The sequence below is a fragment of the Spirosoma areae genome (genome assembly GCF_054781775.1).
Genome location: NZ_BAAGTT010000040.1, coordinates 114867 through 230209, shown reverse-complemented (window position 1 = coordinate 230209; position 115343 = coordinate 114867). Strand labels below are relative to the sequence as shown.

General features: G+C 50.8%; 107 protein-coding genes and 1 pseudogene (2 of these 108 cut by a window edge). 55 read left to right on the top strand and 53 right to left on the bottom strand.

The annotated features are described in order from the left end of the window. A protein-coding gene (locus tag ACYVI1_RS24495) for a saccharopine dehydrogenase family protein (RefSeq protein ID WP_460913487.1) crosses the window boundary here: on the bottom strand, window positions 1-994 show its 5' portion. Its footprint begins 215 nt before the window's first position; only the first 994 of its 1209 coding nucleotides appear in the window; the start codon lies at window positions 992-994; the stop codon falls past the left edge of the window. A gap of 194 nt (window positions 995-1188) precedes the next feature. Here ACYVI1_RS24495 and ACYVI1_RS24490 point away from each other — a divergent pair, with 194 nt between their 5' ends. Together ACYVI1_RS24490 and ACYVI1_RS24485 are read left to right on the top strand one after the other, a co-directional pair. Next, on the top strand, window positions 1189-1620 hold the full coding sequence (locus ACYVI1_RS24490; protein ID WP_460913486.1) for a WapI family immunity protein: 432 nt from the start codon (window positions 1189-1191) through the stop codon (window positions 1618-1620). 359 nt (window positions 1621-1979) lie between these two features. Further along, complete coding sequence (locus tag ACYVI1_RS24485; RefSeq protein WP_460913794.1) at window positions 1980-2600, top strand: TetR/AcrR family transcriptional regulator; 621 nt, start codon at window positions 1980-1982, stop codon at window positions 2598-2600. 49 nt (window positions 2601-2649) lie between these two features. On the opposite strand, the gene ACYVI1_RS24480 is transcribed toward ACYVI1_RS24485, so the two are convergent. Beyond that, a complete protein-coding gene (locus ACYVI1_RS24480; protein ID WP_460913485.1) occupies window positions 2650-3945 on the bottom strand; it encodes an aminopeptidase P N-terminal domain-containing protein in 1296 nt (431 codons plus the stop codon). A gap of 131 nt (window positions 3946-4076) precedes the next feature. Here ACYVI1_RS24480 and ACYVI1_RS24475 point away from each other — a divergent pair, with 131 nt between their 5' ends. Together ACYVI1_RS24475 and ACYVI1_RS24470 are read left to right on the top strand one after the other, a co-directional pair. After that, window positions 4077-5600 carry a S8 family serine peptidase gene (locus ACYVI1_RS24475; protein ID WP_460913484.1) on the top strand — a complete coding sequence of 508 codons (1524 nt, stop codon included), beginning with the start codon at window positions 4077-4079 and terminating at the stop codon, window positions 5598-5600. 26 nt (window positions 5601-5626) lie between these two features. Further along, a pseudogene (locus ACYVI1_RS24470) lies at window positions 5627-6022 on the top strand (DMT family protein). Here ACYVI1_RS24470 and rfaD read toward each other — a convergent pair. Next, window positions 6010-6975, bottom strand: coding sequence for an ADP-glyceromanno-heptose 6-epimerase (gene rfaD, locus ACYVI1_RS24465; protein WP_460913483.1), 966 nt, complete (start codon window positions 6973-6975; stop codon window positions 6010-6012). The pseudogene ACYVI1_RS24470 and the gene rfaD sit on opposite strands and share 13 nt — an antisense overlap. Window positions 6976-7241: 266 nt before the next feature. Here rfaD and ACYVI1_RS24460 point away from each other — a divergent pair, with 266 nt between their 5' ends. Next, window positions 7242-7658: a 6-pyruvoyl trahydropterin synthase family protein gene (locus tag ACYVI1_RS24460; protein ID WP_460913482.1), complete on the top strand. Its 417-nt coding sequence runs from the start codon at window positions 7242-7244 to the stop codon at window positions 7656-7658. 52 nt (window positions 7659-7710) lie between these two features. Continuing rightward, complete coding sequence (lpxB, locus tag ACYVI1_RS24455) at window positions 7711-8829, top strand: lipid-A-disaccharide synthase (RefSeq protein ID WP_460913481.1); 1119 nt, start codon at window positions 7711-7713, stop codon at window positions 8827-8829. A gap of 32 nt (window positions 8830-8861) precedes the next feature. Here the strand turns inward: lpxB and ACYVI1_RS24450 are convergent, their stop codons facing one another. From ACYVI1_RS24450 to hisB, 3 genes are all read right to left on the bottom strand, one after another. Next, window positions 8862-9827: a nitrilase family protein gene (locus ACYVI1_RS24450; protein ID WP_460913480.1), complete on the bottom strand. Its 966-nt coding sequence runs from the start codon at window positions 9825-9827 to the stop codon at window positions 8862-8864. Between the two features lie 32 nt (window positions 9828-9859). After that, window positions 9860-10426, bottom strand: a complete 567-nt coding sequence (locus tag ACYVI1_RS24445) for a 1-acyl-sn-glycerol-3-phosphate acyltransferase (RefSeq protein WP_460913479.1) — start codon at window positions 10424-10426, stop codon at window positions 9860-9862. 288 nt (window positions 10427-10714) lie between these two features. Next, window positions 10715-11863: a bifunctional histidinol-phosphatase/imidazoleglycerol-phosphate dehydratase HisB gene (hisB, locus tag ACYVI1_RS24440; protein ID WP_460913477.1), complete on the bottom strand. Its 1149-nt coding sequence runs from the start codon at window positions 11861-11863 to the stop codon at window positions 10715-10717. 291 nt (window positions 11864-12154) lie between these two features. On the opposite strand from hisB, the gene ACYVI1_RS24435 reads away from it, so the two are divergent. The 7 genes from ACYVI1_RS24435 to ACYVI1_RS24405 all read left to right on the top strand — a co-directional run bounded on the left by ACYVI1_RS24435 (window position 12155) and on the right by ACYVI1_RS24405 (window position 21979). Then, complete coding sequence (locus tag ACYVI1_RS24435) at window positions 12155-13174, top strand: NYN domain-containing protein (RefSeq protein WP_460913476.1); 1020 nt, start codon at window positions 12155-12157, stop codon at window positions 13172-13174. Window positions 13175-13176: 2 nt separating this feature from the next. Then, a complete protein-coding gene (gene pabB / locus ACYVI1_RS24430) occupies window positions 13177-14475 on the top strand; it encodes an aminodeoxychorismate synthase component I (protein ID WP_460913474.1) in 1299 nt (432 codons plus the stop codon). 287 nt (window positions 14476-14762) lie between these two features. Further along, window positions 14763-17630 carry a TonB-dependent receptor domain-containing protein gene (locus ACYVI1_RS24425; protein ID WP_460913473.1) on the top strand — a complete coding sequence of 956 codons (2868 nt, stop codon included), beginning with the start codon at window positions 14763-14765 and terminating at the stop codon, window positions 17628-17630. A gap of 75 nt (window positions 17631-17705) precedes the next feature. Next, a complete protein-coding gene (locus ACYVI1_RS24420) occupies window positions 17706-18458 on the top strand; it encodes a GLPGLI family protein (RefSeq protein ID WP_460913472.1) in 753 nt (250 codons plus the stop codon). Between the two features lie 107 nt (window positions 18459-18565). Then, window positions 18566-19183 carry a hypothetical protein gene (locus tag ACYVI1_RS24415; RefSeq protein WP_460913471.1) on the top strand — a complete coding sequence of 206 codons (618 nt, stop codon included), beginning with the start codon at window positions 18566-18568 and terminating at the stop codon, window positions 19181-19183. A 104-nt stretch (window positions 19184-19287) separates the two neighbouring features. Beyond that, window positions 19288-20313 (top strand): DUF6807 domain-containing protein, encoded by a 1026-nt coding sequence (locus ACYVI1_RS24410; protein WP_460913470.1) that lies wholly within the window; start codon window positions 19288-19290, stop codon window positions 20311-20313. Between the two features lie 94 nt (window positions 20314-20407). Beyond that, window positions 20408-21979, top strand: coding sequence for a hypothetical protein (locus tag ACYVI1_RS24405; protein ID WP_460913469.1), 1572 nt, complete (start codon window positions 20408-20410; stop codon window positions 21977-21979). Window positions 21980-22061: 82 nt separating this feature from the next. Here ACYVI1_RS24405 and ACYVI1_RS24400 read toward each other — a convergent pair whose 3' ends face one another. Next, on the bottom strand, window positions 22062-22457 hold the full coding sequence (locus tag ACYVI1_RS24400; RefSeq protein WP_460913468.1) for a hypothetical protein: 396 nt from the start codon (window positions 22455-22457) through the stop codon (window positions 22062-22064). A 219-nt stretch (window positions 22458-22676) separates the two neighbouring features. Between ACYVI1_RS24400 and ACYVI1_RS24395 the strand changes: the two genes are divergently transcribed. Further along, entirely contained in the window at window positions 22677-23369 is a 693-nt protein-coding gene (locus ACYVI1_RS24395) for a type 1 glutamine amidotransferase domain-containing protein (RefSeq protein ID WP_460913467.1), read from the top strand. Between the two features lie 63 nt (window positions 23370-23432). Here ACYVI1_RS24395 and rfbC read toward each other — a convergent pair whose 3' ends face one another. Then, a complete protein-coding gene (gene rfbC / locus ACYVI1_RS24390; RefSeq protein ID WP_460913466.1) occupies window positions 23433-23978 on the bottom strand; it encodes a dTDP-4-dehydrorhamnose 3,5-epimerase in 546 nt (181 codons plus the stop codon). Between the two features lie 109 nt (window positions 23979-24087). Between rfbC and pyrF the strand changes: the two genes are divergently transcribed. Together pyrF and ACYVI1_RS24380 are read left to right on the top strand one after the other, a co-directional pair. Further along, a complete protein-coding gene (pyrF, locus tag ACYVI1_RS24385; RefSeq protein ID WP_460913465.1) occupies window positions 24088-24915 on the top strand; it encodes an orotidine-5'-phosphate decarboxylase in 828 nt (275 codons plus the stop codon). Window positions 24916-25016: 101 nt separating this feature from the next. Further along, window positions 25017-26306: a DUF2851 family protein gene (locus ACYVI1_RS24380; protein ID WP_460913464.1), complete on the top strand. Its 1290-nt coding sequence runs from the start codon at window positions 25017-25019 to the stop codon at window positions 26304-26306. 37 nt (window positions 26307-26343) lie between these two features. On the opposite strand, the gene ACYVI1_RS24375 is transcribed toward ACYVI1_RS24380, so the two are convergent. From ACYVI1_RS24375 to ACYVI1_RS24350, 6 genes are all read right to left on the bottom strand, one after another. Further along, window positions 26344-27669 carry a Gfo/Idh/MocA family protein gene (locus ACYVI1_RS24375; protein ID WP_460913463.1) on the bottom strand — a complete coding sequence of 442 codons (1326 nt, stop codon included), beginning with the start codon at window positions 27667-27669 and terminating at the stop codon, window positions 26344-26346. A 91-nt stretch (window positions 27670-27760) separates the two neighbouring features. After that, complete coding sequence (locus ACYVI1_RS24370) at window positions 27761-28501, bottom strand: 3-keto-disaccharide hydrolase (RefSeq protein WP_460913462.1); 741 nt, start codon at window positions 28499-28501, stop codon at window positions 27761-27763. 66 nt (window positions 28502-28567) lie between these two features. Further along, window positions 28568-29494, bottom strand: coding sequence for a sugar phosphate isomerase/epimerase family protein (locus ACYVI1_RS24365; protein ID WP_460913461.1), 927 nt, complete (start codon window positions 29492-29494; stop codon window positions 28568-28570). Window positions 29495-29658: 164 nt separating this feature from the next. Next, window positions 29659-31377 carry a RagB/SusD family nutrient uptake outer membrane protein gene (locus ACYVI1_RS24360; RefSeq protein ID WP_460913460.1) on the bottom strand — a complete coding sequence of 573 codons (1719 nt, stop codon included), beginning with the start codon at window positions 31375-31377 and terminating at the stop codon, window positions 29659-29661. A gap of 44 nt (window positions 31378-31421) precedes the next feature. Further along, on the bottom strand, window positions 31422-34532 hold the full coding sequence (locus tag ACYVI1_RS24355) for a SusC/RagA family TonB-linked outer membrane protein (RefSeq protein WP_460913459.1): 3111 nt from the start codon (window positions 34530-34532) through the stop codon (window positions 31422-31424). A 25-nt stretch (window positions 34533-34557) separates the two neighbouring features. Next, on the bottom strand, window positions 34558-35352 hold the full coding sequence (locus ACYVI1_RS24350; protein ID WP_460913458.1) for a FecR family protein: 795 nt from the start codon (window positions 35350-35352) through the stop codon (window positions 34558-34560). Window positions 35353-35926: 574 nt separating this feature from the next. Between ACYVI1_RS24350 and ACYVI1_RS24345 the strand changes: the two genes are divergently transcribed. Both ACYVI1_RS24345 and ACYVI1_RS24340 read left to right on the top strand, forming a co-directional pair. Further along, complete coding sequence (locus ACYVI1_RS24345; protein ID WP_460913457.1) at window positions 35927-36694, top strand: hypothetical protein; 768 nt, start codon at window positions 35927-35929, stop codon at window positions 36692-36694. 95 nt (window positions 36695-36789) lie between these two features. After that, window positions 36790-38154 carry an NAD(P)/FAD-dependent oxidoreductase gene (locus ACYVI1_RS24340; RefSeq protein ID WP_460913456.1) on the top strand — a complete coding sequence of 455 codons (1365 nt, stop codon included), beginning with the start codon at window positions 36790-36792 and terminating at the stop codon, window positions 38152-38154. Window positions 38155-38214: 60 nt separating this feature from the next. Here ACYVI1_RS24340 and ACYVI1_RS24335 read toward each other — a convergent pair whose 3' ends face one another. Further along, a complete protein-coding gene (locus ACYVI1_RS24335) occupies window positions 38215-38658 on the bottom strand; it encodes an OsmC family protein (protein ID WP_460913455.1) in 444 nt (147 codons plus the stop codon). Between the two features lie 187 nt (window positions 38659-38845). Here ACYVI1_RS24335 and ACYVI1_RS24330 point away from each other — a divergent pair, with 187 nt between their 5' ends. The 3 genes from ACYVI1_RS24330 to ACYVI1_RS24320 all read left to right on the top strand — a co-directional run bounded on the left by ACYVI1_RS24330 (window position 38846) and on the right by ACYVI1_RS24320 (window position 41931). Beyond that, window positions 38846-39631, top strand: a complete 786-nt coding sequence (locus tag ACYVI1_RS24330) for a hypothetical protein (RefSeq protein WP_460913454.1) — start codon at window positions 38846-38848, stop codon at window positions 39629-39631. A 132-nt stretch (window positions 39632-39763) separates the two neighbouring features. Next, window positions 39764-40642, top strand: a complete 879-nt coding sequence (gene lipA / locus ACYVI1_RS24325) for a lipoyl synthase (protein WP_460913453.1) — start codon at window positions 39764-39766, stop codon at window positions 40640-40642. Window positions 40643-40776: 134 nt separating this feature from the next. Continuing rightward, a complete protein-coding gene (locus tag ACYVI1_RS24320) occupies window positions 40777-41931 on the top strand; it encodes a lycopene cyclase family protein (RefSeq protein ID WP_460913452.1) in 1155 nt (384 codons plus the stop codon). A gap of 2 nt (window positions 41932-41933) precedes the next feature. Here the strand turns inward: ACYVI1_RS24320 and ACYVI1_RS24315 are convergent, their stop codons facing one another. Continuing rightward, on the bottom strand, window positions 41934-45278 hold the full coding sequence (locus ACYVI1_RS24315) for a two-component regulator propeller domain-containing protein (protein WP_460913451.1): 3345 nt from the start codon (window positions 45276-45278) through the stop codon (window positions 41934-41936). A 213-nt stretch (window positions 45279-45491) separates the two neighbouring features. Here ACYVI1_RS24315 and metK point away from each other — a divergent pair, with 213 nt between their 5' ends. Next, window positions 45492-46769: a methionine adenosyltransferase gene (gene metK / locus ACYVI1_RS24310; RefSeq protein ID WP_460913450.1), complete on the top strand. Its 1278-nt coding sequence runs from the start codon at window positions 45492-45494 to the stop codon at window positions 46767-46769. 125 nt (window positions 46770-46894) lie between these two features. On the opposite strand, the gene ACYVI1_RS24305 is transcribed toward metK, so the two are convergent. The 5 genes from ACYVI1_RS24305 to ACYVI1_RS24285 form a co-directional block, all read right to left on the bottom strand. Further along, window positions 46895-47269, bottom strand: coding sequence for an HPF/RaiA family ribosome-associated protein (locus ACYVI1_RS24305; RefSeq protein WP_460913449.1), 375 nt, complete (start codon window positions 47267-47269; stop codon window positions 46895-46897). 205 nt (window positions 47270-47474) lie between these two features. Further along, window positions 47475-48848, bottom strand: a complete 1374-nt coding sequence (locus tag ACYVI1_RS24300) for a cytochrome P450 (protein WP_460913448.1) — start codon at window positions 48846-48848, stop codon at window positions 47475-47477. A gap of 229 nt (window positions 48849-49077) precedes the next feature. Next, window positions 49078-49941, bottom strand: a complete 864-nt coding sequence (locus ACYVI1_RS24295; protein ID WP_460913447.1) for an SDR family oxidoreductase — start codon at window positions 49939-49941, stop codon at window positions 49078-49080. Between the two features lie 74 nt (window positions 49942-50015). After that, on the bottom strand, window positions 50016-50870 hold the full coding sequence (locus ACYVI1_RS24290) for an SDR family oxidoreductase (protein ID WP_460913446.1): 855 nt from the start codon (window positions 50868-50870) through the stop codon (window positions 50016-50018). A 140-nt stretch (window positions 50871-51010) separates the two neighbouring features. Then, the gene (locus tag ACYVI1_RS24285; RefSeq protein WP_460913445.1) at window positions 51011-51286 is read right to left on the bottom strand and encodes a hypothetical protein; all 276 of its coding nucleotides are present in this window, start codon (window positions 51284-51286) and stop codon (window positions 51011-51013) included. Window positions 51287-51594: 308 nt separating this feature from the next. Here ACYVI1_RS24285 and ACYVI1_RS24280 point away from each other — a divergent pair, with 308 nt between their 5' ends. The 5 genes from ACYVI1_RS24280 to ACYVI1_RS24260 all read left to right on the top strand — a co-directional run bounded on the left by ACYVI1_RS24280 (window position 51595) and on the right by ACYVI1_RS24260 (window position 57034). Further along, window positions 51595-53307 carry a GMC oxidoreductase gene (locus tag ACYVI1_RS24280; RefSeq protein ID WP_460913444.1) on the top strand — a complete coding sequence of 571 codons (1713 nt, stop codon included), beginning with the start codon at window positions 51595-51597 and terminating at the stop codon, window positions 53305-53307. A gap of 12 nt (window positions 53308-53319) precedes the next feature. Continuing rightward, the gene (locus ACYVI1_RS24275) at window positions 53320-53664 is read left to right on the top strand and encodes a hypothetical protein (protein WP_460913443.1); all 345 of its coding nucleotides are present in this window, start codon (window positions 53320-53322) and stop codon (window positions 53662-53664) included. A 137-nt stretch (window positions 53665-53801) separates the two neighbouring features. Beyond that, window positions 53802-54251: a 3-oxoacyl-ACP synthase gene (locus tag ACYVI1_RS24270; RefSeq protein WP_460913442.1), complete on the top strand. Its 450-nt coding sequence runs from the start codon at window positions 53802-53804 to the stop codon at window positions 54249-54251. Window positions 54252-54516: 265 nt separating this feature from the next. Then, complete coding sequence (locus tag ACYVI1_RS24265; protein WP_460913441.1) at window positions 54517-56427, top strand: sensor histidine kinase; 1911 nt, start codon at window positions 54517-54519, stop codon at window positions 56425-56427. Beyond that, window positions 56390-57034: a response regulator gene (locus ACYVI1_RS24260; RefSeq protein WP_460913440.1), complete on the top strand. Its 645-nt coding sequence runs from the start codon at window positions 56390-56392 to the stop codon at window positions 57032-57034. The genes ACYVI1_RS24265 and ACYVI1_RS24260 overlap by 38 nt, the downstream gene beginning before the upstream one ends. A gap of 75 nt (window positions 57035-57109) precedes the next feature. On the opposite strand, the gene ACYVI1_RS24255 is transcribed toward ACYVI1_RS24260, so the two are convergent. After that, window positions 57110-57322 (bottom strand): hypothetical protein, encoded by a 213-nt coding sequence (locus ACYVI1_RS24255; protein WP_460913439.1) that lies wholly within the window; start codon window positions 57320-57322, stop codon window positions 57110-57112. A gap of 500 nt (window positions 57323-57822) precedes the next feature. On the opposite strand from ACYVI1_RS24255, the gene dtd reads away from it, so the two are divergent. From dtd to ACYVI1_RS24230, 5 genes are all read left to right on the top strand, one after another. After that, window positions 57823-58275, top strand: coding sequence for a D-aminoacyl-tRNA deacylase (dtd, locus tag ACYVI1_RS24250; protein ID WP_460913438.1), 453 nt, complete (start codon window positions 57823-57825; stop codon window positions 58273-58275). An 84-nt stretch (window positions 58276-58359) separates the two neighbouring features. Further along, a complete protein-coding gene (locus ACYVI1_RS24245) occupies window positions 58360-59004 on the top strand; it encodes an O-methyltransferase (RefSeq protein ID WP_460913437.1) in 645 nt (214 codons plus the stop codon). A 24-nt stretch (window positions 59005-59028) separates the two neighbouring features. Then, entirely contained in the window at window positions 59029-61452 is a 2424-nt protein-coding gene (locus ACYVI1_RS24240) for a LysM peptidoglycan-binding domain-containing protein (protein WP_460913436.1), read from the top strand. 83 nt (window positions 61453-61535) lie between these two features. Next, the gene (locus tag ACYVI1_RS24235; RefSeq protein WP_460913435.1) at window positions 61536-62108 is read left to right on the top strand and encodes a DUF3109 family protein; all 573 of its coding nucleotides are present in this window, start codon (window positions 61536-61538) and stop codon (window positions 62106-62108) included. A 30-nt stretch (window positions 62109-62138) separates the two neighbouring features. Then, window positions 62139-62471, top strand: a complete 333-nt coding sequence (locus tag ACYVI1_RS24230) for an MGMT family protein (protein ID WP_460913434.1) — start codon at window positions 62139-62141, stop codon at window positions 62469-62471. Here ACYVI1_RS24230 and ACYVI1_RS24225 read toward each other — a convergent pair. The 6 genes from ACYVI1_RS24225 to pgi form a co-directional block, all read right to left on the bottom strand. Further along, window positions 62428-63012: an NADPH-dependent FMN reductase gene (locus ACYVI1_RS24225; RefSeq protein ID WP_460913433.1), complete on the bottom strand. Its 585-nt coding sequence runs from the start codon at window positions 63010-63012 to the stop codon at window positions 62428-62430. The two genes, ACYVI1_RS24230 and ACYVI1_RS24225, sit on opposite strands and share 44 nt — an antisense overlap. 3 nt (window positions 63013-63015) lie before the next feature. Beyond that, the gene (locus tag ACYVI1_RS24220; RefSeq protein ID WP_460913432.1) at window positions 63016-63243 is read right to left on the bottom strand and encodes a hypothetical protein; all 228 of its coding nucleotides are present in this window, start codon (window positions 63241-63243) and stop codon (window positions 63016-63018) included. A gap of 77 nt (window positions 63244-63320) precedes the next feature. Beyond that, complete coding sequence (locus ACYVI1_RS24215; protein WP_460913431.1) at window positions 63321-63887, bottom strand: precorrin-2 dehydrogenase/sirohydrochlorin ferrochelatase family protein; 567 nt, start codon at window positions 63885-63887, stop codon at window positions 63321-63323. Between the two features lie 122 nt (window positions 63888-64009). Further along, on the bottom strand, window positions 64010-64894 hold the full coding sequence (locus ACYVI1_RS24210) for a hypothetical protein (protein ID WP_460913430.1): 885 nt from the start codon (window positions 64892-64894) through the stop codon (window positions 64010-64012). A 148-nt stretch (window positions 64895-65042) separates the two neighbouring features. Further along, window positions 65043-65891, bottom strand: coding sequence for a porin family protein (locus ACYVI1_RS24205; RefSeq protein WP_460913429.1), 849 nt, complete (start codon window positions 65889-65891; stop codon window positions 65043-65045). A gap of 184 nt (window positions 65892-66075) precedes the next feature. Next, complete coding sequence (pgi, locus tag ACYVI1_RS24200) at window positions 66076-67734, bottom strand: glucose-6-phosphate isomerase (RefSeq protein WP_460913428.1); 1659 nt, start codon at window positions 67732-67734, stop codon at window positions 66076-66078. A 215-nt stretch (window positions 67735-67949) separates the two neighbouring features. On the opposite strand from pgi, the gene ACYVI1_RS24195 reads away from it, so the two are divergent. The 4 genes from ACYVI1_RS24195 to ACYVI1_RS24180 all read left to right on the top strand — a co-directional run bounded on the left by ACYVI1_RS24195 (window position 67950) and on the right by ACYVI1_RS24180 (window position 72066). Further along, the gene (locus ACYVI1_RS24195) at window positions 67950-69614 is read left to right on the top strand and encodes an ArnT family glycosyltransferase (RefSeq protein ID WP_460913427.1); all 1665 of its coding nucleotides are present in this window, start codon (window positions 67950-67952) and stop codon (window positions 69612-69614) included. A 46-nt stretch (window positions 69615-69660) separates the two neighbouring features. After that, window positions 69661-69936 (top strand): hypothetical protein, encoded by a 276-nt coding sequence (locus tag ACYVI1_RS24190; RefSeq protein ID WP_460913426.1) that lies wholly within the window; start codon window positions 69661-69663, stop codon window positions 69934-69936. A gap of 155 nt (window positions 69937-70091) precedes the next feature. Continuing rightward, the gene (locus ACYVI1_RS24185; RefSeq protein WP_460913425.1) at window positions 70092-70478 is read left to right on the top strand and encodes a hypothetical protein; all 387 of its coding nucleotides are present in this window, start codon (window positions 70092-70094) and stop codon (window positions 70476-70478) included. Window positions 70479-70599: 121 nt separating this feature from the next. Then, window positions 70600-72066 (top strand): MFS transporter, encoded by a 1467-nt coding sequence (locus tag ACYVI1_RS24180; RefSeq protein WP_460913424.1) that lies wholly within the window; start codon window positions 70600-70602, stop codon window positions 72064-72066. Between the two features lie 44 nt (window positions 72067-72110). On the opposite strand, the gene ACYVI1_RS24175 is transcribed toward ACYVI1_RS24180, so the two are convergent. The 8 genes from ACYVI1_RS24175 to ACYVI1_RS24140 form a co-directional block, all read right to left on the bottom strand. Then, window positions 72111-72512, bottom strand: coding sequence for a Dabb family protein (locus ACYVI1_RS24175; RefSeq protein ID WP_460913423.1), 402 nt, complete (start codon window positions 72510-72512; stop codon window positions 72111-72113). A 312-nt stretch (window positions 72513-72824) separates the two neighbouring features. Further along, a complete protein-coding gene (locus ACYVI1_RS24170) occupies window positions 72825-73262 on the bottom strand; it encodes a putative toxin-antitoxin system toxin component, PIN family (RefSeq protein WP_460913422.1) in 438 nt (145 codons plus the stop codon). Then, window positions 73255-73452 carry a hypothetical protein gene (locus ACYVI1_RS24165; protein ID WP_460913421.1) on the bottom strand — a complete coding sequence of 66 codons (198 nt, stop codon included), beginning with the start codon at window positions 73450-73452 and terminating at the stop codon, window positions 73255-73257. Before ACYVI1_RS24165 ends, ACYVI1_RS24170 begins: the two co-directional genes overlap by 8 nt. 355 nt (window positions 73453-73807) lie before the next feature. After that, a complete protein-coding gene (gene clpB / locus ACYVI1_RS24160) occupies window positions 73808-76447 on the bottom strand; it encodes an ATP-dependent chaperone ClpB (RefSeq protein ID WP_460913420.1) in 2640 nt (879 codons plus the stop codon). Window positions 76448-76646: 199 nt separating this feature from the next. Next, window positions 76647-77900 (bottom strand): DUF418 domain-containing protein, encoded by a 1254-nt coding sequence (locus ACYVI1_RS24155; protein ID WP_460913419.1) that lies wholly within the window; start codon window positions 77898-77900, stop codon window positions 76647-76649. 190 nt (window positions 77901-78090) lie between these two features. Then, complete coding sequence (locus ACYVI1_RS24150; protein WP_460913418.1) at window positions 78091-79302, bottom strand: hypothetical protein; 1212 nt, start codon at window positions 79300-79302, stop codon at window positions 78091-78093. A gap of 588 nt (window positions 79303-79890) precedes the next feature. Beyond that, window positions 79891-80841, bottom strand: coding sequence for a TspO/MBR family protein (locus ACYVI1_RS24145; protein WP_460913417.1), 951 nt, complete (start codon window positions 80839-80841; stop codon window positions 79891-79893). 73 nt (window positions 80842-80914) lie between these two features. Continuing rightward, on the bottom strand, window positions 80915-82000 hold the full coding sequence (locus ACYVI1_RS24140) for an SDR family NAD(P)-dependent oxidoreductase (protein WP_460913416.1): 1086 nt from the start codon (window positions 81998-82000) through the stop codon (window positions 80915-80917). A 157-nt stretch (window positions 82001-82157) separates the two neighbouring features. On the opposite strand from ACYVI1_RS24140, the gene ACYVI1_RS24135 reads away from it, so the two are divergent. Further along, window positions 82158-82712: a DUF4136 domain-containing protein gene (locus tag ACYVI1_RS24135; protein ID WP_460913415.1), complete on the top strand. Its 555-nt coding sequence runs from the start codon at window positions 82158-82160 to the stop codon at window positions 82710-82712. Between the two features lie 35 nt (window positions 82713-82747). Here the strand turns inward: ACYVI1_RS24135 and ACYVI1_RS24130 are convergent, their stop codons facing one another. The 4 genes from ACYVI1_RS24130 to pheS all read right to left on the bottom strand — a co-directional run bounded on the left by ACYVI1_RS24130 (window position 82748) and on the right by pheS (window position 86889). After that, the gene (locus ACYVI1_RS24130; RefSeq protein WP_460913414.1) at window positions 82748-84073 is read right to left on the bottom strand and encodes a DUF937 domain-containing protein; all 1326 of its coding nucleotides are present in this window, start codon (window positions 84071-84073) and stop codon (window positions 82748-82750) included. 186 nt (window positions 84074-84259) lie between these two features. Further along, window positions 84260-84448: an exodeoxyribonuclease VII small subunit gene (gene xseB / locus ACYVI1_RS24125; RefSeq protein WP_460913413.1), complete on the bottom strand. Its 189-nt coding sequence runs from the start codon at window positions 84446-84448 to the stop codon at window positions 84260-84262. A 72-nt stretch (window positions 84449-84520) separates the two neighbouring features. After that, window positions 84521-85723 carry an exodeoxyribonuclease VII large subunit gene (locus tag ACYVI1_RS24120; protein ID WP_460913412.1) on the bottom strand — a complete coding sequence of 401 codons (1203 nt, stop codon included), beginning with the start codon at window positions 85721-85723 and terminating at the stop codon, window positions 84521-84523. A 92-nt stretch (window positions 85724-85815) separates the two neighbouring features. Beyond that, window positions 85816-86889: a phenylalanine--tRNA ligase subunit alpha gene (gene pheS, locus ACYVI1_RS24115; RefSeq protein ID WP_460913411.1), complete on the bottom strand. Its 1074-nt coding sequence runs from the start codon at window positions 86887-86889 to the stop codon at window positions 85816-85818. 364 nt (window positions 86890-87253) lie between these two features. Here pheS and ACYVI1_RS24110 point away from each other — a divergent pair, with 364 nt between their 5' ends. Then, a complete protein-coding gene (locus tag ACYVI1_RS24110) occupies window positions 87254-87685 on the top strand; it encodes a LytR/AlgR family response regulator transcription factor (RefSeq protein WP_460913410.1) in 432 nt (143 codons plus the stop codon). Between the two features lie 246 nt (window positions 87686-87931). Then, window positions 87932-88351, top strand: coding sequence for a LytR/AlgR family response regulator transcription factor (locus tag ACYVI1_RS24105; RefSeq protein ID WP_460913409.1), 420 nt, complete (start codon window positions 87932-87934; stop codon window positions 88349-88351). 75 nt (window positions 88352-88426) lie between these two features. On the opposite strand, the gene ACYVI1_RS24100 is transcribed toward ACYVI1_RS24105, so the two are convergent. Further along, complete coding sequence (locus ACYVI1_RS24100; RefSeq protein WP_460913408.1) at window positions 88427-89101, bottom strand: outer membrane beta-barrel protein; 675 nt, start codon at window positions 89099-89101, stop codon at window positions 88427-88429. A 220-nt stretch (window positions 89102-89321) separates the two neighbouring features. On the opposite strand from ACYVI1_RS24100, the gene radA reads away from it, so the two are divergent. From radA to ACYVI1_RS24085, 3 genes are all read left to right on the top strand, one after another. After that, on the top strand, window positions 89322-90707 hold the full coding sequence (gene radA, locus ACYVI1_RS24095) for a DNA repair protein RadA (protein WP_460913407.1): 1386 nt from the start codon (window positions 89322-89324) through the stop codon (window positions 90705-90707). Between the two features lie 94 nt (window positions 90708-90801). Further along, complete coding sequence (locus tag ACYVI1_RS24090; protein ID WP_460913406.1) at window positions 90802-90972, top strand: hypothetical protein; 171 nt, start codon at window positions 90802-90804, stop codon at window positions 90970-90972. Between the two features lie 54 nt (window positions 90973-91026). After that, a complete protein-coding gene (locus ACYVI1_RS24085) occupies window positions 91027-91275 on the top strand; it encodes a type II toxin-antitoxin system RelE family toxin (protein ID WP_460913405.1) in 249 nt (82 codons plus the stop codon). A gap of 8 nt (window positions 91276-91283) precedes the next feature. Here ACYVI1_RS24085 and ACYVI1_RS24080 read toward each other — a convergent pair whose 3' ends face one another. Next, window positions 91284-91787, bottom strand: a complete 504-nt coding sequence (locus ACYVI1_RS24080; protein WP_460913404.1) for a DinB family protein — start codon at window positions 91785-91787, stop codon at window positions 91284-91286. Between the two features lie 116 nt (window positions 91788-91903). On the opposite strand from ACYVI1_RS24080, the gene ACYVI1_RS24075 reads away from it, so the two are divergent. Beyond that, window positions 91904-92782 (top strand): alpha/beta fold hydrolase, encoded by an 879-nt coding sequence (locus ACYVI1_RS24075; RefSeq protein WP_460913403.1) that lies wholly within the window; start codon window positions 91904-91906, stop codon window positions 92780-92782. Window positions 92783-92828: 46 nt separating this feature from the next. Here the strand turns inward: ACYVI1_RS24075 and ACYVI1_RS24070 are convergent, their stop codons facing one another. From ACYVI1_RS24070 to ACYVI1_RS24060, 3 genes are read right to left on the bottom strand one after another with little or no spacing between them, the layout of a single operon-like run. Further along, entirely contained in the window at window positions 92829-93344 is a 516-nt protein-coding gene (locus tag ACYVI1_RS24070) for a hypothetical protein (RefSeq protein WP_460913402.1), read from the bottom strand. An 18-nt stretch (window positions 93345-93362) separates the two neighbouring features. Beyond that, the gene (locus ACYVI1_RS24065; protein WP_460913401.1) at window positions 93363-93737 is read right to left on the bottom strand and encodes a hypothetical protein; all 375 of its coding nucleotides are present in this window, start codon (window positions 93735-93737) and stop codon (window positions 93363-93365) included. A 43-nt stretch (window positions 93738-93780) separates the two neighbouring features. Next, window positions 93781-94668 carry an AraC family transcriptional regulator gene (locus ACYVI1_RS24060; protein ID WP_460913400.1) on the bottom strand — a complete coding sequence of 296 codons (888 nt, stop codon included), beginning with the start codon at window positions 94666-94668 and terminating at the stop codon, window positions 93781-93783. Window positions 94669-94805: 137 nt separating this feature from the next. Between ACYVI1_RS24060 and ACYVI1_RS24055 the strand changes: the two genes are divergently transcribed. The 4 genes from ACYVI1_RS24055 (at window position 94806) to ACYVI1_RS24040 (ending at window position 101101) form a co-directional block, all read left to right on the top strand. Next, window positions 94806-95678 carry a sugar phosphate isomerase/epimerase family protein gene (locus ACYVI1_RS24055; RefSeq protein WP_460913399.1) on the top strand — a complete coding sequence of 291 codons (873 nt, stop codon included), beginning with the start codon at window positions 94806-94808 and terminating at the stop codon, window positions 95676-95678. Window positions 95679-95740: 62 nt separating this feature from the next. Then, complete coding sequence (locus ACYVI1_RS24050; RefSeq protein WP_460913398.1) at window positions 95741-96847, top strand: Gfo/Idh/MocA family protein; 1107 nt, start codon at window positions 95741-95743, stop codon at window positions 96845-96847. 3 nt (window positions 96848-96850) lie between these two features. Continuing rightward, window positions 96851-97276, top strand: a complete 426-nt coding sequence (locus ACYVI1_RS24045) for a GNAT family N-acetyltransferase (protein WP_460913397.1) — start codon at window positions 96851-96853, stop codon at window positions 97274-97276. A gap of 24 nt (window positions 97277-97300) precedes the next feature. Further along, window positions 97301-101101, top strand: a complete 3801-nt coding sequence (locus tag ACYVI1_RS24040) for a PVC-type heme-binding CxxCH protein (RefSeq protein WP_460913396.1) — start codon at window positions 97301-97303, stop codon at window positions 101099-101101. Between the two features lie 17 nt (window positions 101102-101118). Here the strand turns inward: ACYVI1_RS24040 and ACYVI1_RS24035 are convergent, their stop codons facing one another. The 3 genes from ACYVI1_RS24035 to ACYVI1_RS24025 form a co-directional block, all read right to left on the bottom strand. Further along, window positions 101119-102024: a sensor histidine kinase gene (locus ACYVI1_RS24035; RefSeq protein ID WP_460913395.1), complete on the bottom strand. Its 906-nt coding sequence runs from the start codon at window positions 102022-102024 to the stop codon at window positions 101119-101121. Window positions 102025-102192: 168 nt separating this feature from the next. Continuing rightward, a complete protein-coding gene (locus ACYVI1_RS24030) occupies window positions 102193-102645 on the bottom strand; it encodes a hypothetical protein (protein ID WP_460913394.1) in 453 nt (150 codons plus the stop codon). 66 nt (window positions 102646-102711) lie between these two features. Further along, window positions 102712-103251: an RNA methyltransferase gene (locus ACYVI1_RS24025; protein WP_460913393.1), complete on the bottom strand. Its 540-nt coding sequence runs from the start codon at window positions 103249-103251 to the stop codon at window positions 102712-102714. 60 nt (window positions 103252-103311) lie between these two features. Between ACYVI1_RS24025 and mutS the strand changes: the two genes are divergently transcribed. The 3 genes from mutS to ACYVI1_RS24010 are packed head-to-tail and all read left to right on the top strand — an operon-like array spanning window position 103312 to window position 106736. Beyond that, window positions 103312-105957 carry a DNA mismatch repair protein MutS gene (mutS, locus tag ACYVI1_RS24020; protein ID WP_460913392.1) on the top strand — a complete coding sequence of 882 codons (2646 nt, stop codon included), beginning with the start codon at window positions 103312-103314 and terminating at the stop codon, window positions 105955-105957. A gap of 28 nt (window positions 105958-105985) precedes the next feature. Next, on the top strand, window positions 105986-106192 hold the full coding sequence (locus ACYVI1_RS24015) for a hypothetical protein (RefSeq protein WP_460913391.1): 207 nt from the start codon (window positions 105986-105988) through the stop codon (window positions 106190-106192). A 40-nt stretch (window positions 106193-106232) separates the two neighbouring features. Then, complete coding sequence (locus tag ACYVI1_RS24010; protein WP_460913390.1) at window positions 106233-106736, top strand: Rad52/Rad22 family DNA repair protein; 504 nt, start codon at window positions 106233-106235, stop codon at window positions 106734-106736. Between the two features lie 340 nt (window positions 106737-107076). Here the strand turns inward: ACYVI1_RS24010 and ACYVI1_RS24005 are convergent, their stop codons facing one another. Both ACYVI1_RS24005 and ACYVI1_RS24000 read right to left on the bottom strand, forming a co-directional pair. After that, complete coding sequence (locus ACYVI1_RS24005; protein WP_460913389.1) at window positions 107077-109266, bottom strand: M28 family peptidase; 2190 nt, start codon at window positions 109264-109266, stop codon at window positions 107077-107079. A gap of 130 nt (window positions 109267-109396) precedes the next feature. Next, the gene (locus ACYVI1_RS24000; RefSeq protein WP_460913388.1) at window positions 109397-110104 is read right to left on the bottom strand and encodes a LolA-like protein; all 708 of its coding nucleotides are present in this window, start codon (window positions 110102-110104) and stop codon (window positions 109397-109399) included. A 189-nt stretch (window positions 110105-110293) separates the two neighbouring features. On the opposite strand from ACYVI1_RS24000, the gene ACYVI1_RS23995 reads away from it, so the two are divergent. The 4 genes from ACYVI1_RS23995 (at window position 110294) to ACYVI1_RS23980 (ending at window position 113507) form a co-directional block, all read left to right on the top strand. Continuing rightward, a complete protein-coding gene (locus tag ACYVI1_RS23995) occupies window positions 110294-111517 on the top strand; it encodes a nucleoside permease (RefSeq protein ID WP_460913387.1) in 1224 nt (407 codons plus the stop codon). Between the two features lie 103 nt (window positions 111518-111620). Continuing rightward, window positions 111621-112412 carry an exodeoxyribonuclease III gene (locus ACYVI1_RS23990; RefSeq protein ID WP_460913386.1) on the top strand — a complete coding sequence of 264 codons (792 nt, stop codon included), beginning with the start codon at window positions 111621-111623 and terminating at the stop codon, window positions 112410-112412. A gap of 59 nt (window positions 112413-112471) precedes the next feature. Then, the gene (locus ACYVI1_RS23985; RefSeq protein WP_460913385.1) at window positions 112472-112912 is read left to right on the top strand and encodes a DUF29 family protein; all 441 of its coding nucleotides are present in this window, start codon (window positions 112472-112474) and stop codon (window positions 112910-112912) included. 4 nt (window positions 112913-112916) lie between these two features. Beyond that, window positions 112917-113507, top strand: coding sequence for a pseudouridine synthase (locus ACYVI1_RS23980; protein WP_460913384.1), 591 nt, complete (start codon window positions 112917-112919; stop codon window positions 113505-113507). A 9-nt stretch (window positions 113508-113516) separates the two neighbouring features. Here the strand turns inward: ACYVI1_RS23980 and radC are convergent, their stop codons facing one another. The 3 genes from radC to ACYVI1_RS23965 all read right to left on the bottom strand — a co-directional run bounded on the left by radC (window position 113517) and on the right by ACYVI1_RS23965 (window position 115105). Then, window positions 113517-114212, bottom strand: a complete 696-nt coding sequence (radC, locus tag ACYVI1_RS23975) for a RadC family protein (RefSeq protein WP_460913383.1) — start codon at window positions 114210-114212, stop codon at window positions 113517-113519. 125 nt (window positions 114213-114337) lie between these two features. Next, window positions 114338-114604, bottom strand: a complete 267-nt coding sequence (gene rpsT / locus ACYVI1_RS23970; protein WP_460913382.1) for a 30S ribosomal protein S20 — start codon at window positions 114602-114604, stop codon at window positions 114338-114340. A gap of 102 nt (window positions 114605-114706) precedes the next feature. After that, window positions 114707-115105: a Dabb family protein gene (locus tag ACYVI1_RS23965; protein ID WP_460913793.1), complete on the bottom strand. Its 399-nt coding sequence runs from the start codon at window positions 115103-115105 to the stop codon at window positions 114707-114709. Between the two features lie 91 nt (window positions 115106-115196). On the opposite strand from ACYVI1_RS23965, the gene ACYVI1_RS23960 reads away from it, so the two are divergent. Continuing rightward, on the top strand, window positions 115197-115343 hold the 5' portion of the coding sequence (locus ACYVI1_RS23960) for a zinc dependent phospholipase C family protein (RefSeq protein ID WP_460913381.1). Its footprint extends 879 nt past the window's final position; the window shows 147 of its 1026 coding nt (coding positions 1-147); it begins with the start codon at window positions 115197-115199; the stop codon falls past the right edge of the window.

The window sequence follows — 115343 nt, the reverse complement described above, 5'->3', positions numbered from 1 at the left end:
CATGATCGCAGTTGTTCCAGATAAAATACGTCCGGTCTTCGCCGTCTTTTACGCCTTTAATCTGGCAGCCAATGCTGGTTTGGCCGGTATAGTTTTCGCCCAGCGAATCGGGAGCGGGCAACACGGCTTTCAGAAATTCGAGCGGTATGATGTCCATACCGTTAAACTTAACCGGGTCGATGCGCGTCATGCCCACGTTTTGAAGCACGTCTAAATGAGTTAGATACGCCTGGCCAAAGGTCATCCAGAACCGGGCGCGCTTCAGCGTTGGGAAGTGCTTAACCAACGATTCCAACTCTTCGTGGTAGAGTACATACGACTCGCGGGGGCCAATGCCGGGGTACTCGATGGGTTTGTGAAGGCTCATCGCCGGAATTTCAACCCACTCACCGTTTTCCCAGTAGCGACCCGGCTGCGTAATTTCCCGAATGTTGATTTCAGGGTTAAAATTGGTGGCAAAGGCTTTCCCGTGATTACCGGCATTGCAGTCTACAATGTCCAAATAATCCATTCGGTCGAAATAATGCTTCTGGGCGTAGGCCGTAAACACCTGCGTAGCGCCGGGGTCGAAGCCGCACCCGAGCAAGGCCATCAGGCCAGCCTGCTCAAATCGTTCTTTATAGGCCCACTGCCAGCTATATTCAAATTTGGCAACGTCTTTTGGTTCGTAATTGGCCGTATCCATGTAATGCACACCGGCTTCCAGGCAGGCGTCCATAATGGGCAGGTCCTGGTAGGGCAGGGCTACATTAATGACCAGCACGGGGTTGACCAACCGAATCAGGGCAACCATGTCGGCCACAACATCGGCATCTACCTGCGCGGTCTGAATCGTTACACCGTGCATTGCCTGAATTTCGGCCGCAATCCGGTCGCATTTTGACTGGGTACGGCTGGCCAGCATAATATTCGTAAAGATCGTGCTGTTCATCGCGCATTTATGCGCCACAACGCTACCTACGCCACCGGCTCCGATAATGAGCACATTCGCCATTTAGCTGAATTTATTGGTTTATGGTTCTTTCTGGTCGCAAAGATAGAGAAAGTCAGCAAGTCGGTCAGGATTTCGAGTGCCTGGTCTGTTTTCTTAACGATTTGATTAAATCGGTGACAGATTAGTCTGATTTTACTAAATACTTAGTATATTTGTTAAGTAGACAATCCCTAATACACCTAACGTACTGACTCATGAAATTTAGCTCTTCCTCTGGCTCATTTGAGTTAGCCATCGTCGGCTACGGTACAACCACCACTTCCTGGCGCGACCGTAACCGGTTGCAGTGCAAGCTTTCTACCTTCTGGCGGCAAAAGACCGACACGCAGTCGGCGCCCCTGCAAACCTGGGAAATCAACCGCTTGTTGAGCGGGCTTCGTTCACTTTGGGATAAAGCGACCAATCGCATCATGCTGACCTTTTCAGAGCCGGGTTTGAGTGTAGAGGCTGTGGCTTTGCCGGATAATAACTACCGGCTGCATATTCAATTAGGCGACTCGCTGACGCCATCCTGGCATGATTACCCTGATTTCCCGCTGGAAATGGATATTCTTGTCAGTCACAATCAGCTACGGGACGCCATACAGGATCTGTCGGGTGAACTGGCCAGTTACCCCGAGCGGTAAGTGAGCGTATTGTTGGCTTTCGTTGGGCTTTCAATTCTTGTAAATACACTATATGTCAGTACGTTAGTTAACGGCGAAGTATATCTGTTGCCAGCATTGGTTAATCAGTTCCCGGCTCTGTATCTGCCTAAATCACATTATAGCGCTTGCTATATGGTAGTTAGTAAATTATTACTACAATAATTTTTATTATTTTGTTGTGACTATTATTTGATTACGTGAGTCCTAATAACCATATTTGTGTTTACCGTAAATTTGTTGTCAAATTCAGGAGGCTATAAAATTTACCGTATAATAAACATCCTCTAAACAAAAAATTACGCAATCGTATGAAAGTCGTTAAGCGCAGAAATCGCCAGATGACCATGGAGCGCATATTGCGCGCTATGGGTGACGTTATGGCTGAGCGGGGTACCGAAAAAGCTGGTATTAATGCTGTTGCTGAGCAGGCCGGTGTCAATAAAGTACTTATTTACCGCTACTTCGGTGGCTGGAATGGTTTGCTGGAAGCTTATGTGCAACGCGGGTTTTTCCTGTCGATGTTCAATGAAAAATTTCTGGACTCTGTGCCAGACAGTTTGACCCCCGAAAACCGCAGCAAAGCGTGGTCAGAATATACCATTCAGTTTATGCGGGAGTTTCGTACCCGTAAACCGTCGCAGGAGTTGATTCGGTGGGAAATGACCCATGGCGAAACCGAACTGGCTCGTCGGCTGGCCGATTTCCGGGATCAGTCGTACAAAAATATGGTGAGCAAATTGGCTCCCTACGCTGATTTCGATCCCATCGCCATTACGAGCCTGATGGTGGCCGCTGTTACGAATATAGTACTAACGAGCGGCCAGCGTGATCACATCGGCGATATTGACCTCCGCTCCGACGCGGGTTGGGAACGTTTGGAAACGGCCATCCGCCGGATTTATTCCAGTCTGAACATCGCCCTTGAACGCGAAAACAACAAGAAAGCCGAAGCTGTTTAATGTAGTTGGTTGTTTGCACCCGCCTATGGCGAGTGCAAACAACAACGCGCTATCTGTTCATTAACGCTTCAATCTCGTCAGCTTCGAGCGGGATATTTGCCATCAGGTCCACATTGCCCGTTTCGGTAAGCAGCACATTGTTCTCAAGGCGAATGCCGAGTTTTTCCTCACGTATATAGATGCCCGGCTCAACGGTGAATACCATGCCCGGCTCCATTTTCCGATATTTATTGCCTACATCGTGAACATCGAGGCCCAGAAAATGCGACGTGCCGTGCATAAAATATTTTTTGTACAGCGGTGCGTCAGGGTCCTGGCTGTCAACATCATGGCGATTGAGGAGACCGAGTCCAACTAATTCCGATTCCATTACTTTACCGACTTCCCGGTGGTACTCATCCCACAGATTACCGGGGCGAAGCATCAGTCTGGCTTCGTTCAGTACCCGCAGGACTGCATCATATACCGCCCGCTGGCGTTGCGTGAAGCGCCCATTTACGGGGACAGATCGAGTCATGTCGGCGTTGTAGTTGGCATACTCAGCGCCAATATCGAGTAGAAGAACGTCGCCATCCCGGCATTGCTGGCTGTTGTCAATATAGTGCAAAACGCAGGCATTGGCACCCGATGCAATAATGGGTGAATAGGCCGTCCCCCGCGACCGGTGGCGCAGGAATTCATGCATCATTTCGGCCTCGATTTCATATTCCCAAACGCCGGGTTTAATAAACCCCAGCAACCGCCGGAACATCTTGTCCGTCGTGTCGATGGCCGTCTGAATAAGGGGTATCTCCTGCGGCTGTTTGATGGCCCGCAAGGCGTGCATGAGCGGAGCAAGTCGTTCCAACTGATGCAGCGGATAGGCTTGTTTGAAGGCTTCGACATACCGGGCATCACGCGATTGTACTGCTGAACCAGCGCGGGTATGCTCGTTGGTGTTCAGATACACGAAATCGGCTTCAAAGACCATCTGCCCAAATACCTGCTCAAACTGATGCGTCCAGTAAATCTGCTTTTGGGGTAGCCCCGTTGTCTGTTCAGCTTCGGCTTTGGTGAGTTTGTGGCCTTCCCAGATTTCAATCTGTTCATTTGTTTCCCGCAAAAACAACACTTCGCGAAATTTCGGATCGGGATGGTCGGGAAACAACACGAACAGCGTCTCTTCCTGATCAACACCCGTCAGATAGAATAAATCGTTATTTTGCCGAAATGCCATCGTGCCGTCGGCATTGGTTGGCATGATGTCGTTGGCATTCACCACCACCAGTGACTTTGGTTTCAATAGCGTAGTGAGTCGCTGGCGGTTTACAACGAAAAGCTGAGGGTCGATTGGTAAATAACGCATATACCGGGTCTTTGCAAGGTTTCTGATTAATTTTGCAAAGAAACTCAAATATTAGTTATTGGTTATTGAGTTATTCGTATTGATGCAGTGACTAATAGCTTACTAACCAATTTAGCCTGAACTGATAAATCATGATACTTCGATTAACGGCTTTGCTTTGCCTATTGGCTCACTGCATACAGGCTCAGCCTAAATACTGGGTTTTGCTTCAGGGCAAAGACAACTTATCCGTTCCGGCCCTGTCGCCGAACGCTATTGCCCAGCGGCAAATGCTGGGTTTGCCGATCGATGAGACCGACCAACCCGTATCGGTTGCCTACATAAGTCAGCTAAAGCAAGCGAGCGTTGAGCCAATCTGCCAGTCGCGCTGGCTCAATGCGGTATCTGCCCGGCTAACGGTCCAGCAGTATGCTCAGGTGTTGGCGATGCCCTTTGTCAGGAGCATTCAGCCCATCGATCCAGCCATCATCATCACCTCGCTTAATGTACCCGCGAATCCGCAGTTGGCGCCGGTTATGACCCAGATTCAGGCAATTGATTTCGCTCAGGCGGGACTTACGGGGCGTTTCGTTACCATCGGGGTCATCGATGCAGGGTTTTTTGGGGCCGATTCGGCCAATGCGCTCAGGCATGTGTTTGCCCGGCAAGGGGTGAAGCAGGTGCGTGATTATGTCAATAATAAAAAAACGAAGGGTAAGCTGTTTCGGACGCTTGAAACCATGTCTGATTTTCATGGTACCGAAGTGCTGGCCGCCATTGCGGGCAGTGATACGACTGAAAATATACAGTATGGTCTGGCCACCGACGCGACGTTTTACCTGGCCCGCACCGACCAGGGAAACCGCGAGTACCGGGGCGAAGAGGATAACTGGGTTGCGGCTATGGAATGGATGGACAGCCTCGGTGTTCGGCTGATCAATACGTCGCTGGGGTATGCCCGTGGAATGAGCAATCCGAAAGAAAATTACGAACCCCGCCAGATGGATGGGCATACGAGTCTGATTAGCCGCGCGGCCCAGATTGCCGCCGACAGAAAAGGCATTTTACTGATTGTTTCGGCGGGCAACGAAGGTGATGACCGTTCGTGGCGCATCATCAGCACGCCCGCCGATGCACAGGGTGTGATGGCCATTGGCGCCACCAACGCCCGACTCTGGAATCGAATTGGGTATAGTAGCATCGGTCCTGAAAATCTCCCTTACTTAAAGCCGAACGTGTCCTGTTTTTCGCTCTACGGCACCTCGCTGTCGGCACCGGTCATTACCGGTTTTGCGGCCTGTATTATGCAGGCGAATCCAAAACTGACGAACAAAGAAGTGATGGCCATTATCGAAAAGTCGTCGCATCTATATCCTTACGGCAATAATTATGTGGGCTATGGGGTTCCGCAGGCCAGACGCGCGCTGGCCTTAGTCCGCAGGCAGGAGGGAGAAGCTACGGCCCGTTTGGTGAAAGCGACCGGTAAAATGCTGATACTCCCCGTTGAAACAAGTGAAGCGATGGTATCAGTGTTTCATAAAAAAGATAGTACGCACGTGTTGCAGCAGGAAGCCGTCAAAGTCAGTAACGGTAAGCTGACACTGCGTCGGGCAGCCGATGAAAAGCAGACCACCATCGACCTAAAGAAAGAAGTTATAGAAGTGGTCTGGGAATAAAATGGCCTGACTTGAGCAACGAACGGATGAAAGGACTGTATTGTGTGCTGCTTCTAACGCTGTCGAACATTTTTATGACCCTGGCCTGGTATGGGCATCTTCAGGTCAAACAGTACCCGATGCTGGCTAAACTGTCGTTATTCGTAGTGATTCTGCTGAGTTGGGGACTGGCGTTTTTTGACTATATTTTTCAGGTGCCTGCCAACCGGATCGGCGCCAGTGAGACGGGTGGTCCGTTCTCGTTAGTTGAACTCAAGACGATTTAGGAAGCCGTTTCACTGGTTGTTTTTATCAGTATTACCGTGTTTGTATTCAAAACCGACAAACTGGCCTGGAACCACGTCGTTGGCTTTGTTTTTATCTTAATTGCCGTATTTTTTATTTTCAGGAGTGGTAAAACGGCCTGGGGCTACAAATACTGACCTTTGCTCAGGTAGTTTTTTACATAATCGGCAATGCCATCTTCCAATGATGAAAAGGGCCGGTCGTAGCCAATGGAACGAAGTTTGGCCATGTTTGCCTGCGTGAAATACTGGTACTTGTCGCGAATGTCGACGGGCGTATCGACAAACGACACCTGAGAGTCGAGGCCAAGGGCCTGGAAGGTGTTGTTGGCTAAATCCAGAAAGGTGCGGGCTTTTCCGCTGCCCAGATTATAAATACCAGAATTGCGCCGGTGGTGCATTAGAAACGAGCAAACCTCCATCACATCTTTCACATACACAAAGTCGCGCATTTGCTCGCCGTCGGCAAAATCGGGGTTGTGCGACCGGAATAGCTTCATGGTACCCGACTGGCAAATCTGGTTGTAGGCATGAAAAATTACCGAGGCCATGCGGCCTTTATGGTACTCATTCGGGCCATACACATTAAAGAATTTCAGGCCAGCCCAGAAAAATGGTTTCCGCTCCTGCTCCAGCGCCCATATGTCGAATTCATTTTTAGAGTCGCCATATGGATTGAGTGGTTTTAGCTGTGGAATCAGCGCTTCGTTATCGTCATAACCGAACTCGCCCAGGCCGTAGGTAGCTGCCGATGAGGCATATACGAGTGGGATCTGATAGTCGATGCAGCGGTGCCAGATCTGCTTGGAATACTCAACGTTCAGGTGTTCAAAAATCTGACGGTCAAACTCGGTTGTGTCGGTGCGGGCGCCGATGTGAAAGATAAATTCAACCTCCTGATAGTTCTGGTCGAGCCAGTCAAAAAACACGTCCCGGTCTACCCGTTCCTGAATCCGTTTTCCGGTCAGATTAGCCTCTTTATCAGGATACGAAAAGTCATCAACTGCAATGATGAAATTGAAATTTTCCTGATTCAGCTTGCTGATTAAACAGCTTCCGATAAAACCGGCGGCTCCCGTAACAATGATCATAAAGTGGTAGTCGTAGAGGTATTTAGTCGATAATTGGGTAAGGATCAGCGTGAATGAAGTGAAAGCGGCTGTAAAGATACGTGTTTTAAATTGGACAAATGAATAGCGTTTTTAGGGATTAAATTGTATTTTTCTACTAAAACCAGGGTCGTAAGAGCTGCAATAACCTAATACCTTGTTTTATCCCGGTTAAAGAGTGTGTACCTTTGTCACTTTCTTTTTATCAACCCGGCGTTTCTGGCAACCGCCCTATCTAAACCAGAATAATGGTCTATATTAATCGAATTGAACACTTTAATGCCGCGCACCGGCTCTATAATCCAGCCTGGTCGGAAGAGCGCAACAGGGAGGTTTTTGGCCCGTGTGCCAACACAAACTGGCACGGGCATAATTTTGAACTTATCGTAACCGTAAAAGGAGAACCTGATGCGGATACAGGCTTCGTCATTGATCTGAAACTGCTGGGCGACATTATCAGGCGGGAGGTAATCGAGAAGGTTGACCACAAAAACCTGAACCTCGATGTCGATTTTATGCAGGGCAAAATGGCCAGTTGCGAAATCTTCATTATGGAAATCTGGAAGATTATCGACCGTGCACTCGAACCCGTTACCGAAGCCCATCTGCATCAGCTCCGGCTCTACGAAACCCCGAAAAACTTTGTGGATTATTTCGGCGAATAACCGTAGAGATCGGTCTGCCGGTGCGGCCATCCCCTGCGTCTCTACATGAAGTATGACTTACTACCTTATTGCCGGTGAACGCTCCGGCGACCTGCATGGTGCAAACCTAATCCGGGCGATACGCCAACACGATTCGGAAGCAGCCTGCCGGGCCTATGGGGGCGAACAGATGGAAGCGGCAGGCGCTGTACTGGTGCGGCATTACCGCGAAATGGCGTTCATGGGTTTTCTGGAGGTGGTAAAAAATCTGAGTACCATTCGCCGGATTTTGCGCGAATGCCAGGCCGATTTGCTGGCTCACCGCCCCGACGTGCTGATTTTGATCGACTACGCCGGTTTCAACCTGCGGATGGCCCGTTTCGCCAAAAAAAACGGTATCCGGGTGTTCTACTACATCTCGCCGAAGGTCTGGGCCTGGAATCAGCGCCGTGCGCTGTCGATCAAGACAAACGTCGATAAACTGTTCACAATTCTTCCGTTTGAGACGGAATTTTTCGCCAAATACGACTATGGAGTTGAGTATGTAGGTAATCCACTTCTCGACGCGCTCGCCGATTTCCGGCCTGACCCCGGCTTTCGTCAGACAGTAAAATTGGATGCGCGGCCTATTGTGGCGCTGTTGCCCGGCAGTCGTCGTCAGGAGATAACGGCAATGTTACCCGTCATGCTATCTGTAACCCGGCAGTTTCCTGACTATCAGTTTGTTGTTGGAACTGTAACGAACCTTCCCGATTCGCTCTACGACAGTTTCCTGGCGGATTACCCGGCCGTAAAACGCGTTCAGGATGCGGCCTACGATTTACTTCATGTGGCAACGGCGGCTCTTGTAACGTCCGGCACGGCTACACTCGAAACGGCCCTTTTTACTATTCCGCAGGTCGTGTGTTACAAAACAACGGGCATAACCTATGCTATTGCAAAACACCTGATTGCCGTGCCGTTTATCTCGCTCGTTAACCTGATTGCTGATAACGAAGTGGTGAAAGAATTAATACAAAGTGAATTCACGCCCGAACGTGCTACGAGTGAACTAAAGGCAGTTTTACCCGGCGGTTCGCGTCGGGAAAGCCAGCTAACCGGTTATGCCCGTGTGCAACAGAAAATGGGTAAGCCGGGAGCCTCCTGGCGGGCAGGTCAGCTCATGGTGGAGGAGTTAAAGAAGAGCAGGTAAAGACAACCCCGACGATAAATCTGGATTATGTGTTAGACTGGGGGTTCGTTATCCGGGTTTAGCCAAACCACTTTTTGCTCGGGTTGGTGTTCCTGGCTCAGAATAGCCCGGTACAAATCGGGCCGTCGGGCTTTTCGGTACCGGTACCCACCGGCTTTCTGCAATTTGTCGGGCGTGCAGGTCGCCACCACAACATCATCGCCCAGTTCGCGGCACTCAGCCAGTATGTCGCCAAAGGGGTCGATTACCATTGAGCAGCCATTTTTCAACTGATCGTCATCCATACCGATTGGGTTGGCAAAGACAACGTAAATGCCATTGTCGTAAGCGCGGGACGGCAACCACTTCATTAACCAGGCCCGGCCTTTCATACCGTCGAATTCTAATCGTACTGAAGTGGGATCGCTGGCGCGATTATGCCACAAGGCCGGATCAACAAAACCAGCTCCTGGCCGGGTAGACGGCGTCAGCATCGTTACGTGAGGCATAAAAATAATGTCGGCACCCAACAAAGCCGTTGCCCGCACATTCTCGATGATATTGTTATCGTAGCAGATCAGAATGCCGCATTTCCAGCCATAAAGGTCGAAAACGACATAGTCGTTACCCGGCAGCAGGTACGGGTTAATAAATGGATGTAGTTTGCGGTATTTGGCCACCAAGCCATTTTTATCCACACAGACATAGGCTTTGAACAGTTGATTCTGGTGGTCTTTCTCAAACAAACCCGCCAGAATAACAATGTCGTGGGTGCGGGCAATTTGCGTAAGTGCCTGAATGCTATCGCCTTCGGGGATATACTCAGCCAGGTCAATCATCTGCTCTTCAGACAGGTGCCGGGCAAAGGTGTAGCCGGTAACAGAACACTCATGAAGAGCAATCACCTGAGCGCCCTGCTGAGCCGCTTTAGCCGCGAGATTGTTTATAACGCGAAGATTATAAGCTTTATCTCCGCTTGCATTTTCAAATTGAGCCGTCGCAATTTTCAGGGTTTGCATAGTGACACGACACACGAAAAAGTAGCTTTTTTTTACTCAATGACGCCTGTTTCTTCCCACCGCTTCAACCAGTCCTTTTTAACGCCCTGAACCTGCGAGAAAAACTCGTAGAAAGGCAGCATATCCTGCTCATAATTGCCGGTTATGTATAGCGGTTCGCTCAAAATAGCCAGTCGGCGGGGCCAGTCGAATCCAACCAGAATCAGGGGAACGTTGGCCTTAAGGGCGATGTAATAGAAGCCCGTTTTGAGTTTGTCAACGTTGCTACGGGTACCTTCGGGTGCAATGCAAATATGAAGCTGCTGATTCTGGTTGAAGACGTTGGCCATCGCGTCTACCAAATTAGTCGACCTGTCGCGATACACCGGCTTGCCGCCCAATGCGCGAAATAACCAGCCTGAATACCAGGTAAACAGCGAACTTTTAGCCAGGTATTGAATCCAGATATGAATAGTAGGCCGGATGCCCAGCCCAATCAGAAAATCCCAGTTGGTGGAATGTGGAGCCACAACCCAGATAGCTTTTGGCACGGTCGGGACAGGGCCAGCTACCCGCCAGCCCCACACTTTAAATAACCAACGGGTAAGGGCACTAAGCATATAGGTCGGTTTGTGGTTTGTCGTTTGTGGTTCAATGCTTCTACCCATAAACCACAAACGACAAACTTAATACTTGCGGTCTTTACGCTCTAACCAGCGGCCGGTTATGAACGCGGCAGTCAGCAGTGCAGCGTAGAACAGAAGTGTCAAAGGAGTTGATAAATCCATGTCGATATTCAGTTGAATTCAGGTGCAAAAATAACAGAGTCGTTGGAATTTAAACCTAAAAGGTCTTCAAAAGCGCTCCGCTTCGGCGGTCTGATGGCAACCCGGCTTTTAGGTTTATGCTTACAAAACGCCCTTTGTACTGGGCAGGTTGTCCAATTCGTTTATATCACGCCGAACGGCCATTTTAATAGCTTTGGCAAACGCCTTAAAAATTGCTTCGATTTTGTGGTGATCATTATCGCCTTCTACCTTGATATTCAGGTTGCAAAGGGCTGTGTCGGAGAAGGACTTAAAGAAATGAAAGAACATTTCAGTTGGCATATCACCAATTTTCTCACGCCGGAAATCGGCCTCCCACACCAGCCAGGGTCTGCCCGAAAAATCGATGCCTACCTGTGCCAGAGCCTCGTCCATCGGCAATAAAAATCCGTAGCGGCTAATACCCCGTTTGTCGCCGAGGGCACGCCGGTAGGCTTCTCCCAGCGCGAGGGCCGTGTCTTCGATGGTGTGATGCTCATCGATATGCAGGTCGCCATCGACGCGGATGGTCAAATCAGCGCCGGAATGTTTGGCTACCTGGTCGAGCATGTGGTCAAAGAAGCCTAAGCCTGTCTGTATGGTAGCCCGACCCTGTCCATCGAGGTTTAGATCAACCCGAATTTTCGTTTCTTTGGTGTTCCGCTCAACGGTTGCCGTGCGGGATGGAAGCCGCAAAAATTCGTAAATCTTATCCCAATCATCGGTTTTGAAGGCGATAACCCGCTGCATGTCATCCGTCAGGCCGTCAACGTCGGCAGTTTGTACGGTTGCCAGGCCATTGGGGGGCAGGAACAGGATGGCTTTGGCTCCCAAATTGACGGCTAACTGTACATCGGTCAGCCGGTCGCCGATAACGTAGCTGTTGGTGAGGTCATAGGCGTCGCTGAAATAGCGCGTCAGCATGCCCGTGCCAGGCTTACGGGTGGGGGCGTTGTCGCGCGGGAAATGGCGGTCAATGTGCACAGCCGCGAAGTGGACATTTTCGCCCGCAAAGGTGGCTATCATTTTTTCGTGGGCGGGCCAGAATGTTTCTTCAGGAAAAACCGCCGTACCCAGGCCATCCTGATTAGTAACCATAACTAACTCATAATCGGTTTCGCTGGCAATTTTACGCATCGCCGAAATCGCCTTCGGCATATAGTCAAGTTTGGCTAACGAGTCGACCTGCTGATCGGGTTGAGGCTCAACGATGAGCGTTCCGTCGCGGTCAACAAATAAAACTTTTTGCATAATTAGGGGAGAGAAATTCAACAAAGATACAGTCAGGACACATTGCAAACGAAAATATGCTACTTTTGCGCTGTCGTTCTTCGATAGCTGTTTTAAACGTATTTACTTGTAATCATACAGTTGTTTTAGTGTATTGTTGCTGCTACGGTTTATCGTTACAATAGAGTTAATAGCTTGTCAATCAGCTTATTCGTAGAAGTGCAATCTATACAAAATCAGCCCATACAGTAAAAAAAGGTTCTTTCGGAGTGCATTAACTAAAACATACACATACTAATTTTAGTCAGGAACATGCCAGCAGCATCAGGATTAACCCGCATCGGGGTTTTCTATGACGGTAATTATTTTTTACACGTAAGTAATTATTATAACTATTCTCACGAACGTCGCAGCCGCATCAGTATATCGGGTTTGCACGCGTTCATTCGTCGGCAGGTAGCCGAAGAGGAAGGCGTTAATGAGCGGCTTTGCCAGATTGTTGATGCCCATTATTTTCGGGGTCGGCTGAATGCCCACGAAGCTAATCAGCGGGGTAATCAATTGTTCTATGACCGCTTATTCGACGATATTCTGATGTCGGAAGGGGTAGTAACGCACTATCTGCCCGTAAAAACATATCAGGGATATCGTCAGGAAAAAGGAATTGATGTGTGGCTGGCGCTCGAAGCATTCGAGTTGGCTCAATACAAGAAATTCGATGTGGTCGTGCTGATTACATCCGATGGCGATTATGTACCCCTGATTCGGAAACTTAACACACTTGGCTCCCGAATTATGGTGCTAAGCTGGGACTTCGAATTTTTGAACGAGCAGGGAGAAAAGCAGGTGACGCGTACCTCACAGGATTTGCTGGAAGAAGTGTCGTATCCGGTTGGGATGCACGGGCTGATCGATGACCGGAGCCGCCGGAATGACATGGTTATCCAGAACCTGTTCGTGAAGCAGCCCCGCCCAACCTTCACGGCGGTGCCCAGCAATGGCAGTAGCTACAGCAATGGAAATAGTTTTGGTAGTAATGGCCTGAATGGAGAAGACAGCTATGATTCCTATCCGTCGTCTACTGAGCCAAACTACAACCTTATCGACACCGTAGATGATGATCCGGAGGGGCGAAAAATCAGCACCATCCGTAGCCTCAAAACGGGTTATGGTTTCGTGAATTTTCCGCCCAACAACCTGTTTTTTCACTATACGAGTTTAGTAGATACTGATTTTAATGAACTACAGGTCGATGACGAAGTTGAGTTTACTGTTGGCCGCAATACCGAAGGGAAAGATATTGCCGTAGATGTCCGGCTGTTGCGCGAGTAACAATGGGCATCGTTCGTGTGCCGGTCGATGACCTGAACGCCTGGCGTTTACAGGCTTTAAACTGGGCTATTAAGGAGGCACGCGAGCATGGGTTTGTGGCGTTCCTGACGAATAATGACATCGACTACCCCAATGACCCGTTTCCTAACCGATTGTTTGTCGGGGCGAAACGGGTCATTTCGTTTTCGGGCGACGACACCTTTCAAACGTTGCAGGATGCCTACCGCGAACGACCGTCGTTTCTGGTTGGGTATTTTGGCTATGACCTGAAAAACCAGGTAGAAGCCTTATCGAGCCGCAACCCAAACCGGTTAGGTTTTCCAGATGCTTATTTTGTTGAACCTGAATGGATTATTGATTTTCAACACAATAGCCTGACGATTAGGGGCGATGGGAATGCACAGGCTGTTCTGGATGAGGTTCGTGATTTTGTCACTCCAATCGGTCCGCCAGCCGGAATGCCAAAACCGGTCATCCACTGCCGTGTTACGCCCGACGAATATCAGGCCAATGTCCGCCGGATTCGGCAGCACATTTTGGCGGGCGATGTCTATGAACTGAATTACTGCATTGAGTTCTTCTCCGAAAACACTCAACTCGACCCATTGGCAACCTATCTGGCGCTAAACGAGCGGTCGCCGATGCCATTTTCGAGTTTCGTGAAACTGGGCGAACGGTATGTTATTGGTGCGTCGCCGGAGCGATTTTTGAAGAAAGCGGGCCAAACGATTCTCTCGCAGCCCATCAAAGGAACCATCCGGCGGGGCCAAACCCCGGAGGAAGATGCTCTGCTCCGCAGCCAGCTTTTGACCTCCGAAAAAGAACGGGCCGAAAACCTGATGATTGTGGATTTGGTGCGGAACGACCTCGCCCGGAGCGCCCAAACCGGCTCTGTCCGCGTTGACGAGCTATTTGGTATTTATGGGTTTCAGCAGGTGTACCAGATGACTTCGACCGTTTCTGCCACCTTACGCGACGACGTTTCCTGGGCCGGGGCAATCCGCAACGCCTTTCCGATGGGTAGCATGACCGGTGCGCCAAAAATTCGGGCCATGCAACTTATTGACGAGCTGGAGGTGAGTCGGCGGGGCGTGTATTCGGGCGCATTTGGGTATGTGACACCCAGTGGCAATTTCGACTTCAGCGTCATCATCCGAACGTTACTCTACAATGCCGCCAGCCGCTATGCGTCGTTTTCGGTGGGAAGCGCAATTACCTACGATGCCAATCCCGAACAGGAATGGGAGGAGTGCCTGCTCAAAGCGAAGGCGATTCGGGAGGTGCTGGAGAAGGGTTGGTAGTAGAGACGCAAAATATTGCGTCTCCCATGCATCAGCAAAACCATCCGGTCAGGAGACGCAAAGGATTGCGTATCTACATAGTTTATGGAATTTCCTCGTTTTTCTACTCTTATCTGGTAACGCAAAGCAACGTTTAAGCCTGGAAATGGCTCATTATAAGCTGAATCGACCGTTTGCTCAATTAACTACTATAAATTTAGTTAAAATTCGTTAACGGAATAACCAGGTTGCCCTTATCCGATTTAGCTTTGCCCCAATCCTTTTAATACTCCGTTCCCTGTTCACGTATGAAAAACCTTTTCCTGCTGGCCGTGCTCTGTCTGCTCCCGGCTGCACTCTACGCCCAAAGTCCAGTTAGCCCGTCCAGATTTACGTTGCAGGGGCGCGCCGTCGATACAGCCGCAGCTCCGTTGGCCTCTTCGACCGTCATGCTGCTCAGCGCCAAAGATTCATCACTCGTGAACTTCACCCGAACGGGCGACAACGGCAGTTTCTCCTTCAAAAATCTCAAAACCGGCAACTACGTCCTGAAGATTTCATTCGTGGGCTACATTCCCTATAACCAGGTTATCGGCCCCGCTACCGAGGCTGTCGTTGACCTGGGTGCGCTGAAACTGAAACCCATTACCAGAGAACTCATGGAGGTTGTGGTCAGGACGGCGAAGGCGCCACTGACCATCAAAGGCGACACGATCGAGTACAATGCCAGTTCGTTTAAAGTGCCGCCCGGCTCAACGGTTGAGGACTTGCTGCGTAAACTGCCCGGCGTGCAGATCGACCAGGATGGGAACATACGGGCGCAGGGGCAGGAGGTGAAAAAAGTAACCGTCGATGGCAAGAGTTTTTTTGGGGATGACCCCAAATTAGCTACCAAAAACCTTCAGGCCGAAGCAATCTCGAAAGTGCAGGTATACAACGACAAAACCGAGCAGGCGAAACTGACCGGTGTGGAGGATGGTAAGAAAGAGAAAACCGTTAACCTCGAACTAAAAGAGGAGTTCAAGAAAGGTGGTTTTGGGAAGGTCACTGCTGGGGCTGGACCAGCCTCGAACAACATAGCGGCCCGCACCGAAATCAAAGGGAACTACAATAAGTTTGACTCGAAACGCCAGTTCTCCATCATTGGCTTAGGCAACAACACCAACCAGCAGGGCCTCTCGTTCAACGATTATCAGGATTTCCGGGGGAGCAACTCCTTCAACTGGAATGATAATGCCGATTTTGGCTTTAGCGGCAGTGGCCGGGGTTTTTATGTTGGTGATGACGACGAAACCCTGGGTATTCCAGTAGGTGGGGGCAACGGCCGGGGCTTTTCGACGAACGCTGCGGGGGGCGCCAATTACAACTACGACACCAAGAAAACCAAACTCAGCACCAGCTACTACTACAACCAGACCCGGCTGGAACTGAATGCCCTGCGAAATCGCAAAAATTTCCTGCAAAACAGTTCCTTTCGGACGGCCGATACCAGCAGTCAGGTGAATTTTAATGGAAATCACCGGGTCAGTATTCGGTTCGAAAAGCAACTCGATTCACTCAATACGCTAATATTTATCAACAACAGTCGCCTGAATAACGGCAACTCCACGCTGAATACGAATCAGAGTTTATACCGAAACGGGGGGACGCCACCCATCGAAAATCTATCGACACGCAACACCACCGGTAACATTACGGACGCCCGGCAGTTTGGGTCAGCCAATTCGCTTATCTATCGGTTGAAGTTCAAGAAAAAAAGCCGGTCATTTGCCGCCAGTGCATCGTATCAAATCAATACCAGCGATGGTGATTTGGAACTGCGGTCGCGGAGTGATTTTTTTGGGGCAATCAGTGCGAACGAGCAACTCCGGCTGATTCGGCAGGATCAGGCAACGAACAGTTTGCGGAACGAGTACAAAGCCAGTTTGCTCTACGTAGAGCCATTTGCCAAGAAGTTTTTCTGGGAAACGTTCTACAATTTTAGTCTTCGGTACGACGAAGTAGACCGCAATGTACTGAATGTAGGCGACGCCGGTCAGGTGCTGAGCCTCAATGACTCACTGAGTCGGTATTATAAAAACAACTACCTGTTCAATCGGCTGGGCAGCAGCGTTCGGTATTCCTACAAAGGGCTTAACATATCGGCGGGGCTGGCCGGGCAGCAGTTTGCCATTGACGGTCGATACGCGGCTGACCAGACATCGGCGAAGTTTGAGACCATTAACCGGACATTCACCACCATAGTGCCGAACGTGTCGTTGAATTACGACATGAAGAACAACCGGTATTTGTATAGTGGGTATGATGTAAACGTGCGAATTCCGTCGTCAAGAGATTTACAGCCCATTATTAACAACAGCAACCCGCTGTTTATCAACAAAGGAAATCCCAATCTGCTGCCTGAACTGCGCCATAATCTGAACGTCGGTTTTTATTATTTCAACCCCGGCAGTTTCATTAATGTCGGCGCAAATGTGTACGGCACGTATTTCGTAAATCAGATTGTGTATAGCCAGGAAATTGACCAGCAGACGCTCGTTACGACCACTACGCCGGAGAACCTGACGGGCGGCAAGAACCTCGGCTCCTACCTGAATTTTGGCTTTCCGCTCAAGAAAACAAAGGCAACGATGAACCTGAATTCACAATTGAATTTTGGCAGCAACCTGACTAATGTCAACCGGGTTTTGAATCAGACGAACAACGAGAATTATAACGTTGGCACCCGGCTCGATTTGACGCCAACCGAATGGCTTACGTTCTATGCCGGGGCGAACATTGGCCGCACCAACACCCGATATTCAATTAATACGGCTCAGAATCAAACACTTATTAATAATAATTTCAACGGCGACCTGACGCTGAAATTACCGGCGGGCATTTACGTGAATACAAGTATGAATTACCGAATCAATAAAAACGACAGGTTCGGTTTCGATCAGCGGATTCCGATCTGGAACGCATCGGCTTTTTATATTCTGGGAAAGGCCAAAAAAGCCGAAATTCGGTTGTCGGGGTTCGACTTGCTGAACCGCAACATTCAGATATCGCAGTATGCCGGACAGAACTACGTGCAGGATGAACGGGTGCAAACCCTGGCCCGGTATTTTATGCTTAGCTTTACCTATAACATGCGCGGGGTTCAGGCCAAAATGCGCCGGGATGGAGGATTTTAATTGTTCCAGCCGCCAAGTTCCAGGTTATCCGATGGAACGTTGGAGGTGGAACTTAATAGCTGCACTAAAAAACTCATGAAAACACTACTGACACTTGTTGCTGGATGCCTGCTTTTAGTTAGCTCGGCGTTGGCCCAAAAAACCGAGGGCGTCGTTAATTACACCCGCAAAACCTACTGGACCAAAATCATTGCGCGAATGACCTATCTGAGTCAGGAGCAAAAAGACCGGGCGGCTCAGACCTGGAAAAATGATGATGAGTTCAAGGAAAAAATGAAACTTACCTTTTCTGAAAACGAGAGCCTCTACACCTACGCCAGTGAGCAGGGCGAAACTGAGGATGGCAGCTACTCGTGGCGCAATTCGGAACTGAAACTGTATCGAAACTTTGAACAGGACAAAAAAACCGACATTGTTGAAATGCTCGGCAAAACCTACATTGTTGAGGATTCACTCCACACGCCAAACTGGAAAATAGGCAATCAGATTAAAGACGTAGCAGGTTATATCTGCATGAAGGCCGAATCGGAAGACCCCATCAAAAAACAGAAAATTACGGCCTGGTTCGCGCAGGATTTGCCCGTGCCTGCCGGCCCCGAACGCTACAACGGATTGCCGGGCGTTATTCTGGAACTGAGCCTGAACGATGGCGACGTCGTGATTGAAGCCACAAGTGTGGCCCTTAAAAAACTCACCCCCGACGACCTGAAACTGCCTAAACTGAAAGGCAAAAAAATTAATGATGCCGCCTATGACGCGCTGCTTCGCCAGCACATTGCCCAAAGTATGACTGCACACCGAAACCCATACTGGGCGGTTAGGTATTGATAATTCGTCGTACTTTCGCAGTAGCAAACAACGAACGCCCACCATCTGGTTAAACCAAACTGGCTGACGGCTGTCGAACGTTTATACGAAAAGAAGCACGATCAACTATGAAAAAAGCAATTGTTCTACTTCTGATTGCCCTGCCCTTGCTCTTTAGCCGGTGTAGTGTTAATCAGCAAATTTCGCAGGCAAAGGCCTTAGGCAACTGCAAGTACACCATCGCATCAGCCGACAGCGTATTTCTGGCGGGTACCGATATTCGCCAGTTTCGGAAACTCGAGGACCTGAACCCGGCCCGGTTTCCCCGGCTGGCGGCTGGTCTGCTCACGCGCAATGTGCCTTTAGATGCCCGCATAAACCTTGACATCACGAATCCAACCAATAAACTGGCGGGCATTAATCAACTTGAGTATCGGATTCTGCTGGCCGGGCAGGAGTTGTTTAACGGGTTTCTCAATCAGCGAATTGAAGTGCAGCCGGGTGGCGGAAAAACCCGCGTACCGGTCCGGTTAAATGCCAACGCCTATCAACTGATAACCGATCCAAAAACGCGCGATGCCTTCACCGAGTTAGTGCAAAATCTGTCGGGAAATGATAACTCGAAACCCTCGAAGCTGACAATTAAAATTAAACCGACTCTGTCGCTGGGAAATAAATCCATTAATTATCCCGGCTATATCACCATCGATCAGGACGTGTCGAACAAGATTCTGCTGGGCAATTAAGCCAAACCATATCAGTAGCATTTCACTCGCCCCGGCTTTTTAAAGTCGGGGCAATTTTTTTGTTGTCCATGCTAAAACCTACTTTGTATGTTAGCCACTAACTGATGCGCCAGTTCTTGATGTTTTTCCTGTTTTCGACCGTAGTTCTGTCGGGTCGTGCCCAAACCAATCGGATTCAACTTACCCATAACGAAGCCCGGAAGCGCGTTGATGTAACGGTAGATGGCAAGCCCTTCACAGCCTATATCTATCCGGGGCCAACCGTCCTGAAGAAGCCTGTGTTGTACCCTATTCGGTCGGCGGGCGGGAATCTGATCACGCGGGGCTGGCCACTCGACCCCCGTCCGGGCGAACGCATCGACCACCCGCACCACGTGGGTATGTGGTTTAATTACGGCGATGTAAATGGGCATGACTTCTGGAATAACTCCACTGAAATCGGACCGGAACACAAGGGTCCATTTGGGACAATTGTACATACCGGTGTGAGGTCGATGAAACCCGGAAATGGACAGGCCGATTTGGTCGTAACCGCCGACTGGCTCGATAAAGACGGGCAGATAATGCTCCAGGAAACAACGACATACCAGTTTCAGGCTGGCGCTGGTAAGCGAGTCATTGACCGCGTAACGGTGCTGAAAGCGGCTGCGAAAGACGTTGTGTTTACCGATAATAAGGAGGGCATGATTGCCTTACGCATGGCCCGTGAACTTGAACAGCCCTCTACAAAACCCGAAGTATTCACCGATGCACAGGGCGTAGCGACCAAAGTGCCTGCCATGAACAATGCGGGTGTAACCGGGCTTTATCGGAGTAGCGAAGGCGTAGAGGGCGATGCCGTGTGGAGTACACGCGCCCCCTGGGTAAAACTGACCGGAACGATTGGGAATGAAGCGCTATCAGTCGTTTTGATGGATAATCCAAAAAACGTTGGCTATCCAACCTACTGGCATGCAAGGGGATACGGCCTGTTTGCGGCCAATCCATTAGGGCCTTCTGTCTTTACGAATGGCAAAGCGCCTGCTCTGAATTATACCCTGGCCGCCGGGCAGTCAGTTACGTTTCAGTATCGGTTGTTAATTCAATCGGGTGCAGTATCGGATACTGCGCTCAACCAGTTGATTAAATGATAAAAAAATTATAATCGGTAACTTGAAGGGCGTAGGCGTTTGGCATGTTATTTGTGACGGGGGGTAACTGGTACACCAAATTGTACTGGTTTATATGACCCACTTCCCTATCTGTGCTACTAAACGCTGGCATATTGCGCTTCTGGTTGTCTGGATGCAGATTCCAGCACCGTTATTTGCTCAACTCCGTTACCCCTCCAGTGGTAAGGGCGCTACACCATCTTCCCTCCGGCAGGGCGATGGCCTTCAGACCATTGAGAACAGCCAGATACGCGTAGGAATCAATACAAACTATGGTGGCGCTATCACCTACCTGGCCTTTCTGAACAATCAGGGCGGCAAAGTGACGACCAGCAATATGGTCAACAACCCCGATCTGGGTCGGCAGATACAGATTGCGCTTTATAGCGGCCCCGCAGATTACTCAAAAAATGGCGACCCAGGCTGGGCCGGGCTGGGCTGGAATCCGATTCAGGCAGGCGATACATACCGTAACCCATCGGAGGTAGTTACCTTCAAAAAAGAGTCGAATCTGCTGTATGTAAAAACAATTCCGAAGCAGTTTGCGATAAACAACGAACCTGGCCAGGCCACCATTGAGCACTGGATTCGATTAGAGGGTAATGTGGTTAAGGTACATGCCCGGATAGCTTTATTTCGGTCCGATAAAACGCAGTATGAGGCTCGCCAGCAGGAGTTTCCCTGCATGTATCTCAATGGCGACTACCATAATATGTGGTACTACTCGGATCGTTCGCCTTATACGAAGGGCAACCTCACACAGTCGCGCATACAGCCCCCGGCAACAACCATATTTGGGGATGTCTTACCCACCGAACCGTGGATGGCTTCTACGAATGATAACGGCTATGGGGTTGGCCTGTACGTGCCGGGTAATTATGAATGGAAACGAGGCTACTTCGGCGCCGATTTGGGCGGGGATGAGAACAGCGTCGTGGCCTCCTATGTTGCCGCCACCAACCGGGTCATATTGGATCATAACATCGTTCATGAGTGGGACTATGAACTGATTGTTGGGCATTTAGATGGAATTCGTTCGTATGTGTATGCCCAGCCGCGTTCATCGCCTGGCCCAAACTTTCGGTTCGATACATCGCGCAAAGGCTGGTATTATCAGAAAGCACATGACACCGGCTGGCCCATTGCCGGAAAACTGCATGTCAACCTGTTCGACCCAGGCGGCAATAATAGCCGCATCACCTCGCCCCATGTGTTCTGGAAAGGGCGCAGTAACCCATTCCTTTATCTGCGGGCGGCCTTTCAAACTCAGCACAATAAATTCCGGTTGAAATGGCGCCGGAGTGAAGATGTAACCATATACGGCACCGCCGACCGATACGCTGACTTTCCAATTATTAACGACGGCCAGTTCCACACGTATAAGATTGATTTAAGTGGCGACGATGACTGGCTGGAACAGAATATTGGGCAGCTTGAATTCAGTACTATCCCCGACGGGCCAGCCATTAATGGCTGGACGGAATTTGAGTGGCTCGCTACCAGCGACAAGGGACCCGGTGACGAACCCAGCACGCCTATTGTCGAGGTGCCTAAAGACCCCGTTGTGGAAGTGCCCTGCGAACCGGGCTGTGAGCCTATCCGTAGTAAGAAAACACGCTACATTGTATCAAATCGTAAGCGATAGTTTGTCCCTTACACGAAGCTGAAGTAAGCAATTTCGACAGTGTTGTCTGCCGACACACCATTTTAGCCTGCTCTGACAGGTGTTAATTTAAATGTACTAAGGCCGAGCGATAGACGCGTGCTTCGAGGGATTCTACCCAGGAGCGGAGCCTGTTGTTTTCGTTCGCAGCCCGGCCGAGTTCACTGTCAATCTGACGAAGTAGAAAAAATAGCTGATGAACATGCTGCCATTGGTTAGCCAGGTCATTGGCATTTTTGGCGCTGCGGCTCTGTTGGCGGGCCTCCTGCGTTAACTGCCGTAAACTCATCTTTAGGTGATAACGCAGGATTATTAACCGGCTTGCCATTGGCAACTCCGTTGGATTACGCTCCAGGTGCGAAATACTTTTAGCCAGCATATTATTCCGTTGCTGAAGCTGGTCTGACACAATCATCCAGGCATGTTCGGCCTGTAATGATTCATAAGTGGCAATTTTCATAGCGGTAGGTACAATACGGTTTATGAACAAATATACTACTATCACCAATTATTCAATTGGCAAAATCCTAATTTTGTAAAATAATAGTCTGCAAAATGGTGCAATTTCCAATTATTTGATTAGTTCGCGTTGATTTGGTTTAACGTGCCGCCCGAAAATTCAGCGTTTGAAGTTTGGGATTAAACATCGAACTTCAAACGTCGAACGTAACCCCTGCTTATGGACCCCACCTACCGCGTCCTTATTGTGTGCACAAACCATACGGATTACCCAACCAAGTCTCATAAAACCGGTTTGTGGTTAAGTGAAGCTACCCATTTCTACGATGAACTGGCCGACCGGAAACTGCCTTACGACATTGCCAGCCCGAAGGGAGGCCCGGTACCTATTGACGAAAAAAGCATTGACCGACGCGATACCATCAACGAAAAATGGTATAACGAGTCAACGTTTCGCGAAAAATTAGAAAATTCGCTGAAGCTCGATGATGTAAATCCGGATAATTACCAGATCATTTATTTTACCGGGGGACATGGCACCATGTGGGACTTTCCGGCCAATCCGGTAATGCAACGCATTACCCGGCAGATTTACGAGAATGGCGGTATGGTGTCTGCCGTTTGCCACGGCGTTAGCGCATTGCTCAACGTTACCCTGTCGGATGGCTCCTCATTGATTGCCAACCGGCAGATAACCGGCTTCTCGAATATGGAAGAGAAACTCGTTCGACTTGATGAGGAGGTGCCTTTTTTGCTGGAAGATTCGCTCCGGGAGCGAAATGCACTCTATAGCAAAAGCTTGATCCCTTTTCTGCCTTATATTGAAGTAGACGAGCGGTTAGTAACTGGGCAGAATCCGCTCTCGGCGCGCAAAGTGGCGCGCAAAGTAATTGAAGAGATGTATGAGAAGTAAGAAGTAATGAATACTAATTTTCCTCGTGAGTTTCATTATTCATTTTACATTATTCATTAATTTTTATACGACAGCCTGCGGAAAAACGTCCCGTAGTAACTTAAGCTCCTGGTCTTTTTCGGAGACGATTGGATTGAAGACACCCCAGTCTATATTCAGGTCGGGATCATTCCAGAGGATGCCTGACTCGGCCGCTTTGTTGTAGACATTCGTGCATTTATAACTGAATATGCTGTCTTCCAGGGCCACAAAGCCATGAGCAAACCCCTCTGGTATATAGGCCATGTTAGCGAGCCGGGCATCCAGCAAAAACGTTTCGTACTGGCCGTATGTGGGCGAATCAGGGCGCAAATCAACGGCAACATCCAGCACTTGTCCACTAATTACGCGTACTAATTTCCCCTGGGCAAATGGTTCGTTTTGCATGTGCAGCCCCCGAAGAACGCCTTTTGTTGAAAAAGACTGGTTGTCCTGAACAAACTCCATTGACAAGCCTAAGGCGGCAAACAGCGGTTTGTTATAGGTTTCAAAAAAATGACCGCGTTCATCTTCGAATACACGAGGGATCAACTCAATAAGACCGTCAATGGCCGTTTGCCGAACTTGCATGGTGCAAAATATTACGTAAGGGAGGCTCTCCCGGCCCAAATTTATGAAACCCACCCAGTAAGTTGTACTTTTGGACAGAAACTTTTTAGCCTGAGTTTCACTGTTGAGCATGACTTATTCCGAATTAAGCGCCCAAATTTTTCAGAAACAATCGTATTTGTGTGTTGGCTTAGATACTGATCCCCGTAAACTGCCGGCTCATTTATTAACTGACTCCGACCCAGTTTTCGCGTTCAATAAAGCCATTATTGATGCTACCGCCGACCTTGCCGTAGCTTACAAACCCAACATCGCTTTCTATGAAGCCCAGGGGCCGCGTGGTTGGGAGAGTTTGCAAAAAACACTCGACTATATGCCAGCGGACTGCTTCACGATTGCCGATGCCAAACGGGGTGATATTGGTAACACATCCGATTTATATGCCCGAACGTTTTTCGACACAACAGCCGCCGGAATGTCGTTCGATTCGGTCACGGTTGCGCCTTATATGGGCCGCGATTCAGTCCTGCCATTTCTTGCTTATACCGATAAATGGGTTATTCTCTTAGCGCTTACATCGAATTCCGGAAGTGCTGATTTTCAACGGCTACAGGTCAATGATCAGGCACTTTTCGAGCAGGTAATTCAAACCGCCCAAACCTGGGCCGGGCCTGATCAGTTGATGTTTGTTGTGGGCGCAACCCAGGCTGATGAGTTAAGCCGAATCAGAGAACTGGCTCCCGATACGTTTTTGCTGGTGCCGGGGGTAGGCACGCAGGGAGGGAGTTTGGCCGACGTTTCCCGCCGGGGCTTAACGGCCGCTGGCGGATTGCTGGTCAATGCATCCAGAAGCATCCTGTACGCGTCGAATGGACTTGATTTCGCCGACCGCGCCAGGTCAGAAGCCAAAGCCCTACAGACTGAAATGGCTGGCTATCTAATGAAGCAGCTAAGATGAACCATTAAAAAATAAGCGGTCTATCCACAAAGCTACTTGATATTATACGTATGGTTGCTGATAATTGTACATTATTCAGTATTCATTTTACATTACCATTCGTGCCCGAAGCTTTTCTGTATTTTATTTGGCAATACCAGTATTTCAAAACGAAAGATCTGAGCACTACCGACGGCGAAACGGTGCAGGTGTTACAGCCTGGTTTTCGGAATCACGACGCCGGGCCGGATTTTACGAACGCCCGCCTGCTTATAAACGGGGTCGAATGGGTAGGCACTGTTGAAATGCACACCCGCACATCAGACTGGCTGGCCCATCGCCACCAACATGACCGGGCTTACGACAATGTTATTCTGCACGTCGTTTGGCAGGATGACCGCCCTGCCAGTGGTCGCCGGGTCGACCGGGCCAACGGAACGCCCTTGCCTACGCTCGAACTAAGCCCCCTGGCTGACGCCGATCTACTAAACCGGTATTATAGGCTGCATGAATCAGCGGATAGTATTCCATGTGCCGGGCAATTCCGGTCGGTGTCGCCGTTGCGGGTCACATCCATGCTCGATAAGGCCATGCTGCAACGACTGGAGCGAAAGGCATCGGCTGCTATGGCGGTATTCGAACAAACCGGGGGCGACTGGGAAGAAACAACCTATCGACTGCTGGCGATGACGATGGGCTTCAAGGTCAACACCGAGCCAATGGCCCAACTTAGTCGGGCAGTCCCCTTAAAAGCAATTCTGAAACACCGCGACGTACTTCTACAGGTCGAAGCGATGCTATTTGGGGCGGCTGGTTTAGTAGACGTTGAGGAGTCAGATGACTACGTAGCTGTTCTTCAGCGGGAGTATACGTTTCTGGCCGCTAAGTATGCACTGGCCGACAAACAGGTGGCCGCTCATGCCTGGAAGTGGGGCCGGTTGCGGCCTGCCAACTTCCCTACGCTACGACTGGCTCAACTGGCGCGATTGGTGACGCACCATCCCAGTTTATTTTCGCTCTTTGTTGGTACGAATGACGTCGGAACACTACTGAAATCACTGCAACTATCACCATCCGGCTATTGGCAATCACATTATCGGTTTGGTAAAGAAGCCGACAAAACCGTTCCGGCCTTAGGACCCGACTCGGCCTCAACAATCGTAATCAATACGGGTGTACCGCTGCTGGCTGCCTATGCTCAGCATCGTGGGCAACCCGCCTACATCGACCGGGCTATCCGTTTGCTGGAGCAATTGCCAGCCGAAAAAAACCGCCTGACCGAACGCTGGGACACCCTCGGACTGGGTATTCATACAGCGTTCGATTCACAGGCGGCAATTGAACTCTACAACGAATTTTGCTCTGTAAAAAAATGCCTTAGTTGCCAGATTGGTGCAGGACTTTTAAAATAATGATGAATGTAAAAAATAGTACAATTCATCATTTATCTTAGCTCATTACCACATCCTGCTTGGTCGAATCCCAGGTGACGCGCTTGCCAGTATGCAGAGCCATGGTGGCCATGATGTTGGCAACCGAGTGGTTGAAACCGACGCGGGCGGGGGCGTTCGGCTCTTTCCGGCTACGAACGCACTCCATCCAGTTAAGCATGTGCAGAGAAGTCATTGGATCACCACCGGTGTTGGCGCTCGTCTCCATTTTGGCCGATTCGCCCAGCGACATGGTCGGCAACAGATTCGCCTGCATGTTCATTTCTTTGGCGTATTTTGCCTCCAATCCTCCCTCTGGTGAGATTTTATTCGTATCGAGGTTAATCATGCCGCCGTTTGAGTAGTAATACTCTTTTACCCCGCCAGCTTCGTTATTCATCCGGGAAGCATACAGCACCTGAAACCCTTTGGTTTTGTCGTTATCCGGGCCGTAGTCGAATACCGCCGTAAACGTATCGGCATTCACGCGGCCATCTTTCCAGCTATAAACGCCCCCATTTGCCACAACACTGCGGGGATGATCCAGGCCACTGAACCAGTGAACGGTATCAATTTGGTGCGACATCCACTGCCCCGGAATGCCCGACGAATACGGATAAAACAACCGAAATTCTAAATACTTACGGGGGTCCCAGGCTACTTTAGGCCGGTTAAGTTGATAGCGGTCCCAGTCGGTGTCCTCTTTGCGGATTTCGGAGACGAGTTTAGGCCGACGCCAGCGACCGGGCTGGTTCACATTCCAGGTCATTTCGACCATCGTAATATCACCAAATTTGCCTGACCGGATAAAGTCATTAGCCTGGTGATAGTTGGGTGCTGACCGGCGCTGTGAACCCACCTGCACAATCTTTTTCGACTTTTCAACGGCCTTAAGCGCTTTACGGGCATCGTCTAAGGATTCGGCAAAGGGTTTTTCGCAATACACGTCCCGGCCCGACTCCACCGCATCGGCGCAGTGCAGCGCGTGCTGGAAATCGGCGGTGCTGATAATAACGGCGTCGACGTCTTTGCGTTCCAGGAGTTCGTCGTTGTTGCGGGCTTTGAAAAACGCACTGTCGTTCCAGCCTTTCCCTTTCAGATACTGTTCGGCTTCGTCGCGACGACGGCTCCAGATGTCGGACACACCCACAAAGGCAAAATTCTGGCCCTTAGCGTGTTCGGCAAAGGCGGGCGCCAGCGACTGCCGGAAGCGGTCGGAGAAACCGATGATACCAACCCGAACGCGCTCGTTTGCCCCAATGATGCGGGCATAGCTACTGGCCGAAAAACTCATGCCAAGACCAGCCAATGCCGATTTTTTTATAAACTCACGACGGTTTTCCATATGTTTAAAATTTAAGTTTGAAATGAGTGCTTTTGTCATTCGGGCGACCCGGCTTCGGTGGACCAACAAAAACACTTCCTGTTTACCGTAGTTAAAGTGCCTTGATTTTTATGTTTCGAAACGATACCCGGTTGCCATGATCCTGTAACAGGATGTGTCCCTTTGGCGCTTCACCAAACCGACCGTTGGCGTTGTAGTCCGGGGCTTTGTATTTACTCATAGCCACAAACTCCCGGAATTTCTCGCTGCCCCGTTCATACTCGACCACTTTTTTACCGTTGAGCCAGTGTTCAACGTGTTTCCCCTTCGAGATAACGCGGCCCGTGTTCCACTCCCCAATCGGATTGGCTTTCTTGCCACTTGCCGGAATCAGGTCATATAACGAACCAACGGTACGGTTGCCATTGCGCCCCAGTTTTGCATCGGGATGCTTGTCGTCGTCTAACACCTGAAACTCCAGGCCAAACGCCGAACCTTTTGGTTTTGGGCTTTGCTCGGCTACAAAGTATTTCAGGCCGCTATTGGCTCCTTCGGTCAGCTTGAAATCGAACATCAGATCGAAATCGCTATATTCTTCTGTTGTCACGATGTCGCCGAAGTTTGCCGACTCTTTGCCATCTGACTGCTGAATAGTCAGCAAACCATCAGCTACATTCCACCCTTTTTCGGGAAATTTGTCTTTGTAAGCTCCTCGCCAGCCGTTGGTAGTTTTCCCATCAAAGAGCAGTTTCCAGCCGTCTTTCTTTTCTTTGGCGGTCAGTGTGTTAGGCGTCTGCGGGTTGTCAAAAGCCAGCAGACTTAGCAACAGACCAGTTAGAATTAATTGTTTCATAATTTCAACGAGTGAAAGGGTGAACGAGCGAAAGCCACCCGGCAACACTCGTTCACTCTTTCGCTTTTATAAGGGATGATTTAAAATTTTCGTGATGTATTCTTTATTAATTTGGGCGCACTGGGCGGCTGTTTTGTCTTTTTCAGGCACGCCATCCAGTTCAACGATGCCCCAGCCTTTGAAGTTTATTTCTTCTAAAGCCTTAAAAACAGCCGGAACGTTAACATTTCCCCGGCCCAGCTCAACGAATTTGTAGGCTTTGGGGTCGTTCGGTTTGTCGGGCAGGGGCGACATGGTATCCTTTAAGTGCAGGGCATGGATGATGTCTTTGTATTGCTTTACGGCCTTTTCGGGTTGGCCGCCACCTTGTTTATAGTGGGCAATGTCAAGTTCCAGTTTCATGTATTTCGGGTTCATGGCCTGCACAATCACGTCTACCTCTTCGGGAGTTTCGCCGAGTTGGTGCATGTGATTATGATACGTTGCCTGAACACCCATGTCTGCCGTTTGCTTCCCGATTTCGTTCATGACCATAGCCAGCCGTTTAAGCTCATCGGTTGTCGGGAGCCGGTCTTTGGGCCGCGCTGAGTTGGTTAACTGGATAGCCGAACCGCCAAGAGCTTTCACAAAACTGGCATGAGCCACGTGCATATCGATGGTACTCTGCTCTTTAGTCGGGTCGATGTCCACATTACCGCTCGAGAACATGGCGAGCGTCAGGTGGTTCTGCTCGAGCAGAGTTTTCAGTTCGGAGGGTTTCGCTTTATACGGCCCAAAGGCGTTAGCCCGGAGTTGAATGCCCCGGTAACCGAGAGCCGCCAAATCGGTGATGGCCTGAACATCGTTGCCCCCCCACGTAATGGCTGAATAGGCAATTTTTAGCCCGACAGGTTTCGCCGTTACAGCAAATAACCGGTGCGTACCAGCCACTAACGACAGGGCCGATAGGCCCGCCGTTGTGAGAAACTGTCGTCTGTTCGCAGTCTCCTGCATAATTTTAGGGGTATAGGAATAATCAGTACAGGTATAGGCTTACTGATCGTGAAACGAATCGGTTACAGTTCGGAAACTAAGAGAAGAAGAGCAAATAGATACCGTTCTACTGATAAAAACATACGGAACGGCCAGGGTCTCCAGCCGTTCTGTATGGTCAGTTATTAAAACCCTGGATTCTGAGCGAACCCGGGGGTTCCGTCGGCGCCTTTCTCGGTTCGGTCAATCTGCGTTTGCGGAATGGGCCGCATATTATGGATTTCTTTTACGTTGGCAGCGGCATCGGGGTTGTATTTTTTTACCCGTTCTACCAGGTTGCCCCACCGTTTTAAGTCCATCCACCGGGTTTGTTCGCCAGCCAGTTCGCGGGCACGTTCCTGATAAATCATCTCCATGTCCATCTGAGCGGCTGTTATTTCCATAGCTGCCTCTTTACCCGGCCAGGCTGCCCGGCGACGCACTACGTTGATAGCGGCTACAGCCTCGGCTGTTTTACCCTGTTTCAGTTGAGCTTCCGCTAAGATCAGATAGGTTTCGGCTAAGCGGAACGCTAAATAATCGCGGCTGCCCTGTTCGTAGGTTAGATCAGGGCGAAGTGGGTCGAGGAATTTTTGCAGCGTTGGAAATAAAGCTGCCGAGTAGGCGCTGGGTACCAGCACCTGATAGGGTTTAGCTGCCCGTTGCGCCAGTGTCCATTCAACACCCGGAATATAGATGGCGGTATCACCCGCTTTATAGGTAACCTTAGCCTTACTATTGTCAAAAGAAGTGTTCAGATTCGCGCCGGGGTTGTTGCTCAGCCAGGTATCTTTAAACGTCTTTTTGTACCGCGAATCGTTAACCCGATCTTTCGGATTGAAAACAGTTTCGGTCAAAAAGGTTGTTGGGCGGAGTCGCTTAAATGGGCGGTCGCCTGCAATATCCCGTTTCAAACCGGGCTGCACATCGTACTGCATCCCAAAATACAGATGGAGCTTGTTGCCATCGCCGTTGTTCGTATTCGCCGAGTTGATATTGGTCAGCGGGTCCGATGTGTACTGCACCGAAAAAATGACTTCGTCATTAATTTCACCACCTCCCTGAGCAAATACACTGGCAAAATCGGGCAGCAGCTTGTATCCGTAGTTGGCAATTACATTCTGGGCTAAAGTAGCTGCTTTAGCGTAATCGTCTGATGCTTTGGCCGACGAGGTGGCTTTAGTCAGGTACACACGAGCCAGGAGGTGTTCGGCAGCGGATTTAGTCGCCCGCCCGTAATCACTGGCGGACTGAGCAGCGGCTTTCGTGGTAGGCAAATCGGTTATAGCCGCTTCAAGATCGGCTGTGATTTGTTTATAAATATCTGCTTCTGATGCCCGGCTGGTTGTTTTGGTAGGCCCTAAGGTTTCTTTTAATCGTAAGTCAACCCCACCAAACTGTTGCACCAGAATAAAGTAATAGTGTGCTCGCAGGAATTTCATCTCGGCAACGCGCAGTTTTTTGGTAGCGTCCGAAACGGTTGCTGCCGGAGCGCGTTCGATCACCGCATTGCAGGTGTTAATACCCTTATACACCTCCTCCCACACTTGCTGAATGATATCAACAAAGCTGTTCAACTGGGTATCATAAAAGTGAAACCCTTTATAGCTTCCATCGGCCCCGGTTGTGTAAATGTCCGTACCGTACTCGGTCATGGTTATACCACGCTCCGATCCGTAAAAATTCCGCATCGATGAATAAGCTGCTTTGCTGGCATCTTCAAAGCCTTTGGGTGTATTGACATAATCATTCCCAATGGCAGAGATTACTTTTTCATCCAGTATATCCTTACAGGCCTGACCGCTAAACAGGAGAGCGGTGAGTGCCAGAATACGGAATGAATTATGTGAAAATTTTGATTTCATGATTTTTGAATCTTAAGATGTTTGTAAATGCATTGCCAATGCGCTTAGAATTTAACATTTAAACCAAAGGTAGTTACCCGGGTAGCGGGCACAACACCATTGCTGACTACACCATCACTTGCACTTGTTTCAGGGTCAACACCGTTATACTTCGACCGGTAGGACGAGAAGATGAACGGCTGCTGAAGGCTGGCGAACAAACGGAGCGATTGCATGCGGAGTTTCGACGTAATACTTGCCGGGAACGTGTAGCCAAAGTTAATATTACGCACCTTCACGAACGAACCATCGAAGTAGATAATGGCTGCGTTATAGACGGGGAATTCCTGACTTGAGTTAGGCCGGGGAAATTCGTTTGTCGGGTTGTTAGGCGTCCAGTAATCAACCTTAATCTGCTGATAACGACCCGCCAACTGATTGTTGTCCCGGTGGAAACCGCTCAGAATGGTCTGACCGATCCGGGCATAAATAAAGAAGTTCAGGTCAAACCCTTTGTAGCTGAAGCGGTTCGTAATGCCGCCACTCCAGGTCGGAATATCGGAGCCTAAGAACACCCGGTCGTCAGCCGTAATTTTGCCATCATTGTTCGTATCCTGTACTTTAATCTGGCCAACAGCACTTTGGTAGGACTTAGCCGCATCGGCTTCGGCCGTTTGCCAAATACCGGCTTTCTTATAATCGTAGAATGCCGTCAGGGGCTTACCAATAAAGCGTTTGTTCCCAACGTCGTCAACCGGCCCGTTGAAGAGCGAGATAATGGCTTCGGTGTTCTTTGTAAACACAATGTCGGAGGTCCATTTAAAGCCACCTTTCGTATTCACGTTCACGGTCGATATACTGGCTTCTATTCCTTTATTCTGGGTTTCGCCAATATTCTTGGTTACAGCGTTAAAACCAATCGATGTCGGCAGCAGGTCAGACAGCAGCAGGTCGGTTGTCCGGGTGTTGTACAATTCAATGGCACCCGCCACCCGTCCCCGCCAGAGGCTGAAGTCAACGCCAATGTTGGTGGTGGTGGAGGTTTCCCAGTGCAAATCAGCATTGCCAATCGTTTCAGGGCGATACCCATAAGCAGGCGTGTTACCAAATGCGTATACGGTACGACCCAGTAACCCTTGGGTTTGATAAGGTGCTACGCCCTGATTACCAACCGACCCCCGGCTCACCCGTAGTTTCAACAGGTCAACCACACTGGAACCCTTCATGAAATCTTCATTGCTGATGTTCCAGCCTAAGGCAACACCGGGGAAGTTACCGTACTTGGTGTTTTCACCAAATCGGCTGGAACCATCCCGGCGAATGGTAGCCGTTAACAGGTATTTGTCCTTATAGTCATAGTTAACCCGACCCATATACGAATTAATCGTCCACTGAACCAGACCACTGCCGACACCCAGCACCGAACTGGCATTACCTACATTGTAGAACGACTGCGTTTCGGCCGGAACACCCTGCACGTTAATGTTATTAAACTCGGAATTGTCGCGCTGAATGGATTGTAACGCTGTTAGGCCAACGTTATGATCACCAAACTTTTTGTTGTAAGTCACCACGTTCTCGAGCGTGTAGTCGAAGTTAAAGGTGCTGGCGTTAGAAGCCTGTGGATCGCCGAATTTCCGGGCGTTCGTTTGAGCACCAATGAAGCGGCCAAACCGGTTGATGGTAAAATCAGGCCCGAAATTAACCCGGTATTTTAACCCGTCCAGAATATTTACTTCTGCGTAGATGCTGTTGAAGATCCGGTATTTTTTCCGTTCTTCAATCTGGGCTCCCGGTACGACCTCAGCCAGCGGATTGGTGAGCAGCGCATCGTTAGTCGGAGAGAAAATCAGGTTTCCGTTATCGTCGTAAGGCCTGCCGAGCGGATTTTGCTGAAGGGTAAAGTTGTAGGGATTCAGTGATTCGCCATTGCGCAGGACGTACATCATGTAGGAGGAAATCCCCACTCTAAGGGCCTTGTTGATCTGGTGATCAATATTGGCTCTCAATGAATAGCGGCTAAAGTCCAGCCCCGGCATGATGCCTTTATCCTGGAAATAACCCGCCGAAATGTAGAACTGTGTTTTTTCGCTACCACCCTGGACACCTATTGTGTGGTTCTGCTGAACCCCCTGCTTCAGAAGCAACGACTGCCAGTCAGTATTCCGCCCGGCCGCCAGGCCAGCCGCCACGTTCGGGTCACCACCCAGTACCGCTACCTTCGAGTCGGCGTAGGCATCTGCCACACCCGTAGGAACTGGATTACCGTTCGCATCTTTGTAGTTATTCGTAGTCCGGTAAGCCTCCCGCACGTATTCGGCAAATTCGGGACCGCTGAACAGGTTGACTTTGTCAAGCGCATCGGTAAAACCAACATAGTTATCGTAGCTGATGGTCGTTTTGCCCGTTGGATTCCCCCGCTTGGTCGTAACCAGGACAACCCCGTTAGCACCTCTGGCACCATAGATGGCCGTTGCCGTAGCATCCTTCAGGATTTCCATTGAGCCGACATCGTTCGGGTTGATGTCTTCATACTCTCTGGCAAGCGGAATTCCATCGACTACATACAGCGGGTCGTTACCGGCATTGAACGAACGACGCCCCCGAATCCGAATCGTTGGAACAGAGCCGGGTCGGCTACCCGACTGCGCCACATCAACCCCCGCTACCCGGCCCTGCATCGCCTGGCCAATGTTGGTAATGGGCTGTTCGGTGATTTGCTTGGGTGTAACGGATGAAATAGCTCCGGTTGTCTGGCTCTTTTTCTGCGAACCGTATCCAATCACGACCACTTCATTCAGGGCACGGGTGTCGGCACTCAGGGTCAGGTTAATAGCCGACCGGTTACCAACCGTAAGTTCCTGGGAAACAAAGCCAACCGCCGAGTAAACCAGCACCACCTGATTAGAGGGTACGCTAAGGCGGTAGTCGCCATTCGCATCGGTTGTGGTGCCTCGCGTAGTGCCTTTCACGGCTACGCTGACGCCCGGCAGGGCACTGTTGTCGTCGCCTGAAAGAACGCGCCCGCTTACGGTGCGTTCCTGCGCCGGATTTTGGACCCCCGGCGGGGCGGCTAAAGGGTTGCTCAAGGCGGGCTGGCCGAGCAGTACGAGGGCTGACAGCCCAAGTAGGGGGATCCACGCTGTTCGTGGCAGTTGGGTAATTGTTGTCTGCATTATAGGTTGCGGTAAAAGGTTATTACTAATTAAGATAAAGACCTGGGGAGCCGGTGTCGATTTCAATCGAGTCGCCGGGCTGGAGTCGAACTGGTTTTTGGTGCTTCAAGAGTAAGTTTATCTGGCCTGATGTTAGGGCTACACACGTAATTTTGTTGCGCTGACGGATGCGAAATGTGGTACCGGCAGCCTCAATAGTGATCCCGCCGGTGTGTACCCGAAATAACCGCGCTGATGAGGTATCGGTCCGGTGCGTTACCGAAAAATCAGCTTCGCCTTCCAGCCAGACGGCCTTGGGTATCTCCTCCGTCCACTGGCGGGCATAGCGCACAGTGCTGTTGGCATAGAGTGTCATGGTGGAGTTGTCGGGTAACTGAATCTGGCGGGTTTGGGTACTGCTGGTATTGATTGTCCGAACGGATTGGTTAGGGCCATATTGCATCCATAGCGCCCAGCCAATCAGGAGAAAAACCCCCAGAGTTGCGGCTACTGTACGCATAAAATACCACCAGCCAACAACAGCCCGAACATCGGGCTGGAGCGGGCGAACGTCCTCCATAGTCTGAAGCGATTCGCGAATGCGGCCCCATACCGATGAAATCTCGTCGGACGACAGGGCGGGCAAAGCCGGTCGGCTACCCGTGCGAATGAGGTCGCGAGCCACGTCAACGGTGTCGGTACGATAGGGATTTTGAGAAAGCCAGTTTTGCCAATAAGCCGCCACCTCGTCGTCGTCAGGATGTTGCACCCAACGCACAAACAGGTCGTCGAGGGCAAAGTCCTCGGCAGTGTAGGCGGAATAGGGCTTATTAGAAGACACCTGGTAGAACTGTTTTGTGTAGGCCAAAGCGTCTGAAATAGGGATTTCTACTTATCTATGGTGAATTATCAACCCTGGGCGTACATACCGCCTATATGCGTAAGGTTAGTATGGATTTTTCAATGATGACGTATCGGTCGGCTTATTGAACTTTCCCTTAACTTGCATCCCGAATATGTTAAATAAAAAAGTTATAAAGAACAATTCGCTCTATTATATTAATGCAATCGTTATCGGGAACGTTGCCGAACAGTCTACCTACGGGATTTTATTGTCTGAAAAGAAGAGATTGTTTCCAAAAAACCCATGGAATACAAAGCTACCCTTGCCTGTTTGCGTGGTTGATTTTGCACTTTACTGGGATAGTGCCTTTCGGCTATAGCTTTTTGTACGAAACGAATCAGGTTAAACTATCTAAATTGAGGTGCTGCTGAAACGGGAAGCCATCGAGGGTATAAACTAACGCCGGCAGGCCAGAACCATTAGGCCCCTACCTCGTTATATAGTTATCAACGATCTGAGAACTATGGCTTTATTGAAACGTTTGGTCGTGCTTAGCCTCATTTGGTTACTTATGGGAAAACATAGTTTAGCGCAATCCATAGTTCCTGCCGAAGTCTCTCCCCGACTGGCCGAAACGTCAATCAATACCGCCAGCCAGCCCGATAGTTTGCAGACTGCCCAGCCTGCATCATTAACGTTTACGGCATCGACCGATCAGCGTTTTTTCTTTTTTAGTGATACCCGCAATGACGATAATCGCCGGATACCGGTCAGTGTTTATGGGATACGAGCCGGTTTTTTGTTCCCGGCCCGCCATAACCGACCCGCTCTTCAGGGGGGGCGGACGGCCAGCTTCAAGGCGGGTGCGGGATTTTATTTTGTTAATCAGCACATCGACCAGCCGGGCCTGCTGCCCAACACATCGGCTTCTGTTACGCGCCATTTACGAATCGCAACCGCTTATTATGAGCGGTATCTGCTCCGCCGGAAAGCCTTTGATGTTAGTTTACCCATCGAACTCGGCTACGGCCATTCACGCTACGAACTCAACGACGACCAGTCGAGCAAAAACGAAGTGGCCCGGGGTATTTTTATTCCACTCGGCGTGGGCGTATCGGCGGCCTATCAGTTCCCAACTATTCGCTGGTTTCGCCCCTTGCACTGGTTTGGCTTAAATTTTCTAACGGGTTACCGGTTCGTTCTCAAAAAAGACATTCCCGAAAGTCAAATCAATTACACCGGATTGTATGTGTCAGTGGGGCCGTCCTTTTTTCTGGAAAATTTAACGGCCGACATAAAGTACTGGCGACAAAAGCGAAAAAAAAACCGCAAAAGGTGAGTGAGATGGTGCTTTTTTGAGTCGAATTAATTGGATAAGTAACTTAGATTTCGTTGTTTCGGGGCCGTACTCGCGGGTAGTAACCGTTTTGTTGTATGCGCCACGTTGTTATCCTGGGCAATGGTATTGCAGGCATTACGGCTGCCCTCGAACTTCGGAGGCAGACCAATGACCGCATTACCGTTATTTCCGCTGAAACAGCCCACTTTTTCGCCCGAACGGCCCTTAGGCCGCTATACATGGGGCAAACGACGTTTGCGCGGGCCAAACCTTATGAAGACTGGTTCTGGCCAAAGAACCGGATTGATCTCATTCAGGCGCGGGTTGACCAACTGGATTTTGCCAATAAAACGATTCATGCCGATCAAACTCAGCTACGCTATGACGTTCTTATAATGGCTGTTGGCTCAAAATCAAGGACTGGCGGCTGGCCGGGGGAGTCATTGCGGGGCGTACAGGGCCTGTATGGCAAACCCGACCTCGACCGAATGGAGACCGACACGACGGGTGTACAGCGGGCCGTAGTTGTTGGGGGTGGATTAATTGGTATCGAACTCTGCCAGATGCTCCAGTCTCGGGGCATTGATGTTGCGTTTCTGATTCGGGAAGCAAGTTTTTGGAACAGCGTATTGCCCCCTGAAGAATCTGAATTGGTAACGCAGCATATTCGTGAGCATCGGATAGACGTTCGAATTAACAGTGAACTGTCTGAAATTCAGTCTGATGCAACGGGTCGGGTAGCATCCATCTTAACAATCGATCAGGAGGCCATTCCGGCTCAATTTGTGGGCGTAGCCATTGGGATAAGCCCGGCAATTGATTTTCTGAAACATACGGCTCTGGAAACTGACCAGGGTATTCTGGTAAATGCCTGTCTGGAAACCAACCTACCCGACGTATATGCCATCGGTAGCTGCGCCCAGCATCGAATACCGCCCGAAGCGTCCCGTAATGGTATCGAGCAAGGGTGGGCGGCTGGTCGGATGATGGGCGAATCGGTGGCCAAAACGATAGCCGGCCACCAAACGGAATATCAGCCGGGTGTGTTGATTAATTCAGTCACGTTTTTCTCCATCGACTACCAGACTTGCGGTAAGGGAGCCAACCGACTTAACTGGACCACATTGCCTGATTATCCAGGATCTGAGGCTATTCTGCCTGAAAATAACCTTGACCGAACCTTCTTTTGGCAGAGCAAAACTAAAAAAAATACAACCCTGCGCGTTAACTACCGGGCGGATACGGGTGTTGTCACGGGCATGACCACCCTTGGCATACGACAGCGGCAGGACATCTGGCAGCAGTGGATTGCTACCGGAAAAACCATAAAATATGTACTGGAACATTTAGCGGAAGCCAATGTCGAGTCCGAATTTTTCAGGCAATACGCACGCGATCTGATTACTCAATACAACGCGGAAAACCGGCATCAGCCCGTAACATTACTGCGGACTAAGTAGGGAGTGTCTTAATAGATACTGGCTACTGACGCTCCTTATGAACGTCAGTAGCCAGTATCATTATACATCAACCGCTTGCTCCCAGCGAATGCTTACTGCCTGGTCGATGTTGGGGTGAAGACTGATGGCCACCGGACACGTATGGGCAATCTGCTCTAAACGAACACGGGTTTCCTCATCGGGCAGGAACGAGTCGCCATTCCGGTTGGCGCGGAGCGTCAGATCGATTTCCAGACGGGCAACACGCCGGGGCGGCTCAGTCGACATAATTTTCGTTACATCGAGTGTACTGGTTGCCAGATCGATATCTTCGCGCCGGGCAAAAATAGCCATTGTGGTGATGATGCAGGTTCCTAATGCATTGGCCAGCAAGTCGGTTGGTGAAAAGGCTTCTCCCCGGCCCTGATTATCGGTTGGGGCGTCGGTATTGATATGGGTACCCGATTGCAGATGAACGCAGTCTGTGCGTAACCCGCCGAGATAGTCGATATGAATGGTTGCCATGCGTTTTGTCAGGAAATTTAACGAGTTAACTGAGTAAGTTTTGACGAGTCAACCACTTACTCAGTTAACCGTTTACGAACTATTTGGGTCTAAACATAAAAACAATAGCATAGTTACGCTAATAGTTACGTCTGATTTTGTGAAAGAGAATGAAATTGAGTAGCTTTAAATTCAGGATTTTACGGAAATGCGGAAGATATATACACTACTGAGTCTTATCGTAACTTGTTGGCTACTATCAGGGCAGGCCAGCAATGGGCAAAACGTTGATAGCGAAGACGATGTCTATAAAACGGTGACCACATTTGGCCTCACGACCAATACCAGTTCAGGTATTATCGGGGGGTTTGTATTTCGGCAGTCGAAGCTGTTGCCCACTACCTTGTTTGGTATGCAACAGGCTCGGTATCTGAGTCTTGAGGTGGTCAATGTGAAACACCCAAAAGAAATTCAGTCGTCGATTAATAGCATCGGCTCGCGGTATATTGAGGGGAAAGAAAATTATTTATTTGTGGTTCGCCCGCAATATGGGCGGGAAGTGAAACTATTCCAGCGGAATTCCGACGAAGGAATCGCCGTGAGCGGTATTTTGGCCGCTGGCCCATCGCTGGGAATCATTAAACCCTATTATCTCGAAGTCTCCTATGGCAATCAAACGCGCACCGTACCGGCCTCTCAGGTAAATGGTTTTGCCACTGCCACGGGTGAAACCGTTACGGGCGCAGGCAGCTTCTTTCAGGGCTTTGGCCAGTCAAAACTAACCGTTGGCCTGAACATTAAAGCCGCCCTGAGTTTTGAGCTGAGCGCCTTCAGGAGCAATACAACGGGCGTTGAAATTGGCTTTCTGACCGAAATTTTCCCCAGCAGGATTGTCATTATCCCCGGCACTGATCCCAACGGCAGTCGCGAAGACGGCAATCGCAGTTTCTTTACATCGGGCTACATCAGCTTGTTTTTTGGTAGTAAAAAATAAACAGCAGGGCGCACAGGGAGCAGAGCAGGGGTATAATTCCCGTACCACGCTCCTCGCCCCGTGCGCCCTGCTGTTTGCCGTGAACTTTACACCTGAAAAACGAATTTTGTTGGAAAGGATTTAGGCGCCATCATGATTGAACTTCCCGTAATACCCTCCGAACAACAACGCAGGAAACGCCCCGACTGGCTGCGGGTGAAATTACCCATCGGCCCCGAATACGCCAAAGTGCGGAAATTGGTTGATGAACATAAACTTCACACAATTTGCGAAAGTGGTAATTGCCCGAACATGGGCGAGTGCTGGGGAGCCGGAACGGCAACATTCATGATTCTGGGTAATGTTTGCACCCGGAGCTGCACCTTCTGCGCGGTGGCAACGGGTCGCCCTAACGAATACGATACCGACGAACCCCGGCGTGTGGCCGAAGCCATCGTGCTGATGAAGGTCAAACACGCCGTGATCACCTCCGTCAACCGCGATGAACTGAAAGATAGGGGCGCTGAAATCTGGTATCAAACCGTGCGGCTTATCAAAGAAGCGTCGCCCGCAACGACCATCGAAACGCTTATTCCTGATACAAAAGGCAACTGGGACGCGCTCGAACGCATGATTGCTGCCGGGCAGGAGGTGGTTTCTCACAATATGGAAACAGTGGCGCGGCTTTACCGGCGCGTTCGGCCACAGGCTCGCTACGAACGCAGCCTGGAACAAATTCGCCGGACGAAGGCCTACGGGCAGCGTACAAAATCGGGCCTCATGCTTGGTCTGGGCGAAACCCAGGACGAGGTATTCAACGCCATGAACGACCTGGCCGAAAACGGACTCGATGTGCTGACACTGGGGCAATACCTCCAGCCAACCAAAATGCACCACGAAGTGATTGAGTGGATTCATCCCGATAGGTTTGCCATGTATCGCGAAGAAGGCTTAAAACGCGGGCTGAAATACGTTGAGTCGGGGCCGCTGGTTCGCTCCAGCTACCACGCAGAAAAGCACGTGAACGTTTAACCAATGAATAAGGCAAAATAAAATTTGTCTTATTCATTTTACAGTATTCAGTGTTCATTAGTTAAACAATCAGGCATCATCTGATAGTTAACGAAGAGAGTCCGGACCGGGGGTTCGGGCTTTTTCTTTGCTGCATGAAAAAATACGACTTCATCATAGCAGGCGGAGGCATGGCGGGTTTAAGTCTGGCGTATTACCTAACCCAGTCTCCGTTGCGCGACCGAAGCATTCTGATTCTGGACCGTGAACCCAAGAACCGCAACGACCGCACCTGGTGTTTCTGGGAGCGGGATGCGGGGCCATTTGAGTCGATTCTGTTTCGGACCTGGAATACGGTTCTGTTTCATGGTACGACTTACTCCGGCCCGCTCGATCTGGGCGATTATCGGTATAAAATGCTCAGGGGAATCGACTTCTACCGATTTATCCAGAATGAACTCGCAAAATGGCCTAATATCGACTGTAAACAGGCAACCATCAACCGGGTTAAAGAAACCCCACAAGGCGGGTTTGTTATTGCCGACGATGAACCGTATATCGCTGATTATGTGTTTGATAGTACGTTTGCGCTCAAACTCGACCAGCCCGATAATCATAATTTACTCCAGCACTTTAAGGGGTGGGTAATTACCACCGAAAAACCCTGTTTCGATCCCGAAAAACCCGAAATCATGGACTTTCGGATCGAACAGCAGAACGATTGCCGGTTTATCTATACACTCCCATTCGACCAAAAAACGGCCCTGGTTGAGTTTACACTTTTCAATAACGCCCTGCTAACAGACAGCGAATACGATAGTGAACTGCGCCGGTACATCGACCGCTTTCTGGAGACTGGCGCTTACCAGATTAGCGAAACGGAATATGGCGTTATTCCCATGTCGGACGAGCAGACCCAGGAAAACCCCTCTGAGCACATCGTCCGCATTGGCACCGCCGGAGGATTCACAAAAGCATCGACCGGCTACACTTTCCAGCGGACCCAGCGTTACCTGCAGGCCATCGTTCAAAATTTAGTTGAAACGGGCCGGCCCAACCGACATAGTTCGTGGTTTGGCAAACGGTTTAAACTTTACGATAGTATTTTCCTGAATGTACTCGAAAAGCATCGCCACCCTGCCGACGATATTTTTACGCGCGTTTATACCCAAAACCATACGCGCGTTTTTACATTCCTGGACGAGGATACCCGGCTTCGTGACGAATTGAAGCTATTTTCGACGATGCCGTTCTGGCCATTTCTATTGGCCTTTTTCGACGTTTTACGCAAAAAGACAGCAGGGCCATAAACTTACGCGTTGGTCAACGGTAGATGGAGGCTAAATTCGGTAAACTGGCCTTCCTGGGATTGAACGCGTAGCTGCCCACCGTGGCCCTTCGTAACGATGTCGTAGCTCAGGGCCAGACCAAGCCCTGTGCCCTGCCCGGCGGGTTTAGTGGTGAAAAAAGGGTTAAAAATTTTATCACGGATACCCTCGGGAATGCCTGTGCCATTATCACGAACGATGAGTTCAAGGTGATCGTCCAGCCGTTGGGTCTCAACCGTCACGCTCGGTTCAAACCCGGCGGGCTGTTGCCGCTTTTTTTCAGAGACGGCGTAAAATGCGTTGTTGAACACGTTGAGCAGCACCCGCCCAATATCCTGCGGTGCGCTCTCGACGAGACCCAGATTTGGGTCGAATTTGGTGATTAATTTCGCCTGAAATCCATTTTCTCTGGCCTGCTGACCCTGATAGGCTACCCGTAAACATTCGTCGGCAAGGGCGTTGAGATTGGTCGGTTGCCGGGGGGCGGTGTCGGTGTGAGCGTGTTCAAGCATGCTCCGGACAATAGCTGAAGCCCGCTGCCCATTTCTGACAATTCGCTGCAGATTCTCGCTGAGGTTCTCGGTGAGGGCCGTTACCTGCTCCGTATCACCGGCTACTACGCTCTGTTGCAGTTCATCGACCAGTTCAACCGTTACTTCGGCGAAATTATTGACGAAGTTAAGCGGGTTTTGAATTTCGTGGGCGATACCTGCCATTAGTTCGCCCAAAGATGCCAGTTTCTCTTTCTGAACTAACTGATTTTGGGTAGCCTTCAATGCGGCCAGTGTTTTCTCGAGACTGTCGCGCTGGTGCGTAATCTGATCGTTCTGTCGGCGTACTTCTGCCGTTCGGTTCGTTACAATTTCTTCGAGCCGGCGATTAGCCGCGCGCAGTTGCCGGGAGCGATAGGCAATAAATCCCCAGAGGCTACCTAACGAAAGCAGAACATAGAGGATATACGCTGGCCAGGTTTGCCACCAGGGCGAAAGGATACGAATACTAACCGGTTTGTTCAGGTTATGCCAGATGCGGTCACTCGTTGAGGCTTTCACCCGGAACGTATACTCGCCAGGCGGCAGATTCGTGTAGTTGGCAAACCGACGACTACCGTTCTGCACCCAGTCGTTGTCGATGCCAGCCAACTGATAGGCATATCGGTTACGCTCTGGCAGGCTATACGTTAAGGCGACGAATTCGAACGACAGAAAATTCTGATTGTAGGGCAGTGTCGTAATCGGTTCCGGTAGTGACCGACTTTTATTGTGTACTTTAAAGTTGGTGATATAGACCGGAAACGGGTTTGTATCGTCCTGGATACTATCAGGATTAAAACGAACAAGGCCGTTCAGCGTGCCAAAAAAAAGTGAACGGCGATTCCGCGAAACGGCATTTACCATAAAGTCATTGCTGGGCAGGCCGTCATGGCTGTCGTAGGGGCGGGCAACGTTGGTGCGCGGGTCGAACCGGCAGAGGCCCTTATTGGTACTTACCCACAAATACCCATGATCATCGCCCGTAATGCCAATAATCCAGTTGCTGGGCAACCCCTGCTGAGTCGTAATGTGTGAGAATAAACCCGTTTTTGAGTTAAAGCAATTCAGGCCACCCCGGGTCGTTCCTACCCAGATAGTACCTGATTTATCTTCGTAGAATGTGCCAATCTCGTTGTTGTTTAACCGACCCGGCTGCGTTCCGGCAACATAGCGGGTAAACCGACCCGTTCGCGGATTCAGCCGACTAATGCCTTTGCCTCTGACCGATGCCCAGACATCGCCCGCCCGGCTAACCAGCATCGCATCAATGTACTTTTCAGACAAGGCCGCCGTATCAGCCAGGTTGTATTTATAGTAAATAAATTGATTGGTCCTGGGATTAAATGAAGCAAGCCCCCCTTCGCCCGCCAGCCAGAGGGTTCCCAGTGCGTCTTTACTAACAAATTGAACTGGAATTTCCGTCGTAAATTTAACCGAGCGATTCGTCGTTTGATCGAGTCGGTACAGGCCATCCCAGGTCCCAATCCATAGACCGGTTGGCCCGTCGGGCAGCAGGGCGTGAATGAAGTTCTTATGCCCAGGAGTGGTTCCAAACAGAACTGCCGGTATCTCCCTAATCCGGTTCTGCTGAACGTCTAATCGCTGCAGGTTGTCCTGATTACTAAACCAGACCCGGTTCTGGTCATCGGCTGACAAGGTAAACACCTTGTTCTCGATTAAATTAGCGTTGCCAACGCTGCGCTTCAGTTGATAGGTCGTAAATGGTTTTGTGTTAATGGCTTGTTTATCGATGCCGTTGTCGGTACCAATCCATAGGGTGCCCGTGCGGTCATGATAAACGGCCTGTACATGAGCGCTGCTCAGACTGTGGAGGCTGGCGGGGTCAGGAAGATAGGTCGAGACCTGATTGGTAGTAGGCTCAATGCGCTGCAACCCTTCGGTCGTACCCATCCACACAAATCCCTGCGTGTCGCGGTGAAGGGTATTTAAATACATGAACTTGTTTATCGAATGCTTAGACTGATAAGGAACCAACTGGAATGGCTGGCTGCGTAGGTTAAGCTGGAGTATGCCTCTGCCAACAACCCCCAGCCAAAGAACATCGTGGTCGTCTAAGTAGAACGAGCCAAACCAGGGTTGGGGCGTGGTGGCCGTTTGATAGGGCAGGAGCGTAAACCGCCCATGTTGGCGGTCAAATTGATAGAGTCCCTGTGAGGTAGCCACCCACAACCGGTTTTGCCGATCCTCAAAAACGCATTTTACCGGAACTTCCCGTCGGGGAGATGGATATAGCGTAAAGTGGTGTTTAGCCGGGTCATACCGAACCAGTCCACCGTATGAACTGAGCCATAATATTCCCTGATGATCTTCGTAGACAGATAACTGATTGTTCCACCAGTTTTCGTGTTCGGCATGAATGGGATGGGGCGTAACCCCGCCCGTCTGCTTATTGACCTCGTGGAGGCCACCGCCCTCCGTTACGGCCCATAGCCGGTTTTGCCGGTCTTCACACAAGCCAGAAACCCGGTTATTGCGGAAACTGCGGGCAGGCCGGGCCGGGTCAGGTTGAAAGACCTGAAATGTGTACCCATCGTACTTGTTCAGCCCGTCGCTTGTGCCAAACCAGAGGAATCCTTCCCGATCCTGAAGAATGCAGCTAACAGAATTGTTGGAAAGCCCGTTTTTTACGGACAGGTGCTCAAATTTAGCCGATACTGGCTGGGCAGCTACCCGGTTCAGGTGCATCGTCAACAGCACTAAAACGATAGGTAGTCTGAACCCGGCCCGGCGAGCCGGAGCAAGTAGACGTATAGCGAATGTAGCGGCTTGTAGCATACGGGTAGATTGCTAATTTAAAAGGAATTAGCTACCCAAAACTTACTATTAATGATTGCTTTGCAAGTTTATTTGAGTTGGTCTGCCGGTAGAGCGGTGTATCAATGAGCTTAGCGCGTCAGGACAGTTTATCAATTGCGTCAATTAACCCCTTGCCCCCTGCGTAGAAACTCGTAGCTTTGTGGCTTCAAACCAAGTCATACGGATAGAGTAATGCCATATCTCTTCACTTCCGAGTCTGTTTCAGAGGGACACCCCGATAAAGTTGCCGATCAAATTTCCGACGCACTCATTGATAACTTTCTGGCGTTCGATCCGTCCAGCAAAGTAGCCTGCGAAACGCTTGTTACTACCGGCCAGGTCGTATTGGCGGGCGAAATCAAGACCGACACGTACTTAGACGTTCAAAAAATTACGCGCGAGGTGATCCGTAAAATCGGTTATACCAAAAGCGAATACATGTTTGAAGCTAACTCGTGCGGTATTTTTTCGGCCCTCCACGATCAGTCTGCCGACATTAATCAGGGCGTTGACCGTCGGGTAATTGGCGATGATTTTGAGTCGAAGGCCAACGCCCAGGGTGCGGGTGATCAGGGCATGATGTTTGGTTACGCCACCAACGAGACCGAGAACTACATGCCCCTGCCGCTCGATCTGGCTCACGATATTCTTCGGCAGATGTCGAATATCCGCAACAACGAAAGCGATCTGATGCCGTATCTGCGGCCCGACGCCAAGTCGCAGGTGACGATTGAATATTCAGACGATGACCAGCCCATCCGCATTGATACCATCGTGGTTTCGACCCAGCACGACGAGTTTGCTGATGATGAAACCATGCAGAAGCGTATTAAAGAGGACATCATTAACATTGTGATTCCGCGCGTGAAATCGGCTCAGAAAGCCGATCTGCACAGCTTATTTACCGATAACATCACCTATCATATTAACCCAACCGGGAAATTCGTGATTGGCGGGCCACACGGCGATACAGGACTGACGGGCCGCAAAATTATTGTGGATACCTACGGGGGTAGAGGTGCTCACGGCGGAGGTGCGTTTTCAGGGAAAGACCCCTCGAAAGTGGACCGTTCGGCGGCTTATGCCACCCGACATATTGCCAAAAACTTAGTTGCTGCCGGTCTTTGCGACCAGATACTGGTGCAGGTGTCGTATGCCATTGGGGTTGCCAAGCCCTGCGGTTTGTACGTAAATACCTACGGTACGTCGAAAGTCGATTTGCCCGATGGCGTGATTGCCGAAAAAGTTGGCCAGATTTTCGATATGCGCCCCTATGCCATTGAGCAGCGGCTTAAACTGCGTAATCCAATTTATTCGGAAACAGCCGCCTATGGCCACATGGGTCGCAAGAACGAGGTTGTGAAAAAAACGTTTGGCTCAAACGGCCACTCGAAAGAAGTTGAAGTGGAGTTGTTCACCTGGGAAAAACTCGATTTTGTCGATAAGATTAAAGAAGCCTTTGGCTTGTAGGATACCAGAATACACCAGGTTGTAACGGCAGCGGCCGACCGGACCGTCCGGTGTATTCTTTATGTCAAAAACAGAACGCCACTCCAGACTGGAGTGGCGTTCAACATTTTACGACGATTTATGGGTTATAACTCATCGGTCTCAACGACCTCGTCTACTTCTGTCTGGTATTTAGCCTGAGCGATGGCCGGGCTGGATATATCATTCCGTTTTTGTTTAAATCGAACCAGTTTATCTTTCAGAACATCCAGAACGCGGTCGGTGGCGCTCTCGAAGCTTTTGTCGTGTTCTTTCACGAACAACTCTTTTCCGGGGAGCAATAGCCGTACTTCGACTATTTTTTCTTTGACTTTGTTCGAGTCGGCCCCTTCTAACCTCAGAAACACCTCTCCGCTGATAATCCGGTCATGAAAGGTGTCTAACTTATCGAGCTTCGCCTGGATAAAATCTAACAGGCTCTGGTCTGCCGTAAACTTAACGGCGTGCATTTGTAGTCTCATTGTGTCGCATTTAAAGTGAACTGAAATAAGAGCATCAATGGGCTATCTAAGTTTGGCTATATGGGCCACAAAGTCAAGGCCATCTACGAAAGATGCAAGCGTGTTTCACGGCTTTTGCCGCAGTGATTAGGTATTGGCTGTAATACCGGTTGTTTGGGGACAATCGTGGAACGGTACAGGAAGAAACTTCTTTGAAAAGTATAAATCAGGTTTTGGCCAGAAGAACGTTTATGGGTTTGTTTGGCCGTAGCGTTATGAGGGGTTTTGGCCGCACACGCTGGTGGGCCAGCGGCTTAACATCGAAAGTACGCACAAACAGGGCCAGCAAAATCTGCATTTCCATCAGGGCAAACTGATTGCCAATGCACAACCGTGGCCCGCCACCGAAGGGCAAATATGCATAGGCGGGCAACTGATCTTTTTCGCCCCCTGCGGCAAATCGTTCCGGGTCGAAGCGGTCCGGGTTCTTCCACGAACGAGGGTCACGATGAAGCAGATAAGGACATACCAGGGCGGTGCTGCCCGCCGGAATCGTGTACGGACCGATGTGATCGTCGTTATGCGCTAATCGGCTCATTATCCAGGCGGGCGGATACAGCCGGAGCGATTCCTGAATTACCTGCATGGTGTAGGGCAGCGCGCGAAACACATCGGGTTGAGGAAGGCGGACATCGCCCAATACGGATCGGCTTTCGGCCCGAAGCCGGGCCAGCACGTCGGGGTGCTGCGTCAGCAGATGGATGGTCCAGGCCATAGATACCGCCGTTGTTTCGTGCCCAGCCGCAAAAAGCGTTACACACTCGTCGCGGAGTTGCTGATCAGACATCCCTTCGCCGGTTTCCTCATCTTCGGCGCTGAGCAGCATACCCAGCAGGTCATCGGCACTGGCATCGCCCGGTGAGTTTTGGCGACGTTGGTCGATAACCCCATAAATAAATGAATCGACCTGAATGCCCGCCTGCCGGAAACGGCGGTTACCGGGCGTGGGCCAACTAATTGGCAACCGAATTGGCGACAGTAACCGCTCGTTGGCCATGTAATTCAGCGTATCGAGCGACGACGACAAACCCTTGAGTTGGTTCGCCTGGTCAGATCCAAACAGCGTTTTGCAGACAATCCGCATCGTTACGTCCATGAACGCCTGCGAGACGTTTACCGGCTGGTTTGGATTAAACGAGTTGAGTTCATCGAGCCAGTTGGCGGTTTCGCTAATCATGGTTTGCGCCAGAGCTGCCAGCTTTTGCCGATGAAACGCCGGTTGGGCCAGCCGCCGTTGCCGACGCCAGAATTCACCATCGCTGGTGAGCAACCCATTTCCCAGAAAGATTTTAAGCACCTGAAACGCGGGCGATCGGCCATAATTGCGGTGGTTTTCCTGCAAAACGTGTTTGCTGTCTTCGGGACTGAAAACCAGGTATTGGTGTCGCCCGCCAATCCGAAGATGCACCATCCGGTGCTGCTGCCGTTGTAAGGTCTGCAATGTGCTCAACGGATGGCGGAAGAAAGCCCAGGTATTGCCAACAAGCGGAAGTCCCGGATGCAGGGGCACCGGGCGGGTAGGAGTAACCGTTGTTTCCATGAGAAGCTGTTTGGGGTAGCGATTTAAGACTGAAAGAAGTGGATTTTGGGTGTAGACAAGGTACTTTTTTCAGGCCGTAGCCGTAGCTACGGACCAAAAAAGTAACGCAGACTACGCCCAAAAGACAACCTTTCGGGCCAAATCGCTACCCCAAACAGCTTCTAAAGAAAAGCCGTTCCGAATACGGTTTCGGAACGGCTATAAAGATAAGGCTGACTAACCAGAATCACTATGAGTTAATGATTTCGCCCCCGTTGACGTGAATAACCTGACCCGTAAAATACGACGCATCTTCCGAGGCCAGAAACACATAAGCCGGAGCCAGTTCAGCAGGTTGGCCGGGGCGTTCCATAGGCGTGTCTTTCCCGAAGTTTGCCACCTCTTCAGGCGTTTTGGTGGCCACGATCAAGGGCGTCCAGATAGGGCCGGGCGCTACGGCATTGACCCGAATATCGCGTTCGACCAGATTCTGCGACAGCGAGCGCGTAAAGGCCGTAACGGCCCCTTTGGTCGACGCGTAGTCAATCAGTGATTCACTGCCCCGATACGATACGACCGATGTGGTGTTGATGATGCAATCCTGCGCGCCCATGTACGGGAGCACTTGCTTCGTGAGCCGGAACATGGCCAGGATATTCAGCTCAAATGTCTCGCGCATCTGCTGGTCTGATATGTCGGTAAACTCCTTCTGTTCAACGTGATTCGCTGCGTTATTAACCAAAACGTTGATGTGAGTATACGTGTCTGTGATAGTCCTGATGGCTTCTTCAATATAGGCCATCTGCTTTAAATCGCCCGGAACCAGCAGGCATCGGCGACCCTCGGCTACAACGAGCGCTTTGGTCTTTTGCGCGTCTTTTTCTTCGCGCGGATGATACAGAAGGGCCAGATCAGCGCCTTCCCGCGCGAAATGAATGGCAACGGCGCGGCCAATCCCCGAATCGCCACCCGTAATGACAGCTACTTTGTCTTTTAATTTATCCGCCCCCTGATAATCATCCCGAATATAAATCGGTTGGGGGTCCATTTTGTATTCCAAACCCGGCTGCTCGTTCTGGTGCTGGGGTTTGGCGTCAATTTTCATCTGTTCCATAAGTAGCCCCCCTGCCCTAGCAGGGGGAGTTTGTTTACTGGTGATTAAGCCCCCTTTGGGGGTTGGGGCTTTTTTTACGCATTTATAATTGTGCCTCCATTGGGGTGGAGCACCTGCCCGGTAATGTAGGATGCATCGTCGGAAGCCAGAAACACGTAGGCTGGCGCTACTTCGCTGGGCTGGCCAGGGCGTTTCATGGGTACATCTTTCCCAAACTGAGCCACTTCTTTCGCACTCACAGACGACGGATTTAAGGGCGTCCAGATGGGGCCGGGCGCCACGGCGTTTACCCGAATACCTTTGCTGATCAGATTGCTCGACAAGGCCCGCGTGAAGGTCATGATGGCGCCCTTCGTGGACGAATATTCCAGCAGGTCGGCGCGGCCCTGGTAGGCCGTAACGGAGGTGGTGTTAATAATACTGTCACCTTTGTGCAGGTGCGGTTCAGCCGCTTTTGTTATCCGGAAAAACGAGTAGATGTTGGTTTCGTAAGTGGCCAGCAGGTCCTCGTCGGTGGCTTCTTCGAGTGTTTTACGTTGCAACTGTATAGCCGCATTATTGACGAGTATGTTTAATTTGCCGAACTGCCGAACGGTGTCTTCCACAATCTGTTTGCAATAGGCTTCGTCCCGAACGTTGCCCGGCAACAGCAGGCATTTTCGCCCTTCGGCTTCGACTAACTCTTTGGTTTTCTGAGCGTCTTCCTCTTCGCGGGGCGTGTACGAAATGGCGACGTCAGCCCCTTCGCGGGCAAAATGCACGGCTACAGCCCGACCAATGCCACTGTCGCCACCAGTAATGAGGGCAACCTTGTCTTTCAATTTGTTGGCCCCTTTATACAGATACCGAATTACCTTCGGTTGCGGGATGAGGTCGGCCTCGATGCCCGGCTGAACATCCTGATGCTGCGGGGGAATTTTTGCTTCCATAACGGTACTTTTTAGACCCAAAGGTTTTCTTCAACCCTTTTAGGTCTGCTATATCTTGGTTTTTAATCTCGATAAGCCAAAAGCAACGGCGGTTGTTTGGAAAAACCTATTTAAACGGCGGGTTTGTGAGCGAAGCGACTTTATGCGTAATCAATCGCCATCTGTGCGACTTCGGCGAGGATGTCGTCAACGGTTTCTTTGAGTTCTGGCCCCATACGCAGGTACTCGGTTGGGTACTCATCACGCAGGAAGTATAGGGTGGCGTAGTAGAGCGGTTTAAAACGGTCTTTCAATTGCCATTCTTCCTGCGCGAAATAATTGTAGGCAGTGTGGTATTGTTTTTTGGCGAGGAGGAGTTTGAGGTAGGTTTGACTTAAATTTGTTTCATCAAGCTTACCCTTTTGCTTATTTTTCAATGAATTAAACTCATTATATTGATTCTTCTAGTTCGAATAATTTAACTGGATGTAATGAGCAAAGGCCTGTATTGTCGCCTTGATTGGTCCATAATAATGAAGTTGTTTAGGAGTTGGTCTGGTCAAACAGCTACTTAGGGGGTGGTTCGGCATGACGCTCCAGGAGGCTAATTTATATACTCCTAAATAGCGTCAACAATAAACGTATTGTCAACTTATTTAGCCACAGCTTTATTGTCTGGCAAGATGGAGTTGGTAAGGTATAGCCGATTACCTTTTGTACTTTTATATTAAAAGAGCAGCACATTATGAACATTACCGGCGATGCCAAAGCAGCCCGCACCTACGACGCCCTCGTGATTGGTTCAGGAATCAGTGGGGGATGGGCGGCCAAAGAACTCTGTGAAAAAGGGCTTAAAACGCTGGTTTTGGAGCGTGGGCGCGATGTTCGGCATATTGTCGATTACCCAACGGCCACATTGAACCCCTGGGAGTTCCCGCATCGCAACCGGATGCCTGATGCCTTCGATCAGGAGAATCCAATTGCCACTAAGTGCTATGCGCTGGACGAAAGTACGCAGCAGTTTTTCGTGAAAGATGCCGAACATCCGTATGTGCAGGAGAAGCCGTTCGACTGGATTCGCGGGTATCAGGTGGGCGGCAAATCGCTGATCTGGGCGCGGCAAACGCAGCGGTGGAGCCGGTTCGATTTTGAGGCCAACGCCCGCGACGGAGCCGCCGTTGACTGGCCCATTCGCTACGACGACATTGCACCCTGGTACAGCCGCGTCGAAAAATTCGTCGGTATCAGCGGGAATAAAGACGGGTTAGAGACCCTGCCCGATGGCGAATTTCTGAAACCCTGGGAACTGAACTGCGTGGAGAAACACATTCAGAAGCGCGTGGCCGAACACTACAACGACCGGCATGTTATCATTGGCCGGTGTGCTCACCTGACCGAACCAAAGCAGATTCATTACGATCAGGGGCGGGCGCAGTGCCAGGCGCGGCATTTGTGCTACCGGGGTTGCCCGTATGGCGGTTATTTTAGCTCCAACTCGTCGACTATTCCGTGGGCGGCTAAAACCGGAAATCTGACCCTGCGCCCCGATTCGGTTGTGCATTCGATTATCTACGATGAAGCGAAGGGCAAAGCCACTGGTGTCCGGGTGATCGACACGCATACGAAGCAGATGACGGAGTATTTTGCCCGGATTATCTTCGTCAATGCGGCCTGCCTGAATACGAACCTTATCCTGCTCAATTCAACCTCCCGCCGTTTCCCGAATGGCTTAGGTAATGACAGTGAAGTGCTGGGTCGCTATGTGGCCTTTCATAATTATCGGGGCAATATTGTTGCTGATTATGAGGGTTTTGCCGATGGGTATTTTTACGGGCGTCGCCCAACAACGGCCTTTATGCCTAACTTTCGCAATGTTCGCAGGCAGGAAATGGATTTTCAGCGGGGCTACATGGTGGCCTTTAGCGCTGCCCGCGCCAACTGGCAGCGGGGCACAGGACAGGCTGGTTTCGGAGCCGGTTTTAAAGACAAATTAAGCGAACCTGGTGCGTGGCACGTCTTCATGATGATGCAGGCTGAGACGGTTCCCCGCTACGAAAACCACGTCCGGCTCAGCACCGACCAGAAAGACCCCTGGGGCATTCCGCAGCTCGTGACGAATATCGACTATACCAACAACGACCTGAAAGTGCTGAAGGATTTTCTGGAACAGGGAGCCGATATGCTGGAGAAAGCGGGGTGTAAGCACATTAATCCCTACGACGATCATCGAAATCCCGGCCTCGATATTCACGAGATGGGGGGCGTCAGAATGGGCCGCGACCCGAAAACATCGCTGCTCAACGCGCACAATCAGCTTCACTCGGTGAAGAATGTGTTCGTAACCGATGGCGCGGCCATGACCTCAACGGGCACGCAAAATCCGTCGGTTACGTTTATGGCTCTGACCGCACGGGCGGCTGCGTTCGCCGTGAGCGAAATGAAGAAAAGAAACTTGTAGGCCGCAGGGACCATGACAAAACCAAAATTAACACCAGAAGCTATGCTGGCCCGGCTGGCGTTCTATCGAAGCCACGATAAGTTTCCAGACGCTGACTGGACGAACCGGGAGTTACCCTTGCCCGACGAACTGCTCCGGCAGAAAATGAATAACACTGTCAACGAATTTATCAACTTTTTGTCGGGGTTAGTCATGGACGGGGACACCGAGCCGGAAGAGTTCAAAGACAGCATTCAGGGCTATGTTGACGTGTGGGATGTTACGCACTTCAGCACCGATGAGATCGACTTTATCATTGATGTGGAGTGCGCTGTTATGCGGGTCGTTAATGTGAATTGTAGTGATCTGGCCCTTTAAATTCATTCTGAGTCAGGATAAGCTTATTTTTTTCGACAGGATTACAGCGTTTTATTTGCTTGAAAACCCTGTAATCCTGTCGAAAAATAGCTTGCCTTCGGCACCCGTTTGCTTGAGCCAATGAGACACCTCTCTGTATGAGCATAAAAAAATCCCTGTACGAACAATGCCAATTATACGTTCAGCAGCGTATCGACACGGCCCGTCAGGCAATGGAAGCCGCACAGGAAGCGGCTAATTCCGAATCGAAAAGCAGCGCAGGCGATAAATACGAAACCGGGCGGGCAATGGCCCAACTCGAACGCGACCGGAACGCTCAACTCCTGGCCGAAGCCCGAAAGCTCGACGGCGACCTGAAGCACGTCAATATAGAAAAGACCTTCGAGACGGTTCAGTTGGGGAGTCTGGTCACAACCAGCCGGGGCACGTTTTTTATCAGTATCGGTGCCGGTAAATTCACCCTCGATGGAATCCACTACTTCGCGGTTTCGCCCGCATCGCCTATTGCTATGGGCCTGGCCGGGCGCAAAGTGGGCGACGTGGTTACGGTTAATAGCGCAGCGTATCAGGTGTTGGCGGTGATGTAGAGCATCGGTATACTATCGGTTCAGGTTTGATGGCCGGGTTTGTTCGTAGAAAAGACGGACCATGACGCGGGCGACAAACTGTGGCCAGGAGTCGCCGGATAAAACTTGAGTGGTTCATGTTAAAAAAGATGGTGTGGAGAAGCGGATAACCCGACAAAGATGAGGGGTTTAGATTCCTCGCGCCATACCCCGAAAGGGGTATTTTTTATCTATCTCAGACCACCGTTCTTTGCTGCGTTCACTCATCAACCTAAGGTTCTTTGCCATGAACGTGTGCTGGCAAGTCGTTTGGTTATTGCTGCTTTCTCTCAACACGCTCGCCCAGCGGGTGTTGCCACTCGATGCTTCTTTTGAGGGCATTACCGTCGAAAACTCGTATTTATACCAACTTCGGCAACCTCCCGCCCGGCTGGGAACTCCCGTTGCTTTACCCGTCGACCCAGCGCAATGGCAGTCGGTTGAAAGTATCAATTATGGTCGCAGATTTATTGTCGGGTGGGCACGGTTTTCGGTGCGTAGTGAACAAGCCCGCACCGTCTGGCTCGAACTGACAACCCACTTTATGGATTCGGTCGGGATTTGGGTGTCCCTGCCCAACGCCCCCCCACGGCGCATTCGGGGGCCGTCGTCCCACCGCAGGCAGGCCACACCATTGGCCCCGGTCAATCACCATTACTTTCTCTACGCCCTGACCGTGCCGGCCCGGCAACCAGCAACCATCTGGATTCGGGGCCGTGTGGCGCCGGGCGATGCCATGAAGTTCGGCGTTCGGTTGTGGCAGCCGAAGCGTTTTCTGGCCGCCCAGCAGCAGGATATATGGGGCTGGGCGCTCTTTGCCGGTATAATACTGGCTATTTTGGGTGGGGTAGTCATTGCCTTCGTCTTTTACCGGCGCAACCTCTACCTGCTCTATGGCTGCTACGTGATTTGCCTGTCGATGTATGCCCTGCTCAACGATGGCTGGGGCGCGTTCCTGCCCGATTCGCTGGCGTGGTTCGATGGGATCAGCACCATTGTTCACTGGCCTAATGTAGGCTTCGCAGCATTTGTTATGTTTAGCAGACGGTTTCTGGGCGTATCATCCGGTTCAGGGCGAGTGCCATTCCAGGGGGTGGAGCTTATTCCAATGGGGATTATTGCCGTGTCGGCATTATTGGCAGAACGGGCGCAACAGCAGAATTATGAGGAGTTTATAAAAGTAATGTGGTTTACCGGCTACATGGGTTCCACGGGCTATGGGCTTATCTGGCTAAGCTACGTAGTGGATGCCTTTCGGCGAAAATTTGCCTTAGTGTGGCTGTTGCTACTGGCCATATCAGCGCTGCTGGTTTTCATCGCCATCAATGGGTTCCTGATAAACTCCGGGCTGATGCGTAATCCACTGCCCGATATGGTAGCCCTACGGATCGCCCTGTTAATCGAACTCTCGATTCTTTCGATTGGGTGGCTTTATCGCCGAAAACTACTCCAGACAGCCCGCCAGCAGCTTGAAATTCAGAATCGCCAGCTCCAGTCTGATCTTATTCAAACGCAGGAGTCTGAACGCCAGCGCATTGCCGCCGACCTCCACGACGACCTGGGCGGCACACTGGCTACCCTCCGCCGACGCCTGACCGATCTCCGTCAGTACCTCCACGAGCCAGTCGGTATCCGGGCGTTTGACGATCTCGAACCGCTCATTCACAAAAGCAGTATTGACCTTCGCCGGATTGCCCACAACCTGATGCCCCCCGAATTCGCCCGCATTGGCCTTCGCCATGCGCTTCATCAACTGGTGCAGTCGCAGCCTCCGCAACCCACCCGCTTTACCTTCATCACCTCAGGCATTGAACAGAAACTGCCGTTGGATACCGAACTGAATGCCTACCGCATCGTTTCAGAATTGATTCAGAACATCGGCCGGCACGCCCAGGCCAACCGGGCCGCCATCCAACTGCTTTATCATGATGACCACCTCACCATTACCGTCGAAGACGACGGATTGGGTAGCCGTGCCAGTTTGTGGGGCACTAAATCGGTAGGAATTGGCTTGAAAAATAGTAATTTACGGGCTGAATACATCGGGGCGACTCTGTGGCGAGACGTAAGTGAAGCCGGTACGTTGGTCGTTCTGGATATTCCGTATCCAGTATCGGTTTATGCAGCCCCAACTACCCAACCGAATCCTCCTGATTGACGACCACCGGCTTTTTAATGACGGCTTGAAAAGTCTTCTCAATGATCAGCCTGACCTAATGGTATGCGGACAGGTATTTCAGGCTAATGACGCCCTCCCGACTATTCAGCGCACCAATCCAAACGTAGTGTTGCTCGACATAAACCTCCAGGGTACGAACGGCATTGACCTCGGCAAAACCATCATTAGTGATTTTCCTGGCGTTCGGGTGATGCTGCTGACGATGTATAACCAGCCAAAATTGCTGGACGAAGCCCTGCGGGCAGGTCTGCACGGCTATCTGCTAAAAGACGCCACCACCATCAATCTGCTGCATGGAATTCGGGCTGTTCTGGCCGGGAATACGCACTTCGACGCTGAGGTAGGCAGTATGGTACAACCGGCTAATGATCCCTTTGGAGATGACTTTGCCATGCGGCTTAACTTAACGTTTCGGGAAGTTGAAATTATTTCTCTGATTCGGGAAGGGCTTAGCAATGAGCAGATTGCCGGACGTATTCACCTAAGCGTTGAGACGATAAAAACGCATCGAAAAAATATTCATTTCAAACTGGGTATCAATAAAGTCACCGAACTGATTCAGTTTGCCATACGGAATGGGTTATAAGGAACCGGCTTACTCCTTAATTGACTCCATTAACTGGTCGACGCTCGCCTGCGGGCAGCCGGATCGGCTGGAAAATCACCGGATGGAACTGAAGTGCCGATTAAAGAATTTCACGCCGAAGTAGGTGTAGGTTAACAAAGCACTTGTTTCGAGGGTGGCTTCGATAGGGTGGGCGGAGTAAAGTCCAGATGAGAAGTCCTGAATCCAGTCGAGCAAACCAGCGAAATACCCGGCAAAAGCGGCTGATGCCCCCAGAATAATCACGAAAATGATAAGTAACTTGTGCATTTTTTGAAACCGATAGGCGAAGGTAAATCGACAGATGGAACAGTGGAGCCTATGACATTTTTTGGGTAGGAAGGTTTACTTAGGCGCTATCTTTTTTTAGATATCAGCACTAATTTTTTTCTATAGTGAGTTAAAACGAATTAGGTTTCAGCAACTTACGCGATCAGTCACTGCACTCATAGCCGAGCAAATAAGCTGCCAGACATGAACGGCTTAGGGTTGCTAAAACCAGTCCTGGCAAGGCATTAACGCATAAAATAGGCCACCATTTGCTTCATTGGACGGTTGTGCCCCGTTTTGGCCACAAGATTAGCCGGTAAAAATGAATTGATTATACTATTTTTGATTAAACGGCCCGCCAATCAACCGTATTGTGCCCCTTGGCCCTGTCGATAATCCGGTTCAGGTAAGGAAGGGAAGTCAAAAAAAATCGGGCCAGTTTTATCGTCGCATTCACTCCTCCTTCACGAGCGAGTCTATGCTTACCCAATTTGTTCAGTATGATTGCCGTTATTCAGCGCGTTTCTCAGGCTTCGGTCACTATCGACAATCAGCTTAAAGGCCAGATTGACACCGGTTTTCTGGTGCTGCTTGGCATCACCCATACCGATACGACCGAGGATGTGGACTGGCTCAGTAAGAAAATTGTTGGGATGCGGATTTTCAGCGATGAGGCCGGAAAAATGAACCTCGACTTAGCGGCTGTGGGTGGCGATATTCTGCTCATCAGTCAGTTTACACTTCATGCCAGCACTAAAAAAGGGAACCGGCCCGGTTTTACCGAAGCAGCCCGGCCCGACGTAGCCGTGCCACTCTACGAAGCCATGATTATAGCCTTGACTGCCGAATCGGGTAAGCCCATACAGACCGGCGAGTTTGGGGCCGATATGAAGATTTCGCTGCTGAACGACGGGCCGGTTACCATCGTGATCGACTCGAAAAACCGGATTTAGTGCCGTTGATTACCAATTTCTTGGATCTATACGTTACTTTTACTGTAACCAGCCCTTACCTGTCCTGTGCAGGTGAATAGCCGAATGGATTTTTTGCCTCCCGACATCACCGCTTACGCGGAAGCGCATACCTCGCCCGAAAGTGAGTTGCTGCATCGGCTCAATCGGAATACCCACGCGCACATCATGGCTCCCCGAATGCTGTCGGGGCATATTCAGGGCCGACTGCTGTCCATGATTTCCTGGATGATTCGCCCCCGGCGCATTCTCGAAATTGGTACCTATACCGGTTATTCGGCCCTTTGCTTAGCCGAAGGGCTGACCGACGATGGCAAACTAATTACCATCGACTACAATGAGGAACTCGAAGACTTTGCCCGTTCATACTGGCAGCAATCTCCACTGAACGAACAGATTGATTTTCGGATCGGCATGGCCACCGATATAATTCCTACCCTCGACGAAACGTTTGATTTGGTGTTTATCGATGCCGATAAACGCAATCTGTCGGTGTATTTCGATTTGATTTTTGATACGCTGCGACCGGGTGGTTTCATCCTGACAGACAATGTGTTATGGAGTGGCAAGGTTATTGAGTCAGTGAAACCGGCTGACCTGGATACGCCCGCCGTGCTGGCGTTTAACCAGAAAGTACAGAACGATCCGCGTGTGGAGAACGTGTTGCTGCCCGTGCGAGACGGGATAATGCTGGTACGAAAACGGAATTGATGTACGATTTACGAAGTATAATCCATGAATAAACAAGCTTATTGCCTAACCCTTTTCTTTGCCTTAACCACTGTAGTCGTGTCGGCCCAAACGTCTGTGCCGGTTGTGCCAGAGCAGGTGGCTTTTGCCGACATTTCGGTTCGCTTAGACCCCGACGCCCGGCGTATTGTGCAGCAGGATGTGAACGCCCTGCTCGCCAACCGACAATACTGGCTGGCCAAACTCGACCGGGTCGTTCTTTATTTCCCGATAATCGAGGCCATCCTGATCGATGAGGACGTGCCGACCGACTTTAAATACCTCGCCGTTCAGGAAAGCTCGCTCACGCCCGATGCGGTGTCGTCCTCAACCGCCGTTGGGTATTGGCAATTCAAACGCGAAACGGCCGTCGATCATGGTATGCGCGTCGACGAGGAAATTGACGAGCGCAAGAGCATCAGCGCATCGACGCATGGAGCCGCTAAGTACCTCAAAAAGAGCAATGCACAGTTCAACAACTGGATAGCCTCCCTGTATTCGTACTACCTCGGCGCGGGCGGCATTGCCAAACTCATTCCGCCCGACTGGTCGTATGCCCGTGAAGTGGCCCTCGATGGCCGTACCGACCGCTACATTCTCCGGTTCTTTGCCCATAAAGTGGCTATTGAAAGCGCCTTGAAATTTCACCAGACAAGCAATCGCTTTGCCTTGATCGACTACCCAAACGGCGGAGGAAAAAGCTTAAAAACGATTGCCGAGGAATTAAATGTCGATGAATTCGAGCTTCGCAAATACAACCGGTGGGTCCTGGGCGAAGCCGTGCCGATGGACAAACCCTACGTGATGGCGGTGCCGGTCGTGAGTGATCAAATCAATGATGTTCGGCAAAAGATCGTTAGCGTCAGCTCGAAAAAAACACCCGACTTCGTGCAGAATGACGTTGGTTTTCCGGTGCTTCGGCGAGTGACAAGCGGTCTGAGCAGCAAAAATGACCCCGTTCTGTATGAGATTAATGGGTTACCGGGTATTCAGGCACAGGCGGGCGATAATGCCGCATCGCTGGCCCGAAAATCGAAAATCAGCCTGTCGAGTTTCCTGCGTTATAACGACATGAGCGACCGCGACCCGGTTCTCGCCAACGATGTGTATTACTTAGCCAAGAAGCGTAAAAAAGCCCTTGTGCCATTCCATACCGTTCGGGAAGACGAAACCGCCCGCAGTATTTCGCAGCGTTACGGTATCCGGCTCAAGAAATTGATGAGCTATAACCGCTTAGACCGGGTGCAGAAATTAGCAACGGGTCGGGTGATGTGGCTCCGCGAACGCCGTCCCAGCAATAAGCCGGTCGAGATTATCAACTCGCCAACGGCTCCCGTTTATGACCAGACACCAACGCCCCCTACCCGGACGGAGGTTGCCAGCGTGGCTGGTAACCCATCCCGGCCCGTAACCGGCACCGATGGTATTCCCCGCAATGCGTCGGAGCGAAAGTTGTATCAGCCCAAACTGGTGGGCGGGGGCGTTACCCCAAACGATGGTACGTCGGAACCGGCTGCGCCCCAACGGTCAGAGCCAGGGCGTCCGTCGATTCAGCCAACAACCACTCCGACAATGTCGGTCAATCGCCCGGCACCAGCGCCTGCCAACCGAACCGACAATACCGATGGGTCGCAGCGCGTGGTGATTGTTAGAACGCCGGATGCATCGCAGCCAACAAAAGAGGTGCCGGTAGCAACGACCCCCGAACGGTCGACCCCCGCCGATAACCCAGTGGCGACAGTCCCGAAACCGAAACCAACCGACACTTACGCGGGCACACAGCGGCCTAAGCGAACTGTTGAGGCTGAGATCGACATGGGCCGTCCCGAAACGGGCAAGAACGAGGGGCCACTTGAGCAGCAGGCTGATGGGTCATTGACGGTTCCCGCAGCGACCACTCCGACAACGAAACCGTCTTCTCGTCCGGCAGCCTCGTCCATGACAAGAACCGAATCTCGCCCCGTCCCGCCCGTCACGACGAACCCGGAGCCGAAATCGGAAACGCCTTCTGTTTCGGTTGCAACACGTCCGTCAACAACGCCCGTCTCGGTGAATCGGTCGGCAACAACGCACACGGTTGAGCCAGGCCAGACGTATTACAGTGTCTCGAAACTCTACGGCCTGACGGTCGATGAACTGCTGTCGCTGAATAATCTGACTACGAACGACAAACTTGAAGTTGGCCAGAAGCTGGCAGTGAAACTCACACCCGGCGGGCGGCTGGTACAGCCATCCGTATCGGGCACGGCTAAAACTTCGTCCGCATCAGTACTGCCATCAGCGGTAACGTACCATACCGTTGCGAAGGGCGAAACGATGTTTCGTATTTCTCAAATTTACGGCGTCAGCATCGAGCAGATTCAGGAGTGGAATAACCTGACCGACGTTGGCGTTAAACTGGGCCAGAGAATTAAGATTCTTAAAAATTAATGTACAGTGTAAAATGAACAATGGATGACGTATAAGCGGCTTTTCTGTTCCAGTATACATTGTTCATTTTACATTAAAGAGATATGATTCTGATTGACAATACCTGCATCAGCGACGACGTTGCCGAAAAATTCTTTGTCTGCAACTTAGATAAATGCAAAGGAGCCTGCTGCGTCGAGGGCGATATGGGCGCACCACTGGAAGGTGACGAACCGGCCATTCTGGACCGCATTTACGACGACATTAAACCGTACCTCTCGCCCGAAGGCATTCGGGTTATCGAGCAAAAAGGCGGCTATGAATCCGATGGCAACGGGGGCTTTGTGACTAATACCGTTGGCGGTCGGGAGTGCGTCTACGCCACCTGGGATGACCGGGGCATTCTGAAATGCGGCATCGAAGAAGCCTGTAACGACGGTAAAGTTGACTGGAAAAAACCCATTTCCTGCCATTTGTATCCCATTCGCGTTACCAAATATGAAGCCTTCCATGCGCTCAACTACGACCGTTGGCCCATTTGCAGCCCTGCCTGTGGCTTCGGCGAACAGTTGAATGTGCCCATTTACAAATTTGTGCGGGAAGCCCTTATCCGTGCCTATGGCGAAGAGTGGTACGGGAAGTTAACAACGGCTATTGAAGAGAAGGGAATCAGGTAAAAGGGCCGTGTCACAACCTCTTCATTTAACATGGAGCAACGGGATTATTTCGAGGAGGTGTACGAAGTGGTGCGCTTGGTGCCAAAGGGTCGCGTGACCACCTACGGTACCATTGCCCGCTACCTGAGCCTGCGGGCAGGCGCACGTATGGTTGGCTGGGCCATGAACGGCTGCCACAACCGCCCCGACGTGCCCGCCCACCGGGTTGTCAACAGCGTGGGTGTGTTGTCGGGCAAGCACTTCTTTGGCGGTCCAACAATCATGCAGCAACTGCTGGAAGACGAGGGCGTTCATGTAGAGAACGACCGGGTGGTTGATTTTAAGAAACTGCTCTGGGACCCGGCGGTGGAGTTGGGGATTTGAGATGTACGTTTTCCTGAACCGCCTGCACCAGCGCATCAATCACTCCCTGCAATTCCTGAATCAAAACCGGGTCGGTTACGCGCCCGTCAGCCGCGAGCCGTGTCCGAATGAACGGGACAATTAAGGAGGCCTGTTCGGGTAGTTGGGCGGTCAATACGCGCAGCGTGTGCGATAGCGATGCGTGCGCCCGTGAGCCGCCCATGTCTGACGGACTGGAACTGAGCACACCCACCGGCTTATCGACAAACTCACCCGATGACGCAAGCCAGTCCAGCATGTTTTTCAGCACGCCCGGCATTCCGTGAATGTATTCGGGCGTGCAGATCAGCACAGCGTCCGCTTCCTGAAGCAAGGCGCGGAGTGTATGGACGGGTTCGGAGGTATTTTCTTTGTCGCGTTCAGGGCTGAAATGCGGCAGATCGTCTAAGCCTTCGTAAAAGGTGACGGCTACGTTGGCAGGAGCCAGTTTGGCGGCAGCGTGCAGGAGCAGGGTGTTGGTCGATGCAGCCCGCAGGCTACCGGAGATAGCGAGGATGTTCATGTCCTACCGCAACATCCTGGTAATCTCATCCAATGGTTCATTGAAGTCGGGAGATAGCTTAAAACTACCTTTCATTGTCCCAAACGGACGTTCAGTTAAGCCCGGCTGATTTGTATAAGCGAGAGCAACAGGAGGCTTTATGGCTTTGTTAGATTCGGCCATCTGTCGGATAAATGCCAGAACAGCCTTAGCCGTTTCGTCGCGGTCATCAATTTCTAATTGATAAATCATACTTCTGTCTGCGTTACAGATTCGTTGAGCAAGTTAACTTTTTCTTTCAAATCTATGAGAACTACCTGCGATTGAGCCTATCGCAACACCTTCGTAATCTCGTTTAGTTTCTCCATTTTCTGCACAAAATCACCTTTAAGCTGATTGCGGATGGCCGTCAGGTTATCGAGGGTTTCCTGCAACGAATCGGGCAGAATTTCTTCCAGTACTTCACGGAATCGTTTGGCAAACGTGGGCGATTTTCCATTCGTGGAAATGGCAATTTTCAGGTCACCTTTCTTCACGACTGAACTCAGGTAGAAATCGCACAGGTCGGGTGTGTCGGCTACATTTACCAGAATTCGCTGGCGTTTGCAGTCGGTTTGTACCTGCCGGTTAACCGCCTTGTCGTTGGTGCCGGCAATCACTACGTCTTTGTCGGAGAGATAGATGTCGTGATACGGCTCCTGAATTAACTGCAGCTTGGGATGCCGCCGGGCAAGTTCCCGGATTTCGTCGCGAATGTCGGGAGCTACGAGCGTAATGCGGGCCTCCGGCGAGTTGCTGAGCAGGGCCGTCAGTTTCTCCAAACCCACATAACCCCCGCCCACCACGAGCGTGTGCAGGTTCTCAGCCTTGACGAAAATAGGGAAGAGAGTATTCATAAAAAAGTCGATAGTCGGTCAGTCAATAGTCGGTAGTGGCTCGGTAAACCAGCATTCGACTTATTGACAAACTTACGACTATCGACTTAATAACTTACGACCCCTTCGGCGGCCCGGTATTTTTAAAATTTCACCCCCACGTTCACGCTTAAAATCCGGCGTTTGGTATTGCTGGTGCCTTCAACGACATCGGCAAAGCCGTGGTGATAAACAAAGCCAAGCATCAACGGGCCTGCATCGAACCCTAAGTTGATCAGGCCGTTGACGGTTGCGGATTTAAAATCAGCCTGTTTAAGGTCGAGTTTGTTGGTGCCAACGCCAATGGGGGCGGCATATTCGGCGCCAAACGCCAGCCGAACGCCCGAAACACCCCGTTCCGATTGCGACAGCTTGACCCCAATGTAGGCCGGTACGTGAATGTACTGCTGGTCGATGTTGCCGATGATGTCGCTGGCGCCCGTTGTGGTGCCGTCGCCCACCCGCGACAGTTCAGAGCTTGAGGTTAAGTATTCGGCGCCAAGCTGACCGTAGATGCGGCCACCGCCCCGTACAAAAAAGCCCAACTGATAGCCTAAGCGGCCACTTAGCTTCTCACCCTGGGTCGTTTCGCCTTCAAAACGGGTTGCGTTGGCTCCCCCATAAATGCCAAACGTGAAGTTTTTGTAGTTTTCCCGGCGCTCTTTCCGTTCGGTAACTTCCCGGCTGCGCTGGCCATCTTCAAAACCTTCATCGTAGGCTTTGCTCAGGTCGCGTTCATCATACTGGCGATTAGAACCGCTCCGTTCTTCGTAGCGATTGTTGTAGCGTTGCTCTTCGTCGTTTCGGCGGTTAAAATCGCGCCGTTCGTCAAGGCGATCCTCCATCCGTCGCTCATCTCTGCGTTCGTCCCGGCGCATCGACCGACTATCGCGGTCATTCCGGTCGTCGTAGGAGTTCTGCTGACCGCACACAAAGCCTGTGCTGCAAATACTGGCTACTAAGAATGCTGTTTTTGTTAACGTTTTCATAATCTATCCTGTTGAGTATTCATTCCTCTAAACCGTTCGTAAGTCGTGAATGTTTGGGTAACAGCCGTTGGTTAGCTTATCTGAAAAAATGAACCGTAAAAAAAGCCGCCCTACGGTAGGGCGGCTTAACCATAATGATAGCGAGCGCTTAGAATTTAAAGCCTATGCTGGCACTAAATACCCGACGCTGTGATCCCGCAAAACCTGTCGTCGTCGTGCTCCCACTAACCGGGTTTTTGATTGAATCGCTCAGGCCATGATGATAGGTCAGATCGATTAGAAAAGCACCAATATCGAACCCTACCTGGCCTAACGCATTGAAGGTGCCGCTCTTGATTTCACTGTTGGTCAGGTTAAATTTCCCACTGCTTGAGCTAATCCGATTGGCATACTCAAGCCCGCCCTGTAGTCGAATGGCCGAAATGCCCCGGTCTGACTCCAGCAGTTTGTAGCCGATGTACAACGGGAATTGTATATACTGAATATCGATCTGATCCTGAATACTCGTTGCGCTCTGGCCATCGCCCCTGGTAAAGTAGTTTGAGCTTGACGCAAAGTATTCAGCCCCGAACTGCCCGAATAAGCGCTTGCCACCCCGCACAAAAATACCCGCCTGATAGCCTAATCGGCCCGATAAATTGCCACTCGTATTAACGCTTTCCCCTTTAAACTTGGTTGTGTTCAGGCCCGCATAAATACCAAACACAAAGTTTTTGTAATCCTTCGTATTCTTAACGCGAGTAGGTTGGTCGGTGGTGCTATACGTACTGGTCGTTGTGCCATAGGTCGGCGAGGCTACGCTATTAGTCGAAGAATTGCTGCTGTTCAGTGAACTGCTGTTCGACATCGTGCCAGTGTTAGCCGAATTAGTACTGTCGGTTGTAACCGGCGAGGTGTACGCTGGATTCGTTGTCGTTGAAGACGGAGTCGTTGTCTGGGCGTTCGCAATGCCAACACCATAGAGGCATATTGCCAATAGGGAGAGTTGAGTTTTCATAATCTATGTTGAGTTAAACAAAAAAAGTGCAATCCTATTCGATTACACCCTTTCTAACAGACCATTAGCCGGTATTGTTTTAGACTATTTCGATCTTCAGCTTAAGTATGGAACGCAGATTTTTAGGATTCTTATGATTTACAGCGATAAAATCATAAGAATCCTAAAAATCTGCGTTCGATGTTTACCCGTTTCGCATCGTCTTAAACGCGGTCATCAACCCATTTGTCGAACTGTCGTGTGAGCGAACGGCCGCATCGTCCTGTAGTTCGGGCAGGATACGGCTGGCCAATTGTTTGCCCAATTCAACGCCCCACTGATCGAAGCTGAAAATATCCCAGATGACGCCCTGCGTAAAGATTTTATGCTCGTATAGCGCCAGCAAACTACCCAGCGTGTGGGGCGTTAATTTTTTGAACAGAATGGAATTGGTTGGCCGGTTGCCCGAAAACTGTTTGAATGGTGCCAATGCCTTTATTTCTTCCTCGCTTTTGCCTGCTTTGCGTAATTCTTCAGCCGCTTCGGCTTCGGTTTTTCCGTTCATCAGGGCCTCTGTCTGAGCAAAATAGTTGGCCATCAGGATTTTATGGTGTTCGCCAATGGGTCGCTGGCTGATGGCCGGGGCCAGAAAATCGCACGGAATTAGTTTGGTTCCCTGGTGAATGAGCTGATAAAAGGCGTGTTGGCCATTGGTGCCGGGTTCGCCCCAGATAATCGGGCCGGTCTGATAATCGACCGGATTCCCAGCGCGGTCAACCGATTTGCCGTTGCTTTCCATATCGCCCTGTTGAAAATAAGCCGCAAACCGGTGCATATACTGGTCGTAGGGCAAAATGGCCTGGGTTTGCGCCCCGAAAAAATTGTTGTACCAAATGCCCAGCAGCCCCAGAATGACGGGCAAATTCTGGTCGAGTGGCGCGTCGCGGAAATGAGTATCCATCGCGTGAGCGCCGTCCAGCAGTTCCTCAAATTTATCGAAGCCGATATAGAGCGCAATCGACAGCCCAATGGCCGACCAGAGCGAATACCGACCGCCAACCCAATCCCAGAAACCAAACATATTGGCGGGGTCGATGCCGAATTTCTCAACGTCTTTTTTGTTGGTCGAGAGGGCCGCAAAGTGTTTGGCAATGGCGGCTTCATCGGTGGCCGCGTCCAGAAACCACTGCCGGGCCGTTTGGGCGTTGGTCATGGTTTCCTGCGTGGTGAATGTCTTCGACGCAATCAGAAACAGCGTGGTTTCGGGCCGGACCGTTTGCAGGGTTTCGTAGATATGCACCCCATCGACGTTCGAGACGAAATGCACGCGTAGTTTTTTATCGTCGGCATACGGTTTCAGGGCTTCCGTCACCATGACCGGCCCGAGGTCGGACCCGCCAATACCGATGTTCACCACGTCCGTAATGGCCTCGCCGGTATACCCTTTCCACTCGCCCGACCGGATGCGCTCCGTGAATGATTTCATGTGGGCCAATACCGCATTTACATCGGGCATAATGTCTTTCCCATCCACCAGAATTGGCGCGTTCGAGCGATTCCGCAGGGCTATGTGCAACACCGCGCGGTCTTCGGTCTGGTTGATTTTATCGCCCGAGAACATCTTGCCAATGGCATCGGTCAGCCCGGCCTGTTCGGCTGCGTTTATCAGCAGCCCCAGTGTTTCGGTCGTGATACGGTTCTTGGAGAAGTCGAGCAGGATATCGTTAAACCGACGGGAGAAAGTTGCAAACCGCTGTGGGTCTTCGGCAAACAAATCGCGTAAATGATAGTCCTTCAGGTCATTATAGTGCGCCTGTAATTGAGTATAAGCGGGCAGGTCGGTAAAGCGGTGATTAGTGAGCATGGGAAATTCGTGGTTTCTGTATTTAGATGAACCGTTTGGCAGTTGAGGCTGGGACTTTGACAAAGTTTAAAACTTTGTCAAAGTCCCAGCCTCAACTGCCAAACGGTGTCAAACTTGTCGGCGCGAATATCGTGAATCCCGGCAATCTTTTTTAGGCTATTTTTGCGCTTCTTTCCGGCTGGTTAGTCGCTTTTTTTGTACTACTTCCTTTATTAATGAATCAAAAACTTTTCTATTCCCTCGTCTTAATCACGCTGGGTGTCCTCTTTTTTATCCCGTTTCTGGGCGGTGTCCGGCTGTTCGACTGGGACGAAATTAACTTTGCCGAGTGCGCCCGCGAGATGATGGCGCTGGGCGACTACCTGCACGTTCATATTGATTTTAAGCCGTTCTACGAAAAACCACCCTTATTTTTCTGGTTTCAGGCCACGATGATGCATCTCTTTGGCGTCAATGCGTTTTCGGCCCGGCTGCCCAATGCCATCTGCGGTATAATCACGCTGGTGTATCTCTACAACCTCGGCCAGAAACTGCACGGTCACCGCTTCGGGCTGCTGTGGGCACTGGCGTATCTGGGGTCGGTAACACCCCATTTGTATTTCCGTTCCGGCATCATCGACCCATTTTTTAACCTGTTTATTTTCGTTGGGTTAGTCAATCTGATTTTTGCGTCCTGGAAACGCGAACGGCTGGGCGGGGCCATGACCGTACCCAAAACTGAGTGGACCTACCTGCTGCTGGGTGGCTTTGTGCTGGGGCTGGGCATTCTGACCAAAGGCCCTGTTGCGTACCTGATTGTGGGCTTAGTGGCAGCCGTTTACTGGATGTTGACCCGATTCCGGTGGTTCGTAACCCCCCTGCAGTTTCTGGGCTTTTCGCTGGCCGCTTCGGTTGTGTCGCTGGTCTGGTATGGGCTGGATGTGTACCTGCACGGGCCAGCCCTGATGCGTGAATTCCTGGCCTATACCTTTCGGTTGTTCAGCACGCCCGATGCTGGCCATGTGGGATTTCCGGGCTATCACTTTATCATTTTGTTAGTGGGTTGTTTTCCCGCGTCTATCTTCGCGATTCGGGCGTTTGGGCCGCTGTTTATCGAGCGCAATTACCAGCGTGAGTTTCGGCGGTGGATGCTGATTTTGTTCTGGGTAGTGTTGATTCTATTCAGCATTGTGCAGTCGAAAATTGTGCATTATTCATCGCTATGCTACTTCCCCCTGACCTACTTTGCCGCCCTGACGCTGTTGCAGTTGGAGGAGCGAAAAATTGGGTTTAACAACTGGTTGCGGGCAGGTTTGATTCTTATTGGCGGCATTTTCGTTGTGGCCATTAGTAGCCTGCCTCTGCTGGGGAATCGCATCGATTTAGTGAAATCGGTTGCCGATCAGGATGCGTTCACACAGGGCAATTTAAACGCAAACATTGACTGGCCTGTCTGGACGGCGCTGCCGGGCGTATGGCTGATGATTGTTCTGTTCCTGGCAATTCGGTGGTATACCCGGCGCGAACCGGCGCAGGCTTCGCTGACGCTTTTTGTGGGTATGGCTGTATTTATTACGCTGACGCTCTGGTTCTTTATCGGTCGGATTGAAGGTATTTCGCAGGCGGCTGCCATGCGCTTTTTCGAGCGGGCGCAGGGGCAGAATGTGTATGTAAAAACCTATGGATACCACAGTTACGGTCCGTATTTTTATACGCAGAAACCGCCCGTTACGAACCCGAATTATTACAACGACGACTGGCTGCTTCGGGGACGGATTGATAAAGACGTTCTGTTTATCCGCCATGCCAGCGCGCAGCCAACGCTCCTGGATTCACTGCCCGACGTCCGGAAAACCGGCGAAGAAAATGGGTTTGTCTTTTATCGAAGAAAGGCGAAATAAGCTCATGAACAAATGCCTAACTTAGCAATCATAAATGGGTAAAGCTATGAAAAATGCACTCACAATCCTGACGTTTTTTGTGGCCGTATCGGCTACAGCTCAAACTGTTGACAGCACAAAAGCTAAACCAGCGAACTCCTTATCGAAGTATCAGCAACCCAGTCGATTTGAGGTCAAGCCAGCCCCCAATCAGGCTCCAGCCGTGCAGCCTAATCTTGTCAAAAAAATCGACGAAAAACGGGTTAACTCAAGCTACCAATACGAAAATGGTCGGGTGGTTGGCGGTAAAACGACCTTACAATTGGGCAAGAAAAAGAACTGATTCGGCAAGCCAATTCCCGCTGAATGGAGCATTGGCCTGTATAAACAAATCGACAATCATATAGGGACAGTTAGCGTTTAATGCTGAATAAATTTTAAAACTGTTGCTACAGCCTGACGGTTATCCTGCCTATGGTTCCCTCTATCGCGCACGCAATGGTTAAACTCCCTAAGCAACTCCTGCTCACCGGACTGCTGTTTGGTCTGGTTGCCTGTAGTCGGCAGGGTCAGATGGACGCTGGAGCAAAAAAAAGGCTGCGAATAGAGGTTGGCGAAATTAAAGAGGTTTCGTTGCCAAATACCGGTGATAGTTCCTCGGAATTAATCGGTACGTCCGACAATCAGGAGGTGGTGGAAGTCTCCCGAAGGCAGCTTGCCCCGGCTGTCGATACGCTCAGCCGGACTAATTCCGGCCCAACCGTTTTTCAGATAAAAGGCGTTACCACCGGAACGGCAAACGTTGTCTTTTCAACGAAACCCATGAATCAGGCGGGAAGTGGGCAAACCATCCGAACCTATGTTGTGCGGGTGGTGGCCAGGTAATCGTCGTTCGCGTTGGCAGGTTCGCTTAGCTGATGCCCTTTGTCAGTTGAACAACCCCCTTATTCAGTCGGTTAGGTTACCGAATTAATCTGGTTTTTCTGTGTCAGTACCGCCCGTCTCTATGCCGGCCTCGTCGGCTCCCAACAAATGGATTATTCTGGGAACGATCATGTTCGGTACGTTCATGTCTACGCTCGACAGCAGCATTGTCAATATTGCGCTGCCAACTATCCGACGAGAACTTAACGCGGGTGATAGTGTCGAATGGATCGTGTTGTGTTACCTGCTCACAACAACCAGTACGTTGCTCATTATGGGTAAACTATCGGACTGGGTGGGCCGCCGACAGTTATACATCACGGGTTTTTGTGTGTTTGTGCTGGGATCGATGCTTTGCGGGCTGGCCTGGAATCTCTGGTCATTAGTGGGTTTTCGAGTGCTTCAGGGGCTGGGTGCGGCCATGATCTACGCTGTTGGCCCAGCCATCATCGGCGATACGTTTGCGCCCCAGGAGCGAGGCCAGGCACTTGGGCTGATGGGGTCGGTGGTGGCGGCAGGGGCGAGTGCCGGACCGGTTATTGGTGGCCTGCTGCTGGGTAAATTTGGTTGGTCGAGTATTTTCTTCGTAAACGTGCCAATTGGCGCGTTAGCCATCTGGCGGGCGTGGACTGTTCTGCCCGACAGCCCAAAAAGTACGGGCCAACGCTTTGATCTGGTAGGAGCAGGGCTGTTTCTTGTTGGGGTGATTGCCTTCCTGACCGGGCTGGATTTTGGGCCGGAGCCACGCTACGGCTGGAACGACCCACTTGTTATTGGGTTGCTATCAACTGGCGCAGTGGTCTTGCTGATTTTCTTTGTTTGGGAAATGCGGATTCGTGAACCCATGCTACAGCTAAGTCTATTTCGTATAAAACCCTATACGTCGGCTATTTTGGCTTCTTTTTGTGGGTTTGTTGCCTCCGGGGGCAACCTGTTCGTGATTCCCTTCTTTTTGCAGCAACTACTGGGCTTAACCCCTGAACGGGCAGGTTTGGTCTTATTAGCCGGACCTTTAACGCTCAGTATCGTTGCCCCATTGGGAGGCTATCTTTCCAGCCGGGTCAGTACCCGGTGGTTGTCCAGTATTGGTTTACTAATTGCCGCCTTCGGCTATTTCGCCTTTTCCTTTCTGGACGCCCGTTGGGATTGGCAGGATGTCATCTGGCGAAGTTCGCTGGTTAGTCTGGGCTTTGGGTTGTTTCAGTCGCCCAATAGCAGCAGCGCTCTTAATTCGGCACCATTAGCCCAGCGTGGTATTGCCAGCAGCATGATTGCCTTTATGCGTAACCTGGGGTTTGTGGTCGGTATTGCCCTGGCCGCTGCCGTATGGTACAGCACCCGCAACCGCTACGCGCTTGCCCATGACGTAATGCCCGAAACGACAGCCGCTCAGGTGCTTGGCATGCACTATGCCTACCTGACGATGGCCGGTTTAGTTTTGACCGGTGTTTTTATTTCGTTCACGCGCGGTAAACTCAGTACGGAGCAGGGTGCACGGAGCGAGGAAAAAGGAGCAGGGGTGGACAGGAGGGGTGCAGGGTATGCCTGATGCCTGGGTCCTCCCCGCTCCGTGCACCCTGCTCTGCACTGAGTTTACCGCTTTGGTCCAACCGAATCGTAGATAACTACTTTCTCCCACAGATGAGCATAGTTATTCCGAAACTCATCGTGGATGGGGTGCTTCTGGTAGCTTTCTTCATCGGCAGGGCTATCGAAGAAGCATAGCCATGAGTAGGCATATGTCCGCTCAATGACAGCCCGGTTGGTGGCTGCGGGTGTGCCAATGTGTACCAGTTTGATGCTCGGAACTTTCGCTAATTTAGTTAAACCTTCCAGCAGTTTAGCTGTGTCAGCTTCACTGTCGGCGTTTTTCAGGTAAAAAAGGACGTGGTGGACAAACATATCTTTCGGGGCTGATTCGATGGCGGGCAGGCTGGCACCTAACCCGGCTGCTACACTGTTTTTGACAAAATTTCTCCGTGATTGCTGGTTCATGTAGTAGGCTGGCTATTGACTTTTTAAGGAAAGGTATTTATTCAGAAAGCAAAAATGCCAAACGATTCGCCGTCAGCCAAATTCGGGCGAAAATCAGTTTGGGTTGATGGCTATATCCGGGCTGAACTACCCGCGAATCTGGCGCTAAATTGGAACGGTGGTAGACTGTCTCTCCACGTTCGACCGGGTCACGTCGATTCTCTCCACTCAAACCGACAGCAAGAGCCGTGCTCAGCGTGTGCGTGATCGCGCCCGACAGGATGGACTGGCGCGGTAGAGCTGTATAGTGGAGTAGGGGTTATGCTAAATGGTTCACGATTCAATACCTACCAATGATTTCTTATACATTGACTCGAACTCTTTATAATTTAAAACCCGTATTGGAGGGAAGCCAATGTCATTTAATCCATTGAAATGACGGTCATTTCCGATAATGTAGTCAGCGTTTGCAGCTACGAAGCAGTCAACAAATTTGTTGTCATCTTTATCGTTTTCAACAAGATTCCAGCGGTATGAAGGTTCAATTATGTGAACGTTGGGTAGCAAGAGCAGATAACTCAGTTTGGCATCAGTGGCCGTCAATCCGTAGCGTTGCTGAATAATTTCTTCATATTCCAGCAGGATTTCAGTTGACAGACACAAGTCAAACTTATCTTGCAGGATACACTCATAAATCCAGTAGTATTTGTATTGTGTAGCCAGCGAAACTAAAAACACATTGGTATCCAGAATGAGACGCAGTCTACTCATTTAACCAGCGATCTAAATCGTCCTGCGAGATATTTTTTCTCTCAACAGTTTCGGCCACTTTGTCAACTAATTTGTTGGAAAAATACGCTGCCAGTAGTTTCTTAACTGCCTGCAAATCCTCATCAGAAGGCTGGAATGAATAGATCTTTAGGAGTTCTAACTGAAGTGAGCTTAGTTTATCAGCAATCATGATTTTCTTGGTTTTTTGTGAAGATAAAGGTTATTTGGATAAATATGAGTTATTATCAACAGGGTAAGTTTTCTTCTCTATTCTCTCGTTGCGTAGCGGGAATACCGAGTCAATTCTATTACACGTAGCCTAAAGCCCCATCCTTTCCGTCGCGTAGAGACCAAACCAGTTGCTTTCATATTGTTTGGTCTCTACGCGATGGAGATAGGTTTTCGGGTTATATCGGGGTATTTGTAAGCCTGACTGGTACTTCTACCTATTGTCCTAAGCACGCCCAACAGGACGGCTGGGGCGGTAGGGTAGTTAAGTAGAAGCCCGGCCACTTCGCAGCAACCGGGCTTCTCAAATCTCCTGATTACAATTCAATTTCGGCGTCTAAATTCGTGAAGGCAATCTCCCCGTCGTCGGTCAACTCCATCAGCACGACAGAGTCTTTTTTGACCTCGCCGGATAGGATACTCTTCGACAGTTCGTTCAGCACCCGGCGTTGCAACACACGCTTCAGCGGGCGGGCACCAAACTGCGGGTCGAAACCTTCTTCGCCGAGCTTGGTCAGGGCTTCGTCGGTGGCGTCGAGTTGAATGCCGTTTTCGGCCAGACGTTGTTTGATTTGACGGAACTGAATGTCCACAATCTTACGAATGTTGGCCTTCGTCAACGGCTCAAACATCACGATCTCGTCAATCCGGTTCAGGAATTCAGGGCGGATGGTTTGCCGCAGCAACTCCATTACTGCCGACTTGGCTTCTGCCAGCACCAACGAATGGTTCCAGCCTTCATCTTCGGCAAATTTTTCCTGAATCAGGTGGCTGCCGATGTTCGAAGTCATGATGATAATCGTGTTCTTGAAGTTCGCCACACGGCCTTTGTTGTCGGTTAGGCGGCCTTCGTCGAGCACCTGCAGCAGAATGTTCCAGACGTCGGGGTGGGCTTTTTCGATTTCATCGAGCAACACCACCGAGTAGGGTTTCCGGCGCACAGATTCGGTCAATTGACCGCCTTCGTCGTAGCCCACGTAGCCCGGAGGAGCGCCAATGAGTCGGCTCACGGCATGGCGTTCCTGATACTCCGACATGTCGATGCGGACCATCGCGTTTTCGTCATTGAACAGGTATTCGGCCAGCGTCCGGGCCACTTCGGTTTTGCCAACGCCCGTGGTTCCGAGGAAAATAAACGAGCCAATGGGCCGTTTGGGGTCCTGCATTCCGGCCCGGCTCCGGCGCACGGCATCGGCCACCACTTCAATCGCTTCGGCTTGGCCGGCGACGCGCTTACCGAGTTCTTTCTCCAAATTGAGCAGTTTCTCGCGGTCGCTTTGCAGCATTTTCTGCACCGGAATGCCGGTCCATTTAGCAACTACTTCGGCGATGTCCTCGGCGGTCACTTCTTCCTGTAGCAAGGTGCGTGGGGCATGGAGCGCGGTGTTGCCCTGCTCCTGGCTCCCTGCTCCCTGCAATCCATTCAGCTTCGTTTCAAGTTCGGGAATGCGCCCGTAGCGAATTTCGGCTACTTTGCCGTAGTCACCCGCGCGTTCAGCCTGTTCAGCCTCCAGGCGCAGCCTGTCAAGCTGCTCCTTCAGCGTGCGGCCTTCGTTGACCGATGCTTTTTCAGTTTCCCACCTGGCTTTCAGCTCATTACGATCTTCGCTGAGGTCAGCAATCTGCCTGCTCAGCGACGTTTCTTTCTCTTTGTCGTTTTCGCGCCGAATGGCTTCCCGCTCAATTTCCAACTGCATGATGCGCCGGTTCAATTCATCGAGTTCTTCGGGCACGGAGTCCATCTCCAGCCGAAGTTTAGCGGCTGCTTCGTCCATCAGGTCGATGGCTTTGTCGGGCAGGAAACGGTCGGTAATGTAGCGCGTTGAGAGTTCGACAGCGGCAATGACCGCGTCGTCTTTAATGCGAACGCCGTGGTGGAGTTCGTATTTTTCCTTGATGCCGCGCAGAATCGAAATGGCGTCGGCCATGTCCGGCTCATCAACCAGGACGGCCTGGAAACGGCGTTCGAGTGCTTTATCTTTCTCAATGTATTTCTGGTACTCTTTCAGCGTCGTGGCGCCAATTGTGTGCAGTTCACCCCGCGACAGCGCTGGTTTCAGCAGGTTAGCGGCATCCATGGCACCTTCGCCACCGGCGCCTGCACCCACGAGCGTATGGATCTCGTCGATGAACAGAATAATCTGCCCGTCGGAGTCGGTCACTTCTTTAATAACCGCTTTCAGACGTTCCTCAAACTCGCCTTTGTACTTGGCACCCGCAATGAGCAAACCCATATCGAGCGAGACGATGGTTTTGGTTTTCAGATTTTCGGGAACGTCGCCCGATACGATACGCTGGGCAAGTCCTTCAATAATGGCGGTTTTGCCAACGCCTGGTTCGCCAAGCAAAATCGGGTTGTTTTTGGTTCGGCGGCTCAGAATCTGCAGCACCCGCCGGATTTCATCATCGCGGCCAATCACCGGGTCGATTTTGCCGGTTCGGGCGCGTTCGTTCAGGTTAACGCTGAACCGTTCTAAAGATTGATATTTCGCTTCTGCGCTCTGGTCTTTCACCGGGTTTCCTTTTCTAAGTTCGTTGATGGCCGCTTTGGTTTGTTTCTCCCTGAAACCGGCGTCTTTTAGTAACGTGGCGATCTGATCTTTGCCGCTCATTAGACCCAGCAGCATCAGTTCAACGCTCACAAATTCGTCGCCGAATTCTTTAGTGTGGCTACTGGCTTTGGCTAAGGCAGCGGCAGTATCGTTGCTGAGGTATACACTGCCGTTTCCGCCCGAAACTTTGGGATAGGTGGTCAGTATAGCCGCTAAGGCAGCACTGGTATTTTGTAGATTAACGCCAATTTTTTTGGCAACAAAGCCGACGACATTCTCGTCTTCCGACAGGATAGCCTGGAGCAGATGCCCCGTTTCTATGGCTTGCTGGCCGTTTCCGAGGGCAATCTCCGATGCCTTCTGTACGACCTCCTGTGCTTTAATGGTGTAATTCTTAAAGTCCATGAGTGGTCAGGAATGGATAATGGTTAATGGGAAATGCATACTGTATGCTCGAACTGGTCGGGTAGTATTCATTATACCGCGCGGGCGGCCCTGATTACTCATTAACAAATCATAGGCCGGAGTAGTTTTTCAGACATTTTGACTGAAAACTACCCCGGCCTATGATTTGCTGCGCCAAAATGACTGAAAACTATAGACTTTATACCCGCATCGGTTGCGCCTTTCCAAACGTTAGCGAACGCCAGAGCCATTCCAGCGGACCATACTGAAAGCGTGATAACCACCAACGGCTCAAGAGTATCTGCCCAACGAAAATCGGGATCGTTAGCGTAACGGCAACTGCCGAACTGATTTCACCGATTCGCCCCAGTCCGTATCCGTAAAAAATGAGTGTCCCAAACACCGATTGAAGCACGTAATTCGTCAGGGCCATTTTACCAACCGCTACAAACGGAGGGACAACCCGCTGCCAGGAAATTCGGGAGAAGAGCAACGTCAGACCGGTAATGTAAAACACGGTCAGCAGGCCATTACCCACATCAAAGAGGAATGAAAAAATGACTTCAATCGCTTTCGGTGGCTGCGAATTAGCGCCAAAGATGGAAATAGCTATGGCGAAGAGAATAATGATTCCCAGTACCGCAAAGCCGGAGAAACGCGTAACTTTTCGGAATAAAGACCGGTGTTGGACGAGGTGCTGAAACAGCCGTCGGCGACCGGCATACAGCCCCAGCAGAAAAAAGCCCAGCGTGATGTAAATACGACCACTGTCGAACTGAAACTCCATTTTGGTCTTCAGCTCGCGCAGGTTAAGGAGGGCTACTTCGCCATAATTGCCGTGTTTGATTACCTGATAATTAGCAGTCACGACTGTATCGAACGCCTTTTGTCGCTGGTCGTTTTGCGCTTTGGTTGGTGGGGTAACAAAGAAACTGGTGTAAGCATCGCGCACCCGAACCGGTAAATTCAGGATGAGCAACATCGCCACAACCAGTACCCACCGGATCGGGGCATTGCGAAATAGCAGCATCACAAACCCCAGCATCGCAAAAATACCCAGAATGTCGCCCCGCCAGTGCAGATTATGCAGGAAACCAATGGCCCCCAAAATCAGTAGCCGCCGGGCAAACCGACGCAGAAATGCACCCCCCGACTCGGTTGATCGGGTAAGCATGAGGGCGAAACTCAGCCCAAAAAGAAACGAGAAGAAGGTATAAAATTTACCACTGAAAAAGACGCCCAGAATTGTCTGGACGACCGTATTGGCCACGCCCTCGTTATTGATCTGATAGACAGAACCCGGTAGTGGCCCTCCATCGAACCAAACCGATACATGGACGAGTAAAATGCCCAGTAACGCAAATCCGCGCAGGGCGTCGACTACCTGAATGCGGACGGTATTGTCTGGTTCCGCTGTGGGCAGCGATGAGGTAGTGTCGATGGCAGGGTTCATGGAAGAGGATTTAGACGGTAAACTACCCAAAACCAGTTTGGCCAACCAACAGAAATTGGATGAGGTAATGAAAAACGGGCATGAACGGGCGCGAAGCGAGTGGCTATCAACAAATAAGCGCACCAGACTATAGCCGGATGCGCTTATTTGTTGATAGCCTGATTTTGGCATTCCGAGGAATGACGAAAAATTACTGCACTACGATCTTGATAGCAGGCACTTTAGCTGCTCCAACCAGATACATGCCGCTGCTGAGCGGGCTGGCTGGTTCCAGCGTAACTAAGCCCCCGGCTGATTCCGTCATGCGGAAGGCTACCGAACGGCCCTGCATGTCGGTGATCTGAAGTTTAGCTGCTTCCAGATTAAACAATTGCAGGTTGATTCGCCCGCCCTCAGTGGGGTTGCCCAGTACGGCAATGGCCGGAGCCTCGGGGCGGGTGGTAACGGCAATAATTTTAGAATACTGAACGCTGCCATCGCGGTCGACCTGCCGCAGCCGGTAATAATTCACGCCGGTTAGGGCCTGCTCATCAGTAAAGCCATAGGCCTGCTTTGCAGTAGCATCGCCTGCCGCCCTCACCTGGCCGATGGCCCCAAACTCGGTTGCGTTTTGGCTGCGCTCCACTTCAAAACGGTCGGCGTTGCGCTCCCAGCTTGTTGCCCAGCTTAGCTGCACCCGGTTTACGGAGGCTTTGCCCTCGAAGGACGTAAACTCGACCGGCATCGGGCAACTTATATAAGCACCTATTCTTACGATGTCCATTCGCACGACGCTTGTAGCACTGGGCAGGTTGTAATAATACACGCGGAATGACCGGGTCGTTTCTATTAGCGGCATCATTGTCGTACCAAGCTGCGTGGGATTAGTGGTGGCGGTAAACGTTCCTCCATTGAAATTGCCATCAAATGAGGTAACCGGGCCAAACGCCCCCCGATTTAAACTGGTGGCATACATATCATAGCTGCTACGGACTTCGTAAAAACCCGAAGAATTTTCACCCGGCTGATCATTATCGCCCCGATAGTTGATTTGAAATGCCGCTACATTTATTGTGCAGCCAGGTTGTGCTGTGATGGTGTATTCATAGTATTTGCCGGGGTCTAAACTGCCGGTACCCATAGCTGGCTGGGTGGGCCACCCATTTGCTGAGAAGCCATAATTAGTATAATCAGGGCCACTTCCATTGCTGCCGGGGTTCGTAACGCCAGCGTTGACAACGCCTACTGCTATGACGTTGGAGGCTATTATACCTGTTGCTGAAGTGGTAACAGCCGTGCTGGGATTCATACCTGAAGAAGCCGGATTTTCAAAATCCCATCTGGCAACAATTGGCTGGGCGTTTGCCTGTATGCCTGCGCCTAATAAAAACGTGGCAATTAAATAGTTGTATAATGCTTTCATAAGTGGAGTATGCTAAATCCTTAAAGGGTGTTTCTTAAAAAGACAGGCTCTTGCACATAACGCATGTAGGATTAACCACCGAAAGTTCCCATGCCATCCATGTTAGACCCGCCTTTCAGCGTCAGCTTTTGGACGCTGCCTAACGCGTTGATCTTCGGGGTTTTGTACGTTTTTTTAGATGGAACTACAACAGACGGTTTCTTGTGCTTTTTCATAAAGTGTAAAATTTGAATTAGTAAAATTGATTTTTGTAAAGTCATTTCATAGACTTTACGGTTTGAAAGATTGGGCTAAATTAATACTAACATGCGAAAAAAATAGTTAAATGTGGCATAAAAACTTCAATTATTTATTTACTACTATACCAATTCTATTTTTCATTGAAATCATTGCAGTTGCATTAGTAAGAGACAATGCTGGTTAGTAAGACGATAATTGCATCAGGAAGTCTTCATTTTTGGGAAAATTTGCTCTTCTTAGAATGAACAGGTGAGCTTACGAACCTTATAGTCAGCTATCTGCATAAAAAAAGCAGGCTAACGGATGCATCCGTTAGCCTGCCTGACGCCAAAACTTAGGCTAAACCATTTAATCCAACCGTTCCGCTTCAACCGGTTTCATACGTTCCCGCGCAATTTCGGCCTGATGCGGCTCTTCGGTTTCAAGCTGTCCAGCCACTACCTCGGCTTCCACATCCTGAACAACAACCGGGTTATAATCGCGGAATTTGCCTTTTGGGAGCCAGTAGGCCAGTAAACCGGCATAGGCAGCGGCTAAAGCAGCGGCTGTCCGGCCAATAACGGGCTGCTTTCCCCATTGGCGGGTGGCGATTCCGCCAAAACCGGCCACGAAGGGCAGCATATACCAGGGGTCATTGAGCCGATGGGCAATGAAGTACCCCGCCCCGGCTGTGGCACTCAAAATACCCGCAGCTATAAGTTCGTCGCGCTCCTGGTCAGGTTCCCATGCGCCCAGCGTAAGCAGCGTGTTCGGCGTACCAACGACCGTGGCAGCGGTGAGCCATCCGGCATACAAACTCACCGGAATTCGGAGGTACTTTTCGGGCGTGGGAACATCCGTTTTGCCAATTTCCAGGCTCTGGTGCAGGGCCAGGGCAGCCAGCAAATTGAACTTGGTGGTGAGGTCAGAAATAACAACGCTTTGTGGGTCATTTTGTGAGAAGAACCGCCCAAAAATGGCGTTGAGTGCCCAACTGGTCCACCACCAGGGCAGCGCTTTCTGGTAGCGCGGATTAGAGGCCTGTGCGGGTAGGGCCTGATGCACAGACAGCGCGGCCAACCCTGAGTACACCGTTGACCAGACTACCCCAAACGCCCAGCCCGCCGGAACAATCAGGTTTTTCTCGAATACATTCTGGTACTCGACTGGTACGTCGTATTCGTATTCTGAACCACTCGGACTAGCCTCTTGACGTTTCTTACTTTGCTGTCGGGAGCGGCTGCTCGATGTTGTGGTATAAATGATGCTGCCAATGGCAAAAACCGCCGTGGCAATGCGCCAGAACGATGAATTCTTCATGGTGTATATTTTTCGACAGGATCACAGGATTGACAAGGTTTTATAACTCAATCCTGTAATCCTGTCAATCAAATTAGGCAACTACTTCCTCCTCAAGCTCAACTGCGTTATCCACCAGTTTTTTGGCTTTCGCCTTTGTCTGCTGAAATGACTCGACGACTGTCTCAACCACCGTGTCTACGGCTGACGATAAGGCATCAGAGATGGTATTGCCTGCCGATTTGGCTTTGTAGCGGTAGCGGGCTTTCTGAAAATCACTGGTGTTTTTATAGCCAATGGTCAGAGCAATTCCGGCAATTACGGCAATGCCAAACCCAATGCCCCAGGCCAGCGGAATCAAAGGTTCTTTTTGGGCTTCCGGATCAGGCTTTTGCGCCATTTTATCGCGCATCAGTGCCGCTAATGCTTCCTGCGGAGCTACATACGCCATTACCTCGTAAGACTTGTTCTTCAGTCCCCCCGGAATAACTTTAGACTTGCCGGCCATGAGGGCATCATAGCCCGCTTTTGCCACCATGACCGGGTCCTGCACCTCATCGGTCACCTTTGTGTTTTCGGCACCCGCTTTATTGAAGAAGTCCGTGTCGGTGGCGTTGGGAAGCAGGGCCGTAATGGTTACGTTGGTATCTTTCAGTTCGTTAACCAGCGACTGGGTGAAATTATACACGTAAGCCTTCGTGCCGGCATAAACCGCCATCAGGGGGGTCGGTGTGATGGAGAGCAGCGAGGCTAAATTGAGGATTTTTCCGTCATTACGCGCCAGCATGTCATACAAATACAACTTCGTTAGTTGGGTCAATGCCAGCACATTGAGGTGAATCATGGCTTTTTCCCGCTCCCAGTCGGTATCGGTGCCAAACAGGCCATACAACCCAACGCCTGCATCGTTAACCAGCACATCGACCGTTATGCCTTTTGCCTTCACCTGGTTATAAACATCCAGGGCGGCATCTTCCTCCGACAAATCTTTGCTGATAACCGTAACCTGCTGAGTGCCGTAGTTGCTTTTAAACACATCGCCGAGCCTCTCTAACTTCTCGTCGCTGCGGCCAACGACGACCAAATTATAGCCATCCTGTGCAAAGAGTTTGGCGAGTTCCTGGCCAATGCCACTGGAGGCACCGGTAATCAGGGCGGTTTTTCCTGTTTCCGAATTCATGATAGGTGATTGGTTATTGTGTAACACATTGCCCTTATGGAACTACGAACCGAACAAGTTGTTTCGACTTTCTGGTGGGTAGGCCAGCGCGAAGGCGGGGAATTCTCGGCACGAAATGAGTTTAAAAAGTGTTTTATAATCAAGAAATCAACCTGTTATGAAAACAAGCTCAGGAATCATAATTCTGTTTCTGGCGAGCCTGATGGCTTGCTCGCCGTATCGTATTGTCCGCAATCAGGGTGATAGTGGGGCCACCTGGGCCTCCTACCAGACATTTGCCTTTGTCGACACAAGCCGCACCGGGATGGAACCCAGCATTGCCTATCAAACGGCAATCAGGGAGGTAAGGCAGGCGGTAACTGCCGAATTAATAAACCGGGGTTATCAGCCAGTAACTGAGACGCAGCCATCGGCAGACCTGCTGGTAAATATCGGCGCGGTCGTGAATGAAAAAACGCAGACTCGCCAGACCTCAATTTATGAGGCTCCCCGGTATATTGGCCAGCGTCGGTATTCCTGGCAAAGTCAGGAGGTGCCCGTCGGCACCTATAAAGAAGGAACACTCAGTTTGCACATTGTGGACGTTAAGCGAAAGGCCCTGATTTGGGATGCCGCCGTGTCGAGCGTTCTGGGTAAAAAAGGGGTTACGCCCGGACAGATCGGCGAGGCAGTTAGTGAAGTATTTACAAAATTTCCCGGCAAGCGTTCGTAAGGGTTGTTTGCGCCTGGCCGGGCCAGGCGCAAACACTACTTGACCACTACTTTTACATCAATTTTCCGCAGTGCTGGTTTGGCAATGCCGGATGTATCGGCTTTAGAAACGCCGGTGCCGCGTCCGATGGCATCGATCCGAACGAAATCAATCCCCGACGACATCAACTGCTGCTTAATCTGGTTCACCCGTTTAAACGACAGGCTTTTGTTGGTAACACCGCCCTGGGCGTCGTTGGCATAGCCAACTAACTGAATCTGAAGCTGGGGGTAGGTTTTCAGCAGAGTGGCCAACTCGCCAACGGTGGCCAGCGAACCGGCTGTCATCGAAAGCGACCCCGGCTGAAAAGCCACGCCCGTCAGGGGGAATATTCGTCCTTTGGGCAGGGCGGCATTCCCCAGATAAGGCGTCATCTGTTGGGTAAGTTTGCCGGTCGTGCCAACCGGCGCTGCTGCTACGGTACTGGACGTGGCCGAGGTTGATTTTGGCGGGGTTTTAGCGACCGACTCGTTCGGCACCGCCAGCGACCGCGTGACTGTATCGGCCTGGGCCGTATCGCCGGTGATTTCTGTAACGTCGTTAACCTCTTCCTGGCCACTCGAATATTTTTGTGTATTCTGGTAAAGATAATAACCGCCAAAAGCCAGGGCTATCGCTATCAGCGCAAGGAATCCCCATTTTGTCAGCGTTTCGTTCCCATTGTCCGAATCATCAGCCGGATCGTAGGCGACAACCGGGCGTGTTTGCGTTGTCACCGACCGACCGGCCGATTCGACGACTGTGCTCCGGGCGGGCATGGCCAGCCCGGTAATAACCTGCTGGAGGCCGACTTTCTCAATTAATTTAGGCATGAACTCTTCTGGCACGGCGTTAACGAGGGCGTCGCGTTCCGAAAAGAGCGAAGCAGCCAGACCATCAGCGTCTAGTTTTTGATCCTTCACCTGTTTGCCCAGTGCATGAAGGACGATGGTTGTAACCAAACCCAACAGTGAAATTGCCGACGAGTTCCGAATGCCGGCATAACCGGAAATCATACTGCCAATGGAGCTTTTCATGGCGGGCAGCAAATGACTAATCACGTCGTTCCCCTGGGTTATCAGGGTATTGGTATGGGTAGGATCGCGCAGCGTGGCCGCCAGATTGTCGAGCAGCAGGCCATCATAACGGCCCTTTTGAATATGGTTATAGAGTTGCTTAACCCCAATTTCATTGGTGGTGCGCTTCATCAACCCACCCACAATGGTATAGACAAGCCCATTAACGGCTTTATGGCTTTTTTCGGCTGGTTCGTCAATGTAATCGGCAATTCGCGAGAGAACCTCCGAACTCAAAACAGTAGTTAGATTAGTAAATAAATTCATATAGTGAACAGACTCAATCAGGGGATAATAGTGCTTTCATTCACATCACGGATCGACAACCAGCACGAAAACACTCGGTGGGAAGGCATTTGCCCGGTAAGCATCCACTCGGGGAGCATCCACTCGGGGATAAAATTAGGAAGGTTTGGTAAAGGTTGCACACGACTACCGAATAAAATCCCGAATTTATCGCTTTGGTAACTGGTCAATAATTTCCTGATACTCCGTCTCAACGGCCCGCAGCCGCTCCTGGCAGAACGTTATCAGATGAGTAGCCAGCCGAATCTTGCCGGGAAGTTCATCTAAGGGAACCTGCTCATTTTCAATTTCATCGACCAGCGTGGTTAATTGGTCGTAGGCGTCCTGATAAGTCATTTTCTCTTATAAGTTGTTTAATCATAGAGTTGTATGGTCGAAAAGTTTGCCCGCCGATGCAACTCTATAACCCTATACCTTTATAACATTAATACTGACTGTTCCATCGTGCAACTGTACCTGAAGGGTTTCGTTGGGCTGGATGTCGGTGGTTTGGGTTAGGATTCGGCCATTACGGAGCAGCAACGCATAGCCGCGCCGAAGTACATTAGACGGATCGAGGTGGCGAAGCGTAACTGCTTTTTCCGTCAGGTCGGTGTGGCGTTCCCGAAAATAAAACTGCGAGACGAAGCGTAGCCGCTCAGTTTCCCGGTCAAGGTGTTCGCGAGCTGTTTGGAGCGCTTCGTAGGCAACAATCCGCAGGCGTTCGCGCAGTTGCAGGCAGGCAGCGTCGAACTGGCGGTTGTGCTCGATCAGAAAGGCCGCAGCTTTGGTGGGCGTTTTCACGCTCTGATGGCAAAGCAGATCGGTAATGCTCACATTGCGCTCGTGACCGATACCGGCCAGGATGGGGATGTCGAACCCCGCCACAGTCTGGCCCATCAGGTAGGAATCGAACGAGCCAAAGTCCAACTGCGAGCCGCCCCCGCGCACAATCACGACAGCATCATAGCGTTGCTCACTCGCACGAATGCGGTCCAACTGCCCGCAAATGGCTCGTTCGGCTCCCTGGCCCTGCACCTGCGTTAAATACTCATCGACCACAAAATCATAACCAAACGGGTTCTGCGCCAGCTCGTGCCGAAAATCGCGCCAGCCATCGGAGTTTGGGGCTGCAATGAGGGCCAGGCGCTGCATTACAACGGGGCGGGGCAGGAGTTGATTGGCAGTAATGTAGTGGCCCGCTTCGAGCCAGATTAGTTCGGGGTGATTCTGAACGAGCGAATCGAGCACGGCCTGCCGTTCGCGTTCGAGATTGCCGAGTGTATAGGATGGATCAATCTTCAGGATTTCCAGCCGTAGCCCATACACCGGACTAAACCCAACCGACACGAGCAGTAAAAGCTGAATGTTACGGGCAAAAGCGACGCCCGTTTCCTGCTCAAAATCCCGGATTGTATGGTAGTTCCTCCGCCAAATGGCGGCATCGAGTTTGGCCAGCGTTTCGCGGCTTGCCGAATCCCGGTCAACCAATGTGAGAAAACAGTAACCCCGATCGGGATAATTTTTAATGTCGCTCGTTTCGGCCACTACCCACATCACTTTCTGACCGAAGGCTTCATCAAGCACGGCTTCGAGCGTAAAGGCTAAATCGGATAGGCGAATGGGATTCATTTTTTAATGAGCGAATGAGCGAATGAGTGAATGAGTGAATAGCTGACGCGAGTTTTATTCGCTCATTCACTCATTCGCAATTCACTCATTGGTTATAGTCCTTCAAACTGGCGCAGGAACCGCACGTCGTTTTCGGTATAAAGCCGCAGGTCATTCACAACGTATTTCAACTGGGTGATGCGCTCAATGCCCATGCCGAAGGCAAAGCCGGTATATTCTTCGGGGTCGATGCCGCAGTTAGCAATTACCTGGGGGTCAACCATGCCCGATCCGGCAATTTCGACCCAGCCCGAATGTTTACAGATGTTACACCCCGTTCCCCCGCAAATCTGACATGAAATATCAATCTCGGCGCTTGGTTCGGTAAAAGGAAAATAGGAGGGCCGAAACCGAATCTGGGTGCCGGGTTCAAACATCTCTTTCACAAAATGATAGAGCGTGTCTTTCAGGTCTTTAAAGCCCACATTACGGTCAATATAAATGCCTTCGACCTGATGGAACATACAGTGTGCCCGTGCCGAAATGGTTTCGTTGCGATACACCCGGCCCGGCATAATTGAACGGATGGGCCGGAAGCGCATCGGCGCACCGTCCGTGCCATGCCTTTGTCGCTCCATCAGCCGGATTTGCACGTTGGAGGTATGTGTTCGCAGCAGCATATCAGCCGATGAAGCCCCACTTTTCGATTTTTCCACGAAGAACGTATCCTGCATATCGCGGGCGGGGTGGTTTTCGGGGAAGTTGAGCGCACCAAAGTTATACCAGTCTGACTCGATTTCCGGACCATCGGCCACGTTAAAACCAATTCGCTCAAAAATCTGGATAATCCGTTGCCGAACCAGGCTCAGCGGATGCTGTGTGCCGGTCAAATTCGGAACGGTCGGCAATGTCAGGTCAACGGGGGGCGCACTGCTGGCGGCTGCCCGCTGCTCATCAACAAGCTGAGAAAAAGCATCGAACCGCTCCTGGGAAAAATTTTTCAACCCATTCAGTTCCTGTCCGACGGCTCGGCGGTCGGCTTGAGGAACGCTCTTGAGTTCCTCGAATAATTCGGTAATAACGCCCTTGCGACTAATGAAGCGTAGCCGAAACTGCTCTAACTGCTCCGGCGTATTAATGATGTACTGATCGACTTCCTGATGTAGGTCTCTTACTTTATCCAGCATAGGCTATGATTTTAGCGACAGGCTTTGGCAAAGGTAAGCAAATCTGGGAAGTGCGTTGAATGGTGTTTGGCCCCGCTTTTTATTCTAAGGTTTTATTGCCAAAAACCTGCACTTTATAAAGAGTAGATTCCTGGCTTAAGCAACTTGCCATTTATTGAGTAAACGGTAAATTACTGCTGAATATTAAGTAATTATGAAAATGAGCGTAGGAATATATTAAGCTTTTGACAAGTAGGTCTGATTCTTGTACTTAAATCGGTTAGGGAAAACATTGTGAACCACAGCTTCGGCACGAGAATTAGTAGAGTAAGTTTCTGAATGTCAGTCCCAAATTATTAGTTATCAACCCTCTATCAAACGAACTATGAATGCCTTCTCCAATGACTCAATTTTTGATGCCCTGTCCATTCCTTTCCACAATAGTGTGGAAAAGATTGCCGATTCTGCCTGTATGCAAAAGCTTCTGATTCCCTTTTATGATCGCAAGCGCACGGTTTCTGTTGAGGAGATTGTCCGGTTGGAAGGTTGTGGAAATTATACCAATTTTTTCCTTAAAGACGGTACCAAAATGTTAGTGTCCCGCACGCTGAAAGAATACGAAACGCTGCTTGATGGACAGGCCTTCGTTCGGGTGCATAAATCCTGTATTGTGAACCTGGGCTTTGTTCGTAAATTTTTCGTCAAAAAAGAAGGCGAACTTGAACTGACGGATGGGCAGCAGGTTAAAATATCGCGTCGGCGGGCACAAACATTTATCGACCGCATTCGGGATTTTCGGCCATTAGTGTTGAGTTAGTCAAGCAGGGGTGGTTTTCTCCTGAAAATTGACGCAATATAGTGCGATAGGCACTACGTAGTTTTACGCATTAGTTTGAGTACATTCACCCAAAGAATACGGTAAAAAAGGCCGTAACGACTTGATTAGCAACTGGTTGAATATTATTTTCAGCCCTTGCCAATCAGGTCGTTTCTTTTGATAGAGGGCTTCAGGCGGTAGTTTTGTTTCACCAGTCACAGACGACGAACCAAAACTATTCTCTCCATGGAAGCTTCCATTTTCTCCTCTCTTCAACCGATCAGCATTGTTCCTCAGTTTCCCTCATCGTATCAACGCGGTTCGCAGCGTATTGCCCTGCCTTACCTGAACCGAACTATCTTTATTTCTGTAGATGATATTCTATGTCTTCAGGGCGAGGGGAATTATACATTTCTGCACACCCGCGACCGCAAACGGTATCTGGTGTCCAAGACGCTTAAAGAGTTTGAGAAAACGCTGGATGGGTCGATGTTTCTCCGCATTCACAAATCATACATTGTGAATCTGGCGTATGTGCAGCGGAGCATCTTCAACCGGGAACGTCAGGTACATTTAGCCGATGGACGCGAAGTTGCCATTTCGCGTCGGCGGATGAAAGACATTTCGCAGCAACTCGCCCAATACTGGCAAAGACTGTTAAACTAAAGGCGTAAAAAAAGTCGTCAGTCAATAGTCGCCAGCAACTGACGCTGGCACTACTGACTGACGACTGCTAACTAATTAAAACAGCCTGTAGGCCAGCGTAATCTGCCATGACTTCAAACGCTGGTTGAACTTACCCGCGCTATCCTTAATCTCCGCCACGTCGGAGATATTCCCCTCATAGCGTACATCAAGCCCAAACGAGCCAAGGTCCAGGCCGCCCCCAACCTGGTAGCCATAATACGCTTTTGCCCAGGCGTCGTTCAGCGTGCCGCTGGTGTATTGACTTAGGGCCTGGCCCAACTTCTGGTTATCGTCAACTCGAAAGGAAACGACCGGCCCGGCCATCACCCGAATTGGCCCGCCCTTAATGCCCAGCAAAACCGGAACATCAAAACTGGTTGTTGTCACGGTAACTGTCTCCGTCTGCCCGTTCCGAATAATACCAAATTGACCCGCCCGGGTCGAATAAAGCAGTTCGGGCTGGAGAAATAAGTTTTTGCCGAAGCGCGTGTAGATACCAAACGAGGTACCGGTTTTACTATCGAAACTATCACTTAGATTATTGCGGAACGTCTGCCCATCGACTCCTACCGTTGGGGAGCCATTGGTATTTGTACCGGTTTTGATGAAATCGCCAAAACTGAGTTTGGAGAGATTAACGCCCCCCTTAATGCCAATTTGAAAGCCCCCCTGTGCAAATGACAGCGCAGGCAGACTAAGTAATGATGCGAAAAGCAGGAATTTTTTCATAGCTGGTTGCATAAGGAATGTATTGATGAGTAAACGTAATTCGGGCCGACACGGTACAAAGCACCAACTTATTTCGAGTAAACGGCGTTGTATAAATGAATAATGAACAATGTAAAATGGCTAATTGAAGCGCTTCCTGTAGCTTTGATTAACAAACGTTTTGGGGGTTTAACTGGCTGCTCAATATCATTATTCATTTTACATTATCTATCAGTACTGAATGGCCAAGTTAAGAACCACCTATTTTTGTCAGAGTTGCGGTCACCAGTCGGCTAAATGGCTGGGCCGCTGCCCCTCGTGCGGGGAGTGGAATACCTACGTCGAAGAACTCGTTCAGAAAGACGAACCCGAAAAAGGTGGCTGGCGAAGCCCATCCGCCGGGCCGGGTGGCCTGAAAGTAGCCGCCAAACCAAAGGCCCTCCATGCCATTAATTATGAAGAGCAACCGCGCATTCGCACAACCGATAATGAACTGAACCGGGTTCTGGGCGGTGGCATTGTGCCGGGTTCATTGGTGCTCATTGGTGGCGAACCGGGCATCGGTAAATCGACACTGTTGCTGCAAATCGCATTGAGCCTGGCTGGTCTGCGGGTATTGTACGTATCGGGTGAGGAAAGTGAGCAGCAAATCAAAATGCGGGCCGAGCGGTTGGATGTCCCCACCAGCGATTGCCACGTCATGACCGAAACCTCAACCCAGAATATTTTCCGGGTGGTCGAGCATTTCGAACCGGAAGTGCTGATTATCGACTCCATACAGACCATGCAGTCGTCGCTGGTGGAATCGGGAGCGGGGAGTGTCTCGCAGGTGCGCGAATGTGCGGCCGAGTTCATGAAATACGCTAAAGAAAGTGGCGTGCCGGTGTTTATGATTGGCCATATCACTAAAGAAGGGACAATTGCCGGCCCCAAAGTGCTGGAACACATGGTCGATACGGTGCTGACGTTCGAAGGCGACCGACACACAACCTACCGAATTCTGCGAACGACCAAAAATCGCTTCGGCAGCACCGATGAACTGGGCATTTATGAAATGCTCGGCACCGGGCTTCGGCAGGTGACGAACCCCTCCGAAATTCTGATTTCGCAGCGCGACGAGGCCCTGAGTGGTGTCACTATCGGCTCCATGCTGGAAGGCAACCGACCGTTGATGATTGAAACCCAGGCTCTTGTGAGCGTAGCCACTTACGGCACACCCCAACGGAGCAGCACCGGATTCGATGCCAAACGACTCAATATGCTGCTGGCCGTTCTGGAGAAACGCGGGGGCTTCCGGCTTGGTCAGCAGGACGTATTTCTGAACATCACGGGCGGCTTGCGCGTCGAAGACCCGGCCATTGATTTGGCGGTGTGTGCGGCTGTCGTGTCGAGCTACGAAGACATTGCCATTCCACCCTCGGTGGCGTTTGCGGCAGAAATTGGCTTAGGGGGCGAGGTGCGGGCCGTCAGCCGGATTGAATCGCGCATTGCCGAAGCCGAGAAATTAGGCTTCAAACAAATGTTTATCTCCAAATACAACCTCAAGGGCTTAGATACAAAAGGATACAAAATCAGCATCAAACCCGTGTCGAGATTAGACGAGGTGTTTCAGGGCGTGTTGATGTAAGATTTTAACCGGGCCGCCGGTGCGCTACATTTGAGAAAAAATAATGACGTATGCGATTGGTCATAGATGTAGATAAGCAGTAAAAAAACTATTCATGGAAGCTGCCAAAGCTGCAAAGGCAAGGGTGCAGGTTGATGGGCAATATCTGACGGAAGCAGAGGAAGACAAGGCACTATTGAAACTAATGGAAGAAGGACAGAAAGAGGGGCGGATGACTGAAAAAGTGCAGGAGAACTTTAAAAATTGGCTGCTAAAAAAATCGTAGACACCGGATAAATAGCAGTCAAATGCTCATTGAGTTGATATTTACTTTGCTGTCATGAAAATCGAAATAGACAATTCGTTCAATCGTGATGCAAAGAAACTACCGGATTCGATTCTTGATGAACTGAACCTTATCTATTCAGTTAAAAAAATGGAAGGTAGTAAAAAACTAAAAGCCTTTCGGTTGCGTCTGAGCGAAAATAGTAACTATCGCATTGGCTTCTATTTGGAGGGCGACACTGTCGTTTTATCCCGGATTCTGAATCGGAAAGACATTTATAAGAAATTTCCTCCTAAAAGATAAGGCTCCATTTACGTGGCAGGCACCAAATCCAGCCCCATTGGCTGCTCGCTTGTCCGCAGTGCCCCACCCAATTTAAGAATGGTAAAAAAATGATGCGCTTCGTGGAGCAGGAAAAACTCTGTCCACCCGGCAATCGTCATCGGTCCGTAGGCCGGATGTCTCCCTACGCGTATAAGTTGCTCTCCACTCAACCTGCTCAGAAATTCACAGAGCGTTGTCCGGGTGACCCGCATTCGCTCGGTCAATGACGGAAACGAAAGCTGAGTCCAGTCGGCGAAGCCAGGATCTTCGTCGGCCACATAGCGGCTGAATGAAGGGTTATGTTCGTTAATTATACGATGCATCCGTTCCAGAAAAACTGTCTGATACTGGCCCAAATGAGCCAGGTTCTCGAAAATAGACCACTTTCCGGACGGCGGCCGTTGTCGGATTTGGTCCTCGTCAAGGCCAAACAGCAGGTGGTCAAGCGCGTTGGGCTGATTAGTTAATCGGGTGAGGAGGGATGAGTTCATGGCGTAAACTAAAGAAATCCTGAAAAAGTATTCCCTCATAAATCCTTAACAAACCATTTTTCGTAGCTACAGTTCTCTATTAGTATATCGAATAACTCAACTAAATCAAGTACGTTATGAGTTACATTAAAGCAGGTACGGATGCGTCCGGCAATGACATTAAACTTTTTTATCAGGATTTGGGTACTGGAAATCCCGTCGTCTTAATTCACGGCTGGCCGCTAAGCCACGAAATGTGGGACTATCAATTAGCCGAATTGCCCGCCCACAACCTCCGCGTGGTTGCCTACGACCGCCGGGGCTTTGGCAAATCGACCCAAACCTGGGATGGTTATGACTATGATACCTTAGCCGACGATTTGAAAGCGGTTCTCGATGAATTAAATCTTCAAAACGTGACGTTAGTGGGTTTCTCGATGGGCGGGGGTGAGGTAGCCCGGTACATGAGCCGGCATGGTGGAGCGCGGGTGGCCAAGGTAGTTTTTGTAAGCGCCGTAACGCCTTATCTGCTAAAAACGGATGATAACCCGGATGGTGTTGATCAGGAAGTGTTCGACACGATGGCCGAGAATATTCAGAAAGACCGGGCGGATTTCCTGCAAACGTTCAGCAAGATGTTCTACGGGGTCAATCTGATTAGCAAACCCGTTAGTCAGGCTCATCTCGATGGCGATTTTGCGCGGGCGTATGTCGCTTCGCACAAGGCTACGCTCGAATGCGCCAAGTCATTTTCGCAAACTGATTTCCGCGATGATTTAACCCAGATTCAGGTGCCAACGCTGATTATTCATGGCGATTCTGACAAGACGGTGCCTATTGAAGCCTCGGGCGAACGAACATCCAATGCCCTGCCAACTGCTCAATACCTTGTATATGAGGGCGCTCCGCACGGCTTATTCGTGACCGAAAAAGACCGGCTAAACGAAGACTTGCTCACGTTTATTCTGGAGGGTATGGGCGTTCGTGACTCGGTCGCTACAAAGGTGGTATACTAAAGGAGGGTTCCTGAGTCTAAAAAAAGAGTTGAGCGCATAAGACCTCTTATGCGCTCAACTCTTTTTTTAGTTTCTCAACAAAACTGACGGGTACGTCAGCCAGTCGGGCAATTTCAGCAGAAGAGAAGTGGGTTTCCTGAAGCAGATTAATTACAACCAGACGCTCTTTAGTTGATGTTCCTTGCTTCTTGCCTTGTTCAATTCCTTGTTTCTTGCCTTGTTCGATTCCTTGTTTCTTGCCGTTTTCAAGGCCCAGACTAAAGCCTAAACGCTGCCCCTTTTTGTAGAAAGGGTCTTCCTGCTCTTTAAAATACTGCGTTAATTTTTCCATAACTGTTTCTAAAACAGGCTGTAATTTACGAAGTTGAACTAACACCCGCAACTGGCTAATGTATCGTTCAAAGGCTAACGAGCCCGTTGTCGTTTCATAAATCCGATTTACCATACTTTCCAGAATGACCTCGGGCGATTTTTCACCATAATCAGCTAAAAGAGCGAACAGAATCTCTTCAGGCTTGTCAGATGACAGAAATATCGTATAATCAAACTGCTGAAAAGACACCAGATTATACCGAATAATTTAGATCCCCATAGTAAGCTCAGTAGGCATTTTGGGCAGTTTGTCTCCCATAAAAAGTACATACTGTCGAACAGGAAGTCGATAAATCCGGGCCAGCATAACGCAATACTCTCCCATACGGTAGATCATATCCGGGTCGTCGGCCACCTGAAATTCCAGATGCAGAATGAAGGTCTTGCCATTGACATCGCGAATACGCTTGAGAGCGTCCGGTTTACGCTCTTTGGTGTGCTGAAGGTCGTCAGGCAATTCTTCTGAGTCGACCGGATGGATGTGGAGAAGGCGCTCAAGCAGGGCAGGAATAGCAGCTTCTAAGTTTTCTTTAACAATCTTGTCATATTGACTAATCGAAAAAGATTTACGGCGGAATTTCATAGCTTCGCAAAGTAACTATGGAACGCCTTATAAACGACTTACTTCATAAGTCCCTATACGTTTTTAAATAACTTGAGGGCGTCTGGCCGGTAATGTCTTTGAACTGTCGGTTAAAGTTCGATAAGGTGCGAAACCCGCTTTCAAAGCTAATCTGAGTTATGTTTAGCTTCCCACTCATCAGCAACTTACAGGCATGACCGATGCGAACCTCCGAGACAAACTCCGAAAAAGTTTTATTGGCCCGTGTTTTAAAATACCGGCAGAAAGCAGGCGGGGTCATACCGGCCAAATCGGCCACAATATCTAAATGCAGCTCGTCGGGGAAATGCCCCAACACATAATCATGTACCAACTGCATCCTGCGGTAGGCCGCCCCATCGGTTTCGGCTGGTTTAACGGTATTGGTATATCCGGGGCTGGTCAGGTAGCGATAGTCCGTCGCGTGGGAGAGTTCATTTAGAAGTGTCAATAAACTCATCACGCGCTCGAAGCCAATGGGCTGCTCTGTCAGTTTCCGGAGAGATGCCTCGGCCCGGCTGCGGGTCAACCCCGTCCATTCCAATCCCTGCCGGGCATGGTTGAGCAATTGCCGCAAGGGGGCCATTTCCTGCTTGTCAAAAAAAGCAGCCCCAAGAAAATCCTCCGCAAAATAGACCACAATTCCCTTCGTGACCATCCCCGCCAGTTTATCAAGATACACCTGATCACTGCGCCAGAGGTGTGGTAAATTTGGTCCCAGGAACACTAAATCGCCGGGGCCAAATGGCTTAATCGAATCACCAATAAAACGGGTGCCCGTTCCTTCTTCCACCAGAAATAGCTGGTAATGCGGGTGGAAATGCCAGTTAGCATCGAAATGTGGTTCAATCAGTTCTTTTACGATGAATGAAGCCGAGACCGGTTCGAGGTCCTTACGAAGAGGGTTTTTCATTCAAGTCTATCTTTTTTTAACGTAAATAACGTAAAAGTTTTCTTATTCAAGTGAAAATATAGTCAGTATCGGTAAACAAAAGCCGAGATACCCTTTTAGTTATGTAGTAAGTTTGTGTAAGTTTTCAGCGACAAAATATGAATAAGGTAGGAATGAATATGTTCGTCTGGACAATGACGATGGACGAGGATTTGTCGGATACGCTGGCGTTTCTGAAAACCAGCGGATTCGATTTTGTTGAAGTTCCTATCAACGAGTCAGGCGAGACTCCGGCTGGGGTAGCGAAGTGGCAGCAACTTGGCCAGCAACTGAATGAGCTGGACTTAGGTGTACAGACCTGCACCATCTGCGGTCCGGAACATAACCTTATCAGCCCGGAGGAAACGGTGCGCCAGTCGGCTGTCGATTACCTGAAGCACGTTGTCGATTGCACCGCAGCCGTTGGCGCCAAAATTCTAATGGGGCCACTGTATGCCGGCTTCAAGGCGTTCACCGGTAAGCCCGCCACCCGGCAGGAGTGGGCCTGGTCAGTGGCCGGAATGCGGAAGGTAGCCGACTACGCCCAGACACAGGGCGTTACGCTGGCCATCGAATACCTGAACCGCTTTGAAATCTATTTGCTCACCTGCGCCGACGACCTTGTCCGGTATGTGGAGGCCGTTGACCACCCGAACTGCCGGGCTGCGTTCGATACCTTCCACGCCAATATTGAAGAGAAAAGCACCGCCGAAGCCATCCGAAAAGTAGCTCCCTACTTAGTGCATGTGCAGATTTCGGAAAACGACCGCTCTACACCGGGGCAGGGCCAAATCAATTTCGATTCCGTGTTCGACGTGTTGCAGGAGATTGGCTATACCGGTCCGATTGCCATTGAAGCGTTCGGCCTTACCCCGCCCGAACTCGCAGCCGCTACGCATATTTTCCGGCCTATGTTTCCGTCGCCCGAGCAGTTGGCGGTGGATGGGCTGGCGTTTATAAAGAACCAAATGATTGAATTGTTGAGTGATTGAATAGGCCATCCGGTAATTTTTACTCAATCATTCAACAATTCAATCACTTACCAATTCATTCAATGATTAACATCGCCATCGTCGGTCTCGGATTTGGAGCCGAATTTATTCCGATTTATCAGCGGCATCCGCACGCGAACATGTACGCGATTTGCCAGCGCAACGTCCAGAAACTGAACGAGATTGGCGATGCATATGGCATTGCGAAACGCTACAGCAACTACGACGAATTGCTGGCCGACCCCGCTGTCGACGCGGTTCATATCAATTCGCCAATTCCGAACCATGCCGAACAAAGCCTGAAAGCCTTGCGGGCTGGAAAGCACGTTGCCTGCACGGTGCCTATGGCCACGACCGTTGAGGAGTGCATGGAAATCGTGAACGCCACGCAGGAATCGGGTAAGAAATACATGATGATGGAGACGGTGGTGTATAGCCGCGAATTCCTGTTTGTCAAAGAGTTATACGAAAAAGGCGAATTAGGAAAGGTGCAGTTTCTGAAAGCCAGTCACCAGCAGGATATGGACGGCTGGCCCGACTATTGGCCGGGTTTGCCGCCGATGCACTACGCCACGCACTGCGTTGGGCCGGTAGCCGGACTGCTCAAACTCGAAGCCGATTATGTGTCGTGCTTCGGGTCGGGCACGATTCGGGAGGAGCTGGCTAAGATTCACAACTCGCCGTTTGCGGTCGAGTCGGCGCATATCAAGTTCAAAGACAGTGATTTATCGGCCTATGTCTATCGGTCGCTGTTCGATGTAGCGCGGCAGTACCGCGAGAGTTTCGAGGTGTATGGCGATAAGAAATCATTCGAGTGGCAGCTTATTGAAGACGAACAGCCCGTGATTCATACCGCCAAAAAGCCAGAGCCGGAAATCCCCTCAACAGTAACCGTGCCCGACTACGCGCATTACCTACCTGAAGAGATTCAGCGCTTCACGACCAAAGGCGTGTATGATGCCGACGAGACGCAGCACCTATCGTTTACGCAGGGGGGCGGGCACGGTGGGTCGCACCCGCACATGGTGCATGAGTTTGTGTCGGCCTTAATCGAAGACCGCGAGCCGTTTCCGAACGCGGCTCAGTCGGCCAACTGGACGAGTGTCGGAATTCTCGCACACGAGTCGGCCCTGCAGGGTGGAGCGATTATGAAACTGCCGGATTTTTAGCCTATGACCGATGTCCCTGTCCGACTCGAGTTCATCAAGGCCCTTCCGGCTGATCCGGCGACCGATAAAGTGCCCGATGAACATTACGCGATTGTTGAGAAACGTTCGGGGCAAACTGTGGGCGGAATCCGGCTGCGGCTTAGTAATCGGGCGGATATTCTGTTGTATGCCGGGCACATTGGCTATAATGTGAATGAGCCGTACCGAGGCTGTAATTACGCAGCATACGCGTGCTTTGAACTAAAGCCGTTGGCCGCATCACACGGTTTCACAGAGCTTTGGATTACCTGCGATCCTGACAATTGGGCGTCGCGACGAACCTGCGAACGCATCGGGGCGGAGTTAATAGAAATTGTTGATCTGCCAGAAGACATTGATATGTACAAGGATGGCGAACGCCAGAAGTGCCGGTACCGGTGGGTAGTATAAAATTTAGCAAAAGCGATTCCTGATATGTTAGATAAACACACGAAAATTTTGTTGGCAGTAGGGCTACTTGCATTGCTTACGCAATGCGCCCGTCAATCGGCGACGCAAACGACGGTTCGTCAGGAGGTTAATAAGCCGCGCCGGACGGAAATTCTGTTTCTGGGCGATAATGGCCACCATAAACCCATCGAGCGGGTGCCCCAACTGATGGCCGCGCTGGGCAGCAAGGGCATCAATATCACCTATACCGACAAGCTCGAAGACCTCAATGCCGACAACCTCAACAAGTTCGACGGGCTGCTGATTTTCGCCAATTGGGACAGCATTCCAAAGCCGCAGGAAAAGGCGTTGCTCGACTATGTTTCGTCGGGACACGGACTGATTCCGGTGCACTGTGCCTCCTATTGTTTCCGCAACTCGGCAGAGTATGTCGATAAGGTCGTTGGCGGGCAGTTCTGGCGGCATCGGATGGATACCATTCAAACGCGCTTTACGCAGCCGGGTAATTCAATTGTGGCGGGTTTGCCCTCCTTTAAAGCCTACGACGAAACGTATCTTCACAGCCATTTGCAGCCGGATAACAACGTGCTGGCCGTTCGCGACATTAAAGCCGACCAAACGAAGGATAGACCCGACCAGAAAGAAGAACCCTACACCTGGACCCGTCAATATGGCAAGGGCCGGGTTTTCTACACCGCCTATGGCCACGATGAACGCACCTGGAGCCAGCCCGGTTTTCAGCAACTGCTCGAACGGGGTATTTTGTGGGCCGTTGGCGATGAAGTGAAAAAACGGCACGATGCCCTAAACCCGCAGCCGTTCGCCTATCAGGAAGCGGTATTGCCAAACTACGAGAAACGTGCTGGTCCGCAATTACAGCAGAAACCGCTTTCGCCCGAGGAGTCGATGAAGCATATTCAGGTGCCGGTCGATTTTACGCTTGACTTGTTCGCCCACGAACCGAACGTGATGCACCCCATTGCGATGGCCTGGGACGAGCGCGGACGCCTGTTCGTGCTCATCACGAAAGATTATCCGAACGAACGCAAGCCTGAAGGTGGTTCCGATGTTATCGTCATCTGCGAGGATACCGACAAAGACGGCAAGGCCGACAAGTTCACCAATTTTGCCGAAGGATTAAGCATTCCGACCGGTCTGGTCTTCGCGAATGGGGGCCTATACGTTTCGCAGGCTCCGCATATGCTGTTTTTGCAGGACACAAACGGCGACGACAAAGCCGACGTGAAGAAAGTCATCTTTACCGGATTCGGCACGTTCGATACCCACGCCGGACCGAGCAACCTCCATTATGGCTTCGACAACTGGATATGGGGTAGTGTAGGTTACTCTGGCTTCAAGGGCAAAATCGGTGCCGACAGCGTGAAGTTCAGTCAGGGTTTTTTTCGCTTCAAACCTGATGGGTCTAAGCTCGAATACATGACCAGCACCTCGAACAATACCTGGGGTTTAGGCTTCACCGAAACCGGTGAGGTGTTTGGGTCAACCGCCAACAATTCGCACGGCTGGTATATGGCCATTCCGCACCGCTACTTTACCGGCGGGGCGCACCTGCGCGAAAACGGCAGCCGCAGCCTCGATACCCATAAAGACATGAAACCTATCACCGAAAAGGTTCGGCAGGTCGATGTGTTTGGTGGGTTTACGGCAGCCGCCGGGCATAACTTTTACACCGCCCGCGCTTTCCCGAAAAAATACTGGAACAACATCGCCTTCGTCGCCGAGCCGACCGGGCATATTCTGCATCAGAATGTGATGCAGAAGCAGGGCACCAATTATGAAGATGCGGAAGGTTTTAACCTGATGGCCGGAGCCGATGAGTGGTTCGCGCCGGTGTTTGCCGAGGTCGGGCCAGACGGCGCCGTTTGGGTGGTTGACTGGTACAGTTTTATTATCCAGCACAATCCTACGCCAAAAGGCGCAACCAATGGGTCAGGAAATGCCTACGAAACGCCCCTGCGCGACTTTACGCATGGCCGGATTTACCGCGTTGGTTACAAGAATGCACCGGCTTACGCGCCCATGACGCTGAGTAAAGAGCGGCCCGATGAATTAGTTGCCGCCCTGAAAAATACGAACATGTTCTGGCGCATGACCGCCCAGCGGCTGCTCATCGAACGGAATAACAAGGACGTGGCGCCACAGTTGATTGCACTGGTAAATGACCAATCCGTGGATGAAATTGGCATTAATCCAGCCGCTATTCATGCGCTGTGGACGCTAAAAGGCTTAAACGCGTTGGATGGGTCTAATCAGAACGCGGCCATTGCGGTTGGGCAGGCCCTGAAGCACCCCGACGCGGGCGTCCGAAGAACGGCCATTCAGGTGATGCCGTCTATTGGCGAAGCCGCCGATGCGTTGCTGGAAGCTGATTTGCTGAACGATAAAGAGCCGGTGGTTGTGCTGAATACCCTTTTGAAACTGTCCGAAATACCGCAGAGCCAGGCCGTTCAGCAGGCTATTCTGACCCGACTCGCTAAAGCGACGGAAACAAACGACCGTTGGCTTCCCGATGCCTTTGCCACTGCCCTTACCAGCCAGAACGGGCAGTTGCTGAAAGCGTATCTGAAGCAAATCGCGACCAATACGCCAGTGAAGCCGACGAACGATATGGCAACGCATAATCATACGGATATGGGCAAAGCGCCAAACGTAGTGGCAACGGCCAGTATAATCCCAACCGCTTCGCCATCGAATCAACCGAACGCTGGCCAACCCGACCTCGTTATTACCGCCATTCGCACAACGCCCGAATCACCGGCCGTGCGCGAGGGTGCCCGCCTGTTCGTTGATGTCACAAACGCCGGGGGTGTGGCTATTCCCGAAGGAACCCCCATTCCGCTGTCGTTGCGGGTTGAAGGACCGAAAGGAGCGATGGAGGGGGCAAAGATTGATTTCGTGAGCATAACGCACAGCACGGGCATCAAACCCGGCGAAACCGTTACCATCAGCAAGGCCAACAATGGACCCTGGGTGGGCGATATGGGCGTCACATTCGAGCGGGCCGGGCAGTACACGCTTACGGCCATGCTCGACCGCGAAAACAAGATTGCCGAGAGTAACGAACAGAACAACAACGCCACGCATACACTCACTTATCGCGCTCCGCAGAGCCTGAGTGCCTACGCCCTCGAACGGGCCACGCGTAGTTATGCCTCTGTTGCGCCCATCGACTCAGTTATTGCCTTATTGCGGCAAACGCAACGACTTAACCCGGCCGAGAGTGAAGCCATCGTGAAAGGCGTATCGGACGGGTGGAACATGAAACAAACCACGCAGCTTCGCGAGGCTGATAAGTCGTTTCTAACCAGTTTAAGTAACTCGGTTTCAGTTGATAATCGCCAACGCCTGACCCGACTATATGAAGTCTGGGGACTGACCAAAGAAGCGCCGGTTGACCCGAATGTGGAGGTTGTGCGGATAAAAACCGTTCGGGAGGAGATGCGCTTCGACAAAAAGGAATTTACCGTTACGGCGGGTAAGCCGGTTGAGATTGTGCTCGAAAACCCCGACGCTATGCAGCACAATCTGGTTATTGGCAAACCCAAGAGCATGGAGATTATCGGGAATGCCGCCGATAAGATGATTACGGCCAAAGATGGCGCCGAAAAGAACTACGTCCCTTCTATTTCGCAGGTCATTGTGGCTACACCGTTGGTTAATCCCGACCAGACATACCGGCTAAAGTTCACCGCGCCAACCACGCCCGGCGACTATCCGTTCGTTTGCACGTTTCCAGGTCACTGGCGGATTATGAACGGTATCATGAAGGTGACGAAGGCTGGACAGGCTATGAACATGAAGTAATTTAGTTAAACCTGAAACTATTTATCGACAGGTGGCAACAGCGCTGAGGGTGGCACCTGAATCATAAACTCGCTTCCTTTGCCAAGTTCGCTTTTCACCCATATTGTCCAGTTATGCGACTGGATGATTCGCTGCACATAACTAAGCCCCAGCCCGAAGCCTTTGACACTGGGCTGGTTGCGGTCATGAACCCGAAAAAAAGGCTGAAAAATCTGCGCCACCAATTGGGGCGGAATGCCCACACCCCGGTCCTGAACCGCAATCGTCAGGCCGTCGCTATTGGTTTTTGTGCGTATCGTTATTTTCGGTTCGCCGGAACTGTATTTTATGGCGTTGTCTAACAGATTATAAAATACATTGGTTAGGTGAAGCCGGTCGGCCAGCACATACGGGTCAACGCCCGGCAGATTCAATTGCAGGTAATCACCGTGGCGTTCGGCTACGGACCGCAGAAGCTGGTGTATCAGAACCGGTTCAGGATTTAATATGAGCGTGTTGCGGTCGGCACCGGCCAGCGTCAGCATGGTTTCGACCTGGTGCTGGAGCCGCTCCGCTTCTTCCCGAATAATGCGGACGTATTTTTCCGTTCGCTCAGGTTGGTTGTGGGCAATGGGCGAGTCCAGAATATCGGCGGCCATTCGGATGGCCGTGATAGGCGTTTGAAATTCATGGACAATCGAGTGCAGTGCTTCAGTGTGTTCAACAGGGCGGTGCCGTCGGCGCATAAACCACCACACCAAATACCCCATCAGGGCTTGTGCTATCAGAATCAGACCGAACAGGGCCAGCCACCTTACCGACGGGGCCGTTATGGTTGCCGTCTCGGGTATTGATAACCAGCTTCCATAGAGTAACCCGGCTGTGATGACAAAGAGTAGTAGGGTAAGGGCAAACAGTGGGTAAGCAACAGAACGATGCAGCATAATGCTGTCTGTTAGGGTTAAGTAAGGAACCTTGAGTAAGCAGGTACAGGATAAACGTACAGTAGTGTGGCGTAAATGTCACACGAATATATCCGAAAAAGCAAGAAATGGCAACAAAAAAGCCCGCTTTGAGCGGGCATACTATAAAACGGTCATGAAAACAGCCCGTTATGAGTTGTCGGCTGGCGTTTCGGTCGATGGGCTGCTGGTAGCTTTGGCTCGTGATGGGCGAGGGGTGGCTGGTTTGGCGGCTACAGATTTGGGGGCAGGAGCGGGTTTCCGGGCGGTAGATGTGCCAGACGAGTTAGCCACGGCTGTAGCCGATTCAACAGCGGCCTTTACGGCTTTATTGGCTGTTCGTTTGGCATTTTTGGCTGCTTTGCCAGCGTTTTTAGCGGCTTTGGCTGTCTCTTTTTTTACCTTTTTAGCTGGCTTTTCGACCTTCTTCTCGGCCTTGTGCATCAGCTTAGCAAGTTTCTTCGCCAATTTATCCGCCGATTTCTCGATGGATTTCTTCATTCGTTTGGTAGCCTTGCCTGCGTCGCTGAGTTTGGTTTCAATCGAATCAACGATTTCGGCTGCCAGCGACTTCTGTTTGGTTTTTGTGGTCTTGTTTGCCATATTGGATTGTTAATAAAAAAATCTACAAAGAAATACGATTAAATTTTCATAATTGCAAGTCCAATATTAAATTTTTGTTATTTTTTGTAGAAAATGCCAGCAAATAATCCCTGCTGTAACGGCAATATTCAGCGAGTGTTTTGTGCCAAACTGCGGTATTTCGAGCACTACGTCGGCTATCTGAATAACCTCATCCCGAACGCCCGTTACCTCATTACCCAACACAAACGCGTAGGGTTTGTTTAGATGGGGCGAAAAATCCGTTAACGACGTGCTGCCCTCTGCCTGTTCCACTGCCGCCACAAGCCAGCCGGCTGCTTTCAATTGCCTGAGTAAAACAACCACGTCGGGCGCGTAGGCCCAGGAAACGGATTCGGTGGCGCCGAGAGCCGTTTTGGTAATATCGCGGTGAGGAGGCTGGCCCGTAATGCCGCATAAGTAGAGGTTGGCCGCCCGGAACGCATCCGCCGTGCGAAACACCGACCCCACGTTGTTGAGGCTGCGTATGTCGTCCAGAATCAGGCAGTAGGGGAATTTTTCGGCAGCTTTGAAATCGTCAACCGACAGGCGGTTGAGTTCGTCGAGAGCGAGTTTACGAGGGGGCATAGCGTGTTTAGTATTCGCACAAATTTTGGTATATTTGTTTGAAATAACATAGCGTATTCAGTGAAACCAGCCACCGCAGCAAAGCCTCAACAAAAGAAAAACGAAACCCCCCTTAACCGTCAGTACAACCAGATTAAGGCCAAATATCCCGGTGCGTTGCTGCTCTTCCGCGTTGGTGATTTCTACGAAACCTTCGGCGAAGATGCGGTGAAAACCAGTAAAATTCTGGGCATCACGCTCACCAAACGCAACAACGGCGGCTCCAACGAAGAACTTGCCGGTTTTCCGCATCACTCCCTCGATACTCATCTGCCTAAGCTCGTGCGGGCGGGCGAGCGCGTGGCCATCTGCGACCAGTTGGAAGACCCGGCGCTGGCCAAAGGCATTGTCCGGCGGGGCGTTACGGAGTTGGTTACCCCCGGCGTTTCGTTCAACGACAACGTGCTCGACACCCGGCGCAACAATTACCTCGCGGCCGTCCATTTTGGCAAAACAGAGGATAGCTTTGGCGTGTCGTTTCTGGATATTTCGACGGGCGAGTTTCTGGCCTCGCAGGGTAATTCGGCGTATGTAGATAAACTACTGCAAAGTTTTAACCCGTCGGAGGTTCTTTACTGCAAGCGCAACCGGCAGGAGTTTGGCCTGTTGTTCGGGGATAAATTTCATACCTATACCCTCGAAGACTGGGCCTTCACCTACGACTTCGCCTACAACTTCCTGAAACAGCACTTTCAGACCGTCTCGCTGAAAGGCTTCGGTATCGAAGGGCTGCCCGATGGCATCATTGCCGCCGGCGTTATTCTGCATTACCTCAACGAAACCGAACACAAAGACCTCCAGCACATTACCCGCGTTACGCGGCTCGAAGAGGACCGTTACGTTTGGCTCGACCGCTTCACCATTCGCAACCTCGAACTGACGGCCGCGCAGCAGGAGGGGGGCGTGCCGCTGATTCAGATTCTTGACCAGACCGTTACGCCGATGGGCGCGCGACTGCTCCGAAAGTGGCTGAATCTGCCGCTTAAAGAAAAAGCATTGATCGATGAACGGCTCAACATGGTCGAACTGCTTGTGTCGGATATTGACTTAGCTGAGACACAGGTTAATCACCTGCGGCAGATTGGTGATCTCGAACGGTTAGTCTCGAAAGTAGCCGTTCGGCGGATTAGCCCCCGCGAGTTGCTGCAACTCAAACGGTCGCTGCAACACGTTTTGCCGATTAAAGAACTGCTCATTACGGCGTTGAGCCAGAACGAGTCGCCGTCATTGAAGAAATATGCCGATCAGCTCAATCCCGTTTCGTTTCTGATCGACCGCATCGAAACCGAACTGCGCGAAGACCCACCGGCCCTGTCGAATCAGGGGGGCATGATTAAGCCCGGCATCAACGCCGAATTAGACGAACTGACGGCCATTGCCTACTCGGGGAAAGATTACCTGTTGCAGTTGCAGGAACGCGAAGTGCAGCGAACGGGCATCAGTTCACTCAAAGTGGCGTATAACAAAGTCTTTGGCTATTACTTAGAAGTCACCCACGCCCACAAGAACCGTGTGCCAGAGGACTGGATCAGGAAGCAGACGCTGGTGAACGCCGAACGCTACATCACGCCCGAACTGAAAGAATATGAAGACAAAATCCTGAATGCCGAGGAGCAGATTTTTCAGATCGAAGCCCGGATGTTCAACGAACTGGTGCTGGTGGCTGGCGAGTATGTCGGAGCCATTCAGCAGAACGCCCGCGTGCTGTCGGTGCTGGACGTGCTGGCTTCGTTTGCGCGGGTCGCCGTCAAGAACAAATACGTTCGGCCGCAGATTAATGAAAGCAAGGTATTAAACATTAAAGATGGTCGGCACGCGGTCATCGAGCAGCAACTGCCCCCCGGTGAACCCTACATCCCGAACGATGTTTTCTTAGACGACCAAACGCAGCAAATTATTATCATCACCGGGCCGAATATGGCCGGGAAGTCGGCTCTGCTGCGGCAAACAGCCCTGATTGTGCTGATGGCCCAGGCGGGGAGTTTTGTGCCGGCTTCATCGGCGGAGATTGGCATTGTCGACAAGATTTTTACCCGCGTTGGAGCCTCTGACAACCTCTCGCGGGGCGAAAGTACGTTCATGGTCGAAATGACCGAAACGGCCAGTATTCTCAATAACCTCAGCGAACGCAGCCTTGTGCTGATGGACGAAATCGGGCGCGGCACCAGTACCTACGATGGTGTGTCCATTGCCTGGTCCATCACCGAATACCTGCACAACAAAACCGACTGCCGCCCCAAAACCCTGTTTGCTACGCACTACCACGAACTCAACGACCTCGCTGCCGATAACCCGCGCATTAAGAACTACAACGTGGCGGTGAAAGAAATGGGCAACAAAGTTATTTTTCTCAGAAAACTAAAAGAAGGTGGTTCGGAGCACAGTTTCGGGATTCACGTGGCGCAGATGGCCGGGATGCCCGCCCAGATTGTGAGCCGGGCCAGTGAGATTCTGAAGCAATTAGAGTCATCGCATCAGCGCGAAAACAACAAAGAGAAAATTCGAGAAGCGGTGCCTGCCGAACGGGAGTTGGCGTTACGCATCATCGAATCCGGCGACCCAAAATCTGAAGCCATCAAAGAAAAACTCCGGGCCATCGACGTGAACCGGTTGACGCCGATTGAAGCGTTATTGAAACTGAATGAGTTGATGAAGTTGGTGGAGTGAACCTGTTGAACTTTGTAATTTTGTCAACATGAACAAATCCCTTCACCCACAATACATTACTGACGAACAGGGCAAACGTGTTTCGGTGGTACTGCCCATTCAGCAATGGCAACAGGTTCTTGACGAATTAAAAGAACTGGATGATATTCGGCTTTATGACGAAGTGAAAGCCCGCAAGGAGTCAACCACCTCGTTGGCTGAGTATAGACAGAAGCGACAACGGGCGAATGACTGAATACAGATTTATGAGTAAACCAGTAAACAATAACCAACAAATGGACCTAAACGCATTAACCGCCCCGCTCACGGCACAGGAAATTGAGTGGCGCGTGCAGAGTCAGACCAAAGACGGTCAGAAGATTATCGTTGTGCCGTACATCACCAACCGGTGTGTTATGCAGCGTTTCGACGACCAGTTCGGCTGGGCGGGCTGGCAAAACGAAATCAAGGAAATCGAGGGCGGTTTCCTCTGCACCATTACGGCCATTCTGCCCGGTGGCGAAATCGTGAAGAAAACCGACGGGGCCAGCCGCACGAGCGTTGAGCCGGTGAAAGGCGGCATTAGCGACGCCATGAAACGCTGCGCCGTCCAGTTCGGTTTGGGCCGGGCGTTGTACGATTTCCCGAAAGTGATGATTGAAACCACCGATAAGTATATCCCCAACTGGGCCACACCGTTGTTAGACAAAATGGTCGAGAAAATTAACGGGGGCGGTGTCGTGCGCGATGTGGTGGTACTTAAGCCCGAACACGCGAAGCCAGCGGCTAAGGCCATCTAAGACCTAAAAGGTTTTAAAAACCTTTTAGGTCTGATACGCAAATAATGTATGTTTGTATGTACATAATCTGCGTAACTATGTACAACAGTCCCTTGTTGCCTAATGCATATTATCACATTGTTTTTGCCGCCAGGCCGATGGATGGCCATACTCGTCGTTACTGTCAATTATAAGTAGTAGCAGAACCCGTTTAGAACGGTCAGCGGTACTTGACTGGTTTGGCGGTATAGAACCCTATATTACCATTAATCATCAGCACAGTATTGTCCCCTCTGGTGAAGATTGGGAGTTCGGTTATTAAAACCTAAAAGGTCTTTTTTGAGACCTTTTAGGTTTGGCATTACTTCCCGCTACCCACAGCCGCCGGGCCACTCATTCCCTGCGACAAGGCCAGCAATTTATCGCTCAGCGTTTGAATGGCTTTTTTGTAGCGGGCCTCCAAATCAGGCAGGTTGGCCGTTGATTTGAGTGACGCTTCGTATAACAGCCCCGGTAGCATCCACGACGCATAGCCGCTGTTCGGGTCGGATGACGCATAGAGTGATTTATACCAACCGCCGAATGCGTTGCCTTTGGGGTCGATGAACGACCGCTCCAGCAGGCGCAGTTCTTTGTTCAACTCCACTAATTTATCCGTGCGACCCGTTTTCAGATACGTCTGCCGTGCGATTTCGCAGGCATCGGCGTTCTTTTTCAACTCATCGACTACGGTCAGCAGGGGCGCAATCGAATACGTTGGCGAGTAGGCCTGAATCGCTTTTTCAGCCGCTTTGAGGTGAACAGCTAAGTCGGCCGGGTAGCGGGCGATGTCGTAGGGAACGAGATCGGCGTTGGCGAGCCGGAGGGTCATCGTGCCGACTACCTGCTCCATCATCGGCCCCATTTTGTAGGTCGGGTCGGCGAATTTGTCGTAGAAATATAAATCGTCATACTGCGAATGGTAGAGCGTGGGGCCTTCCATGCCTGCACTCAGCGACGGAATGCCGATGTGCATATACGGCGCAATATGGTCGGACCCACCGCCGAGGTTGCCAATGGTTGGTTCGCCCGCAGCCATCGCCGGAGCCGATGAACCCGTTACGCGGGTGGGGTTACCCGCGGCTTTCTGCCCCAGCCAATGCTGATAAACCGTTTTGTTGGAGTCGGGGTATTGCACCGCCTGCGTGGCCTCAATGATGAGCTTTTTCATCGAGGGCGACGCGCTGGCCCCGAACGTCCGGCCCGACACGGCGGCATCGTAGTTCATGTAGGCAACGGCTTTCTGGCTTAATTCATCGCGGAACTGCTCACTCCACTCCGCCGACCCAATCACGCCCGGCTCTTCGGCATCCCAGTGGCAGACCTTAATGGTGCGCCGGGGCCGTTGACCGGCTTTCGCCAGCTTACCCATCGACTCGGTCAGGCTCAGCAGCATAGCCGTACCCGAATTAGGATCGGTAGCGCCAAATGACCACGCATCGTAATGGCAACCGGCAATAATCCATTCATCGGGAAACTCGGCCCCGGTTAGTGTGCCCACAACCTGATAAATGCGCTGAATCGCTTTCTCCTGCTTCACCATTAACCGGACTTTCAGACCTGGCCCGCCTTCGAGCCGGTAGGTATAGGGCAAACCACCCTGCCAGCCCGCCGGAACGGGCTGAGCGCCGGTCATACGTTTGAGAATTTCGGTGGCCGAGCCGTAGGGGAGGGGCGTCACCGGAATTTTGTGGATGCCAACTGCATTCGGATCGAGTCGTTTGGGCGTGTTCTTGGCATCCATCGGCAGGGCCGCTTCGCCGGGCGTGAGCGGGTCGCCGGTATAGGGTGTTGTGATTAACGATCCCCGCTGAATCACGCTCTCGCTGTAAAAAGGGCCTTCGGGAAACGTCAGGCCACGCATATAGCCACTGTCGGCGGGGTCGGTGAAAATGATGACGCCACTCGCTCCGGCAGCCTGGGCAAACTGCGCTTTATAGCCCCGGAAATTACCGCCATACCGGGCCAGCACGATCTTGTCCTTCACCGAAATACCCATCGCTTTCAACTGCTCGAAATCTTCTTTGCGGCCATAGTTGGCATACACGACTTCGGCGGTCACATCGCCCGACCCCGACCAGGCGTTGTAGCCGGGCGTCAGGCGCGGGTCGCTGGCGTATTTGTCTTCTTTGAAAATAAACTCCCGAATGTTCAGCGGCTGCCGAATCGGTTCGACCAGTTCAACGGCAATGTCGCCGGGGCCTTTGGGCAGGAGCACGTCGTGCGGGTAGATGTCTACCTGCCAGCCCGCTTTTCGCATGGTTTCGGCAATGTAGTCGCGCACCTGTTCGTTTTCTTTTGAGCCAGTAATGTGCGGTACACTGCTGAGTTTTTCGAGGTGATTTTTGAAAGCTGCCGACGATTGTTTGGTCTTGAACTCCGTTTCGAGTTTGACCTGCGCGGCCTGCCGGGCTGGAAGGAAGCCCGTAAGTGTCTGCGCCGAGGTGTTGAGCCCGCAAAAAGCCAGCGCAGTCAGGGGAATAATCGTTTTGAGTAGAGGGATGGATTTCATGAGAATCAGGTTGTTAATTCTCAAATATCGGAATTTAGGGCGGCAAAGAGCGAAATTTGCAGATGAATAGTTGGCCATAAAAAAAGAGACCCAGTACCTGGGTCTCTTTTTTTTAAATAGAAACTGAATTTTATTTTGGTTTAGCGAAAATTGCCGGGTCAACGGTGTTATTCACCGAAACTTTCGTCGTTTTAGCCGTGATCGGACCGGGAGCGCCGGGAGCGGTGATTTCACTTGCATAAGGCATTGTAAGGCCATCCTGCGCCTTATAATCGGAGAACGTAGCCGTGACTTCGCCCTGTGGCCCAGTCCCTTTCAGGCCCATAAGCTGATACGTATCGGCATCAATAAAGTAGTTAAAGGCACCTTCGGGACGAGTTACTTTCAGGTTAAACGCATCTTTGCTGTTGTATTTCTCTTTACCAATCAACTCATACGGATACTTGTTCGCCTTCACGTAGGCTAAGTGTAGCATCTGCGGTTCCGTAAGGTTTTTGGCTGCTTTCAGGGCTTCGGCGGGCATATCCTGTGCGCCACTACCCCCTTGCATTGGATTGATGGCCCAGCCCTTGTCGCCATCTATGACGGTCGTGATTTGCTGGCCCATTACCGATACATCACTCCGCATGGATTTACCAACTACATAATTGCTTTTCGAGGTTAATTCCATCCCCATTACAGCCATCGTTTGCTCAAGTTCCATTGTTTTAACGGCAGCCACTTTGTCGGCCCCGCCTAATGCCGCGACGTGCTTATCAAGTATTTCATCGGCAGTTTGCGCGAAGGAGAAAGCCGGAATTGCCACGAGAGCAACAAGGGTAATCAATTGTTTTTTCATGAATTAGTTTAGTCAGAAATTGCGTCAAAGATAGGATTCCTGTTTCGAAAGACGATATGAGTTTAGTTATAAACGCTGAAGAAGCAGCTACATTATGCACCATCGGCAACTTTCGGGGCCAATCGGCTTGCAGGGCTGACGGTCGTTACTTACCTTCATTGGCTAAAACCTTAAACTCCTGAACCAGCAATGCTCTCAACAACCCGCGTTAAGCTCTCGATCATGATGTTCCTCCAGTTTTTTGTGTGGGGAGCCTGGTATGGCCAGATGAGCAAATACCTCTTAACGCAACTCCATTCGACCGGCGATCAGGTCGGTAATGCCTATGCGGCTTTTTCGCTGGCCATGATTATTGCGCCCTTCTTCGTCGGGATGATTGCCGACCGGTATTTTGCCGCGCAAAAAGTTCTTGGTATCCTGAATCTGCTGGGCGCGGTGGTGCTGTATTTCATCACGCAAAACACCAATCCCGACAACTTTTTCTACCTGATTCTGGGGTACTGCCTCACCTTCGCGCCCACATTGGCCCTGACCTCATCCATTGCCATGCAGCAGATGACCAGCCCCGAGAAAGAGTTCCCGGGCATCCGCGTGCTGGGCACCGTTGCCTGGATTGTGGTCACGAACATTGTTGGGTTCTACGGGTTCGGCGACAAGGTGACGATTTTCCAACTGTCGATGTACTCGTCGGTAGTGCTGGGTATTTTCTCGTTCTTCCTGCCCAATACGCCACCCAAAGCTACGGTGTCTACGTCGGTTTCGCAGATTCTGGGACTGGATGCGTTCCGGCTCTTTAAAGACCGTTCGTTTGCCATTTTCTTTCTGTCGTCGGTGCTTATCTGCATTCCACTCTCGTTCTATTATGCTATGGCCAACCCCTCCCTAACGGATGGCGGGATGCAGAATGTAGAGAATAAAATGTCGTTGGGGCAAGCTTCCGAGGTTATTTTTATGTTGCTGATTCCGCTGGCCTACACGCGCCTGGGCGTCAAAAAAATGCTCATCGTTGGTCTGATTGCCTGGATTGTCCGGTTTGTTTGCTTTGGCTACGGCGACGGCGGTTCGGGCGAGTGGATGCTCTACCTGGCAATTGTTCTGCACGGCGTTTGTTACGACTTCTTCTTCGTAACGGGTCAGATTTACACGGATAACAAAGCGGGCGAAAAAATCAAATCGTCGGCGCAGGCCCTGATTTCGATTGCTACGTATGGCATTGGCATGGGCATTGGCTCCAAACTGTCGGGCATAGTGCTGGATGCTTACACCCGTCCCGACGGTACCAAAGATTGGTTAGGCGTCTGGCTCGTTCCGGCGGGTATCGCGGCTGCCGTTCTGATTCTGTTTGTGCTGTTGTTCACGGATAAAAAACGCATCCGGGCAACAGAGAATGAATTAGTGCCGGGGCCTTTATGAATTTTATCTTAAACACAGAGATAACGGAGGAATCACGGAGGTCACAGAGCATTTATTTTCCGTGACCTCCGTGATTCCTCCGTTATCTCTGTGTTTACCTACCATGCAACTGATTTCCTACAACATCAACGGCATCCGGGCGGGCATCCGCAATGGCCTGATTAACTGGCTGGCTCAACACCAGTTTGATATACTTTGCTTTCAGGAAGTTAAAGCCACAGCGGATGTAGTAGACCTGTCGGTTTTTGAGCAGTTAGGCTATCAATGCCATTGGCATGCGGCTGAAAAAAAAGGCTACTCCGGCGTAGCAACGTTTTCTAAAATTGCGCCCACCAACGTTGTACTGGGCTGTGGATTAGCTATTTATGATTGTGAAGGCCGCATCCTTCGCACCGACTTTGACGATATGACGCTACTGAACTGCTATTTCCCCTCCGGCACCACCGGTGAGGTGCGGCAGGGCGTCAAGATGGCGTTTCTGGGTGATTTTTACGATTACGTAGAAAACCTGCGGAAAACCCGACCCAAACTCATTATCGTAGGTGATTATAACATTGCCCACAATGTCATAGACATTCATGACCCGGTTCGTAACAAAAACACCACGGGGTTTCTGCCCCACGAACGCGCCTGGATGGACCGCTGGTTCAATTCCGGCCTGACCGATGCCTTCCGCTACAAATATCCTGATGAAGTAGCGTATAGCTGGTGGAGTTACCGCCCCGGTATGCGAACTGCCAACAAAGGGTGGCGTATCGACTACGCTTCCGTAACCGACAACCTACGCGACCAAATTGCTGATTGCCGGATGCTTCCCGACGCTGTTCATGCTGACCATTGCCCAGTGTGGCTGTCAATGGGCAGCTCCCTGGGCGGTGAAAGAGCTAAAGAGTGAAGGCCGGTTACGCACCCTTTCACTCATTATTCTGTACTTTAGCCTTAAAAAGCTATGCGATGAAACGAGATTGGGAAGAACTGACAGCGACCTCATACGTCGATACGATAGCCGTACTTCAGAGCACACTGGCCGAGCACGACTACGCACAGGTGTCGGAAGGGTTACAGCAATTAATGGACAGTATGTCGCAGGAGTTAAAAAGAGCATTACGTAGCCAGCTTTCACAGCTAATGATGCACATCGTTAAATGGAAAATTCAGCCCGAAAAACGTTCTGGTAGCTGGGCGGTCTCTATTTTAGATGCTCGAGAAAATATTGAGGAGATCAGGCAGGAGAAACCAAGTCTAAATCGCCGGTTTGTTACTGAAATCTGGGATAAAACCACTCAACAAGCCGTCCGAAAAGCCGAAGAAGAAACACAGTGCAGGTCCGGGCTGCTAACGTTGACGTGGGAGGAAGTTTTCAATGAAGAATATTCGGTTCTAAAGAACGATTGATACATTGACAACGTCTCGCTATTTTCTTCTCTACAAACCTTATCTTATGCTCTCTCAGTTCAGTCGGGAAGGGGACAAGCCGACCCTTGCCGACGTAGACTTTGATTTCCCAACCGATGTGTATCCCGTTGGTCGTCTTGATGCCGACAGCGAAGGACTATTATTGCTGACTAATGATAAGCAGTTGAATCATAGGCTGCTGAATCCGAAGTTTCGGCATAACCGGACGTATTACGTGCAGGTCGAAGGTGTGTTGACGGATGAAGCCTGCCGCTGGTTATCGGTGGGCGTTACCATATCGGTAGATGGAAAACCCTATCATACGCTTCCCGCCGACCCCCAAATCATTAACGAACCAATTTTACCAGAGCGTACACCCCCGATTCGCTACCGGGCCAGCCTTCCGACTTCCTGGTTGTCTATCGCGCTTCACGAAGGCAAAAACCGGCAAGTCCGTAAAATGACGGCTGGTGTGGGTTTTCCGACCCTTCGGCTCGTGCGCTGGGCCATCGAGAGCCTCACCGCCGGGGGCATGACGCCCGGTCAGGTTCGCGAAATCAGCCGGGCGGAGGTGTTGGGCGGGTTGAAGATTTAAATCGGTAGTCTACAGAATTCCCTCGTCAGCAAAACTATAATAGGCTTTGTCCGTAAAAATCAAATGGTCGAGAACAGGAATGTCTAAGAGCCGCCCGGCGTCTCTGAGTTTTTTGGTGAGATCTTTATCGGCCTGCGACGGCATCAGGTTGCCCGACGGGTGATTATGAAACAAAATCATTGAGGAAGCCAGATGCTCGATGGCCTGCTTGAAAATCAGCTTGGGATCGGCTACCGTACCCGATACGCCCCCCGTGCTGATTTGCACGGGCCGCAGAATCTCATTGGCGCGGTTCATCAGCAAAATCCAGAATTCTTCGTGCGGCTTGTCGATCAGGTGCGGGATCATCTCGTTATACGCATCCCGCGAGCATGTTACCCGTGCCCGTAATGGGCGGTCCTGTTCTTTCCGCCGGCGGCCCAGTTCGAGTGCAGCTATGATGCTAATCGCTTTTGCTTCGCCGATACCCCGAAATTTCGAGAGGTCTTTAATGCTTAGTTTGGCTAAGTCATTGAGGTTGTTATTGACGCTTTTAAGAATAATTTTGGCTACATCGACGGCGGTTAGGTCAACGGTGCCGGAGTTAATCAGAATGGCAATGAGTTCGGCCTCTGAGAGGGCCGCTTTGCCCTTGAGCATAAGTTTTTCGCGCGGGCGGTCCTCTTCGGCCCAACTCTGAATGGTGCCGGATGTCTGATACGTCATAAGTGCAAGTCAGTCACGAAGTGATTTTCGTTGACAAAATGCACAAAAAAACCTTACCCGCAAAAAGGTAAGGTTGTAGGATAAGATATCGCCCGAAACAGCAGAGAACTACAACGGGCTACGAATTAAGCGGCAGCAGTTTTCAGACTATTGACCAAACGAGCCAGTTTCGACTTGTTATTGGATGCTTTGTTCTTATGAATAATGTTGCGCTTGGCGAGTTTGTCCAATGCCGACGACACTGTTTTGAACAGTTCAACCGCCATAGCATGGTCGGTGGTAAGACGTAATTTTTTCACCATGTTCCGGGTGGTAACATGCTGGTAACGGTTCTGTAAACGCTTTTTAGCACTCGACCGGATTGCTTTTTTTGATGACTTATGGTTTGCCATTGGTATATAATGAAATCGTTGTCGCGATATGAGGGCGCAAAAATAAGAATTTCGGCTGGAACTATCAATAGTTCCAGCCGAAATTCTTTCTGTTACACGCGCTTACTGGCGAATATCGGCGTTGACAATCAGCGTTTTTTCCCAGATTCCTTTGTTCCCCGAAACGAACTGTTTGTAGGCCTCGCTGTTCTCAAATAATTTTATATCGGCCTCACTCTGAAACGTAAGGTAATGTACTACGTCATAGTCTGCAACAGCCTGATTTGGCAAAATTGTCTTACCCGACGTATAACCAACGACCTGTGGAATTTCATGCTTTAGAGCCGCAAAACCATTCATGTGCTGTTCAACAGCTCCAGTTTCGACCCCTTTTTTGAATTTAACACACACAATCTGCTGTTTTTGAGCTTTCCGCGCAGGTGAGTAGGCACCGTAGATTGTTAAAGCAAAAGCGCACAGCAACACAACAATGAGGGTATATCCCTTCGATTTAGCATTCATGATTATTCGAGATTTGTTCATTTTTCCAAATTTTGTTCTGAATGACATGGCGCTTTAGCTGAATAGTTAATGATTTTCACTGTAAAGTACCATGTTCTGTCAAATGTACAACGGTTTTATTTGGTTGTTAGTTTCAGCCACTTTTTTTTTCGGAAGTTTAGTGAACGGAAGCCCGCGGCCTATTGAAAAACCAGATGCCAATCGGCCAAAATGGGGCTTCTACGCCCACCAGCAGATT

Excerpts from the sequence above, each read along its gene's own strand:
- ACYVI1_RS24490 (WP_460913486.1), top strand. The coding sequence starts at position 1,189 with ATGAAATTTAGCTCTTCCTCTGGCTCATTTGAGTTAGCCATCGTCGGC.
- ACYVI1_RS24485 (WP_460913794.1), top strand. The coding sequence starts at position 1,980 with ATGACCATGGAGCGCATATTGCGCGCTATGGGTGACGTTATGGCTGAG.
- ACYVI1_RS24480 (WP_460913485.1), bottom strand. The coding sequence starts at position 3,945 with ATGCGTTATTTACCAATCGACCCTCAGCTTTTCGTTGTAAACCGCCAG.
- ACYVI1_RS24475 (WP_460913484.1), top strand. The coding sequence starts at position 4,077 with ATGATACTTCGATTAACGGCTTTGCTTTGCCTATTGGCTCACTGCATA.
- rfaD (WP_460913483.1), bottom strand. The coding sequence starts at position 6,975 with ATGATCATTGTTACGGGAGCCGCCGGTTTTATCGGAAGCTGTTTAATC.
- ACYVI1_RS24460 (WP_460913482.1), top strand. The coding sequence starts at position 7,242 with ATGGTCTATATTAATCGAATTGAACACTTTAATGCCGCGCACCGGCTC.
- lpxB (WP_460913481.1), top strand. The coding sequence starts at position 7,711 with ATGACTTACTACCTTATTGCCGGTGAACGCTCCGGCGACCTGCATGGT.
- ACYVI1_RS24450 (WP_460913480.1), bottom strand. The coding sequence starts at position 9,827 with ATGCAAACCCTGAAAATTGCGACGGCTCAATTTGAAAATGCAAGCGGA.
- ACYVI1_RS24445 (WP_460913479.1), bottom strand. The coding sequence starts at position 10,426 with ATGCTTAGTGCCCTTACCCGTTGGTTATTTAAAGTGTGGGGCTGGCGG.
- hisB (WP_460913477.1), bottom strand. The coding sequence starts at position 11,863 with ATGCAAAAAGTTTTATTTGTTGACCGCGACGGAACGCTCATCGTTGAG.
- ACYVI1_RS24435 (WP_460913476.1), top strand. The coding sequence starts at position 12,155 with ATGCCAGCAGCATCAGGATTAACCCGCATCGGGGTTTTCTATGACGGT.
- pabB (WP_460913474.1), top strand. The coding sequence starts at position 13,177 with ATGGGCATCGTTCGTGTGCCGGTCGATGACCTGAACGCCTGGCGTTTA.
- ACYVI1_RS24425 (WP_460913473.1), top strand. The coding sequence starts at position 14,763 with ATGAAAAACCTTTTCCTGCTGGCCGTGCTCTGTCTGCTCCCGGCTGCA.
- ACYVI1_RS24420 (WP_460913472.1), top strand. The coding sequence starts at position 17,706 with ATGAAAACACTACTGACACTTGTTGCTGGATGCCTGCTTTTAGTTAGC.
- ACYVI1_RS24415 (WP_460913471.1), top strand. The coding sequence starts at position 18,566 with ATGAAAAAAGCAATTGTTCTACTTCTGATTGCCCTGCCCTTGCTCTTT.
- ACYVI1_RS24410 (WP_460913470.1), top strand. The coding sequence starts at position 19,288 with ATGCGCCAGTTCTTGATGTTTTTCCTGTTTTCGACCGTAGTTCTGTCG.
- ACYVI1_RS24405 (WP_460913469.1), top strand. The coding sequence starts at position 20,408 with ATGACCCACTTCCCTATCTGTGCTACTAAACGCTGGCATATTGCGCTT.
- ACYVI1_RS24400 (WP_460913468.1), bottom strand. The coding sequence starts at position 22,457 with ATGAAAATTGCCACTTATGAATCATTACAGGCCGAACATGCCTGGATG.
- ACYVI1_RS24395 (WP_460913467.1), top strand. The coding sequence starts at position 22,677 with ATGGACCCCACCTACCGCGTCCTTATTGTGTGCACAAACCATACGGAT.
- rfbC (WP_460913466.1), bottom strand. The coding sequence starts at position 23,978 with ATGCAAGTTCGGCAAACGGCCATTGACGGTCTTATTGAGTTGATCCCT.
- pyrF (WP_460913465.1), top strand. The coding sequence starts at position 24,088 with ATGACTTATTCCGAATTAAGCGCCCAAATTTTTCAGAAACAATCGTAT.
- ACYVI1_RS24375 (WP_460913463.1), bottom strand. The coding sequence starts at position 27,669 with ATGGAAAACCGTCGTGAGTTTATAAAAAAATCGGCATTGGCTGGTCTT.
- ACYVI1_RS24370 (WP_460913462.1), bottom strand. The coding sequence starts at position 28,501 with ATGAAACAATTAATTCTAACTGGTCTGTTGCTAAGTCTGCTGGCTTTT.
- ACYVI1_RS24365 (WP_460913461.1), bottom strand. The coding sequence starts at position 29,494 with ATGCAGGAGACTGCGAACAGACGACAGTTTCTCACAACGGCGGGCCTA.
- ACYVI1_RS24360 (WP_460913460.1), bottom strand. The coding sequence starts at position 31,377 with ATGAAATCAAAATTTTCACATAATTCATTCCGTATTCTGGCACTCACC.
- ACYVI1_RS24355 (WP_460913459.1), bottom strand. The coding sequence starts at position 34,532 with ATGCAGACAACAATTACCCAACTGCCACGAACAGCGTGGATCCCCCTA.
- ACYVI1_RS24345 (WP_460913457.1), top strand. The coding sequence starts at position 35,927 with ATGGGAAAACATAGTTTAGCGCAATCCATAGTTCCTGCCGAAGTCTCT.
- ACYVI1_RS24340 (WP_460913456.1), top strand. The coding sequence starts at position 36,790 with ATGCGCCACGTTGTTATCCTGGGCAATGGTATTGCAGGCATTACGGCT.
- ACYVI1_RS24335 (WP_460913455.1), bottom strand. The coding sequence starts at position 38,658 with ATGGCAACCATTCATATCGACTATCTCGGCGGGTTACGCACAGACTGC.
- ACYVI1_RS24330 (WP_460913454.1), top strand. The coding sequence starts at position 38,846 with ATGCGGAAGATATATACACTACTGAGTCTTATCGTAACTTGTTGGCTA.
- lipA (WP_460913453.1), top strand. The coding sequence starts at position 39,764 with ATGATTGAACTTCCCGTAATACCCTCCGAACAACAACGCAGGAAACGC.
- ACYVI1_RS24320 (WP_460913452.1), top strand. The coding sequence starts at position 40,777 with ATGAAAAAATACGACTTCATCATAGCAGGCGGAGGCATGGCGGGTTTA.
- ACYVI1_RS24315 (WP_460913451.1), bottom strand. The coding sequence starts at position 45,278 with ATGCTACAAGCCGCTACATTCGCTATACGTCTACTTGCTCCGGCTCGC.
- metK (WP_460913450.1), top strand. The coding sequence starts at position 45,492 with ATGCCATATCTCTTCACTTCCGAGTCTGTTTCAGAGGGACACCCCGAT.
- ACYVI1_RS24305 (WP_460913449.1), bottom strand. The coding sequence starts at position 47,269 with ATGAGACTACAAATGCACGCCGTTAAGTTTACGGCAGACCAGAGCCTG.
- ACYVI1_RS24300 (WP_460913448.1), bottom strand. The coding sequence starts at position 48,848 with ATGGAAACAACGGTTACTCCTACCCGCCCGGTGCCCCTGCATCCGGGA.
- ACYVI1_RS24295 (WP_460913447.1), bottom strand. The coding sequence starts at position 49,941 with ATGGAACAGATGAAAATTGACGCCAAACCCCAGCACCAGAACGAGCAG.
- ACYVI1_RS24290 (WP_460913446.1), bottom strand. The coding sequence starts at position 50,870 with ATGGAAGCAAAAATTCCCCCGCAGCATCAGGATGTTCAGCCGGGCATC.
- ACYVI1_RS24280 (WP_460913444.1), top strand. The coding sequence starts at position 51,595 with ATGAACATTACCGGCGATGCCAAAGCAGCCCGCACCTACGACGCCCTC.
- ACYVI1_RS24275 (WP_460913443.1), top strand. The coding sequence starts at position 53,320 with ATGACAAAACCAAAATTAACACCAGAAGCTATGCTGGCCCGGCTGGCG.
- ACYVI1_RS24270 (WP_460913442.1), top strand. The coding sequence starts at position 53,802 with ATGAGCATAAAAAAATCCCTGTACGAACAATGCCAATTATACGTTCAG.
- ACYVI1_RS24265 (WP_460913441.1), top strand. The coding sequence starts at position 54,517 with ATGAACGTGTGCTGGCAAGTCGTTTGGTTATTGCTGCTTTCTCTCAAC.
- ACYVI1_RS24260 (WP_460913440.1), top strand. The coding sequence starts at position 56,390 with ATGCAGCCCCAACTACCCAACCGAATCCTCCTGATTGACGACCACCGG.
- ACYVI1_RS24255 (WP_460913439.1), bottom strand. The coding sequence starts at position 57,322 with ATGCACAAGTTACTTATCATTTTCGTGATTATTCTGGGGGCATCAGCC.
- dtd (WP_460913438.1), top strand. The coding sequence starts at position 57,823 with ATGATTGCCGTTATTCAGCGCGTTTCTCAGGCTTCGGTCACTATCGAC.
- ACYVI1_RS24245 (WP_460913437.1), top strand. The coding sequence starts at position 58,360 with ATGGATTTTTTGCCTCCCGACATCACCGCTTACGCGGAAGCGCATACC.
- ACYVI1_RS24240 (WP_460913436.1), top strand. The coding sequence starts at position 59,029 with ATGAATAAACAAGCTTATTGCCTAACCCTTTTCTTTGCCTTAACCACT.
- ACYVI1_RS24235 (WP_460913435.1), top strand. The coding sequence starts at position 61,536 with ATGATTCTGATTGACAATACCTGCATCAGCGACGACGTTGCCGAAAAA.
- ACYVI1_RS24230 (WP_460913434.1), top strand. The coding sequence starts at position 62,139 with ATGGAGCAACGGGATTATTTCGAGGAGGTGTACGAAGTGGTGCGCTTG.
- ACYVI1_RS24225 (WP_460913433.1), bottom strand. The coding sequence starts at position 63,012 with ATGAACATCCTCGCTATCTCCGGTAGCCTGCGGGCTGCATCGACCAAC.
- ACYVI1_RS24220 (WP_460913432.1), bottom strand. The coding sequence starts at position 63,243 with ATGATTTATCAATTAGAAATTGATGACCGCGACGAAACGGCTAAGGCT.
- ACYVI1_RS24215 (WP_460913431.1), bottom strand. The coding sequence starts at position 63,887 with ATGAATACTCTCTTCCCTATTTTCGTCAAGGCTGAGAACCTGCACACG.
- ACYVI1_RS24210 (WP_460913430.1), bottom strand. The coding sequence starts at position 64,894 with ATGAAAACGTTAACAAAAACAGCATTCTTAGTAGCCAGTATTTGCAGC.
- ACYVI1_RS24205 (WP_460913429.1), bottom strand. The coding sequence starts at position 65,891 with ATGAAAACTCAACTCTCCCTATTGGCAATATGCCTCTATGGTGTTGGC.
- pgi (WP_460913428.1), bottom strand. The coding sequence starts at position 67,734 with ATGCTCACTAATCACCGCTTTACCGACCTGCCCGCTTATACTCAATTA.
- ACYVI1_RS24195 (WP_460913427.1), top strand. The coding sequence starts at position 67,950 with ATGAATCAAAAACTTTTCTATTCCCTCGTCTTAATCACGCTGGGTGTC.
- ACYVI1_RS24190 (WP_460913426.1), top strand. The coding sequence starts at position 69,661 with ATGAAAAATGCACTCACAATCCTGACGTTTTTTGTGGCCGTATCGGCT.
- ACYVI1_RS24185 (WP_460913425.1), top strand. The coding sequence starts at position 70,092 with ATGGTTAAACTCCCTAAGCAACTCCTGCTCACCGGACTGCTGTTTGGT.
- ACYVI1_RS24180 (WP_460913424.1), top strand. The coding sequence starts at position 70,600 with ATGCCGGCCTCGTCGGCTCCCAACAAATGGATTATTCTGGGAACGATC.
- ACYVI1_RS24175 (WP_460913423.1), bottom strand. The coding sequence starts at position 72,512 with ATGAACCAGCAATCACGGAGAAATTTTGTCAAAAACAGTGTAGCAGCC.
- ACYVI1_RS24170 (WP_460913422.1), bottom strand. The coding sequence starts at position 73,262 with ATGAGTAGACTGCGTCTCATTCTGGATACCAATGTGTTTTTAGTTTCG.
- ACYVI1_RS24165 (WP_460913421.1), bottom strand. The coding sequence starts at position 73,452 with ATGATTGCTGATAAACTAAGCTCACTTCAGTTAGAACTCCTAAAGATC.
- clpB (WP_460913420.1), bottom strand. The coding sequence starts at position 76,447 with ATGGACTTTAAGAATTACACCATTAAAGCACAGGAGGTCGTACAGAAG.
- ACYVI1_RS24155 (WP_460913419.1), bottom strand. The coding sequence starts at position 77,900 with ATGAACCCTGCCATCGACACTACCTCATCGCTGCCCACAGCGGAACCA.
- ACYVI1_RS24150 (WP_460913418.1), bottom strand. The coding sequence starts at position 79,302 with ATGAAAGCATTATACAACTATTTAATTGCCACGTTTTTATTAGGCGCA.
- ACYVI1_RS24145 (WP_460913417.1), bottom strand. The coding sequence starts at position 80,841 with ATGAAGAATTCATCGTTCTGGCGCATTGCCACGGCGGTTTTTGCCATT.
- ACYVI1_RS24140 (WP_460913416.1), bottom strand. The coding sequence starts at position 82,000 with ATGAATTCGGAAACAGGAAAAACCGCCCTGATTACCGGTGCCTCCAGT.
- ACYVI1_RS24135 (WP_460913415.1), top strand. The coding sequence starts at position 82,158 with ATGAAAACAAGCTCAGGAATCATAATTCTGTTTCTGGCGAGCCTGATG.
- ACYVI1_RS24130 (WP_460913414.1), bottom strand. The coding sequence starts at position 84,073 with ATGAATTTATTTACTAATCTAACTACTGTTTTGAGTTCGGAGGTTCTC.
- xseB (WP_460913413.1), bottom strand. The coding sequence starts at position 84,448 with ATGACTTATCAGGACGCCTACGACCAATTAACCACGCTGGTCGATGAA.
- ACYVI1_RS24120 (WP_460913412.1), bottom strand. The coding sequence starts at position 85,723 with ATGAATCCCATTCGCCTATCCGATTTAGCCTTTACGCTCGAAGCCGTG.
- pheS (WP_460913411.1), bottom strand. The coding sequence starts at position 86,889 with ATGCTGGATAAAGTAAGAGACCTACATCAGGAAGTCGATCAGTACATC.
- ACYVI1_RS24110 (WP_460913410.1), top strand. The coding sequence starts at position 87,254 with ATGAATGCCTTCTCCAATGACTCAATTTTTGATGCCCTGTCCATTCCT.
- ACYVI1_RS24105 (WP_460913409.1), top strand. The coding sequence starts at position 87,932 with ATGGAAGCTTCCATTTTCTCCTCTCTTCAACCGATCAGCATTGTTCCT.
- ACYVI1_RS24100 (WP_460913408.1), bottom strand. The coding sequence starts at position 89,101 with ATGAAAAAATTCCTGCTTTTCGCATCATTACTTAGTCTGCCTGCGCTG.
- radA (WP_460913407.1), top strand. The coding sequence starts at position 89,322 with ATGGCCAAGTTAAGAACCACCTATTTTTGTCAGAGTTGCGGTCACCAG.
- ACYVI1_RS24090 (WP_460913406.1), top strand. The coding sequence starts at position 90,802 with ATGGAAGCTGCCAAAGCTGCAAAGGCAAGGGTGCAGGTTGATGGGCAA.
- ACYVI1_RS24085 (WP_460913405.1), top strand. The coding sequence starts at position 91,027 with ATGAAAATCGAAATAGACAATTCGTTCAATCGTGATGCAAAGAAACTA.
- ACYVI1_RS24080 (WP_460913404.1), bottom strand. The coding sequence starts at position 91,787 with ATGAACTCATCCCTCCTCACCCGATTAACTAATCAGCCCAACGCGCTT.
- ACYVI1_RS24075 (WP_460913403.1), top strand. The coding sequence starts at position 91,904 with ATGAGTTACATTAAAGCAGGTACGGATGCGTCCGGCAATGACATTAAA.
- ACYVI1_RS24065 (WP_460913401.1), bottom strand. The coding sequence starts at position 93,737 with ATGAAATTCCGCCGTAAATCTTTTTCGATTAGTCAATATGACAAGATT.
- ACYVI1_RS24060 (WP_460913400.1), bottom strand. The coding sequence starts at position 94,668 with ATGAAAAACCCTCTTCGTAAGGACCTCGAACCGGTCTCGGCTTCATTC.
- ACYVI1_RS24055 (WP_460913399.1), top strand. The coding sequence starts at position 94,806 with ATGAATAAGGTAGGAATGAATATGTTCGTCTGGACAATGACGATGGAC.
- ACYVI1_RS24050 (WP_460913398.1), top strand. The coding sequence starts at position 95,741 with ATGATTAACATCGCCATCGTCGGTCTCGGATTTGGAGCCGAATTTATT.
- ACYVI1_RS24045 (WP_460913397.1), top strand. The coding sequence starts at position 96,851 with ATGACCGATGTCCCTGTCCGACTCGAGTTCATCAAGGCCCTTCCGGCT.
- ACYVI1_RS24040 (WP_460913396.1), top strand. The coding sequence starts at position 97,301 with ATGTTAGATAAACACACGAAAATTTTGTTGGCAGTAGGGCTACTTGCA.
- ACYVI1_RS24035 (WP_460913395.1), bottom strand. The coding sequence starts at position 102,024 with ATGCTGCATCGTTCTGTTGCTTACCCACTGTTTGCCCTTACCCTACTA.
- ACYVI1_RS24030 (WP_460913394.1), bottom strand. The coding sequence starts at position 102,645 with ATGGCAAACAAGACCACAAAAACCAAACAGAAGTCGCTGGCAGCCGAA.
- ACYVI1_RS24025 (WP_460913393.1), bottom strand. The coding sequence starts at position 103,251 with ATGCCCCCTCGTAAACTCGCTCTCGACGAACTCAACCGCCTGTCGGTT.
- ACYVI1_RS24015 (WP_460913391.1), top strand. The coding sequence starts at position 105,986 with ATGAACAAATCCCTTCACCCACAATACATTACTGACGAACAGGGCAAA.
- ACYVI1_RS24010 (WP_460913390.1), top strand. The coding sequence starts at position 106,233 with ATGGACCTAAACGCATTAACCGCCCCGCTCACGGCACAGGAAATTGAG.
- ACYVI1_RS24005 (WP_460913389.1), bottom strand. The coding sequence starts at position 109,266 with ATGAAATCCATCCCTCTACTCAAAACGATTATTCCCCTGACTGCGCTG.
- ACYVI1_RS24000 (WP_460913388.1), bottom strand. The coding sequence starts at position 110,104 with ATGAAAAAACAATTGATTACCCTTGTTGCTCTCGTGGCAATTCCGGCT.
- ACYVI1_RS23995 (WP_460913387.1), top strand. The coding sequence starts at position 110,294 with ATGCTCTCAACAACCCGCGTTAAGCTCTCGATCATGATGTTCCTCCAG.
- ACYVI1_RS23990 (WP_460913386.1), top strand. The coding sequence starts at position 111,621 with ATGCAACTGATTTCCTACAACATCAACGGCATCCGGGCGGGCATCCGC.
- ACYVI1_RS23985 (WP_460913385.1), top strand. The coding sequence starts at position 112,472 with ATGAAACGAGATTGGGAAGAACTGACAGCGACCTCATACGTCGATACG.
- radC (WP_460913383.1), bottom strand. The coding sequence starts at position 114,212 with ATGACGTATCAGACATCCGGCACCATTCAGAGTTGGGCCGAAGAGGAC.
- rpsT (WP_460913382.1), bottom strand. The coding sequence starts at position 114,604 with ATGGCAAACCATAAGTCATCAAAAAAAGCAATCCGGTCGAGTGCTAAA.
- ACYVI1_RS23965 (WP_460913793.1), bottom strand. The coding sequence starts at position 115,105 with ATGAATGCTAAATCGAAGGGATATACCCTCATTGTTGTGTTGCTGTGC.